This window comes from Bacillus sp. FSL M7-0558 (assembly GCF_038003245.1).
GTDB classification, from domain to species: Bacteria; Bacillota; Bacilli; order Bacillales; family Bacillaceae; genus Bacillus; species Bacillus pumilus.
The window spans coordinates 2,301,488-2,416,830 of sequence record NZ_JBBOOU010000001.1 but is presented as its reverse complement, the minus strand read 5'-3'; the positions used below and the strand labels follow the sequence as shown (position 1 = coordinate 2,416,830).

General features: G+C 40.8%; 124 protein-coding genes and 1 pseudogene (2 of these 125 running past the window's edge). 104 read left to right on the top strand and 21 right to left on the bottom strand.

The features are described from left to right. From MHB79_RS12220 to udk, 7 genes are all read left to right on the top strand, one after another. Window positions 1–610 carry the final stretch of an acyl-CoA synthetase gene (locus MHB79_RS12220; RefSeq protein ID WP_340866387.1) on the top strand. It extends 854 nt beyond the left edge of the window, so only the last 610 of its 1,464 coding nucleotides appear in the window; the start codon falls outside the window, past its left edge; it ends in the stop codon at window positions 608–610. Further along, window positions 598–1,686 carry an acetyl-CoA C-acyltransferase gene (locus tag MHB79_RS12215; RefSeq protein ID WP_251190270.1) on the top strand — a complete coding sequence of 363 codons (1,089 nt, stop codon included), beginning with the start codon at window positions 598–600 and terminating at the stop codon, window positions 1,684–1,686. The genes MHB79_RS12220 and MHB79_RS12215 overlap by 13 nt, the downstream gene beginning before the upstream one ends. A gap of 73 nt (window positions 1,687–1,759) precedes the next feature. Then, on the top strand, window positions 1,760–2,842 hold the full coding sequence (gene mltG / locus MHB79_RS12210; RefSeq protein ID WP_003216614.1) for an endolytic transglycosylase MltG: 1,083 nt from the start codon (window positions 1,760–1,762) through the stop codon (window positions 2,840–2,842). A gap of 210 nt (window positions 2,843–3,052) precedes the next feature. Next, the gene (locus tag MHB79_RS12205; protein WP_003216230.1) at window positions 3,053–3,718 is read left to right on the top strand and encodes an O-methyltransferase; all 666 of its coding nucleotides are present in this window, start codon (window positions 3,053–3,055) and stop codon (window positions 3,716–3,718) included. Beyond that, entirely contained in the window at window positions 3,715–4,644 is a 930-nt protein-coding gene (locus MHB79_RS12200) for a peptidase U32 family protein (RefSeq protein ID WP_340989858.1), read from the top strand. The genes MHB79_RS12205 and MHB79_RS12200 overlap by 4 nt, the downstream gene beginning before the upstream one ends. A 20-nt stretch (window positions 4,645–4,664) precedes the next feature. Next, window positions 4,665–5,933, top strand: coding sequence for a peptidase U32 family protein (locus MHB79_RS12195; protein ID WP_106035309.1), 1,269 nt, complete (start codon window positions 4,665–4,667; stop codon window positions 5,931–5,933). Between the two features lie 7 nt (window positions 5,934–5,940). Continuing rightward, on the top strand, window positions 5,941–6,567 hold the full coding sequence (gene udk / locus MHB79_RS12190) for a uridine kinase (RefSeq protein WP_024427878.1): 627 nt from the start codon (window positions 5,941–5,943) through the stop codon (window positions 6,565–6,567). A 70-nt stretch (window positions 6,568–6,637) separates the two neighbouring features. Here the strand turns inward: udk and MHB79_RS12185 are convergent, their stop codons facing one another. Continuing rightward, complete coding sequence (locus tag MHB79_RS12185; protein ID WP_340989856.1) at window positions 6,638–7,393, bottom strand: site-specific integrase; 756 nt, start codon at window positions 7,391–7,393, stop codon at window positions 6,638–6,640. A 152-nt stretch (window positions 7,394–7,545) separates the two neighbouring features. Here MHB79_RS12185 and MHB79_RS12180 point away from each other — a divergent pair. Next, a pseudogene (locus tag MHB79_RS12180) lies at window positions 7,546–7,701 on the top strand (DUF5776 domain-containing protein); the annotation flags it as partial. Window positions 7,702–8,285: 584 nt separating this feature from the next. Continuing rightward, entirely contained in the window at window positions 8,286–8,786 is a 501-nt protein-coding gene (locus MHB79_RS12170; protein WP_137054925.1) for a hypothetical protein, read from the top strand. 45 nt (window positions 8,787–8,831) lie between these two features. Here the strand turns inward: MHB79_RS12170 and MHB79_RS12165 are convergent, their stop codons facing one another. The 3 genes from MHB79_RS12165 to MHB79_RS12155 all read right to left on the bottom strand — a co-directional run bounded on the left by MHB79_RS12165 (window position 8,832) and on the right by MHB79_RS12155 (window position 10,705). After that, the gene (locus MHB79_RS12165; RefSeq protein WP_335355692.1) at window positions 8,832–9,011 is read right to left on the bottom strand and encodes a hypothetical protein; all 180 of its coding nucleotides are present in this window, start codon (window positions 9,009–9,011) and stop codon (window positions 8,832–8,834) included. A gap of 71 nt (window positions 9,012–9,082) precedes the next feature. Beyond that, window positions 9,083–9,913 carry a hypothetical protein gene (locus MHB79_RS12160; protein WP_226803765.1) on the bottom strand — a complete coding sequence of 277 codons (831 nt, stop codon included), beginning with the start codon at window positions 9,911–9,913 and terminating at the stop codon, window positions 9,083–9,085. 132 nt (window positions 9,914–10,045) lie between these two features. Beyond that, complete coding sequence (locus MHB79_RS12155; protein WP_226803764.1) at window positions 10,046–10,705, bottom strand: hypothetical protein; 660 nt, start codon at window positions 10,703–10,705, stop codon at window positions 10,046–10,048. A 975-nt stretch (window positions 10,706–11,680) separates the two neighbouring features. On the opposite strand from MHB79_RS12155, the gene greA reads away from it, so the two are divergent. From greA to MHB79_RS12140, 3 genes are all read left to right on the top strand, one after another. Next, complete coding sequence (gene greA / locus MHB79_RS12150; RefSeq protein WP_003216248.1) at window positions 11,681–12,154, top strand: transcription elongation factor GreA; 474 nt, start codon at window positions 11,681–11,683, stop codon at window positions 12,152–12,154. A 50-nt stretch (window positions 12,155–12,204) separates the two neighbouring features. Then, a complete protein-coding gene (locus MHB79_RS12145) occupies window positions 12,205–13,947 on the top strand; it encodes a peptidoglycan D,D-transpeptidase FtsI family protein (protein WP_226803763.1) in 1,743 nt (580 codons plus the stop codon). Between the two features lie 67 nt (window positions 13,948–14,014). Further along, entirely contained in the window at window positions 14,015–14,680 is a 666-nt protein-coding gene (locus tag MHB79_RS12140) for a YrrS family protein (RefSeq protein ID WP_050943687.1), read from the top strand. Between the two features lie 35 nt (window positions 14,681–14,715). Here the strand turns inward: MHB79_RS12140 and MHB79_RS12135 are convergent, their stop codons facing one another. Next, entirely contained in the window at window positions 14,716–14,919 is a 204-nt protein-coding gene (locus MHB79_RS12135) for a YrzA family protein (RefSeq protein WP_034620637.1), read from the bottom strand. Window positions 14,920–15,105: 186 nt separating this feature from the next. Here MHB79_RS12135 and MHB79_RS12130 point away from each other — a divergent pair, with 186 nt between their 5' ends. The 7 genes from MHB79_RS12130 to MHB79_RS12100 all read left to right on the top strand — a co-directional run bounded on the left by MHB79_RS12130 (window position 15,106) and on the right by MHB79_RS12100 (window position 19,785). After that, a complete protein-coding gene (locus MHB79_RS12130) occupies window positions 15,106–15,747 on the top strand; it encodes a class I SAM-dependent DNA methyltransferase (RefSeq protein WP_226803762.1) in 642 nt (213 codons plus the stop codon). A 15-nt stretch (window positions 15,748–15,762) separates the two neighbouring features. Continuing rightward, window positions 15,763–16,458 carry a 5'-methylthioadenosine/S-adenosylhomocysteine nucleosidase gene (gene mtnN / locus MHB79_RS12125; protein ID WP_050943689.1) on the top strand — a complete coding sequence of 232 codons (696 nt, stop codon included), beginning with the start codon at window positions 15,763–15,765 and terminating at the stop codon, window positions 16,456–16,458. Window positions 16,459–16,504: 46 nt separating this feature from the next. Beyond that, window positions 16,505–17,428: a PLP-dependent cysteine synthase family protein gene (locus tag MHB79_RS12120; protein WP_340989854.1), complete on the top strand. Its 924-nt coding sequence runs from the start codon at window positions 16,505–16,507 to the stop codon at window positions 17,426–17,428. A 1-nt stretch (window position 17,429) separates the two neighbouring features. Beyond that, the gene (locus tag MHB79_RS12115) at window positions 17,430–18,578 is read left to right on the top strand and encodes a bifunctional cystathionine gamma-lyase/homocysteine desulfhydrase (protein WP_003216259.1); all 1,149 of its coding nucleotides are present in this window, start codon (window positions 17,430–17,432) and stop codon (window positions 18,576–18,578) included. Window positions 18,579–18,650: 72 nt separating this feature from the next. Continuing rightward, on the top strand, window positions 18,651–18,881 hold the full coding sequence (locus tag MHB79_RS12110) for a YrhC family protein (protein ID WP_003216296.1): 231 nt from the start codon (window positions 18,651–18,653) through the stop codon (window positions 18,879–18,881). A 447-nt stretch (window positions 18,882–19,328) separates the two neighbouring features. Next, complete coding sequence (locus tag MHB79_RS12105) at window positions 19,329–19,463, top strand: YrzI family small protein (protein WP_012010698.1); 135 nt, start codon at window positions 19,329–19,331, stop codon at window positions 19,461–19,463. Between the two features lie 160 nt (window positions 19,464–19,623). Beyond that, the gene (locus tag MHB79_RS12100; protein ID WP_159037603.1) at window positions 19,624–19,785 is read left to right on the top strand and encodes a hypothetical protein; all 162 of its coding nucleotides are present in this window, start codon (window positions 19,624–19,626) and stop codon (window positions 19,783–19,785) included. A 43-nt stretch (window positions 19,786–19,828) separates the two neighbouring features. Here MHB79_RS12100 and MHB79_RS19035 read toward each other — a convergent pair whose 3' ends face one another. Then, the gene (locus MHB79_RS19035; RefSeq protein WP_003216180.1) at window positions 19,829–19,954 is read right to left on the bottom strand and encodes a YjcZ family sporulation protein; all 126 of its coding nucleotides are present in this window, start codon (window positions 19,952–19,954) and stop codon (window positions 19,829–19,831) included. A gap of 266 nt (window positions 19,955–20,220) precedes the next feature. On the opposite strand from MHB79_RS19035, the gene MHB79_RS12090 reads away from it, so the two are divergent. The 5 genes from MHB79_RS12090 (at window position 20,221) to MHB79_RS12070 (ending at window position 26,096) form a co-directional block, all read left to right on the top strand. Beyond that, window positions 20,221–20,823 (top strand): class I SAM-dependent methyltransferase, encoded by a 603-nt coding sequence (locus tag MHB79_RS12090; RefSeq protein WP_003216605.1) that lies wholly within the window; start codon window positions 20,221–20,223, stop codon window positions 20,821–20,823. 618 nt (window positions 20,824–21,441) lie between these two features. Further along, on the top strand, window positions 21,442–22,656 hold the full coding sequence (fdhA, locus tag MHB79_RS12085; protein WP_340989851.1) for a formaldehyde dehydrogenase, glutathione-independent: 1,215 nt from the start codon (window positions 21,442–21,444) through the stop codon (window positions 22,654–22,656). A 198-nt stretch (window positions 22,657–22,854) separates the two neighbouring features. After that, on the top strand, window positions 22,855–23,799 hold the full coding sequence (locus MHB79_RS12080; RefSeq protein WP_050943692.1) for an ABC transporter ATP-binding protein: 945 nt from the start codon (window positions 22,855–22,857) through the stop codon (window positions 23,797–23,799). A gap of 19 nt (window positions 23,800–23,818) precedes the next feature. Further along, a complete protein-coding gene (locus MHB79_RS12075; RefSeq protein WP_340989849.1) occupies window positions 23,819–24,985 on the top strand; it encodes an ABC transporter permease in 1,167 nt (388 codons plus the stop codon). Then, on the top strand, window positions 24,978–26,096 hold the full coding sequence (locus MHB79_RS12070; protein WP_340989848.1) for an ABC transporter permease: 1,119 nt from the start codon (window positions 24,978–24,980) through the stop codon (window positions 26,094–26,096). The genes MHB79_RS12075 and MHB79_RS12070 overlap by 8 nt, the downstream gene beginning before the upstream one ends. A 132-nt stretch (window positions 26,097–26,228) precedes the next feature. Here MHB79_RS12070 and MHB79_RS12065 read toward each other — a convergent pair whose 3' ends face one another. Continuing rightward, window positions 26,229–27,122 (bottom strand): LysR family transcriptional regulator, encoded by an 894-nt coding sequence (locus tag MHB79_RS12065; protein WP_340989846.1) that lies wholly within the window; start codon window positions 27,120–27,122, stop codon window positions 26,229–26,231. Window positions 27,123–27,260: 138 nt separating this feature from the next. Here MHB79_RS12065 and MHB79_RS12060 point away from each other — a divergent pair, with 138 nt between their 5' ends. The 5 genes from MHB79_RS12060 to MHB79_RS12040 all read left to right on the top strand — a co-directional run bounded on the left by MHB79_RS12060 (window position 27,261) and on the right by MHB79_RS12040 (window position 33,483). Continuing rightward, window positions 27,261–28,712, top strand: a complete 1,452-nt coding sequence (locus tag MHB79_RS12060; RefSeq protein WP_217012241.1) for an alanine/glycine:cation symporter family protein — start codon at window positions 27,261–27,263, stop codon at window positions 28,710–28,712. Then, the gene (locus tag MHB79_RS12055; protein ID WP_340989842.1) at window positions 28,709–29,866 is read left to right on the top strand and encodes an iron-containing alcohol dehydrogenase; all 1,158 of its coding nucleotides are present in this window, start codon (window positions 28,709–28,711) and stop codon (window positions 29,864–29,866) included. The genes MHB79_RS12060 and MHB79_RS12055 overlap by 4 nt, the downstream gene beginning before the upstream one ends. Window positions 29,867–30,030: 164 nt before the next feature. Next, the gene (locus tag MHB79_RS12050) at window positions 30,031–30,780 is read left to right on the top strand and encodes an SDR family oxidoreductase (RefSeq protein ID WP_106032673.1); all 750 of its coding nucleotides are present in this window, start codon (window positions 30,031–30,033) and stop codon (window positions 30,778–30,780) included. Window positions 30,781–31,151: 371 nt separating this feature from the next. After that, window positions 31,152–32,372: an MFS transporter gene (locus MHB79_RS12045; protein WP_340989840.1), complete on the top strand. Its 1,221-nt coding sequence runs from the start codon at window positions 31,152–31,154 to the stop codon at window positions 32,370–32,372. Between the two features lie 70 nt (window positions 32,373–32,442). Continuing rightward, window positions 32,443–33,483 (top strand): 2,3-butanediol dehydrogenase, encoded by a 1,041-nt coding sequence (locus tag MHB79_RS12040; protein WP_050943700.1) that lies wholly within the window; start codon window positions 32,443–32,445, stop codon window positions 33,481–33,483. A 156-nt stretch (window positions 33,484–33,639) separates the two neighbouring features. On the opposite strand, the gene MHB79_RS12035 is transcribed toward MHB79_RS12040, so the two are convergent. The 4 genes from MHB79_RS12035 to MHB79_RS12020 are packed head-to-tail and all read right to left on the bottom strand — an operon-like array spanning window position 33,640 to window position 36,682. Beyond that, window positions 33,640–34,353, bottom strand: coding sequence for an amino acid ABC transporter permease (locus MHB79_RS12035; RefSeq protein WP_050943701.1), 714 nt, complete (start codon window positions 34,351–34,353; stop codon window positions 33,640–33,642). Between the two features lie 12 nt (window positions 34,354–34,365). Continuing rightward, window positions 34,366–35,064, bottom strand: a complete 699-nt coding sequence (locus MHB79_RS12030) for an amino acid ABC transporter permease (protein WP_137054937.1) — start codon at window positions 35,062–35,064, stop codon at window positions 34,366–34,368. After that, a complete protein-coding gene (locus tag MHB79_RS12025; RefSeq protein ID WP_340989838.1) occupies window positions 35,061–35,921 on the bottom strand; it encodes an amino acid ABC transporter substrate-binding protein in 861 nt (286 codons plus the stop codon). Before MHB79_RS12025 ends, MHB79_RS12030 begins: the two co-directional genes overlap by 4 nt. After that, window positions 35,918–36,682, bottom strand: a complete 765-nt coding sequence (locus MHB79_RS12020; RefSeq protein WP_034620634.1) for an amino acid ABC transporter ATP-binding protein — start codon at window positions 36,680–36,682, stop codon at window positions 35,918–35,920. Before MHB79_RS12020 ends, MHB79_RS12025 begins: the two co-directional genes overlap by 4 nt. Before the next feature lie 144 nt (window positions 36,683–36,826). Here MHB79_RS12020 and MHB79_RS12015 point away from each other — a divergent pair, with 144 nt between their 5' ends. The 12 genes from MHB79_RS12015 (at window position 36,827) to MHB79_RS11965 (ending at window position 51,273) form a co-directional block, all read left to right on the top strand. Beyond that, window positions 36,827–37,990: an acyl-CoA dehydrogenase family protein gene (locus MHB79_RS12015; RefSeq protein WP_137054940.1), complete on the top strand. Its 1,164-nt coding sequence runs from the start codon at window positions 36,827–36,829 to the stop codon at window positions 37,988–37,990. Window positions 37,991–38,115: 125 nt separating this feature from the next. Further along, entirely contained in the window at window positions 38,116–38,904 is a 789-nt protein-coding gene (gene blaBPU, locus MHB79_RS12010) for a BPU family class D beta-lactamase (protein WP_340989832.1), read from the top strand. A 167-nt stretch (window positions 38,905–39,071) separates the two neighbouring features. After that, on the top strand, window positions 39,072–46,106 hold the full coding sequence (locus MHB79_RS12005; RefSeq protein ID WP_340901360.1) for a DNRLRE domain-containing protein: 7,035 nt from the start codon (window positions 39,072–39,074) through the stop codon (window positions 46,104–46,106). 3 nt (window positions 46,107–46,109) lie between these two features. Beyond that, complete coding sequence (locus tag MHB79_RS12000; protein ID WP_050943707.1) at window positions 46,110–46,352, top strand: DNA-binding protein; 243 nt, start codon at window positions 46,110–46,112, stop codon at window positions 46,350–46,352. A 391-nt stretch (window positions 46,353–46,743) separates the two neighbouring features. Continuing rightward, window positions 46,744–46,872 carry a YxiG family protein gene (locus tag MHB79_RS19030; RefSeq protein ID WP_423220680.1) on the top strand — a complete coding sequence of 43 codons (129 nt, stop codon included), beginning with the start codon at window positions 46,744–46,746 and terminating at the stop codon, window positions 46,870–46,872. 59 nt (window positions 46,873–46,931) lie between these two features. After that, window positions 46,932–47,279 carry a YxiJ family protein gene (locus MHB79_RS11995; protein WP_003216235.1) on the top strand — a complete coding sequence of 116 codons (348 nt, stop codon included), beginning with the start codon at window positions 46,932–46,934 and terminating at the stop codon, window positions 47,277–47,279. An 18-nt stretch (window positions 47,280–47,297) separates the two neighbouring features. After that, a complete protein-coding gene (locus MHB79_RS11990) occupies window positions 47,298–47,675 on the top strand; it encodes a hypothetical protein (RefSeq protein ID WP_050943709.1) in 378 nt (125 codons plus the stop codon). 53 nt (window positions 47,676–47,728) lie between these two features. After that, a complete protein-coding gene (locus MHB79_RS11985) occupies window positions 47,729–48,598 on the top strand; it encodes an alpha/beta hydrolase (RefSeq protein ID WP_340989830.1) in 870 nt (289 codons plus the stop codon). A 75-nt stretch (window positions 48,599–48,673) separates the two neighbouring features. Then, window positions 48,674–49,030 carry a winged helix-turn-helix transcriptional regulator gene (locus MHB79_RS11980; protein ID WP_034620552.1) on the top strand — a complete coding sequence of 119 codons (357 nt, stop codon included), beginning with the start codon at window positions 48,674–48,676 and terminating at the stop codon, window positions 49,028–49,030. A gap of 189 nt (window positions 49,031–49,219) precedes the next feature. Beyond that, window positions 49,220–49,852: a 3-hexulose-6-phosphate synthase gene (hxlA, locus tag MHB79_RS11975; RefSeq protein ID WP_003216301.1), complete on the top strand. Its 633-nt coding sequence runs from the start codon at window positions 49,220–49,222 to the stop codon at window positions 49,850–49,852. After that, on the top strand, window positions 49,849–50,406 hold the full coding sequence (gene hxlB, locus MHB79_RS11970) for a 6-phospho-3-hexuloisomerase (RefSeq protein ID WP_137054949.1): 558 nt from the start codon (window positions 49,849–49,851) through the stop codon (window positions 50,404–50,406). Before hxlA ends, hxlB begins: the two co-directional genes overlap by 4 nt. A gap of 141 nt (window positions 50,407–50,547) precedes the next feature. Then, window positions 50,548–51,273: a DsbA family oxidoreductase gene (locus tag MHB79_RS11965; protein ID WP_340989828.1), complete on the top strand. Its 726-nt coding sequence runs from the start codon at window positions 50,548–50,550 to the stop codon at window positions 51,271–51,273. A gap of 33 nt (window positions 51,274–51,306) precedes the next feature. Here the strand turns inward: MHB79_RS11965 and MHB79_RS11960 are convergent, their stop codons facing one another. Beyond that, entirely contained in the window at window positions 51,307–52,407 is a 1,101-nt protein-coding gene (locus tag MHB79_RS11960; RefSeq protein WP_003216759.1) for a GntR family transcriptional regulator, read from the bottom strand. A gap of 273 nt (window positions 52,408–52,680) precedes the next feature. Here MHB79_RS11960 and MHB79_RS11955 point away from each other — a divergent pair, with 273 nt between their 5' ends. The 4 genes from MHB79_RS11955 (at window position 52,681) to MHB79_RS11940 (ending at window position 57,865) form a co-directional block, all read left to right on the top strand. Then, window positions 52,681–54,306 carry a xylulokinase gene (locus MHB79_RS11955; protein WP_340989826.1) on the top strand — a complete coding sequence of 542 codons (1,626 nt, stop codon included), beginning with the start codon at window positions 52,681–52,683 and terminating at the stop codon, window positions 54,304–54,306. Next, window positions 54,300–55,004, top strand: a complete 705-nt coding sequence (locus MHB79_RS11950; protein ID WP_003216476.1) for an L-ribulose-5-phosphate 4-epimerase — start codon at window positions 54,300–54,302, stop codon at window positions 55,002–55,004. The genes MHB79_RS11955 and MHB79_RS11950 overlap by 7 nt, the downstream gene beginning before the upstream one ends. Window positions 55,005–55,021: 17 nt before the next feature. After that, on the top strand, window positions 55,022–56,443 hold the full coding sequence (gene araA, locus MHB79_RS11945; RefSeq protein ID WP_050943715.1) for an L-arabinose isomerase: 1,422 nt from the start codon (window positions 55,022–55,024) through the stop codon (window positions 56,441–56,443). 81 nt (window positions 56,444–56,524) lie between these two features. Next, entirely contained in the window at window positions 56,525–57,865 is a 1,341-nt protein-coding gene (locus MHB79_RS11940) for a sugar porter family MFS transporter (protein WP_050943716.1), read from the top strand. A gap of 35 nt (window positions 57,866–57,900) precedes the next feature. Here MHB79_RS11940 and MHB79_RS11935 read toward each other — a convergent pair whose 3' ends face one another. Together MHB79_RS11935 and MHB79_RS11930 are read right to left on the bottom strand one after the other, a co-directional pair. Next, a complete protein-coding gene (locus tag MHB79_RS11935; RefSeq protein WP_003216677.1) occupies window positions 57,901–58,113 on the bottom strand; it encodes a hypothetical protein in 213 nt (70 codons plus the stop codon). Window positions 58,114–58,148: 35 nt separating this feature from the next. After that, a complete protein-coding gene (locus MHB79_RS11930) occupies window positions 58,149–58,466 on the bottom strand; it encodes a hypothetical protein (RefSeq protein WP_050943717.1) in 318 nt (105 codons plus the stop codon). A gap of 178 nt (window positions 58,467–58,644) precedes the next feature. Here MHB79_RS11930 and MHB79_RS11925 point away from each other — a divergent pair, with 178 nt between their 5' ends. From MHB79_RS11925 to MHB79_RS11900, 6 genes are all read left to right on the top strand, one after another. Then, a complete protein-coding gene (locus MHB79_RS11925; RefSeq protein ID WP_003216648.1) occupies window positions 58,645–58,938 on the top strand; it encodes a CotD family spore coat protein in 294 nt (97 codons plus the stop codon). A gap of 18 nt (window positions 58,939–58,956) precedes the next feature. After that, window positions 58,957–59,124 carry a hypothetical protein gene (locus MHB79_RS11920; protein ID WP_159037604.1) on the top strand — a complete coding sequence of 56 codons (168 nt, stop codon included), beginning with the start codon at window positions 58,957–58,959 and terminating at the stop codon, window positions 59,122–59,124. Window positions 59,125–59,142: 18 nt separating this feature from the next. Beyond that, window positions 59,143–59,559 (top strand): GNAT family N-acetyltransferase, encoded by a 417-nt coding sequence (locus MHB79_RS11915; RefSeq protein WP_340989823.1) that lies wholly within the window; start codon window positions 59,143–59,145, stop codon window positions 59,557–59,559. Window positions 59,560–59,590: 31 nt separating this feature from the next. After that, window positions 59,591–60,130 (top strand): delta-aminolevulinic acid dehydratase, encoded by a 540-nt coding sequence (locus MHB79_RS11910; RefSeq protein WP_340990601.1) that lies wholly within the window; start codon window positions 59,591–59,593, stop codon window positions 60,128–60,130. 159 nt (window positions 60,131–60,289) lie between these two features. Beyond that, window positions 60,290–61,702: a polysaccharide deacetylase family protein gene (locus MHB79_RS11905; RefSeq protein WP_339205748.1), complete on the top strand. Its 1,413-nt coding sequence runs from the start codon at window positions 60,290–60,292 to the stop codon at window positions 61,700–61,702. Between the two features lie 100 nt (window positions 61,703–61,802). Beyond that, entirely contained in the window at window positions 61,803–61,994 is a 192-nt protein-coding gene (locus MHB79_RS11900) for a hypothetical protein (protein WP_050943721.1), read from the top strand. 53 nt (window positions 61,995–62,047) lie between these two features. Here MHB79_RS11900 and MHB79_RS11895 read toward each other — a convergent pair whose 3' ends face one another. Continuing rightward, window positions 62,048–62,179: a hypothetical protein gene (locus tag MHB79_RS11895; protein WP_267875469.1), complete on the bottom strand. Its 132-nt coding sequence runs from the start codon at window positions 62,177–62,179 to the stop codon at window positions 62,048–62,050. Between the two features lie 152 nt (window positions 62,180–62,331). On the opposite strand from MHB79_RS11895, the gene MHB79_RS11890 reads away from it, so the two are divergent. Genes MHB79_RS11890 through MHB79_RS11880 form a run of 3 tightly spaced genes read left to right on the top strand, consistent with a single transcriptional unit; the run spans window position 62,332 to window position 63,512 of the window. Beyond that, window positions 62,332–62,757, top strand: coding sequence for an NUDIX hydrolase (locus MHB79_RS11890; protein WP_137054955.1), 426 nt, complete (start codon window positions 62,332–62,334; stop codon window positions 62,755–62,757). A gap of 32 nt (window positions 62,758–62,789) precedes the next feature. Beyond that, window positions 62,790–63,206, top strand: coding sequence for a hypothetical protein (locus MHB79_RS11885; protein WP_340989820.1), 417 nt, complete (start codon window positions 62,790–62,792; stop codon window positions 63,204–63,206). 9 nt (window positions 63,207–63,215) lie between these two features. Beyond that, window positions 63,216–63,512 (top strand): DUF3986 family protein, encoded by a 297-nt coding sequence (locus tag MHB79_RS11880; protein ID WP_340989818.1) that lies wholly within the window; start codon window positions 63,216–63,218, stop codon window positions 63,510–63,512. A gap of 117 nt (window positions 63,513–63,629) precedes the next feature. Here the strand turns inward: MHB79_RS11880 and sigK are convergent, their stop codons facing one another. Next, the gene (gene sigK, locus MHB79_RS11875; protein ID WP_034738387.1) at window positions 63,630–64,358 is read right to left on the bottom strand and encodes an RNA polymerase sporulation sigma factor SigK; all 729 of its coding nucleotides are present in this window, start codon (window positions 64,356–64,358) and stop codon (window positions 63,630–63,632) included. Between the two features lie 231 nt (window positions 64,359–64,589). Here sigK and MHB79_RS11870 point away from each other — a divergent pair, with 231 nt between their 5' ends. From MHB79_RS11870 to MHB79_RS11855, 4 genes are all read left to right on the top strand, one after another. After that, window positions 64,590–65,711 carry a response regulator aspartate phosphatase gene (locus MHB79_RS11870; RefSeq protein ID WP_340989815.1) on the top strand — a complete coding sequence of 374 codons (1,122 nt, stop codon included), beginning with the start codon at window positions 64,590–64,592 and terminating at the stop codon, window positions 65,709–65,711. A gap of 176 nt (window positions 65,712–65,887) precedes the next feature. Next, on the top strand, window positions 65,888–66,628 hold the full coding sequence (locus MHB79_RS11865; RefSeq protein WP_050943726.1) for a polysaccharide deacetylase family protein: 741 nt from the start codon (window positions 65,888–65,890) through the stop codon (window positions 66,626–66,628). A gap of 84 nt (window positions 66,629–66,712) precedes the next feature. Further along, entirely contained in the window at window positions 66,713–67,441 is a 729-nt protein-coding gene (locus MHB79_RS11860; protein WP_223251386.1) for an SGNH/GDSL hydrolase family protein, read from the top strand. Window positions 67,442–67,519: 78 nt separating this feature from the next. Further along, entirely contained in the window at window positions 67,520–67,669 is a 150-nt protein-coding gene (locus MHB79_RS11855; RefSeq protein ID WP_003217499.1) for a hypothetical protein, read from the top strand. A gap of 135 nt (window positions 67,670–67,804) precedes the next feature. On the opposite strand, the gene MHB79_RS11850 is transcribed toward MHB79_RS11855, so the two are convergent. Continuing rightward, a complete protein-coding gene (locus tag MHB79_RS11850) occupies window positions 67,805–67,945 on the bottom strand; it encodes a sporulation histidine kinase inhibitor Sda (protein ID WP_003217327.1) in 141 nt (46 codons plus the stop codon). Window positions 67,946–68,307: 362 nt separating this feature from the next. Between MHB79_RS11850 and MHB79_RS11845 the strand changes: the two genes are divergently transcribed. Genes MHB79_RS11845 through MHB79_RS11810 form a run of 8 tightly spaced genes read left to right on the top strand, consistent with a single transcriptional unit; the run spans window position 68,308 to window position 73,325 of the window. Then, window positions 68,308–68,829 carry a YqeG family HAD IIIA-type phosphatase gene (locus tag MHB79_RS11845; RefSeq protein ID WP_034620856.1) on the top strand — a complete coding sequence of 174 codons (522 nt, stop codon included), beginning with the start codon at window positions 68,308–68,310 and terminating at the stop codon, window positions 68,827–68,829. A gap of 2 nt (window positions 68,830–68,831) precedes the next feature. After that, entirely contained in the window at window positions 68,832–69,932 is a 1,101-nt protein-coding gene (gene yqeH / locus MHB79_RS11840; protein ID WP_044139444.1) for a ribosome biogenesis GTPase YqeH, read from the top strand. Window positions 69,933–69,953: 21 nt separating this feature from the next. Further along, on the top strand, window positions 69,954–70,796 hold the full coding sequence (gene aroE / locus MHB79_RS11835) for a shikimate dehydrogenase (protein WP_340989813.1): 843 nt from the start codon (window positions 69,954–69,956) through the stop codon (window positions 70,794–70,796). Beyond that, on the top strand, window positions 70,790–71,080 hold the full coding sequence (yhbY, locus tag MHB79_RS11830; protein ID WP_003217501.1) for a ribosome assembly RNA-binding protein YhbY: 291 nt from the start codon (window positions 70,790–70,792) through the stop codon (window positions 71,078–71,080). The genes aroE and yhbY overlap by 7 nt, the downstream gene beginning before the upstream one ends. A 13-nt stretch (window positions 71,081–71,093) precedes the next feature. After that, window positions 71,094–71,663, top strand: a complete 570-nt coding sequence (locus tag MHB79_RS11825; RefSeq protein WP_003217492.1) for a nicotinate-nucleotide adenylyltransferase — start codon at window positions 71,094–71,096, stop codon at window positions 71,661–71,663. Then, window positions 71,653–72,216, top strand: a complete 564-nt coding sequence (yqeK, locus tag MHB79_RS11820; RefSeq protein WP_003217386.1) for a bis(5'-nucleosyl)-tetraphosphatase (symmetrical) YqeK — start codon at window positions 71,653–71,655, stop codon at window positions 72,214–72,216. Before MHB79_RS11825 ends, yqeK begins: the two co-directional genes overlap by 11 nt. A gap of 12 nt (window positions 72,217–72,228) precedes the next feature. Further along, window positions 72,229–72,585 (top strand): ribosome silencing factor, encoded by a 357-nt coding sequence (gene rsfS, locus MHB79_RS11815; RefSeq protein WP_003217467.1) that lies wholly within the window; start codon window positions 72,229–72,231, stop codon window positions 72,583–72,585. Further along, window positions 72,582–73,325, top strand: coding sequence for a class I SAM-dependent DNA methyltransferase (locus tag MHB79_RS11810; protein ID WP_106032744.1), 744 nt, complete (start codon window positions 72,582–72,584; stop codon window positions 73,323–73,325). The genes rsfS and MHB79_RS11810 overlap by 4 nt, the downstream gene beginning before the upstream one ends. 48 nt (window positions 73,326–73,373) lie before the next feature. Here MHB79_RS11810 and comER read toward each other — a convergent pair whose 3' ends face one another. Then, a complete protein-coding gene (gene comER / locus MHB79_RS11805) occupies window positions 73,374–74,222 on the bottom strand; it encodes a late competence protein ComER (RefSeq protein WP_340989812.1) in 849 nt (282 codons plus the stop codon). Window positions 74,223–74,312: 90 nt separating this feature from the next. On the opposite strand from comER, the gene MHB79_RS11800 reads away from it, so the two are divergent. The 3 genes from MHB79_RS11800 to MHB79_RS11790 all read left to right on the top strand — a co-directional run bounded on the left by MHB79_RS11800 (window position 74,313) and on the right by MHB79_RS11790 (window position 77,900). Beyond that, window positions 74,313–74,945 carry a helix-hairpin-helix domain-containing protein gene (locus MHB79_RS11800; RefSeq protein WP_268458421.1) on the top strand — a complete coding sequence of 211 codons (633 nt, stop codon included), beginning with the start codon at window positions 74,313–74,315 and terminating at the stop codon, window positions 74,943–74,945. Window positions 74,946–75,010: 65 nt separating this feature from the next. Continuing rightward, window positions 75,011–75,580, top strand: a complete 570-nt coding sequence (locus MHB79_RS11795) for a ComE operon protein 2 (RefSeq protein ID WP_003217422.1) — start codon at window positions 75,011–75,013, stop codon at window positions 75,578–75,580. Beyond that, on the top strand, window positions 75,573–77,900 hold the full coding sequence (locus tag MHB79_RS11790) for a DNA internalization-related competence protein ComEC/Rec2 (RefSeq protein WP_340990599.1): 2,328 nt from the start codon (window positions 75,573–75,575) through the stop codon (window positions 77,898–77,900). The genes MHB79_RS11795 and MHB79_RS11790 overlap by 8 nt, the downstream gene beginning before the upstream one ends. Before the next feature lie 39 nt (window positions 77,901–77,939). Here the strand turns inward: MHB79_RS11790 and MHB79_RS11785 are convergent, their stop codons facing one another. Continuing rightward, a complete protein-coding gene (locus MHB79_RS11785) occupies window positions 77,940–78,074 on the bottom strand; it encodes a YqzM family protein (protein WP_003217416.1) in 135 nt (44 codons plus the stop codon). A 236-nt stretch (window positions 78,075–78,310) separates the two neighbouring features. Here MHB79_RS11785 and holA point away from each other — a divergent pair, with 236 nt between their 5' ends. Next, window positions 78,311–79,330, top strand: a complete 1,020-nt coding sequence (holA, locus tag MHB79_RS11780) for a DNA polymerase III subunit delta (RefSeq protein ID WP_050943732.1) — start codon at window positions 78,311–78,313, stop codon at window positions 79,328–79,330. 134 nt (window positions 79,331–79,464) lie between these two features. On the opposite strand, the gene rpsT is transcribed toward holA, so the two are convergent. Continuing rightward, entirely contained in the window at window positions 79,465–79,731 is a 267-nt protein-coding gene (rpsT, locus tag MHB79_RS11775; RefSeq protein ID WP_003217506.1) for a 30S ribosomal protein S20, read from the bottom strand. 198 nt (window positions 79,732–79,929) lie between these two features. Here rpsT and gpr point away from each other — a divergent pair, with 198 nt between their 5' ends. From gpr to mtaB, 12 genes are all read left to right on the top strand, one after another. Continuing rightward, window positions 79,930–81,045 carry a GPR endopeptidase gene (gpr, locus tag MHB79_RS11770; protein ID WP_003217353.1) on the top strand — a complete coding sequence of 372 codons (1,116 nt, stop codon included), beginning with the start codon at window positions 79,930–79,932 and terminating at the stop codon, window positions 81,043–81,045. A gap of 66 nt (window positions 81,046–81,111) precedes the next feature. Next, window positions 81,112–82,320, top strand: a complete 1,209-nt coding sequence (locus tag MHB79_RS11765; RefSeq protein ID WP_003217396.1) for a stage II sporulation protein P — start codon at window positions 81,112–81,114, stop codon at window positions 82,318–82,320. 14 nt (window positions 82,321–82,334) lie between these two features. Further along, window positions 82,335–82,667, top strand: coding sequence for a YqxA family protein (locus MHB79_RS11760; protein WP_050943734.1), 333 nt, complete (start codon window positions 82,335–82,337; stop codon window positions 82,665–82,667). 131 nt (window positions 82,668–82,798) lie between these two features. After that, window positions 82,799–84,637 carry a translation elongation factor 4 gene (gene lepA / locus MHB79_RS11755; protein ID WP_050943735.1) on the top strand — a complete coding sequence of 613 codons (1,839 nt, stop codon included), beginning with the start codon at window positions 82,799–82,801 and terminating at the stop codon, window positions 84,635–84,637. 117 nt (window positions 84,638–84,754) lie between these two features. Continuing rightward, window positions 84,755–85,894: a radical SAM family heme chaperone HemW gene (gene hemW, locus MHB79_RS11750; RefSeq protein ID WP_340989808.1), complete on the top strand. Its 1,140-nt coding sequence runs from the start codon at window positions 84,755–84,757 to the stop codon at window positions 85,892–85,894. 81 nt (window positions 85,895–85,975) lie between these two features. Further along, a complete protein-coding gene (hrcA, locus tag MHB79_RS11745) occupies window positions 85,976–87,007 on the top strand; it encodes a heat-inducible transcriptional repressor HrcA (protein ID WP_050943737.1) in 1,032 nt (343 codons plus the stop codon). Between the two features lie 64 nt (window positions 87,008–87,071). Next, window positions 87,072–87,629 carry a nucleotide exchange factor GrpE gene (gene grpE, locus MHB79_RS11740; RefSeq protein WP_335365376.1) on the top strand — a complete coding sequence of 186 codons (558 nt, stop codon included), beginning with the start codon at window positions 87,072–87,074 and terminating at the stop codon, window positions 87,627–87,629. 24 nt (window positions 87,630–87,653) lie between these two features. Further along, a complete protein-coding gene (gene dnaK, locus MHB79_RS11735) occupies window positions 87,654–89,492 on the top strand; it encodes a molecular chaperone DnaK (RefSeq protein ID WP_050943738.1) in 1,839 nt (612 codons plus the stop codon). 165 nt (window positions 89,493–89,657) lie between these two features. Next, the gene (gene dnaJ / locus MHB79_RS11730) at window positions 89,658–90,791 is read left to right on the top strand and encodes a molecular chaperone DnaJ (protein WP_003217525.1); all 1,134 of its coding nucleotides are present in this window, start codon (window positions 89,658–89,660) and stop codon (window positions 90,789–90,791) included. A 22-nt stretch (window positions 90,792–90,813) separates the two neighbouring features. Next, window positions 90,814–91,749, top strand: a complete 936-nt coding sequence (gene prmA / locus MHB79_RS11725; protein ID WP_003217481.1) for a 50S ribosomal protein L11 methyltransferase — start codon at window positions 90,814–90,816, stop codon at window positions 91,747–91,749. Between the two features lie 23 nt (window positions 91,750–91,772). Then, window positions 91,773–92,543: a 16S rRNA (uracil(1498)-N(3))-methyltransferase gene (locus MHB79_RS11720; RefSeq protein WP_050943740.1), complete on the top strand. Its 771-nt coding sequence runs from the start codon at window positions 91,773–91,775 to the stop codon at window positions 92,541–92,543. Beyond that, on the top strand, window positions 92,543–93,901 hold the full coding sequence (gene mtaB / locus MHB79_RS11715; RefSeq protein ID WP_050943741.1) for a tRNA (N(6)-L-threonylcarbamoyladenosine(37)-C(2))-methylthiotransferase MtaB: 1,359 nt from the start codon (window positions 92,543–92,545) through the stop codon (window positions 93,899–93,901). Before MHB79_RS11720 ends, mtaB begins: the two co-directional genes overlap by 1 nt. Window positions 93,902–93,939: 38 nt before the next feature. On the opposite strand, the gene MHB79_RS11710 is transcribed toward mtaB, so the two are convergent. After that, on the bottom strand, window positions 93,940–94,869 hold the full coding sequence (locus MHB79_RS11710; RefSeq protein WP_003217427.1) for a Na/Pi symporter: 930 nt from the start codon (window positions 94,867–94,869) through the stop codon (window positions 93,940–93,942). Between the two features lie 182 nt (window positions 94,870–95,051). Here MHB79_RS11710 and rpsU point away from each other — a divergent pair, with 182 nt between their 5' ends. The 22 genes from rpsU to rpoD all read left to right on the top strand — a co-directional run. Next, window positions 95,052–95,225, top strand: a complete 174-nt coding sequence (rpsU, locus tag MHB79_RS11705) for a 30S ribosomal protein S21 (protein ID WP_003152957.1) — start codon at window positions 95,052–95,054, stop codon at window positions 95,223–95,225. 14 nt (window positions 95,226–95,239) lie between these two features. Next, window positions 95,240–95,689 (top strand): GatB/YqeY domain-containing protein, encoded by a 450-nt coding sequence (locus tag MHB79_RS11700; protein WP_003217508.1) that lies wholly within the window; start codon window positions 95,240–95,242, stop codon window positions 95,687–95,689. 141 nt (window positions 95,690–95,830) lie between these two features. Then, the gene (locus MHB79_RS11695) at window positions 95,831–97,144 is read left to right on the top strand and encodes an NfeD family protein (RefSeq protein WP_050943742.1); all 1,314 of its coding nucleotides are present in this window, start codon (window positions 95,831–95,833) and stop codon (window positions 97,142–97,144) included. Window positions 97,145–97,170: 26 nt separating this feature from the next. Then, window positions 97,171–98,163 carry a flotillin-like protein FloA gene (gene floA / locus MHB79_RS11690; RefSeq protein WP_003217317.1) on the top strand — a complete coding sequence of 331 codons (993 nt, stop codon included), beginning with the start codon at window positions 97,171–97,173 and terminating at the stop codon, window positions 98,161–98,163. A gap of 31 nt (window positions 98,164–98,194) precedes the next feature. After that, window positions 98,195–98,692, top strand: coding sequence for a hypothetical protein (locus MHB79_RS11685; protein ID WP_211063019.1), 498 nt, complete (start codon window positions 98,195–98,197; stop codon window positions 98,690–98,692). 208 nt (window positions 98,693–98,900) lie between these two features. Next, a complete protein-coding gene (yqfC, locus tag MHB79_RS11680; RefSeq protein WP_012010618.1) occupies window positions 98,901–99,182 on the top strand; it encodes a sporulation protein YqfC in 282 nt (93 codons plus the stop codon). A gap of 18 nt (window positions 99,183–99,200) precedes the next feature. After that, on the top strand, window positions 99,201–100,391 hold the full coding sequence (gene yqfD / locus MHB79_RS11675; RefSeq protein ID WP_106029133.1) for a sporulation protein YqfD: 1,191 nt from the start codon (window positions 99,201–99,203) through the stop codon (window positions 100,389–100,391). A 3-nt stretch (window positions 100,392–100,394) separates the two neighbouring features. Then, complete coding sequence (locus MHB79_RS11670; RefSeq protein ID WP_003217430.1) at window positions 100,395–101,354, top strand: PhoH family protein; 960 nt, start codon at window positions 100,395–100,397, stop codon at window positions 101,352–101,354. A gap of 114 nt (window positions 101,355–101,468) precedes the next feature. After that, on the top strand, window positions 101,469–103,580 hold the full coding sequence (locus MHB79_RS11665) for an HD family phosphohydrolase (RefSeq protein WP_374726557.1): 2,112 nt from the start codon (window positions 101,469–101,471) through the stop codon (window positions 103,578–103,580). After that, window positions 103,581–104,060: an rRNA maturation RNase YbeY gene (ybeY, locus tag MHB79_RS11660; protein ID WP_012010615.1), complete on the top strand. Its 480-nt coding sequence runs from the start codon at window positions 103,581–103,583 to the stop codon at window positions 104,058–104,060. It abuts the gene before it with no gap. Then, entirely contained in the window at window positions 104,038–104,424 is a 387-nt protein-coding gene (locus tag MHB79_RS11655) for a diacylglycerol kinase family protein (RefSeq protein WP_340989804.1), read from the top strand. Before ybeY ends, MHB79_RS11655 begins: the two co-directional genes overlap by 23 nt. A 113-nt stretch (window positions 104,425–104,537) precedes the next feature. Beyond that, window positions 104,538–104,936 carry a cytidine deaminase gene (locus MHB79_RS11650; RefSeq protein ID WP_003217296.1) on the top strand — a complete coding sequence of 133 codons (399 nt, stop codon included), beginning with the start codon at window positions 104,538–104,540 and terminating at the stop codon, window positions 104,934–104,936. After that, window positions 104,929–105,834: a GTPase Era gene (gene era / locus MHB79_RS11645; RefSeq protein ID WP_003217394.1), complete on the top strand. Its 906-nt coding sequence runs from the start codon at window positions 104,929–104,931 to the stop codon at window positions 105,832–105,834. Before MHB79_RS11650 ends, era begins: the two co-directional genes overlap by 8 nt. Window positions 105,835–105,982: 148 nt before the next feature. Next, complete coding sequence (locus MHB79_RS11640; RefSeq protein ID WP_003217288.1) at window positions 105,983–106,126, top strand: YqzL family protein; 144 nt, start codon at window positions 105,983–105,985, stop codon at window positions 106,124–106,126. A 35-nt stretch (window positions 106,127–106,161) separates the two neighbouring features. Then, window positions 106,162–106,932: a DNA repair protein RecO gene (gene recO / locus MHB79_RS11635; RefSeq protein WP_034661344.1), complete on the top strand. Its 771-nt coding sequence runs from the start codon at window positions 106,162–106,164 to the stop codon at window positions 106,930–106,932. A 329-nt stretch (window positions 106,933–107,261) separates the two neighbouring features. Beyond that, entirely contained in the window at window positions 107,262–108,149 is an 888-nt protein-coding gene (glyQ, locus tag MHB79_RS11630) for a glycine--tRNA ligase subunit alpha (protein WP_003217487.1), read from the top strand. After that, a complete protein-coding gene (gene glyS / locus MHB79_RS11625; RefSeq protein WP_340989802.1) occupies window positions 108,142–110,187 on the top strand; it encodes a glycine--tRNA ligase subunit beta in 2,046 nt (681 codons plus the stop codon). Before glyQ ends, glyS begins: the two co-directional genes overlap by 8 nt. 166 nt (window positions 110,188–110,353) lie before the next feature. After that, window positions 110,354–110,992 carry a helix-turn-helix transcriptional regulator gene (locus MHB79_RS11620; protein WP_034620854.1) on the top strand — a complete coding sequence of 213 codons (639 nt, stop codon included), beginning with the start codon at window positions 110,354–110,356 and terminating at the stop codon, window positions 110,990–110,992. A gap of 25 nt (window positions 110,993–111,017) precedes the next feature. After that, window positions 111,018–111,839 (top strand): pyruvate, water dikinase regulatory protein, encoded by an 822-nt coding sequence (locus MHB79_RS11615; RefSeq protein WP_008342399.1) that lies wholly within the window; start codon window positions 111,018–111,020, stop codon window positions 111,837–111,839. A gap of 261 nt (window positions 111,840–112,100) precedes the next feature. Next, window positions 112,101–112,601 (top strand): YaiI/YqxD family protein, encoded by a 501-nt coding sequence (locus MHB79_RS11610; RefSeq protein WP_003217513.1) that lies wholly within the window; start codon window positions 112,101–112,103, stop codon window positions 112,599–112,601. Between the two features lie 33 nt (window positions 112,602–112,634). Beyond that, window positions 112,635–114,464: a DNA primase gene (gene dnaG / locus MHB79_RS11605; RefSeq protein ID WP_251190307.1), complete on the top strand. Its 1,830-nt coding sequence runs from the start codon at window positions 112,635–112,637 to the stop codon at window positions 114,462–114,464. A gap of 201 nt (window positions 114,465–114,665) precedes the next feature. Further along, window positions 114,666–115,343, top strand: partial view of an RNA polymerase sigma factor RpoD gene (gene rpoD, locus MHB79_RS11600; protein ID WP_008342392.1) — the 5' portion only. The gene runs 444 nt beyond the window's last position; the window shows 678 of its 1,122 coding nt (coding positions 1–678); it begins with the start codon at window positions 114,666–114,668; its stop codon lies beyond the right edge, outside the window.

Sequence of the window (115,343 nt, the reverse complement as noted above, 5' to 3'; positions counted from 1 at the left end):
GACATTTTTTGATTTTTACGGCACATCAGAGCTAAGCTTTGTTTCCTACTTATCTTCAAATGACTTTCTACAAAAGCCTTCTTCTGTCGGACGGCCTTTCTCTCCCATTCAAATTGAAGTGAGGCGAGCTGATCAAACTGTCTGCCAGCCAAATGAGACAGGAAGAATTTATGTGAAGAGCCCGATGTCTTTTGCAGGCTACTTACATGAGGTGAAACCGCCGGAAGAGTGGATAACCGTTTATGATATGGGCTGGCTGGATGAAGACGGCTATTTGTATATGAGCGGCCGTGAAAATGGCATGATCGTCTATGGAGGGCTGAATATTTTTCCAGAGGAAATTGAGCGTGTGCTAAATGAACAGCCAGAGGTGAAGCGATCGGTTGTAGTTGGCGTTCCTGACCCATATTGGGGTGAAATTCCTGTTGCCATTATTGAACAAGGACAGCACACAAAGACGGTTCGGCAAGCTGTCAAAGAAAAACTTGCGGCCTACAAGGTGCCTAAAAAATGGCTTGTCATTGATCAAATAATTGAAACATCCGGCGGAAAAATAGCACGTGCCAGCATGAAAAAGTGGGCGGAGGAACAATTGTCATGCAAGCAGTAATCGTACAAGCAAAACGGACACCCTTCGGTGATAAAAACGGGATGCTGAAGGATTATCGTCCAGAGCAATTAGCTGCGCCTCTTATTCAGTATTTGTCTAAAGGGATGACACCGGACGACATCATATTAGGAAATGTTGTAGGAGGCGGCGGAAATATGGCCCGTCTGTCCTCATTAGAAGCAGGGCTTTCTTTAGGAGTGCCCGGTATGACGGTTGATAGGCAGTGTGCCTCTGGTCTAGAAGCAATCCGAACAGCTTGCGTCATGGTTCGATCAGGGGAAGGCTCAATGTATATCGCTGGCGGGACTGAGAGCATATCCAGATCACCAATGAAAGAAAGAGCACGCTTTTCTCCGGAGTGGATAGGAGATCCGTCTATGGGAGAAGCAGCAGAGCTAACGGCTTCTAGATTTTCCGTCACAAGAAAAGAACAAGATGACTATGCACTTTTAAGCTGGGAAAGAAGTATAGACGCAATCAAACGTGGTACATATTCTGAAGAAATCGTTTCGATTGACGGACTGAGCATAGATGAAGCGGCCGCGAAAATAAGACCGATGGCGAAACTGATCCAGCGGGCAAAGCCTATATTTTCACCGGGAAAAGGATCTGTGACTGCCGCCAATAGCTGCAAAGAAGCAGATGGTGCAGCAGCGGTCGTTGTGATGGAAAGAGCGCTAGCGGAGGCGAATGGATTTCAGCCAATGCTGCGATATGCCGGAAGTGCTGTGGCGGCGATGCATCCCGATTTTCCAGCTGCTGCGCCGATTGATGCGATGAAGAAACTTCTAGATCAAGAGAAAATCAAGGCAGAGGATGTCGCACTGTTTGAAATCAATGAAGCTTTTGCTCTGAAAATAGCGCTGATTGCTCGTACGCTGGATATTCCTTATGACCGAATCAATAAAAGAGGCGGTGCACTTTGTCTTGGGCATCCATATAGCGCATCGGGCGCTGCGATGATGGTGAGACTATTTTATGAAGCGCGCACCTTACAGAATGGAAGCTATGTCATGGCTGCTATTGGGAGCGGTGGCGGCGTTGGTTTAGCCGTATTATGTCAAGTTCTGTCATGACATGCATGAGCAAGTAATTGCCGAACTCCGTCGAATCATGTACTATAAAAGCTAGATGTGAGGAGGGCCATGCATGTTTTCAGAACAAAAGAAACGACCATTTTTCAAAAGGAAAATGGGGATCGTCCTGTTATCTGTCCTTGCTGTCATCATCATTGCAGCATTATCAGGCTTTTTATATGTTAAATCAGCACTTGGACCGGTCGATCAAAAAAGCAAACAAACGATTAATATTCATATTCCTAATGGGACATCAGTCCGTGAGATTGCGGGCATTTTAAAAGAAAATGGGCTCATTTCGAATGACACGATTTTTACTTATTATGCAAAATACAAAAATGCGTCCGGCTTTAAAGCAGGATACTTTCATTTGAAACAAACGATGGACGCAGACACGCTGATTCAAAAGCTGACATCTGGAGGGACAGACTACGCCTTTCAGCTTGTGATTCCAGAAGGAAAACAGCTGTCTGATATTGCGGCAGTTATTGCAAACCAGACGAATTTTTCAGCGAAGGAAGTGGAAGCGAAGCTAGATGATCCAGCGTTTATTCAAACGTTAATGAAAAAATATCCGAAAACGGTGACTTCACAGGTAAATGGCAAACAGGTGAAACATCCGTTAGAAGGTTATTTATTCCCTGCGACGTATCCATTTTATCGTGAGGATGAATCACTCGAAACGATCATTGAAACAATGATTAAACAAACAGATCAATACGTGAAAACGTATGAAAAAGACATGAAAAAGAGAAACATGTCCATACATGATGTGTTAACGATGGCATCACTGATTGAAATGGAAGCAACGGAAAAGACGGATCGCGCAAAAATCTCCAGTGTTTTTTATAACCGGTTGAAAAAGGACATGCCGCTTCAAACCGATCCAACCGTTCTCTATGCACTAGGTGAGCATAAATCCCGTGTTTATTACAAAGACCTTAAGGTGAAATCGCCTTATAATACGTATAACAACAAGGGACTGCCGCCTGGACCTATTGCAAATGCTGGCGAATCTTCATGGAAAGCCGCACTGCATCCAGATAAAACAGATTATGTGTACTTCCTTGCGAAGAAAAATGGAGAAGTCGTCTTTACAAAAACGTTAAATGAGCACAACAAAGCGAAAGCCAAATACATCACAGGCAGCAATTAATGTACATGTGAATCGAAAAAGACTGTAGACAATACAAGATTGCCTGCAGTTTTTTTCGTTGGAATATCCATTTTATAGGTTCGCAATTACCACTTCTTTGTGGTAAAATATATCGGGTTGTTTTACTTAGATGAACGAAAGATTGACGAGAAAGAGAGCTGCAACAGGCAGGACTCTTCTTTTTCAGGTCATGAAGGAGCTAGACAAATAATGACTATCGAAGATGATCAAATGAATGATTATATTGAACATTTAATTCACCCAAGTCCTGATGCAATCGCTCAATTAGAGGCATATGCAAAAGAGCATCATGTGCCAATTATGGAAAAGGTGAGCATTGAACTTTTACTGCAGCTGCTGTCGATGAAGAAGCCGAAGAAAATTCTTGAGGTTGGGACAGCGATAGGCTACTCCGCCATTCGAATGGCGACAGCTCTACCAGCTGCTGAAATTTTTACGATTGAGCGAAATGCAAAACGCTATGAAGAAGCGACACGGAACATTGAGGAATTAAAGTTAAAAGAAAGAATACACGTGTTCTTTGGTGATGCCATGGAATCGGCTAAAACAGTCCAAACGATGGCGCCCTATGATGTGATCTTTATTGATGCCGCAAAAGGGCAGTACAAACGTTTTTTTGAGCTGTTTGAACCGATGCTTGCTCATGACGGAATGATTATTACAGACAACGTATTATTTAAAGGCTTAGTGGCAACGAACTATGAAGAAGAAATAGAAGATAAAAGAAAAAAACAATTAATTGGAAAAATTGATCGATACAATCAATGGCTTATGTCAAACCCCGATTTCCAAACGTGCATTATTCCAGTGGGAGACGGGATCGCCATTAGTACAAAAAGAGGTGACCAATCATGAAAAAACCAGAATTGCTTGTGACGCCAAGCAAGGTGTCAGATGTACTGCCATTAATCGAGGCGGGAGCTGATGCATTCTTAATAGGCGAACAAACATACGGTATTCGTCTTGCAGGCGAGTTTTCAAGAGAAGATGTGAAACAGACGGCTCTGCTTGCACATGCGCAGCACAAAAAAGTGTATGTGGCGATGAATGCGATTTTTCATAATGATCGTGTGCAGCTGCTTGGAGATTACTTAACCTTTCTCGACGCATTAAACGTAGACGGCGTCGTCTTTGGAGACCCAGCTGTGATCATGGCCGCCAAAGAAGCAGGGGTAAGCCTGAATCTCCACTGGAGTACAGAAACGACTGGGACAAACTACTACACTTGTAACTACTGGGGCAGAAAAGGTGCAACGCGTGCTGTTCTTGCCAAAGAACTGAATATGGACAGTGTCATAGACATCAAAGAAAATGCCGAGGTGGAAATCGAAATTCAAGTCCATGGCATGACATGTATGTTCCAATCAAAACGTACGCTCATTGGCAACTACTTTGAATATCAGGGCAAACAAATGGACGTCGAAGGCAGAAATATGGAGGAAGGACTATTCCTTCATGATCAAGAGCGTCAAAACAAATACCCTATTTTCGAGGATGCAAACGGCACTCATATTATGAGTCCAAATGATGTGTGTATGATTGATGAATTAGAGGAATTTGTTGATGTAGGCATTGACTCATTTAAAATTGACGGAATTTTAAAGTCACTTTCTTATATGACAGAGGTGACGTCTCTATATAGAAAAGCAATTGATTTATTAGCGACTGACAAAGACGCGTATGAAGATCAGAAAGAGGACTGGGTGAAGCGGATTGAAGAGATTCAGCCAGTGAATCGTTCAATTGATACAGGGTTCTTCTTTAAAGAAACGGTTTATTAATATAAGAGGAGGCAGAGGAAATGGCACTATTGAAAGATGGTATTTCTGAAATGATTGACGGGAAACGTGTCATTACAAAAAAACCAGAACTGCTTGCACCAGCAGGAAACTTGGAAAAGCTGAAAATTGCTGTACATTACGGAGCAGACGCTGTCTTTATAGGCGGAAAAGAATTTGGACTTCGTTCAAATGCCGATAACTTTTCAATTGAGGAAATGGCTGAAGGTGTTGCATTTGCAAAAAAATACGGTGCACGAATCTATGTGACAACGAATATCTTTGCCCACAACGAAAACATGGACGGGCTGGAGGAATACCTTCAAGGGATTGAAGGCGCTGGAGTAGCGGGCATTATTGTGGCTGACCCGCTGATCATTGAAACGTGTAAACGTGTCGCACCGAAGCTTGAAGTCCATTTAAGCACACAGCAATCTCTTTCGAACTGGAAAGCTGTTCAGTTTTGGAAAGAAGAAGGGCTTGAGCGTGTGGTGCTGGCTCGCGAGACAAGTGCGCTGGAAATTAGAGAAATGAAAGAAAAGGTCGATATTGAAATTGAAACGTTCATTCACGGTGCGATGTGTATTGCTTACTCTGGCCGCTGCGTGCTCAGTAACCATATGACGGCAAGAGATTCTAACCGCGGGGGCTGCTGCCAGTCCTGCCGCTGGGATTATGATCTTTATAAACTAGAAGGTTCTGAGGAAGCGCCATTATTTGGAGAGGAAGACGCATCATTTGCGATGAGTCCAAAAGACTTAAAGCTTGTCGAATCCATTCCTCAAATGATCGAAATGGGAATTGACAGCTTGAAAATCGAAGGGCGAATGAAATCAATTCATTATGTGGCAACTGTCGTGAGTGTGTATCGCAAAGTCATCGACGCCTATTGTGCGGACCCGGACAATTTTGTCATTGAGCAGGAATGGTTAGATGAATTAGATAAATGTGCAAACCGTGACACAGCACCAGCCTTTTTTGAAGGTGTACCAGGAACGGATGAGCAAATGTTTGGCATTCATGGAAAGAAAACGACTTTTGATTTCGCAGGTCTCGTTCTTCATTATGATGAAAAAGAACAAATCGTCACATTGCAGCAGCGTAACTTCTTTAAAGCTGGTGACGAAGTCGAATTTTTCGGACCAGAAATTGAGAATTTCACATGCAAAATTGAGACGATTTGGGATGAAAAAGGAAATGAACTAGATGCCGCTCGTCATCCGCTACAAATCGTCAAATTCAAGCTAGATCAAAAAGTATACCCAAGCAACATGATGAGAAAGGGGAAATAACAGGCACATGAGGAGTAAACCAGTTGTCATTGGGATTGCTGGCGGCTCAGGTTCAGGTAAAACGAGCGTCACCAATTCAATCTATGAAAAATTTAAAGGACATTCCATCCTCATGCTTCAGCAAGATTTATATTACAAAAATCAAAGTCATATGCCATTTGAAGAGCGTCTGCTTACGAACTATGATCATCCGCTCGCATTCGACAATGACCTGATGTTTGAGCATTTGGAACAGCTCTTAAGGTACGAATCCATTGAAAAACCAATATATGATTTCAAGCTCAACACACGTTCAGAAGAGACTGTCCATGTTGAACCAAAGGATGTTATCATCGTTGAAGGCATCTTTGCACTAGAAGACGAACGTCTAAGAGACTTAATGGATATTAAACTGTATGTCGATACAGATGCAGATCTTCGCATCATTCGCCGCATTTTACGCGATACGAAAGAAAGAGGCCGTTCAATCGATTCTGTGATTGAACAGTATGTATCTGTTGTCAGACCCATGCATAACCAATTCATTGAACCGACAAAGCGATACGCTGACATCATCATCCCAGAAGGCGGCCAAAACCATGTGGCGATTGACTTAATGGTGACAAAAATTCAAACGATTCTTCAAGATCGTTGATTTAATAGGGGGTAACCAAGTGAGCAAAGTGTATTTAGATGACTTTGCCCACTTTCTGCCCACAAATATTCTAAAAAATATCATTTGCTATTGCGTTAAACTGTATAACAGATTCTATTTTTGTTTCACGCATTACGTGCGAATAGACATCAAGAGTGGTTTTGGAGCTAGAGTGTCCCAAGCGCCTTTGTGCTTCTTTAAGATCTATTCCTGCTGCAAATAGCAAAGACGCATATGTGTGTCTAAGATTGTGGGGTGTTATTTTTGTAACACCCGCCTTTTTTATATAGGTGGCCATTCTATAATTGAAGTTTCGAGCCGGTTCAGGCATTCCAGAATTATCAGCAAAAACGAAATCTTCATCTTTGTATAGTTCGCCCACATCATTCTTTACTTGTTCCTGAACGTTCTTTAAAATCCTTAATTGCATTATGACTTGAGGTGGCACAGGTACATTTTGAATAGACGATTCAGTTTTGGGACTGAGTAATTCATAATTACTCTTTAAATCTTTTTCTCTAAAAAGAGTGTATCTCACTTTAATCTCCGATTTTTTAAAGTCTACTTTATCCCATGTCAATGCAACTGCTTCACCTATCCTCAAACCCGAATAAATGAGCAGGAGAAACATAGCTAAATCTCTGGGACGCCCTTTTCTGCTGACAACTTGAAGGAGCAGTTTTATTTCTTCTTTCTCCCAAAATTTCATATCCTTTAAATCTTCATCTAATTCCTCTACTTTTTTCTCTTTTGCCTTTTTCGGAAGATTCACGGCATGAATGGGGTTATCCTTAAAGTAAGAATCTCGCACAGCTTCACTGATCATCATATTAAAAACTTGATGAATATTAGTTCATGTGTTTTTAGCATACTCTGGTGCGATCTTATAAAACAAGCCCTAAAAAGGAAACGGCACCAAAAGGCGTTAAAATGACCGTAGTGAAGCCGAATGCTGACGGGTGACTATGGGTCTATGATAAGCCGAACTGGTCAGCAAAGCACAAAAAAATAAAGCCGGGTGAAGCATTTACGATTGATAAGTCCGTTACGGTCAACGGGTCAAAAATGTATAAACTGAAATCAGGTCTTTATATCACAGCTGCATCTAAATATATTGAAGTTAAACAGAAGTAAACAGAGAAGCCCTTCCTTATTGGAGGGGCTTTTTTGTCTTTATTCAGTTACCACAAGTTCACCCATATATTTTCGAAAACAAGCAGCAAAAGGAGGTTTTCACCTATTATGTGTCATGATTCTTATTGCTTATTTTTACATAAATATTGGAAAGTGAAAGGATATTTGCGATAATAAATTGAAATCACGTTGAATAGTGATTAAAAGTCAGCGTGTGGACTGTTTGATTTTTCTCTGAATTAGGAGGTGAACTATAATGAATGGCATAGATATATTGGAGAATGTCTCGAAAATTGGTCAATTAATACTGTTGTTATCTGGTTATGCTCTTCATCGGCGATTGTCGAAATTAAAAAAGGAACGTCCTCTTACAAAGTACGAGAGTTTTCTGAAAGTATTCGTAATGCTTGGTATATATGCTTGGGCGCTATCATTCTTCCTTCTATTTATGTGGGGTTAACACCCAACTATTATGTGTCACGATATGTCGATTTTTGTAATAAGAGATTAACTCTCTATTAAAACCCTTTATTTTCTAAAAATGTATGATAAAGTTATTTTGAAAACTTAAAGGGGGTTTTAATATGAAGAGATTATTATTTTTCATGTTAGCATTAGTTCTGGCTGTAACTGCATTTGCGCCAGCTGCTGCCGCAAAGACACAAAGCACAAAGGGATTAGAAGGTTTGACAGAAGAACAAATCGATAAGTCTTTAAAAGAAATTGAATACATTTTCACAAAGATTATCGTTTCTGAGAAAAAGGGCTTCGTTATTAATGACGAAGAGCTTGCAAAGTCACCTTACTCGGCTGAAGTGAAAGATGGAATGGTCGCTTTTGCAAAATACATGAATCAAGAAGTGACTACAAAAAGTAACACAGTAACTCGCTGTGTCGAGGATGCAATTGGTGTCGCTAAGGGCACATTAAAGCATCTGCAAAAATCAATTGAAAAGGGAGATTGGATATCTGTATTAGGCGCTCTTGCAGTTATGAATATAGCAATTAAGCCGCCTATATTATTCGCATTCATGCTAGTTTGTGGTGCACCAGTAGCTAAAATTGCTCCTGCTCAATATGAATAAGATTATTATGTGAAATTGGCCGTCCACCTGGGCGGCTTTTCTCTTTTATTTAAACCTCCATTCCTTCTTCTCTTTATCCCATTTTAATTTATTTCTTGATATAAGGTTCTTAACCGCCTTACGGATCGCCGGCTCTTTCCTCTTAAGGTCATCCATCGAGGGATTCTTTCTGAATCTGCTCATGTTATAGATGATTCGATAAAGTTTCCTTTCAAGATCGGTCACGGCGTACCTCTTGTAAAATGGAATATATGTTCGATTATAAGCGGAAATAAATAGCCCTTCAAGTCGAAGGACTATTTCAGAATGGTTGATTTGCTTTTAATTATCATGTTATCCCCTGATCGTTCGTAGGAGAATTTGGCTGCGCTCTTATCGCTTTTGTATGGCACTTTCCAGAATACGGATAACTGCGAAATTGAGTCATTATCCGATCCAATCTTAGCAGCTAGATCTTCACTAAACATTTCCGTCATATTATAAGAGGTTTGAGCAGAATTCTTTGCATCAAATGACAAGTGAACAAGAGCAATTAATTTATTTGGCTCACTCGATCCCATATCTTCATTAATTTCAATTTTTTCAATTGAGGCAGTAGTGTAATTATCTTCTACAATAGATTCAATTTCATATTCAGCATCACTTTTCAAAGATTCTAATTCATCTTCTTCACCTGCTACTTCTGACTCGTATACCTGTTCGGAATCTGTTTCATTGTGCTTTGTCAGCAAACCACTTTCAAATTTAGAACTTAGTCGATCATCTTCAAATATTAAGTCTGCCGAGGCATCATTTTCAATTCCTTTTTCCCCTTCATATTCCCAAATGAAATAATTATCTTCTTTTATTTCTTCTGATCTAGCGGAACCACCAACAATTTTCTTAACTTCTTTAGGAGTCATACCTTTCTTTAATTGATTATATTTTTCAGGAGTTATTGATGCTATTTCTGAGCTTTCATATTTCCAAATAAATGAATTCAAAAATGATATTGATAACAATATAAGAAGACAAGTAATAAAAACGCCTTTTCCTACTTTCCTTGATTTCGAGAAAATTAATAGAATAAGTCCTACACAAATTCCTATAATCATTAAACCGGCAAATATTGAAATGAAAATTCCCATTTTGTTCCCCCTAAGAATGGCGCTCTTTTAAGTAAATAACCATTATATAACAATAAAGGAATTTATGAATGGTTTTCAACGAAATCTTCAAATATGATGACCACTCTTCAAGATCAGTCATGATGAACTTCCTTAGATATCAAAACTTACTTCTTTTCCATAGACGATTGCATCAGGCTTGTTGTTGTCATTCTTTAATACATCTTCGGCTTTTATTCTAATAGCCCTCTCATTTTCATTTACAGGAATCCAGACCATGTTATTTTCCAATTTCGATTCTGGCAACATTTCTATAGATGATGGATTTGGTAATCCCATATATAAATTAAAATCTAAATTTACTTGGTGTTTTCCCTGAGTGACAGCAGTTCTAAATCCTCTCCAAGAGATTTGATCTTTACCTGTGTTTTCTGTTTCATAAAGGATTTGGGCATAAGTGAATTTATTTAGTTTCCCATCGAAATGTTCCTCCAATTCAGCTTTGAAATTATCAGTAAGATCGGTGACTGTAATAACTTTTATATTGTGGAAAACGATTTTCAAATCACCTATTCGTACCTTTTTATCACTTATATCTTTTACATTGTTTAAAGTGACTGTTCCGGTATCAGGGTCGTATAAACTGTCACCAACTTTATCTAATGTCTTTTTATTGCTCTTTTCTAAGTTGTTATTGGAATTATAGCTTTCACTCTCTGTGGTTGTTGTCCCGCTTTCTTTTGAAGTGGTGTTGCATCCACTTAACAATGTAATACATAATAATAGGAAGAAACACGATTTTATGTGATTCAATATAAACCCTCCATAACAATTATTTTCCATATTAGTTTACCATAATATCCATAAATTGAAGTTTAAAAACAAAGGGTTTTTGAAGAGTATGAATCTAAAAACAGTATTCAAAAAGATTTCTGTTGCAAAATTTGTCTCTGCCCACAGATTGCCCACAAAAAAATATAATTGATCTAAAAATAATGAAAATAACAACATAGTGGAACAGGGAGAAACTCTGAAAGCATTGGGTTTTAGTTGATTTCGTTATCAATAAATAACATATCAAGACCATTGACTTAATGGTGACAAAAATTCAAACGATTCTTCAAAACCGAGCAGAGTAAATGGTGGAGGAGAAAAAAACCTTTACTTGTAAAGTCTTTTCAGCATCATAATAAAGAGAATAAATACCATATTTCACTTGTTTCTAAAAGTAGAAGCTGCTTAAATATTTTAAGAAGTAACACTTTGAATGAAAGATTTGATATGATAGGAAAACAATGATGTGAAATAGATGTAGAAAAATGTCGTTTTCAAGCTGAATATTGAAGTGGTTTCGATTTTGTAAAAGTATATTAAAAAAACGACAAACAAATCATCACAAATTTTCAAACAATTCTTGATCAAAAAGCAATTATGTAATAATATAGCATAGACATATCGTACACTGACCATATTATGTATTGGGAAGATGGAGAATGGATAAGCTATTCTTCTACATATGATCGAAATGGCGAACGAGGTACAGGAGCTTCCTGTGCCTTTCCACAGTTTGTGCGATAAGATAGATCATCTTTTGACCGCTGCGGATGGTCCTATCTGAGAAAAGGCATAATAGTTGCATCTAAAAGGGACGCCATGTAAGATGGACTTTTACAAATATGGGACAGAAGGAATGAGGGCATGAAGAAGTCCTCATTCTTGTATATTTCAGTCGTCACTCACGTGCAGAAAGTATGTATGATGAGGATTAATAGAAGGAGTGAATGATTCATGGCACAAGAGAAAGTATTTCCAATGACAGAAGAAGGAAAACGTAAATTAGAAGAAGAGCTTGAACATTTGAAAACGGTTAAACGTAAAGAGGTTGTAGAGCGTATTAAAATTGCTAGAAGCTTTGGAGACCTCTCTGAAAACTCGGAATATGATTCTGCTAAAGAAGAGCAAGCGTTTGTAGAAGGGCGTATCACTACGCTTGATAATATGATTCGCAATGCCAAAATTATCGAAGATGAAGGAAACTCAAATATTGTCTCACTTGGTAAAACAGTCACTTTTGTTGAATTACCAGACGGAGAAGAAGAGTCTTACACAATCGTCGGAAGTGCAGAAGCTGATCCGTTCGAAGGAAAGATTTCAAACGATTCACCAATTGCAAAAAGCCTATTAGGCAAACAAGTAGACGACAAAGTAACCGTTCAAACACCTGGCGGAGAAATGTTCGTCCAAATTGTAAAAATTTCATAATCACGTTTATACGATAAACACCTCGTCCACAATAGGGACGAGGTGTTTTTATGCGCAAAAAACGTAGAATTCAATGGACAGGTGCTATTATATTTATACTGCTGCTTGGTCTTCTCATCAGACTGGCAGAAATTCAACTGTTTTTCACAGAATCTTTTTCAAAGCTTGATATCAATTTAATACAAGAAAGTGTCAAACAGCGTACAGAAGAAGTGGTCATTTCAGATGGCCGCGGTGAATTTTTAGATCGAAACGGCGAGGCGCTTCTCACAAAAGAACAGCCTGCGGTGATCTTATTTCCTTTTCTGCAATATGATCTTCCTCATTTAAAACAAACCGCCTCTATTCTTGAGATGGAAGAAGATGAACTCAAAAAACAGCTGACAGAAACCAAAAAACCTCTGATTCTCAAAGATGACATCACGAAAAAAAAGCTGAAAGACATCAATGATATGAAATATTCAGGTGTGTACGGCGTATATATGAAAGAGAAGGACAAAAAAAGACTTGCCCTCCACACATTAGGCTTCACGAGCGAGAATCCAGAATTGCTCAGAAAGCGTTATCCTGACAAAAAAGAGCTTTCCATCCGTACAGAAATCGGCACTTTTGGGCTGGAAAGTACCTTTGACGAATTTTTATTACCCGAGCAAGACACAAAATTGTTATATCATGTGGACGGAAGGGGAAACCCTTTGTTTGGGATGGACGTCAAATATACAGCAGAGGCTCATTCATTTTATCCTCTTCAAGTTCAAACAACAATTGATGAAAACATGCAAGCTGAAATGGAGAAGGTACTGAAAGACCAGGGCGTCGAAAAAGGCGGGGCCGTTCTGCTCGACATTGAAAGCAGCAGTGTGCTGGCGATGGCAAGTATGCCAAACGTCACAAGCAAAAACCGGCATGAAGCAAGAAATTACATGCTGACTGCCATGGCACCAGGCTCTGTCTTTAAAACCGCTGTACTTGCCGCAGCAATCGAAAAAAACCTCGACCAGCCACAAACGATGTATGACTGTCGAAAGAATTTATATGGAGAGCCAGAAGGAACGCAGGAAGTGCTGAATCTGTCTGAGAGCTTTTCGCAGAGCTGTAATTATACCTTTGCAACACTTGCTGACAAGCTGATCCAAACAGATGATCAAATCATTGAAAAGACGGCTGCAAAGCTTGGACTCATTGATCGAGCTGGCTGGGAAGGGGATGTCTATCATAAGCAGCATTTCAAACAGTTTGATCGTGAAGAAACCGGCAATGTGTGGGGGGATAAAAGAGACAAGCATGTTAAAAAGGCTATTGCCCAAACCGCAATAGGGCAAAAAAATGTCAAAACGACTCCTTTGCAAATGGCCAATATGATGGCGTCGATTGCAAGAGGCGGAGAACGAAAAGAAGTGAAAATCGCTGAAAAAGTGCTGTATCAAAACGGAACAACGATGCTAACCTTTCAAAACAAACGACCAGAAGGGGGCAGTATTGACCGCTATACAGCACAAAAACTGCAAAAGTACTTAAGGCAGGTGGTGACGTCTGACAAAGGAACAGGAAGAAGGTTTCGAGACCTTCCATTTGATGTGGCGGGGAAATCAGGCACTGCCCAAACTGGCAGTAAAGATAAAAAGGGGAATCCGCTTTATCATAAGTGGTTTGCTGGATACTTTCCGGTGGAAAAACCAAAATATGCTCTTGTCGTTGTTCACCTTGATGAGACAAGTGGGCGGGCTAAGACAAATGATGCGTTTTATGATATTGTAAAAAAGGTCAACGAAATTGAAAAGAAACAGACATAGAACATCCCTTCATGTCATGTTAAAATAGTAACGACTTAGGGAACAGAGGCAAAGGAGTGCAGAGATTTTGAGTAGAAATTCTCGATTTGAACATCGTGATAAGCGCAGAAAGGCCAATATGGTGCTTAACATATTAATTGGTATCGTTGTGGTGCTTATTTTGGTGGTCGCAACGAGTTTATTAATTTTTAATAAACCGAAAGACACAGATGTAGCGAAAGAACCATCTAAAACAGCGCCTGCAACAAGTGAAAATAAACAAAAATCAGATGAAGATGTGAAAGATCAAAAGAAAGACACATCCGATGATTCAGATGCAAAAAAAGATGACTCATCTGATCAAGACGACGATGCGAAGAAGTCAGATGATGAAAAAGAGCCTAATAAAGATGCGTTAAAAGACGCCAAAGAAACAGATGGCGGCAAAACGAGTGACGTAGACAAAACATACGAAAGCGATGACTGGGAGCCTGTAGGAACAGAGCAATCCGGTTCACATACAGCAACCTATGATTCTAACTCAAAAGACTGGAAAGAAATGATGAAAGCCATGTCCTATGCAACGGGAATTTCAGAAGATCAAATGACAGTTCTTTGGTTAGGAAATAACGGAGGCCCTCAAGATGCAAAGGGAACCATCCGTGACAAATCAACAGGCGAACGCTACCGCGTGGAAATCACATGGGTAGATGAAAAAGGCTGGAAACCTGTAAAGGTTGAAAAATTAAAATAAACATGAAAAAAAGATAGCAGCCATGCTATCTTTTTTTAGATATTCGCCTTAAAATGAACAACCGCTGTATACAAAATTCGGTCATCGATCACAGTCGTTTGATGACTGACAGAATGAACGGTCAGCAAGATTGCCTGATTATGTTCAATTTGTTTTTGGATCTTTTGTTCAAGTTCTTTTAAAGACGATGCTTCAAAGAATTCAATTTTATCCTTTAGAAAATCCAACTGGAAATCCATTTGATTCACCTCTCCATACTCTTCATTCATCTTAATCTCTCTCCTCTAAAAGAGCAAATATTTTTCTACCCCTCCCAGTATTTTTTAGTAGGAAAGAAACTGAACATGTGGTAGGATAGGAACTGTTCGACGGATTAAAACATACTATACGCATAGGAATAAATAGATAAAGTGGAGGAAAAGAAAATGGGACGTGAGTTTCTTTCTTTATTTGATCATTGGGCTGACTCTTATGACGACACGGTAAGTGGTCATGATGAGCAGTATGAAGAAGTGTTTCGCCGGTATCCGGTTATTTTAAAAGAAATTGTTCTGCGTGCAGGTCAAGATGTTCTTGAGTTTGGAAGCGGCACGGGGAATTTAACAGCGGCACTGCTCGCAGCAGATAAGAACGTATTTGGCGTTGAACCATCAGACGCCATGAAGAAAGCGGCTCTTCAAAAGGGAATACCCGATGTGTTTCATGATGGGGATTTTTTATCATTTCCAGCGCCGCCATTTGAGCCGGATACAATCGTCAGTTCATATGCTTTCCACCATTTAACGGACGAAGAAAAAAAACAAGCCATTCACACCTATAGCAACATCCTTCACTCAGATGGTAAAATAGTCTTTGCTGATACAATGTTTCAAAATCAAGCAGCACATCAAGCTGAAATTGACAAAGCGAAAGCGGCAGGGTTTGATCAGCTTGCTGAAGATTTAGAAACGGAATATTATCCATCCATCGATGTGCTAAAGCAAATCTTTGAAGAAGAAGGTTTTAGTACGTCCTTTCATCAAATGAATGATTTTGTTTGGATCGTAGAAGCGAAGAAAAGGGAATGAAAGGATGTTTTTGATTTGAAAATCGCAGTCATAGGTGCAATGGAAGAAGAAGTGACGATATTAAGAGATCAACTAAAGAATGCTACACAAGAAAACATCGCTGGGTGTGAATTCACAACAGGTGTTTATGAAGATAAAGAAGTGATTTTATTAAAATCAGGGATTGGAAAAGTGAATGCAGCGGTCAGCACAACACTTCTGCTTGACCGCTTTCAGCCGGATTATGTGATCAATACAGGATCAGCTGGCGGTTTCCATCACACATTAAATGTAGGGGATATTGTCATCTCTACTGATGTTAGACATCATGATGTGGATGTCACGATCTTTAATTACGAATACGGACAAGTACCAGGATTGCCAGCTGCTTTTGTTGCAGACGAAAAGCTTGTGAAGCTGGCAGAGGAATCGGCTTTAGAGATCGATCATATCCAAGTGGCAAAAGGAACGATTGCAACCGGAGATTCATTTATGAATGATCCGGATCGTGTAGCGTTTGTGAGAGAGAAGTTTCCAGAGCTATATGCGGTGGAAATGGAAGCCGCAGCCGTTGCACAAGTTTGCCAGCTCTTTGGAACGCCATTTGTTGTCGTTCGAGCGCTATCTGATATTGCAGGGAAAGAATCCAATGTCTCATTTGATCAATTTCTTGAACAAGCAGCGATTCACTCAACCGACCTTGTCTTGCGTATGATAAAGCAAACTCAATAAAAGAAGGGGATTCCCCCTTCTTTTCCATACAAAGGAAGGGAATCATATGGCTGTCATAAAGGATATTACAGAATTAATTGGCCGCACACCGCTTTTAAAACTGTCAGGAATCGGCATCCCGGAAGGTGTAGAGGTATATGCAAAGCTTGAGATGATGAATCCGGGTGGAAGTATTAAAGATCGTTTAGGTGATATGCTCATAAGAGAAGCATTAGCATCTGGCAAATTGCGCCCTGGTGGAACCATCATTGAAGCAACTGCTGGAAACACAGGAATTGGGCTTGCCCTCAGTGCAAGAAAGCATCAATTGCGGACCATTTTTTGCGTACCAGAACATTTTAGTCAAGAAAAACAACAGCTCATGAAAGCGCTCGGTGCAGAGATTATTCATACACCAAGAAAAGAGGGCATGCAGGGTGCGATTGATCGAGCCCTTGAACTAGAGGCAAGCCTTGACAATGCCTATTGCGTTTTACAATTTAAAAACCAAGTAAATCCATTGACTTACTATAAAACACTTGGCCCAGAATTATGGTCCGATTTGCAAGGAAATATCGATGTATTCGTGGCAGGAGCGGGATCTGGCGGGACTTTTCAAGGGTGTGCTGCCTATTTAAAAGAGCAGCATCCTGCGTTAAAAACAGTTGTTGTCGAACCTGAAGGATCGATTTTAAATGGAGGAGATCCGGGTCCGCATAGAACGGAAGGAATCGGCCTTGAATTTATCCCAGATTATATGGAATCTGCTTTATTCGATGAGATATATACCGTCAGTGATGATGATGCTTTCCAAATGGTGAAAGTAGCTGCTGAAAAAGAAGGCGTTCTCATCGGGAGTTCTTCGGGTGCAGCGTTATTTACCGCTTTAGAAGAAGCGAAGAAGGCAGCACCTGGGACAGTCATCGTCACCATTTTTCCTGACAGCAGTGAACGGTATTTAAGTAAAGGAATTTATGAGGGAGGAAAATAAAATGAAACGAAAAACAATGATGATACACAGCGGAACAACTGGTGATGAAAAAACGGGCGCTGTGTCTGTGCCGATATATCAAGTGAGCACATATAAGCAGCCGAAAGCAGGCGAACATACAGGATATGAATATTCAAGAACTGCGAATCCAACAAGAACGGCACTAGAAACCGTCATTCGTGACCTTGAAGGAGGAGCAAACGGCTACGCATTTGGTTCAGGAATGGCTGCCATTACGGCAGTGATGATGCTGTTTAACAGCGGAGATCATATTGTCCTGACAGATGACGTATACGGCGGAACGTACCGCGTCATCACAAAGGTACTCAACCGTATTGGCATTCAAGCGACCTTTGTTGACACAAGTGATCCTGAAGCAGTGAAAAAGGCGATTTTACCTGAAACAAAAGCGGTTTACATTGAATCACCAACCAATCCTTTACTGAAAATGACTGATCTCAAAGCGATCGGCCAATTGACAAAAGAAGCCAACATCTTAATGATTGTTGATAATACATTTTTCACACCTTATTTCCAAAGGCCGATTGAATATGGGGCGGACATTGTCCTGCATAGTGCCACTAAATATTTAGGCGGCCACAGTGATGTCGTAGGCGGGCTAGTTGTAACAGCGACGGAAGAGCTTGGGGAAGAACTGCATTTTGTTCAAAATTCTACTGGTGGAATTCTTGGACCGCAGGATTCATGGCTTCTCATGAGAGGAATCAAAACGCTTGGACTAAGAATGGAAGCACATCAGCAAAATGCACAGAAAATCGCTGAGTTTTTAGAACAACATCCAGCAGTCACACGTGTTTATTACCCAGGCCTTGATGCTCACCCTGGACATGAACTTGCAAAAACGCAAGCATCAGGCTACGGCGGCATGATCTCTTTTGACATTGGAAAAGAAGAACATGTCGATGTGTTTTTAAGTCAGCTTAAGCTGTTTACGATCGCAGAAAGCCTTGGAGCGGTTGAAAGCTTAATCTCTGTTCCTGCTCGAATGACTCATGCGTCCATTCCAAAAGACCGCCGCGAGGAGCTTGGCATCACTGATGGGCTAATTCGTATATCCGTCGGGATTGAAGATGTGGATGATTTACTGAATGATATGAAGCAGGGACTAAACGCACTAGTGAATGGATAGATTTACATGCTACTACCTTTCTTTTACTATGTTAAGCTATCAATAGACATGTTAAACAGGAAGGTGATTCAAGTGAAGAAAAAGTGGAGTGGTTTAGTGACAGATTACAAGCAGTACGCTTTTATTTTGCTTGCTGTCAGCACCTTTTTATATATTGGTACGATCATACCAAGCCAACACATCGAAGCATCTCCAAAAATGCTGATGATGGGAATTGATTGTATTTTCTTATTAGCAGCTTTTCTTTGTGTGAGACGTGCGATCTTTTTTCAAAAGAAACTGCAAGAACTAGATGAAGATTAATTCGAAAAGTCTCCTCATATACGTGAGGGGGCTTTTTTGATTGTATTGGACAATCGGACAAGAATAAATGTAGAAATTTAGTCAAACACACAAAAATCATCTATTTTACTAAAAACAGGTTTACAAAATGGTGCTTGCTGGATATACTAACAAAGTAATTAAAAACGTAAAGGAGGCTGAAGAATATGTTATTCGTATCTACTTGTGAACAATTCAACCAACAATTTCATCATGTCATCAGCCTGTGGAAGAGCTCGTGTCCTTCCTTTACCTTATACGGTGCACACGCTTCAAAACTGTTAAAGTAAACGAGGATTTTACGTATCATCCATTGCAGGTTGGAAGACACTGTCTTTTGATCTGCATTTTTGTGTGCCCACAGGTCAACTGACAAAGAAGATCTGCGGGCTATTTCGCGTGCTGCGAACTGAAGGGAGGTGAGCGTATATGACAATCCATTTATTTTTTATCACATTGACGATCCGACGAAAATACAAAGACATTGAAACAGTTCTTTATGAACAACAAGTCGAAACATTTTATGAAGAAATGAAGCAGAAACAACTAAAGTACATGAACTAAAATACGAAAAGAAAAATGCGAAAAGGAGGAGATTGACATGTTTATGATGCTTGCAATACTTGATTGTTATACTATGGAGAAGGACCAGGTTTAGACACGCTCCACATTGATCATCTGCACATATGATATCCGTAAAAGGAGATTGTGAGGTGATCAACGAATGTCGATGTCACCATATATGAGGTTTCCGTCAGTGGGGCACGGATATGCATCCATTCCGCATTCCTTAAAGCATGGATACGGTAATCCGTACCGAATGCAAAGAGAGCAAGAGGAAATGCTCAGACAATATATGTATCAGTATCGAGCTTATTGGTATTAAAGAAAAGGAGCAGGAAACGTTATCGTTTCCTGCTCCTTTTACATTAGCAAATCCAGCTTGCACCGATGATGATCAACAAAATGAACAGTACAACAAGCAATGCGAATCCGCCTGCAAAGCCGCCACCGTAACCACCGCAGCCTCCAGCATAACCTCCACCAAAGCCCATAATCTAGCACCACCTTTATCTAATCAAGATACATTCATAAAATATGCAGCTCATGCAGAAAACGAAATCAATCTGAGCACAATTAATGAAAACGCCTATTCGGATTAAATTTTTTGAAGTTCTGCGAAACATTTTCTGAAAAGATGCCGTCTAATCAATAACAAATGATTAGGACTAGGTCTTAAACTTTGTTAGGTGTGAGCCGATATGAAAAGTAAGAAAATTCGTAAATAGTTTTATTTACTGGTGCAAAGCAGGTGTTAACATTGATTCAAAGCTGGATTGGAAAACAAATGAGGGAACCAAAAGGCTTGTTCTCAAAATGGGTTGCCCGCTATATGGAAAAAAATCATCATAATATCAATGAATGGACGATTCAACTCTTAAATATACAAGAAAATGACCGGATTTTAGAAATCGGTACTGGAAGAGGCATGACATTATCGAAGGTAGCAGAGAAACTTGATCGCGGTAAAGTATATGGAGTGGATGCCTCTCGTCATATGATCAAATATGCAAAAAGAAAACATAAGAAGCTTGTGGAACAGGATAAAGCCGTTGTGACTCTTGGTAAAGCCGAGCATTTACCTTTTGAAGACAGATCATTCAATAAATTATTTACGGTGCAGACCATTTATTACTTGAAGGATATTGAGCAAGTCATGAAGGAAGTGTACCGCGTTCTTCAAGTGGATGGAGAAGTATTCTTATCATTCCAACAGCAGGAACTGATGAAGGAACAAAAGCGGTCACATTCTTTTTCATCGTATAGTGAACAAGAGATCAGCCGCCTATTTTCAGCGTATCACTTTAGAGAAGTTTCGGTTTATCACTATGATACATACATCTGTATCAAAGCGTTAAAATGATGAAAATATTTCCCAGGTAATGAACAAGCATTCTAAAAGAGGCTCTTCGTGAGAGGAGCTTCTTTGCGTGTCATTGAATCATGTTTGAGCGAATTAAAAAAAGTCTCTTCATCGAAGAGACTTCAGCGTGTAGACAAACCCTCGCATTCGTTGTCAGGTCTGCGCGCGGGTGCTCACGAATGTTAAATTCGCTCTGCGCCAGTGCTCGCCCTTCCTAGACTTCAAAGGTTTTCTATCACGCTGAAAAGAAGACAAAGGGCTAAAATCAAGATCATTTTAGCCCTTTGTCAACAATCTGAAGTCTCTTCATCGAAGAGACTTTTGTATATGATGTAGGCGCCAGCCAGGTGTGTAAGGAATGATAGTATATATAAGGAATTTGTTTGTCGATTAAGGATACCTGTCTGGCTTATTTATTATATCGACACCGTTCTTCAAAAGTTTAGCTTTTTTTTCAATATTTTCTTTTTTATTTGACTGGAAGATACATTTTTCTCTCCGTGATAGACATTTTTCGCTTTTTTTTTATCAATTGTGCCATTTGGAGCAGGGAATTGCTTCAGAAGTAGAGAAAATTGTAGAGACTTCATTTTTAAACAAAAAGGGAGGAATGAAAATATGTCGGGAAACAAAGGTGTCGTTTATAAAGGAGCAGGAAATGTAGCAGTTGAGGATATTGGATACCCTGATTTGATTTTAAGAGATGGCCCGGGTGTACCGAAAGCCAATGTGGGGCGCAAATGTGAGCATGGCGTCATTTTAAAAGTAGTGACGACGAATATTTGCGGAAGTGACCAGCACATGGTGAGAGGTCGTACCACTGCGCCTGCAGGACTAGTCCTTGGTCATGAAATTACAGGTGAAGTCGTTGAGGTTGGACGAGATGTGGAGTTTATTCAAAAAGGAGACCTTGTGTCCGTTCCCTTTAATATTGCTTGTGGACGATGCGTCATGTGTAAGGAACAAAAAACCCATGTGTGCTTAAATGTAAACCCGGACCGTCCAGGCTCTGCCTATGGATATGTCGATATGGGCGGATGGGTTGGCGGCCAATCCGAGTACGTCATGGTGCCGTATGCAGATTTCCAGCTGCTGAAATTTCCAGACAAAGATCAAGCGATGGAAAAAATACTTGATCTGACGATGCTTTCCGATATTTTCCCGACAGGTTTTCACGGTGCATATTCGGCTGGAGTAAAGCCTGGTTCAACCGTATATATTGCCGGTGCAGGGCCAGTAGGTCTTGCCGCAGCGCATTCCGCTCAGCTTCTTGGCGCTTCTACGGTCATTGTCGGTGATTTGAATGAACAAAGGCTGGAGCAGGCCAGAAGCTTTGGCTGTGAGACGATCAATTTAAGAAAACATGATCGAATCGGCGAACAAATCACCAATATCTTAGGAGAGCCAGAAGTAGACTGTGCCGTCGATTGTGTTGGCTTTGAGGCTTCAGGTCATGGAGATCAAGGAGAAGCGCCTGCAACCGTTTTAAATACAATTATGGATATTACCAAAGTTGGCGGTAAACTCGGAATCCCAGGGCTTTACGTCACAGAAGACCCAGGTGCAGTGGATGCTGATGCAAAAGTTGGATCACTGAAAGTGCGAATTGGACTCGGCTGGGCAAAAGCCCATACCTTTGTGACAGGCCAAACCCCTGTCATGCAATATCACCGCAGTCTAATGAAATCCATTTTAAGCGGAAGAGCACAAATCGCCAAAGCGGTGAATGCGACCGTCATTAACCTTGATCAAGCCCCTCAAGGATACAGCGACTTTGATTCGGGTGTGGCGAAAAAATTTGTCATTGACCCGCATGGGTTGATTTCTAAATAATGAATCAATGAGAATAATCGAAAAAACTTACGGGAGATTATATCCTGTAAGTTTTTTTATGTTCTATTTTAAAATGACCTGTACTATTCTCCTGCAATACATCTCATGTTAAAATATATGAATTGGAAAAATTATTCTACAGTTGAAGTTCATACCAGATAATTTAATTGATATTAAATGACTAGGGAGAGGTATTGATTGCTAAACGTACACAACATCAAGAAATATTATGAAGATAAACAGGTATTAAAAGGGATAACCTTTCACTTGAAAAAAGGAGAATCTTTTGGACTATTAGGTCCGAATGGTGCGGGGAAATCCACATTGATTGGCATCTTGACAGGGCTGATTCATGCCACAAGCGGCACCATAACGATTGAAGGTATAGATGTAAAAAAAGAAACAAAAAAGGCGCAGCAAATGATAGGAATTGTTCCGCAAGAGATCGCTTTATATTTACATTTGACAGCAAAAGAAAATTTAATGTTTTGGGGGAGAATGTATGGACTCAAAGGAAAAGAGTTGAAAAGCAGAGTACAAGAAACACTTGAGCTAATTGGTCTTAAAGATAGAGCAAATGATCAAGTGAAAGTATTCTCTGGAGGAATGAAAAGAAGAGTAAATATCGGTTGCGCGATATTACATCAACCAAAACTATTAATCATGGATGAGCCTACTGTAGGCATAGATCCCCAATCTAGAAGTCATATATTAGAAACAGTTAAGACATTAAATGGAGAAGGAATGACCATTATATATACTAGTCATTACATGGAAGAAGTTGAATTTTTATGTGAAAGAATGGCCATTATGGATCATGGGTCTATCATCGCTTTAGGGGATCAGCATGAATTAAGTGAGCTTGTCGGAAATCAAAGAGAAATTGTTTTGACCATAAAATGTGAACATGGACAAAATGATATAGATCGAGTGCGTCAATTCATACATGAAGTCGACCCTTTAAAGGAAATCGACGTTCAAGGAAATCAAATGAAAATATTTGATCAACATCCTCAGCAATTATTAAGTCATCTCATTCAAGGTGTGACCGCATTAAATATTCAAATTATTTCAGCAGAAATCGTAGAACCAAATTTAGAAAATGTCTTTTTGTATTTAACTAGTAAAAATTTGAGGGATTAGACTGTTTAGAGGTGAACACATGAGCATCTGGGTTGTACTAAAAGATCTATTATTGTTTTTTAGAGATAAGAAAAGCTTTTTTACACTTTTTTTTATGCCTATTATATTGATTGCTATTTTAGGTGCAGCATTTGGAGAGAATATGAAGCAAGAAAGTGAAGTCAGCATCAATTCATTTCGTGTAGGAGTTACAGATCAAGATAAGTCCGCTACAAGTAAAATGTTTCTATCGACATTGTCTAAGAATGAACTCAGTGACATCATTGATGTAAGGGTCATCTCCAAAGATCAGCTAGAGAAAGATTTAAATAATAGAGAAATCAAAGTGGGCATCATCATCAAGCCAAATTTTGAAAAAAGCCTATTAAATCACGATCATGTGCAATTGAATATTTTGAAAGGGCCTAATTCAGCCTTACAAGAAATGGTCTTAGAAAATGTGGTTCTACAATTCTTTCAAAATTATCATATGAATCGTATTCTGATGCCGTTAAATCAAGGTGAAGAAGTGGAGATCGTGTCTGATCAACTGAAAAAAGAACTGGTGAACGAGAGGAATATTCATATCAACAGCCAGCCGATTACGTCTTTCCAGTACTATGCAGGCGGGATGGGTGTTCTCTTTTTATTAATGACTGTTGTTTTCTTAGTTGGAAGTATGATAGAGGAAAGAGAGGAAGAGGTTTATAAAAGGTTAGTTGTATCAAAATTAAGCAATACTAGCTACATCGTTGGGAAGTTATTGGGTATTGTTTTGACGAGTATGATTCAACTTGCGGTCATTATTTTATTTACTAGCTTTGTCTTTAAGGTGAACTGGGGAGAGCCTTTTACTGTTGTTATGATCGGATGTAGTTTTATATTAAATGCTGCAGGTTTCGGAGTGTTGATTGGTTCTTTTATCAATAGAGAAAAAACGTTTAACAGTGTGGGGATTTTAGGAACTCAAGTGTTAGCTGCTTTAGGTGGGAGTATGGTGCCCTTATACTTATTCCCAAAATGGGTGATTGATATCAGCTATTTTTTACCTAATTCTCTTGCACTTCAAATGTTTTTGAAAAGTATGGCAGGTGCTGATTTTAGTGAAATTCAAAGTGGATTATTACTTAGCTGTGGGATGGGACTTGCTTTCTTCATCATTGCTTTATTAAGAATGTCTTTTGAAAGGAAGCATCGTTATGCATAAAATATTAGCCATTATAACGTTAAAGTTAAAAGAAACATTAAAGTCTCCATTGACCCTCATTTTTTTATTTGTTATGCCAATCGTATTTAGTTTTATTTTTGGAAGTATGGCATCTGATACAAAGAAACCTATAGTTGCTTTTATTCAAGAGCATAGTGATGGTAAACTGAATCAAGAAATTTTTCATATCCTTGAAAAGAACACTAAATTTCATTGGATAAAGACGACTGAAAGCGAAGCAAAAGATTTAGTTTATGATGAAAAGGCAGTTGCGTCAGTTAAAGTCGCAAGCCAATTAAAGAGCCAATTAAAAGAAAATAAAGAGATTTTTGATGTGACAGTTTATAAGAAAACTGAGGAATATGCAATCTTATCTCCCTATTTAAAAGAGACAGCGGCCATTATTTATCAGTTAAATCGAGGTGTAAAGGAGCAGAAAAGTGTTTCTCTTATCAGTGCACTCAACGAATTAAATGAATCTGGCAGCATGTCTTTAATTGAAAAAAAAGGTGGTCAAGCAAGCCAGCATCCAAATTTAATACCGCTTGGCTTTACCATCATGTTTATGATGTTTGCGATCTCAAGCTCGGCATCCTCTATTCATCTGGAATATAAAGATTATACATGGCAAAGATTGCTTTCAAGTCCCATCCAGAAAATATCTGTGCTATTGGGGTATTTCATAACTTATTTTCTTCTTGGATGGATACAACTGGGTGTCCTTCTGACCATCTTATCAATATTCTTTAATGTATACTTAGGAAACTTTATGCTTATTTTAGTTTTTGGATCATTTATTATAGGGCTGGTTGTGAGTTTAGGTTTTATGATTGCAACCTTATCTCATACAAAAAAGCAAGCTGAAGTATTTAGTGCAATAATCATTGTAGGAACTTGCATGCTAGGCGGTATTTATTGGCCATTAGATATCGTTCCAGACATGATGAAGAAGATCTCGTTGGCTATACCGCAAACATGGATGATGTCTGGTTTTGGTGAGATGATGAGCGGTACTGTCAATTACTCAATCTTATTATTAGACATCACAGTTTTAGCTGCTTTTACGATTGTTTTTATGGTGATTGGTTTGAAAAATATCCGATCCTATTAATCTCTTTCCATGAAATTACTGTTATCTTTTAGAAAGCTTAAGCCCTCTATATAGCTATAGAGGGTTTTTATATACAATAACTCTTCAGTATTTTGGAGGCGGGGCAATGAAAGAAATAGAAAAATGCTCATATTACCCGTTTAGAAGGATATAATCCTCTGTTAAATCCACAAATGCTTTTAAAGCAGGGGACATCCATTTGTTTTTATGCCAAAATAGTTGGATTTTCGTCGTGAAACTGGGTTCCACCCATTTGATTTTGATGATATTGCCTTCTGCAATTTCTCTTTTTACTGAAATTTCGGGAAGTACAGCAATTCCTAAGCCAGCCATTACACATTTTTTTATGGCTTCTACATCTGCTAATTCTAGTTTACTTCTCGGTTTTGCTCCCGCTTGTGTTAATGAATGTTCAAAGGCGTAGCGATAATCACAGTCTTCAGTTAACAACAATCTTTGCTCGTTCAAATCAATTGGATATACTTTTTGTTTTTTGCTCAAAGGATTTGTTGGGCAGCATACAATGGCCATCGGTTCATCTTTTAATTCTTTTACAAGTAAATGTGAGGATACTACAGGATTCATGGATAATAAAGCGACATCAATTTGTCCTTCTAATAATAGATTTAGAACATCCTTTTCCGCTATTCCTGGGCGGAAGATCAGTTCGACTTTTGGATACTTTGTTTGAAAGTCCGTTAAAATGTGAGGAAGCCGGTAGGTGCATTGTGTTTCAGATGCACATATTCTCAAAATGCCGCTTGGCTCATTCATTCCGCCAACAGCCTCTAATGCTTCCCCAGTTAAGCCTAAAATTTTATCCGTATAATGTTGAAATTGTTTGCCAGCTTCTGTTAAGATCACCCTTTTTCCAAGCCTTTCAAATAGAGGGGTTCCTAGCTCTTCTTCTAATGCAACAATATTTGCTGTGATGCTAGATTGAGCATAACCAAGCATTTGTGCAGTTTTTGTAAAGTTTAATACTTTTGATGCTGTTTGGAACATCATCAGTTGTTTGATCTCCAACTTCAAGCCTCCCTAAATCGGACGAGCCGATTGATATCATCAGAAAACCTCTATAGATTGATCATAACATTTTTACTATCATAAAAGTAAGCGCTTGCAAGTTGTGTTATTTCAAATATTCAGATTTGCAAAGGGGAGATGGCTTTGTTTGAAATGATTGTCAATTCAGTGAATGATTTTTTATGGACATATATTTTAGTAGTCATGTTAATCGGCATAGGAATCTACTTTACAGTGAGAATGAAATTTATGCAAATTGTCTTACTAAAAGAGATTTTCCGTTCTATTTTTGAAAAAGCGCCCAAAACCAAAAAGGGAAGTCATGAAATTTCATCTATGCAAGCTTTTTTTATTGGAGCTGCTACAAGAATTGGTACTGGAAATATGGCAGGCGTTGCGATTGCCATCACAGTGGGCGGTCCAGGAGCTATTTTCTGGATGTGGTTTGCGGCCGTTTTAGGGGGAGCTTCTGCGTTTGTTGAAAGTACACTAGCTCAAATTTATAAAATTAGAACAAATGATGGATTTAAAGGGGGACCAGGCTACTATATTCAAAAGCAATTCGGAATGAAGTGGCCAAGCAGGGTTTTTGCCTTTTCTGTTATTCTTAGTTTCGGCTTAATTTTTAACGCTGTACAAACGAATACAATTACAAATGCCTTTCAATATTCATTTGGGATCAGCCCAATTGCCATGGGGCTATTTGTCACAATTTTTACTGCTTGCATCATTTTTGGTGGTGTCAAGCGAATCGCTAATTTTACACAAATCATTGTGCCAATTATGTCGGCATTTTATATCATTTTAGCACTTTATGTGATTGTCACAAATATCGGTGCTGTACCCGCGGCATTAACAAGTATTATGAAAAGTGCGTTTGGGTTAGAGCAAATCGTTGGGGGCGGGATTGGTGCTGCGATAATGAACGGTGTAAAACGTGGGCTCTTTTCCAATGAAGCAGGAATGGGAAGTGCTCCAAATGCCGCTGCTGCCGCTAATGTTTCGCATCCAGTAAAACAAGGGTTTGTTCAATTATTAGGTGTATTTTTTGATACATTAGTTGTTTGTAGCTGTACTGCCTTTATTATTATGCTATCGACAGTAGAAACAGCTGGTGAATTATCTGGTATCGAAATTACACAAGCAGCAATGGCACAGCATTTTGGATCTTGGGCTAGTATTTTCTTAGCATTTGCTATATTTACTTTTGCTTTTAGTTCTATTGTAGGTGGCTACTATTATGGTGAAGCCAATATCGGTTTTATCCATAAAAGTGTAACAGCGCTATTGATGTATCGAATTATGGTATTAATGATGATCATGTTTGGGGCTGTGGCCAACATACAAATCGTTTGGACGTTGGCCGACTTGTCGATGGCCATTATGGCAATTGTCAACTTGATTGCGATTGCAATTCTAGGCAAGTTCGCTTTTGCCGCTTTGGATGATTACATTCAACAAAGATTGTTAGGCAAAGATCCTGTCTTTTATGCATCTAGCATACCAGGTTTAAAAGAAATAGAATGGTGGGGAGCAGAAAAACAAACTGCTAACTCCATAAACACAAATGAAGGAGTAGAAAAATCATGATGAATTTTGAATATCATTGCCAAACAAAAATGATGATGGGGACTGGTCAATCAAAAGAAATCGGATCTATAGTAGAAGATATTGTATTGCCGGGTGCCACAGTTATGCTGGTGACGGACTCTGGTGTGAAGAGCGCAGGGCTCGTTCAGCCTATTGAAGCGTATTTGCAGGAAGCTGGTTATTCTGTCGTTGTATTTGATCAAGTATCTCCAAATCCTAGAGATAGTGAATGTCTAGCTGGTGCAGAGCTCTTTAGAAAAGAACAAGCATCAGCGGTCATTGCGATTGGTGGCGGAAGTCCAATGGATACGGCGAAAGCGATTGCTTTATTAGGTCCAAATGGCGGCATTCCTGAAGATTATATATCAGGGAAGAAGGCGTATGCTAATCTATCTCCATTAATTTGTATCCCAACAACGGCTGGTACTGGTTCTGAGGTGACCCGTTCATCTGTCATTACGTTAGCTGCTTCACATAAAAAAATCACATTAAAGCATGGCTTGCTTCGGCCAACCATTGCGATTTTAGATCCTGCTCTTACATTGACGGTGCCAAAAGGCATAACAGCCGCAACAGGCGTGGATGCATTGGTACATGCTATTGAAGGCTATTCATGTAAAGTAACAAATCCTATTTCCAAAGCAATGGGTTCAAGTGCAATGGAGACAATTGTAAAATACTTACCCAAGGCATATGAAAATGGATCTGATCTAGAAGCGAGATATAAAATGCAGGAAGGGAGCTTACTTGCTGGCTTATGCTTCGGTTCAGCCGATGTCGCAGCCGTTCATTGCTTAGCAGAAGCACTTGGTAGTCTTTATGATACACCTCATGGTATCGCAAACGCGGTATTTTTGCCTTATGTTATGCAATTCAATGCAGTCGAAAATAAGGTATTACACGCAGAGCTTGCCAAAATAATGAGCTTTGCAGATAAAACGGATTCAGATGATGTGGCGATTCAAAAATTAATTGATGGCATGTATACATTCACAAAAAAATTAGGTATTCCAGCACTAAAAGATTTATCTTATGTAAAAGAAGAGGATTTTGAAAAAATGGCTGAATTAGCAGAACAAAACGGCTCTACATCAAGTAATGTTCGTACTGTTACGAAAGCCGACTACTTAGATATTTTAAAGGCTGCTTTTTAAAATCACCATATAGAAAAATAGAATCAATGAATTCCAAAGAAACACCCTCTTCATGACACGATCACTTGGAGGGTGTTCTTTTATGTTTCATGTGGCTAGGTATCGTCTATATATGAGTGGTATGATAGACGACAACATCTGATGGAGAAAGGGTTGGATAAACGATGAAATTTCACAATAAAACCGTTATCATCACAGGCGCAGCCAATGGAATTGGTGAAATGATCGCCTGGGGCTATGCAAAAGAAGGAGCACGAGTGGTGCTTGCGGATATAGATGAAGAAAAGGGTAAGCGCTTGGAGGAAGAGCTAAAAAAAGAATCATTAGAAGCTTATTTTAAGAAAACGGATGTGAGGCAAGAAAAGGAGATTCAGCAGTTCATGTCGTTTGCGGCGGAGCGCTGTAAAACGATTGATATTCTCATTAATAATGCTGGTGTCATGTGCACAGTATCGCCTTATGAATTAACGCTTGACGAGTGGGATCGTGTGTTACAGACGAACCTAAGAGGGACTTTTTTATGTGCAAGAGAAGCAGCACGTTATATAAAAGAGAATCCAAAAGGCGGTTCTATTGTGAACATTTCATCCACCCGCGCGACCATGTCAGAGCCTCATACAGAAGCATATGCCGCATCAAAAGGCGGAATATCTGCGCTGACTCATGCCTTAGCGGCTTCTTTTAGTTCGGATCATATCACGGTGAATAGCATTTCACCTGGATGGATTGAAACGAAGGATGAGGAGAATCTTCGAGAGATCGATCACCAGCAGCATCTTTCCAATCGAGTCGGCACGCCAAAGGATATTGTGAAGGCCTGCTTTTATTTAACCGATGAGGAGAATCAATTTGTGACCGGCACAGATTTAGTCGTTGATGGCGGCATGACCAGAAAGATGATCTATGCTGATTAACTTGAAAAAACATTGACGCTTTGATCAAGGCGCAGTACAATATGTAACAATTCAGCTGAAGATCGTGATGAAATAAAGACATAGCGCAAATAGAGAAGAGTACATCATGAGCTGTCCCGCACAGAGAACTCCGTGAAGCTGAGAAGGAGCTGGGCAGCATGATGGAACCAAGCCTCTTAGCTCTGCACCGGATTCCTTCGGATGGTGGTGCAGCGATATTCTCCCGTTACAGAGATGGGTTCATGATGACCTGCTAAGGTTCATCTGGCAACAGATGAATAAACTGAGGTGGCAACGCGGAGTAAATCCCGTCCTCAAGACAGAAATGTCTTGGGGGCGGGATTTTTTTATGACAAATAGGGGGAAAAGTGATGAAAAAACATTGGCGGGATATGAGTTTGCTGCTTGGAGCCATCGGAATTGCGAACATAGGAGAATGGATTTATATGATTGCTCTCCATCTGCTCATTTTTCAAGAAACGGGCTCTGTGCTGGCTGTAACAGCCGTCTATATGCTGAGACCGGCTGCGGCTCTTTTGACAAACAGCTGGTCTGGCAGTTTGATTGACAGGCTGAATCAGCGGAAAGTGATGATCAGCTTAGATATCAGCCGGGCAATCCTAATCGCATGTATACCCTTTGCGTTATTTTCAGGACATCTCCTTATCCTTTATGTGCTAGTGCTTCTCATTCAAATGGCACAAGCGATGTTTCATCCAGCGTCGATGGTCTATATGACAGGATTGATCCCGGCGAATAACCGAAAACGGTTTAATGCCATTCGCTCATTATTACAATCGGGTGGGTTTTTACTTGGCCCCGCTGCAGCAGGTCTGCTTTTTTTAGTCGGTACACCTGTTTTTTCAATTTATATAAATGCGATCTGCTTGTTGGTATCTGCTCTGTTAACAATGTGTTTACCGAATTTGCTCAAACAAGATGCTGGCCAAAAGGGTTTTACCCTTTCAATGTTAAAAGAGGATGCGAGGCTTGTTCTTCGATTTAGTTTGACATCACGCCAAATTATGGCGGTGTATTTATTATTTAGTGCCGCTATCACGGTACTTCCTACTGCCATTGACTCTCTTGAAACAGCCTTTGCAAAAGAAGTGCTTCTGCTAACTGATACACAATATGGTCTTCTTGTGAGTATAGCTGGGGCAGGCATTATCGCAGGCGCAGGTCTCAATTCGGTGATTGTGGAGAGGCTGCCTGTTTCGATCATGCTTGGGATTGGCAGTTTGTTGGTGGCATGTGGCTATCTCATTTATGCTTTTTCCAGCACATTGTTTATAGCCGCTGTTGGATTTTTTATATTAGCATTCTTTTTAGCATTTGCGAACACAGGTTTTATGACTTTCTATCAAACGAATATCCCGATAGAGGTGATGGGGAGGGTAGCCAGTTTTTATGCTTTAGTTGAAGCCATTCTGACGATCATGCTGACAGGTGTCTCTGGTGGGCTTGCACATGTTTTATCAATCCGAACCTCCGTTGTCACCGGGAGTCTATGTATGCTTCTTGTCTGTTTATTGCTATGTTTTGTCATCTTTCGTCCATTGACTGGCAAAAAGATAGTGCATCCTACTTAGAAAATTAAAAAAATTATGTTATGATTATTTAAGTAAGTTAATTAAATTGATGAGAAAAGGAGTCTTACACATGAAAGCACTACGCTGGCACGATCAAAAGGACATTCGACTAGAGGAAATTGATGAACCAAAAGTTGCTCCAGGAAAAGTGAAACTTAAAGTGAAATGGTGCGGCATTTGTGGTAGTGATTTACATGAATATCTAGGAGGACCTATCTTCATTCCAGTGAATGAACCTCATCCACTGACAAAAGAAAAAGCACCTATTACACTGGGGCATGAATTTTCTGGTGAGGTTGTTGAAGTAGGAGAAGACGTCAGCAATTACAAAGTAGGCGACCGAGTGGTTGTTGAGCCTATTTTTGCAACTCACGGACATCAAGGTGCTTACAACTTAGATGAAAACATGGGCTTTTTAGGACTTGCCGGAGGCGGCGGTGGATTCTCTGAATATGTATCTGTCGATGAAGAATTACTTCATTTATTACCAGACGAAATTTCATATGAGCAAGGGGCACTTGTAGAGCCTTCAGCAGTTGCTTTATATGCGGTTCGTTCTAGTAAAGTACAAGCTGGGGATACAGCGGCTGTGTTTGGTTGCGGACCGATTGGCTTGCTTGTTATTGAAGCATTAAAAGCAGCTGGTGCTACTGATATTTACGCAGTAGAATTATCTAAAGAACGCCAAGAAAAAGCGAAAGAGCTTGGAGCGATCATTGTTGATCCTTCTCAATATGAAGATGTTGTTCAAGAAATTGCACGCCGTACAAACGGTGGCGTCGATGTTTCTTTTGAAGTGACAGGTGTACCTGTTGTATTGAAGCAAGCAATCCAATCAACTAGAATTTCAGGTGAAACAGTCATTGTAAGCATTTGGGAAAAAGGCGCAGAAATTATGCCAAATGACATCGTCATTAAAGAACGTACAGTTAAAGGGATCATCGGCTATAGAGACGTATTCCCATCTGTATTAAACTTAATGAGAAAAGGCTATTTCTCTGCTGATACACTCGTTACGAAAAAAATCAAGCTTGACGATGTAATCGAGGATGGCTTCAATGCATTAATCAATGAAAAAGATCAAGTGAAAATTTTAGTTAGTGCTGAATAGTAAGACAACGAAGGGGAATGGCAAAAGCCATTCTCTTTTCTATTCATAGTGATCAATCAATGGAAAGAGCAGGACAATTTCCTTTAACACACTTAAAAAAAGGTGAATAAATGGATCAAAAAAAGTCGATCAGGTTCTCGTGCCTGATCGACTTTTTTATCGTCCAAGAGATCTTCCGTACACGCTGACTCGTTTCTCTAACAAGGCAAAAGCGAGTTCAAAGAAAATGCTCAGCAGCCAATAGATCAAAGCAGAGACGAGATACGTTTCTAAAAACTGATAGCCGTCGTTCGCAATGATTCGGGAAATCCCCATGATCTCAAGTACTCCAATCGTAAACGAAAGAGAGGTGGCTTTTAATAGCTGAATGAGCTGATTGCCTAAGTTTGGCAGGGCTACCACAAATGCCTGCGGCAAAATAATGCGCATCATCGCTTGGCGTGTCGTCATCCCCACAATTTTTGCCGCTTCAAGCTGTCCTTTGTCTACCGCAAGAAGTGCACTCCGAACGACCTCTGTTAAATGGGCGGCTGAATGAAGGCTGAATGTAATAAGGGCAACAGCTAATGGAGAGACCATATCTGGATGAAAGGTCAGCCCGAATGTACCGCTCACTTTGGTTAGAACAAAAGGAAGTCCATAAAAGAAAGCGAACAACTGAACAATAAGAGGCGTTCCTCTAAAAAAGGAGACATAGAGCGTCACAAGCTGCCTGAGTACAGGAATGCGGAAGAGACGAATGAAAGCAAAAACAGATCCAATCATCAGGCTTACAGCCATGGAAACGAGTGCAATCAATAAGGTAAAAGGAACGCCTTTTAGAATATGAGGTACTTGGTCAATCGCAAATTGAATATCAATGGTTTGCATCAAATCGCCTCCTTAACGTGACAGGCTGGTGCGGCCTTTTACAAATTTCCTTTCAAGCAGCATGGTGATCAGTTCAATACTCATGCAAATAAGCCAATACACAATCGCAATGATCACATACACCTCAAACAGACCGATTCCGTAGTTATTTCCTAAAATGATCTTCACCTGCCCCATGATATCAATGAGTCCGATTGTAAAGGCAATTGCCGTGTCTTTGACGAGATCAATGGTGTAATTTCCGAGGTTCGGCAGTGCAATGAGGAAGGCCTGCGGGATAATGATCCTAATCAACGCTTGTGTATCTGTCATCCCAACAATGTAGGCGGCCTCCAGCTGATCCTTCCCGACAGATGAATACGCACTGCGAAAAACTTCAGATAAATAAGCGCCCGTATGTAAAGAAAACGTCATCATCACAAATAGCACACGATCCCAATGATTGATTTGAATCCCTGCCACAAGCAAAAGCTGAGGCAGTCCAAAATAAATCAAGAAAAGCTGAACAATTAAAGGTGTACTCCGTGTAAAAGATAAATAAATAACAGCCAATTGCTTCAGTACTGGGATTTGCTTGATACGAATACATGCAAATAGCAAGCCGATGATGATGGCAAAAAACAATGACACGATAATAATGAGAAAAGTGAGTGGCAGGCGTTCAAGCACCTGTAAAAAAATGCGCAGCCAATCTCCAGCTGTAAACGTCATGACGCTTCATTCCTTCCTTCATTTTGATCGCCTTGCTCTGAGATGTCATCAATATCTTGAAAGAAATCAATCCCAAACCACTTTTTCGCCAGCTTAGGCAGTGTTCCATCATCAATCATCTCTTGTGTGATCCGGTCCAAATCTTTTGCAAGCTTCTTCTCGCTTGGCTGTAAGACAAGATAGATAGGCTCCTTTGACACAATGCCGCCAACTTTGACCTTTAGGTTTAAATGCTTTTGAATGGTATCAAAGGTTGAAATGTTCATAAATGCTGCATCTGACCGTCCACTTTCAACGCGCTTTAAGTTAAGCTCATTTGAAGGGCTCTCAATAGTCGTCAGCGGAATATCCGGATCATGCTCTTGATTATATTGATTTAATATCGAACGCAAGCCTCCGCTAGGGCTGACAGGAGCCAGCTTTTTAGATGTCATATCATCAAGCGATCGAATCTCTTTGTCTGATTCATTCACAATTAAACCTGTCATCGAATAACCATACGGAACCTTAGGGTAAAGGAAACGCTTTTCACGTTCAGGATTACTAAAAAACCAATTAGCCGCCATTTCAAACTTCCCTGCGCCTACACCAATTAAATTCGATTCTTCCTCGCCAAAAATGTAATCAAAATGTACGTGAGGAAGTCTTTTTTCCACTTCATTTAAATAATCAATGTTATAGCCAATCGGTTCGTTTCGTTCATTTGTTGCTAAAAAGGGTGGATTGACCTCTGCACTCAGTGCGACTTTTACAATTTTTCTACCATCATCGGTCGTGGTTTTCACACTGCTGCAGCCCATCAGAGAAAGAAAAAGCAGAAGGACACCGGACATCATGAATGCTGTCTTTTGTTTCATTTGTCTTTCTCCGATTCTTGCCACATGCCGCGATGAATTCTTGATAAAAATTGTTTCGTTCGTTCATGCTGTGGCTTCAATAGGACGTCTTCTGGTGAGCCTTTTTCAACGATTTCGCCATCTGCCATAAAGATCACCGTATCCGCCACGTCCTTTGCAAAAGAAATTTCATGCGTCACAATGACCATCGTCATGCCTTGACTTGCAATATCTTTGATCATTTCTAGAATTTCTCCTACCATCTCTGGGTCCAGTGCCGACGTAGGTTCATCAAACAAAAGCACTGAAGGGTTCATCGCAAGAGCGCGGGCTATGCCAATTCGCTGCTGCTGACCGCCGGACAATTCACTCGGAAATGCATCCTTTTTATGAAGCAGTCCAATCCGCGTTAAAAATTGCTCCCCTACCTTTTCAGCTTCTTTTTTAGACATGTTTTGAGACACGATCAATCCTTCTGTAATATTTTCAAGTGCTCGTTTATTCTGAAACAAGTGATAATGCTGAAACACCATGGAGGATTGCTGCCTGAGTTTTAGCAGATCTTTTTTATGATATCGTTCAAATTGAATCGTGGCTTCACCAACCGTCAGCTCACCTTTGTCTGGAATATCGAGGCTGTTTAAGCTGCGAAGAAGTGTTGTTTTTCCTGACCCGCTCGGTCCAATAATGGCGACCACTTCACCTTCTTGTACGGTGAAATCAATGCCTTTTAACACATGGGTCTGCCCATAAGATTTATGTAGATTAGTAGCTGAAATCATAAAAGCATCACGTTCCTTTGACATATGTACTTAATATTGATAAAATTTAACACATTAAATCCTATAAGTAAAGTGTGTTTTATTTATTCCGATTGGAAAAATCAGATATGATAGATTGTGAGATATAGAGGAGTTGGATACGTTTTGTCTAAAGCATTATTTGTCGATACCGATTTTCAAAAAACATGGCTCAATCAACTAGAATCTCTTCGTGAAACGATCGAACAAACAGCAAAAGAACATGATGAAGGCGCTTATTTTCCTGAAAAAAATATTGAATCATTAGTAGAGATGGGCTATACAACGTTGTCTCTTCCTGCTGAATACGGAGGCGGAGGTCAATCTGTGAAGGATATGGTTCTGTTTCAAGAGACGCTCGGCAGTATGGACGGAGCGACTGCCTTATCAATCGGCTGGCACCAAGGGGTTGTAGGCGAAATTTACGAAAAGAAACAATGGAATGAGCAGCAGCTGCAATTCTTTGCGGAAGAAGTGAAGAAGGGCGCCCTTGTCAACCGTGCCGTGAGCGAGGCGCAGACAGGCAGTCCAACAAGAGGCGGGAAGCCTGGGACAACAGCCACTAGATCAGGTAATGAGTGGATCATCAATGGACGTAAAATTTTCACAACGATGTCACCGGCACTTACATACTTTTTAGTCGGAGTATGGATCGAAGAAAAAGAGGCCATGGGCTTCTTCTTAATTCATCGTGAGACAGAAGGTGTTTCAATAGAAGAAACGTGGAATGTTGTGGGCATGAGAGGAACTGAAAGTCATGATTTAATCTTAGATCAGGTGAAGGTTTCAGATGACATGCTTGTGGAGGTGCAAAAAGGGCCGCGGGGTGTTACGCTAAATCCTTGGATTGCACATATTCCTTCCTGCTATTTAGGGATTGCGCAAGCGGCAAGAGACTATGCTGTTCAGTATGCCATCACCCACTCACCGAACAGCATCAGCGGAACGATTAGTGATCTGCCAAATGTCCAAACACTGATTGGCGAAATCGACTTACTATTAAAGCAAGCACGCCACGTCATCTACTCAACGACCACTTTGTATGAAAAGCCAGAGAAAAGAGAGCTGTTAATCAATGAATTTGGTGCTGTAAAGCATACCGTCGTTAATCACAGTTTGCAAGTTGTCGATAAAGCTATGCGTTTAGTGGGTGCGAAAAGCTTAAGCCTAGACTGTCCACTGCAGCGCTACTATCGAGATATTCGTGCCGGGCTCCATAACCCACCAATGGACGATATGACGATATCAAAAATGGCGAAACAGGCCATTCAAGAGAAAAAAGAGAGCTAATATACAGTAAAAAGCCGGATAAATCGGCTTTTTTTTATTTGAAAGAAAAGAGGACAAGCGTACCTTATATCCCATCGCTTAAACATGCTACAATCATGGCAATCATGGGAAAAGGAGCGGTTGTCTTGAAGAAAAAGTATATAAAATGGCTGTTTTCTAGCATCATGCTGATGGCACTTTGTATCAGCCAGCCTTCATCAACTGTAGCAAGATCACCAGCGTGGTCAGTAGATGAATTCTTTAAAAATCGGGAAGGCACGTTTGTGATTCAAGAAGTAAAAGAAAAGTCTCCTTGGGTGTATAACAAAAATAGAGCGAAAGAGCGCTTTGCACCTCAATCGACATTTAAGGTAGCAAATGCTTTAATCGGACTCCAAACGGGCGCAGTGAGAGATGAATACGACATCAAATATTGGGATGGCGTAAAAAGAGAGATTGACAGCTGGAATAGGGATCATACATTAGGATCTGGGATGAGAGATTCAGTCGTCTGGTACTATCAAGCCATGGCGCGTGACATTGGAGAAGAACGCATGAATCATTGGGTGAAAGCCATTCATTATGGGAACAAAGACATATCTGGCGGAATCGATCAATTTTGGTTAAGCAGTACCCTGCGAATTTCTCCAATCGAACAAGTTCGTTTCCTCAAACAGCTATATGAAGAGACTCTTCCATTTGACCTAACTGTCATAAGAACAGTCAAACGAATGATGGTACAAGAAGAAGAGAAACACGCCAACCTATACGGAAAAACAGGCTCTGGATCAGGTATCGGCTGGTACGTAGGCTTCATCAAACATGAAAATAAAACCTACATTTTCGCCACAAATATCGAAGGCACCGGCATAGAAGCAAAAGACATCACCTATCGCATTTTGAAAAAATATCATTTGATTGAAGCATCCGTTTAGGGTGCTTTTTTTATGTGAAAAAGGGGATTTATTGATAAGTTGATGATATATGGTTTAGTTTGAAAGAATGATATATTTATTGAAATATATTGAAGTATCATTTCAAATGTATTATTATATATGGCGTAATGTTACAAATGTTACAAATATATGATAAGGAGATTAATATGAATCTAAAAAGAAAAGTAAATTGGAAAAAGAATATTGCAGCACTACTATCGTTTGTGATGCTTTTATCAATGTTTCCTTCTGATATTTTTGCAGAAGAACATGACGAAAATACAAAACCAAGTCATAACAGCTTAGAAGAATTAGATAATTCAAAAGCCCTAGAAATGGCAGGTATTGACGAAGATGAAATTGGAAAAGACGGAGAAATTCTTTCAGAAAGAACAGAAAACAGCAAGCTTTTTTATGAAGGAGAGGGTGTATTTACACAAGAGGTATATCCTGATCCAATTCATATAAAAGAGACCCCAGATGCTGAGTGGGAGGATATCTCTCCTGAATTAAAGACGAGCTCGAAAAAAGAAATAGAAACAGAAAATGCAAGATTAGAATCAACTTTTCAAAAGCAAATGAAACAAGGGCTATATGCCACATTTGAACACAAGAAGCATCAAATTGAATTTTCAATTTTAAAAGCTTCAGGGAAAAATAAATCAGAAATCGATTCCAAAGATTCATCTGCACAATTTAAAGAGAACACCAACGAGCTTACATATGAAGAGGTATTTCCAAATATAGATTTACGTTCATTTACCTTTAATGAAAATATCAAAGAAGATATTGTACTCAATCGATATGATGGCTACAATTCATTTACATTTAAAATAAAGACTGATCTAACTGGGGAAATCGAGGAAGACGGTTCTATCACATTTTATGATCAGAAGAAACGGACCATTTTTCAAGTCCCAAAACCGTTTATGACTGATTCTAATTTAGATGAAAAGTCAGGTGAAGTGGCTCGCTCAGAAGATGTGAGCTTTAAATTAGAAAAAGAAGATGATGGCTATTTACTTCGTGTGACAGCAGATGAAAAATGGCTAAAAGATCCTGAACGAGTTTATCCTGTGTCTATCGATCCTTCGACTTCTTTATCTGTGTCAGCAGACACATTTATCATGAGTAAATACCCAACAACAAATTATTCATCCTCTACGCAAAAATGGGATGCTAAACTTAAAAGTTATGTACTGAAAACAGGTTATTATGATAAAACAACTGGTACAAACTATGCGTTTATGAAGTTTAATTCATTCAAGCCGATTCAAAATATGAATGTAACGAAAGCGACGCTCAAAACGTATGTTGCTCATTCATATTACGGGACGAAGGCTACTGGTCTTTGGCTGGATACAGTGAATGCCAACTATGATCATACAAAACTAACATGGAATAATAAACCAAGCTCCAAAAATATCGGCAAAGCCAATGTATATAAAGGACAATGGGCGAGCTATGATGTGACATCGACCATCAAAGCTTGGAATAGCGGAACAGCTAACTATGGATTTAAATTACATGCAAATGGAAATGGGCAAGACCATTGGAAAAAAATAATCTCATCAACAAACTCTACCAATAAACCAGTCATTGAAGTAACGTATACCATTCCGCAGGCAAATGCACCAACTGTAAAAGGTTTTAGTAATGGAAATGGGACAGGCTACTTCAATTTAAGTTGGAAAAAGGTGTCTGGCGCAAAAGGCTACAAAGTATGGCTGTACAACGGAAAAGAGTATGAAGCCATTTCAGTTGGAAATGTGGCATCATGGAGTACAAAAGGAAAGAATATATGGCCAACAGCAAGCGAAATTGCAGTAAAAAAATACAAACTCCATTTAGATGGAAAAGGCGGGACTGAATTAGCAGTTGATCCTTCCCCGGTTTACAAAAACTCAGGCGGCAATTATGCGGCAAGTAAAAATTATTGGGTAGCTGTAAGTGCGATTTTTGACCAAGGTGAAGGCGCAATGTCCGCAAAAGTAAAACCTGTCGTGCCGAATGTGGCTAGAGCGAAAGCACCTAGTACAAAAGGATTCAATAATAATAACGCAACAGGTTACTTTGATCTCTCTTGGAATTCAGTATCCGGTGCGACTGGTTATAAAATACAAATGTTTAATGGGAAAAGCTATGAGACATTGGATCTTGGGAATCAAACATCATGGTCAACAAAAGGGAAAAAAGTATGGCCGACAGCTGCTGAGATCAAAGCAGGTAAATATGCATTGCACCTCCAAGATGGAAAAGGTGCTGAGCTTCCAATTCATCCTGGTGCGACTTACAAAAATGCTGGAGGAGATGGGGCTCAAAAACATTATTCCTTCAGAGTGATTGCCTATAATAAAGATGGAGAAGCCATTGCTTCACCGCCAGCTGGACCAACTTTACCTGATTTATCTAGACCGAAAGCTTTATCTGGATATGCTTATACCAATACAAAAGAGAGCCAAACAGGTTATATCAATTTACATTGGGACAAAGTGAAAAATGCAAAAGGGTATAAAATTAACATCTATAATGGTAAGGCATATCAAACATTTGATGTTGGTGATGTCGATCATTGGACTACACAAAACAAGAACATTTGGCCGACTCCTACTGAAGTTAAAAGTGGGAAATATGTGCTTCATACAGATGGTAAAGGCGGGGAATTAGCGCTAGACCCATCACCAGTATATGAAAATGCGAATGGAAATTATAAAGGACGCAAGAACTACTCCTTTACTCTTTCCGCCTACGATGCAAATGGAGAAACCATTCCGACACCAGCCTTTAACCCGACATTCCATGAAGGGGCTGAATTCCTTGGAACAGAGGATTACTGGTCGATTATTGATATACCAGACGGCCAGCTAAATGGTGCGACTGGTAATGTGATTGTCAGTGAAGAAGAAATGTCGATTGATGGAAGAGGACCGGGACTTGGAATTGGTCGCACATACAACAGTTTAGATGCAGCTGACCACCTGTTTGGTCAAGGGTGGTACGCAGATGTAGAAACGAGTATCACGCCAACAAAAGAAGGTGCCATCTATCTTGATGAAGATGCCACAACTCATGTTTTTACAAAAAAAACAGATGGTACGTATCAACCACCAACAGGTATTTTCCTTGAATTAACGGAATCAAAAGATGAATACATGTTAAAAACGAAGGATCAAACCTTTGCACACTTTAGTAAAAATGGTGGGAAAATCACCAAGGTTGTAGATGGACATAAAAATACAACGACATACAAATATAACGAAAACAATCAGCTCACATCAATAGAAGATGCATCTGGTCGAAAAATAACAATGGAATATGATGAAGATGGTCATATCATCTCGGTTCAAGGACCAAAAGGAAAAAAGCTTTCATATGAGTATGATGCAGGCTTCCTAATGAAAATCATTGATTCAGATGGAACGAGCATCTCGTATGAATACGACAAAGATGGCAAACTGATTAAACAATTCTCTCAAAACAGCACAGAAGATCAGCCTGTTTTTACAGAATACCAATATGAAAATCATCGTTTAGTCAAGGCAATCAATGCAAAAAAAGAAACCTTTGAGTACGCATATGATTTATCTAAAAAGACACTCATGCTGACGCAGCCAAACGGTCGGAAAATACAGTATACGTATAACGAAGCAGCCAATCCAATTCAATTTGTAGATGATGCGGAAGGGCTTAAAATTACCACTAATACGAAATATGAAGGCAACCAAATCGTAGAAGAAACTGACCCAAATGATGTAGAAAAAGGAAAAGCTACAGAAAGCTATTCGTATGACAAAAATGGCAACGTCATTCAGGCGAAAGATGCTTATGGCACAGAAACCTACGAGTATAACAAAAACAATGATGTCACTAAAGTGAAAGATACAGAAGGAGATATCACAGATATCGCCTATGATGGATTAGATGCTGTATCTGAGACAGATCAAAGCGGAAATATGTCTTCAGCAAGTATTTATGATTCTTACGGGAATTTGGTACAAACGAGTAAAGAACTTGCTTCAGGTGCGAGTATATTAAAAAATGGCAGTTTTGAAAATACGCTAACTGGCTGGAAGCTTACCTCATCTAAGGATGACGGGAAACTAGCACAAATAGCTGGGAAAAGTGGTGCGTTATCTGGCGGCCGAGTATTAGAGATCAGTTCACAATCGACAACTGAAGGAACAGAACTTGGCTATTCTTCTGCTACTCAAGAAGTAATACTAGAGCCAAATACGACGTATACACTTAGTGGAAAAATAAAGACAGAGCTAACGAAAGCAAGAGCATTTTTTAACATCGATTTAAGAGATACAAATAACAAACGAATTCAATGGATCAGCAACGGCTACAGCACATTATTAGGCAAAAACGATTGGACAAAACGCCAAGTCACGTTTACGACGCCATCTCATGCAGGCAAAGCTGTAATCTATATGGAAGTGGATCATCGAGATAAGGCTGGAAAAGGAAAAGCCTGGTTCGATGAGATTCAGCTAGAAAAAGGAGAAGTTTCATCAAGTTATAATCCAGTCAAAAATAATTCCTTTACGGATAAAACAACAAGCTGGAGCGGAACAGGTGGTTCATTAGATAATGAAGAAGGCTTTAACGATGACGTTTCGTTAAAAATGACAAGAACCTCTACAACTCAAGCAAATGCCATCTATAAACAACCTGTACCGATTGAACAAAGTGTGAATGATCAATCTGTGTATGTCACATTGACTGGGATGTCTAAGGCTGAAAATGTCAAAGCCTCAAATGAGAATGATTACTCACTTCAAGCGTCCGTTACGTATACAGATGGCACAACAGGAACGTTTAATGCGAAATTCCCAACCGGTACACAAGAGTGGAACCGAGCGGCGGTTGTCATACCAAAAACAAAACCATTGAAAAAAGTCGACGTTCAGATTGTTTTCCAAAAAAGCGCGACTGGAACGGCTTGGTTTGATGATATCCGTCTAGTAGAAGGTAGTCTGTTAACGAAAACCACTTACGATGAGAAAGGGAACTATGCTGTTAAAGAAGAGGATGAACTTGGTTACTCATCTCAATCTGCCTACGACGAAACGGGCAAAAAGCTTTCTGAAACAGATGCGAAAGGCGAAAAAACAACATTCGAATATGACCAGGCTGATCAGCTGAAGAAAATCACTTTATCTAACGGGACATCCATTGTGAGAACGTATGATAAAGAGGGCAATGAACAGTCGAAAACGATTCGTGCAGAGTCAGATCAGACGTATCAATTTGAATACGACCTGATGGGCAAATTGACGAAAACCATTGATCCTTTAGGAAATGTGTTAAAAAGTGAATATGATGCGAATAGCAACTTAATCAAAACCATTTCTGCTAATGGACATGAAGTGTCTCTCACGTATGATGGAACAGACCGAGTGAAATCAAAGTCGTATAATGGAACAGAAAAATATCACTTTAGCTATGATAAAAACGGAAACGAAACAACGGTTGTCAACAAAGAACAAAACACAACCAAAAATCGCACGTTTGACCAACAAAATCGCATCACAAAGTTAACAGAGCGTGGCAGCAGCCAAACTTGGACGTATCCAGCCGATTCAGATAAACTGAAATCCTTTGAGTGGACACACGGAAATCAAAAAGGGAAGAACCAATTTAGTTACAATAAGCTTGATCAAATGACGCAGATGAAGGATTCGAGTTCTACGTATTCGTTTGATTATGATGAAAATGGAAATGTTCAGTCCTTTATTACAGGTAACGGCAGTGGTGCTAGCTTTGCTTATGATGAGCGCAACTTAATCAATGATTTGCACATTGGAACAAGCCAAGGCACGACGATCTTAAACGAAGCTTACGAATATGGTCAAAATGGAAACAGAATAACGGTTGATCAAGGAAGCAACGGGAAGATTCGTTATGAATATGGAAAATTAGATCAATTGATCAAAGAAAGTCATCCAGATGGCACGGTCATTGAGTACACATATGATGGGTTTGGAAACAGAAAAACAGTTACGACTGAAAAAAATGGCACTAAAAAAACAATCAACGCATCATTCAACATCATGAACCAACTGACAAAGGTAAATGATGAGACTTTAACTTATGACAAAAATGGCAACCGAACGTCTGACGGACAATTCCTTTATGAATGGGATGCAGAAGATAACATAACGGCCATCACGAAAAAAGGCGAAGACAAGCCATTTGTCACTTACAAATATGATGAGCGTGGATACAGAATTCAAAAAACAGTGAATGGAAAAGTCACCAATTACTTTTATGACGGCGACAGCCTGAATGTTTTATACGAAACAGATGGAGACAACGAAGTCACAAAAGCATACACATACGGTGACAGTGGACAACTCCTTGCATTCACGCAAAATGGAAACAAATATTTCTATCACTACAATGCACACGGTGATGTCATGGCCATCACAAATAGTGCAGGAAAAATCGTTGCTGAGTACGAATACGATACATGGGGCGTTCCAACAAAGGTAAAAGAAGATGAAGAAGTAAAAGGCAACCCATATCGCTATGCTGGTTACCGCTTCGACGAAGAAACAGGACTGTACTATTTAATCGCACGCTACTATGAACCAAGAAACGGCGTATTCCTATCACTTGACCCAGATCCAGGAAGCGATGGAGATTCACTAGATCAAAACGGATATACCTATGGAAACAACAACCCAGTCATGAATGTAGACCCAGACGGCCATTGGGTATGGTTTGTTGTCAATGCAGGATTTGCAGTATATGATGGATACAAAGCTTATAAATCGGGCAAGGGCTGGAAAGGCGCAGCTTTAGCAGCAGCATCGAATTTTGGACCTGGGAAGGTATTCAAGGTGTTAAAAGTAGTAAAGCGTGCTAAACGATCTTCAAATATTGCCCACAATGCTGCTAGGCATAGCAAATTAAAAGAACATTATAAGCAATCACAAAAATATGGCAAGGCAAAAGTTAGGCATTTATCTGGGGGACGTTACCGTTACTATGGCCACGTAACACCGGCTAAGAAAAAAGGGGAAATGGCGGGCAGAAGAGTAGTAAGAGAATGGAATTATAAAACAGGAAAAAAGAGAACATGGCATGAAACTATTGATCATCGTGGTAAAGTAAGACAAGTAAGACCACAAAATGGTAAAGTTAAAGTGCATTACCGCTTTAACAGTAAAGGTCAGTATATAGGGAAGTGGTAATTTATGGTCGAACCAGAAATGATAGACTGTATAAATAAAATACAAAAAGTCTTAAATGGGACTATGACTAGAGAAGAAGTTTCTGATTGGGCTGAGATTTATGTTAGTGCAGATGATCCTGAAGTCGATGATGAAAAAGTTTGGGATATGCTGATTCTTCTAAGTGGAATTGATTTGAAAGATGCTCCCAATTCCTATTTCCACACAGAAGAGGATTTGGAAGAATGGATAAGAAAATATAAATAGCTTTAGTAGAAATGTGCCTTTTAGTATGTTATTCACTATAAGGCGCATTTTTTGTTATTTATTTGTTGCCCAAATTTTAAACATGAGAAGATATGCCAAAAGGGTATATAGTTTTATGAAACCTTATAAACTTTTACGAAAGTTAAAGTAAGTGTATTGTTATAGAGGTAATACAAAAGAAGTCCAAGAATTAAAAATTATTCTACAAATATAAGTAAAAAGTAATTCAAGAGAATAATTGAAAATAAAATAATCAAAATTACAAAATGTCACTCATCATGAAATACGATTTATAAATGTGGTAAGGTAATTCTAGATTTGAAGAATTAATAACAGAAGGGGTAAAATAGAAAATTTTAAATCTGTCTTTCATCTTTATGATACAGGGAACTTGAACAATGAACTACTTGAAGAATTTGAAGCAAATGCAAATTTTCTATTTAACATCAATGGGATGTTACTCGCAATAGAATCGAAAAACGTATGTTTCGATTCACAAGAATTTATCTGCAGTGTATAGGAAGATCTCATTAGCGTCTAAATAAGAATTTAAAACAATGAGAGATTGGGGAAAGGTCCATGAAAATCAGCCGTGATAAACAAGATTTATTCGATGATTTAAAACAACGTTATCAATACTTATTAGATTCAGCTTATCCAGATGAAATCGTCTCTTTTGAGGAAGAAACTGGTATATGTTCAGATGATTTTTATATGTTTTTTTCACTTGTTGCAGGCAGCTTAAGTTATGTGATCGATCATAAACGAATACCGAAAAAACAGTTAAACGTGCTACGTCAGTCATTTGAAGAGCAATATCCCCAAATCAAATCGTATCAACAGATCCTTGAATCGTATCCTTTATTGCATTCCTATGTTCAATACCATGAAGAAACAAGAAAACGAATGATTGCACTTATACAATAACCTTTTAGAGGACAAACGATGACATGGTTTTTAGATAAAAAAATCCAGAAACAAATCCCTGATTTCAATATCAACCATCTAAAGCAAATCAATGAATTTCACTACTTTAAAGAGTATAATGAACATTACGACTTGATCAACTGTATTGTAATGCACATCCCATATGTATCCCCGAATCTACAAGCAGACATTCATCTGAAATTCACCAATGTCGCTTCTGTTCAAATCAAAAATTTGGAGTTAACAAACGATGACCATATTTTATTGGACATTCAGTTTTTGGATAGAGGCTGGGAAAATTTGAATTACTTTGTCGAAGACTTTGAAGAACAGTATTTTTCTTTTTATTGTCAAACGGTACAAGTCATACAAGTCGTATCAAATGAATCGGGCTAGTCTCTCTACATATGTGCGAATGATACTTCCCCATCCCAACATAGAAAGGTGCAATGACATTGAATCGAATGATGAAATGGCTTTTATTTGCGGCAGTCATCGCTGGCTTATTGGTATGCGCATTCTTTGTGTTCCGTTTAAACCAGCCTAAGCCGACGACGAACATCCATTATGCAGACACACAAAACAAACAGCAAACACTCGATATGTACATGCCAAAGGGAAAAGATGAAGACAAAAAGAAGAAGCATCCAGTCATGATCTATCTCCATGGCGGCGGCTGGACAGGCGGCGATAAGAATAGAGTCGCTTCAAAGGCTGATTATTTTACCGGTCAAGGGTATGTGTTTGTTTCGATGAATTATAGGCTTCACCCTGATGCCAACTATGAGCAGATGGCAGATGATACGGCAAACGCCATTAAATGGGTCAAGGATCATGCAGATGAGTATCAAATTGATTCATCAAAAATCAATGTCATGGGTCACTCAGCGGGCGGTCATTTAACGGCACTGGTAGCCACAGATTCGACTTACTTAAAACGTGTGGGGCTGTCGCCAAAAACGATCAATTCTATCGTGATTTTAGATGGTCCGTTAAACATCAATCAATTTATCCAAGCCATTCCATCGTATAAAAAAGTATTTGGTAAACAGGAGAAGAACTGGACAAAGGCATCACCTGTCACTTATATGAATCAAGCGAATGTACCGCCTGTTTATTTGGTCACGGGGTGGGAAAATCCTGAGGTGTATCGATTTGCAGAAAAACTGAACCATGATAAAGGTTCTAAGTTTGTGTTTCGGGTCCATTCGCTGAGCCACAGTGATTTAAATAAATGGTTTGGATCAGACAGGGCGCCAAAAGAAGCGCAAAAAATGACAGAGTCTGTTATGACATTTGTGAACAAACAAAATCAATAACAAAGACTGTATGCTCGACAATCCATTTTGCCGCAGTATATGATAAAACGTAAATGGTTTGTACCAAAGGAGTGTATGTTGTTGTCATCACGTATGGAAAATAAAGTGTTCAATTGCGAAAAAGAGCTGACGCTAAATATTATCGGCGGTAAGTGGAAAATGCTGATTTTATGGCACCTGGGCAGAGAAGGGACAAAACGATTTGGTGAGCTAAAGTCGTTAATGCCTGGGATTACGCAAAGAATGCTTGTCAATCAGCTAAGAGAATTAGAGGAAGATCACATTGTGCATCGGGAGGTTTATCCTGTCGTTCCGCCAAAGGTTGAGTATTCCCTGACAGAACTAGGAGAAAGCTTAATGCCGATTTTAGAGTCGATGTATGATTGGGGAAGACAGTATCTCGACAGCAATTTTTTAAAGGATGATAAATAGTAATACATGCAAAAGATACTGGTCGAAAGACAGTGTCTTTTTTGTAACCATATGCGAAAAAGTATAGTATGTAAAAAAAAAGTGCGTACTTGGATTGCTCCCATCCTGTTGTTATACTCATTTCATCGTGCAAGAAGCCCTATTCACAGAGCTCTTGAAGATGAGATGAAAAAACGGGAGTGAACATTCATGAAATTACAATTAGCATTAGATTTAGTGAATATACCAGAAGCGATTGAGCTGATCAAAGAAGTAGAAGGATCTATTGATGTAGTCGAAATTGGAACACCTGTTGTGATCAACGAAGGCTTGCGTGCCGTCAAAGAAGTCAAACAGGCATTTCCAAACTTACGTGTACTCGCTGATCTGAAAATTATGGATGCGGCCGGCTATGAAGTGCAGCAGGCATCCGAAGCTGGAGCAGATATCGTGACCATTCTTGCAGCGGCAGAAGATATGTCCATTCAAGGAGCGGTGAAAGAAGCGAAAGCAAGAGGGAAACAGATTTTAGTTGATATGATTGGTATCAAAGATATCGCTGGCCGGGCAAAAGAGCTGGATGAGCTAGGAGTCGATTATATTTGTGTGCACACAGGCTATGACCTGCAAGCGGTTGGACAAAACTCATTTGCTGACCTTATGACCATTAAACAAGTCGTCAAACAAGCGAAAACAGCCATTGCAGGCGGAATTAAGCTTGATACGTTACCTGAAGTCGTGAAATTAAACCCTGATTTGATCATTGTCGGTGGCGGTATCGCAAGCCAGGATAATAAAGCAGAAGTGGCCGCACAAATGAAGCAGCTGATCGCACAATCATGAAGACCAGTGACTATGTGAAAGCCATTTTGAATGAGCTTTCTGAGCACTCGCCCGCTATTCAAGACGAACAAGCAGAGCGGCTTGTCTCAAGCCTTTTAACTGCAAGAAAGGTCTTTGTGGCAGGTGCTGGCAGGTCTGGTTTGATGGGAAAATCATTTGCCATGAGACTCTCGCATATTGGAGTCAAGGCTTATGTGGTCGGTGAGACCAATACACCTTCCTTTACTGAAGAAGATCTCTTGATTGTGGGGAGCGGATCTGGCCGAACAGAGACTTTGCTTGTCCTTGCAAAAAAGGCGAAAGCAATTGGCGGAAAAGTGGCAGCTTTCACGCTTTCTGCTGAGTCACCTCTAGCTGATCTATCGGATAAAGTCATCTTACTGTCAGGTGCACCAAAGGATCAACAGGAAGGAAGCCATCATACCATTCAGCCAATGGGCTCGCTATTTGAGCAAGCGCTACTTCTGACATACGATGCGGTCATTTTACGTTTAATGGAAATAAAAGAACTCGACACTCATAAAATGTACGGTCACCATGCCAATTTAGAATAGTCATTTTCAAAGCCTTTCCTTTCTTAAAAGGAGAGGTTTTTTTCATTTCAATCAAGATCAGAATCTTGACATAACCGATTTGATGTAACTATAATTGTTACATCGTTGAAGAAAAAGCGTAAACACGAAAGGAAGATGAACATGAAAGTACAAATCTGGTCAGATATCGCCTGTCCTTTTTGTTATATAGGAAAAAAACAACTAGAAACAGCGCTTGAACAATTCCCTCAAAAGGAACAGGTAGAAATCGAGTTTAAAAGCTTTGAGCTTGATCCACATGCACCTGCTCAGGTCGATTATGATGTCCATGATATGCTCGTTAAAAAATATGGGATGAGCCGCAGCCAGGCCATGGCGATGAATGAGCAGGTGAAGCAGGCCGGCAAAGAGAAAGGAATCGATTTTCAATTTGATCCACTTGTGTTGACAAACACCTTTGATGCCCACCAGCTGGCGCAATATGCTGGTCAAATGGGAAAAGGCGATTTCGTCATGGGAGAGCTGTTTCAAGCTTATTTCACAGATGGAAAGCATGTTGGTGATCGTCAAACCCTTTTAGATATTGCAGAAAAAGCAGGTCTTGATTTGCAGGAAGTACATCAAGTTCTAGGCGGCGAAGAGTTTGCAGATCATGTCCGAAAAGACGAACAAGAAGCGAGACAGCTTGGTATCAATGCTGTTCCGTTTTTCTTGATCAATGGCAAATATTCAGTGGCAGGTGCACAGCCAGCCGATACCTTCCTGCGTGCACTTGAAACGGCTTGGACAGAAGAAGCAGCTCAAGCTGAGAAAGAGGCTGCCAATTCATTTGAAGCAGCATGTGCAGATGGCGTATGCGCAGTGCCTGCCCCTAAAGAAGAGATCTAACCATATAAAAAATGAGCCTTCTCCAAAAAGGGCTCATTTTTTTCTTGCATTCATTTGTTTGATCGTTTCTCCTGGAACCAATTCAGGTTCGTAAAAGGTTTGATGAGGGAGATTCTTCTTCCCTTGCACCTTTTTAATCATCCAGTCTGCTGCATCCCGGCCCATTTGCTCCTGAGGGTGCGTGAGTGTTGTCAGCTTCACATGGGCATTTTTCTGGGCAATATATGAATTATCCTGTCCAATAATGGAAAGGTCCTCTGGAATGGACAGACCGATGTCACTGCATACATTGGCAACTTCTAATCCAACCTCATCGTTATAGCAAACAAGGGCAGTCAGCTCATGCTGATGCTTTAATAAGAAAGTTTTAATATCATCCCCCAAATGCTGCTTCGATTCTGTATCGAAAAAGAGTACGTGCTCAGGCAGGAAATTAAGCTTGGCTTCACCGAGCGCTTGAATATAGCCCTTCATTCGGTACTTTCCCTGTAAATCATCTGTTTTTGAGATCAGGCCGATTTGCTGATGTCCCGAGGTGATCAGCTCTTTTGTGGCTAAATAGCTGGACTTCACATCATCCAAACAGAGAAAAGGAACCTCTAACTGCTCATAATAGGCATTGATCATAATGAGCGGTACATCCTGTTCTTTAAAAGATAGGTAGTACGAGATGTTCGGGTTGTATAAATTGCTTTTCGTCGGCTCTACAATGAGTCCGTCCACACCAAAGGACAGCATCATTTCGAGCGCTTTTTTCTCCTGTTCTACATCATTATTCGTACTCGCCAGTAACAAAGAATAGTTCTCTTCGTTTAATCGGCTTTCAATGCCTCGAATGATGGAAGGGAAAATGTAATCGGATATGTATGTCGTGATAACCCCAATCGTTCTCATATGCGTATGTCCAGCAGGCTTTGTTTGATATTGATTGGTCACAAATGTGCCTGAACCCTTTTCACTTCGCAAAAACCCTTCACTCGACAATTCTAAGATGGCCTTTCGAACCGTATGCCTGCTCACTTGATACATCTCCTGCAGGCTTGATTCAGTTGGAATACGTTCCCCGATCCGGTAATCCCCTGTGAGTATTTTGCTTTTTATATCATCGATAATGATCTGGTACTTCTTTTTCATCGTTTCACTTCTTTCTCAGTTGATCATCTACTCGGATTGAGAAGAAATTGTATGGACATATTTTAACATGGTTGGCGAATCAAAAACAGGCGCTTCCCCTTTCTGTCGTACCAGCTTTAGAAAAGTGCAGGTTTTTGTCATATTGTGTATGTACAACTATATTTATTATTGACATATGTACGTACAAATATTATATTGTGAATGTGCACAGAGAATCAATGAATCTAGAAAACGAAAATTGAAACCGCTATCAATCATGGAGGTGAACGCAGAATGAATCATGAAGAGACGACCAAAGCCTTAAAAGAAGGACGGACATCTTTAGGGATTGAATTTGGTTCAACACGAATTAAAGCCATTTTAATAGATGAAGCGTTTCAGCCAATTGCCCAAGGTGCATTTGAGTGGGAAAGTTCTCTCCAGGAAGGAATTTGGACGTACAACTTAATTGATATCATTACAGGTCTTCAAGTAGCGTACCGAGAGATGAAAGAGCAAGTCGAGCAAAGGTATGGCGTGACCATTCAAACCATTGGCTCAATTGGGGTATCAGCTATGATGCATGGCTATGTGGCATGTGATCATACAGGAGAGGTCCTCGTTCCGTTTCGCACATGGCGGAATGCAACAACCATTGAGGCGAGTCAAAAACTGACGGATGTCTTCCAATTTCATATTCCAGAAAGATGGAGCATTGCCCATTTGTATCAAGCCATATTAGAAGAGGAAAAACACCTTTCCCGTTTAGAATATATAACCACTCTATCAGGATACATTCACTGGCTGTTAACAGGAAAGCAGGCCATTGGCATTGGGGATGCGTCAGGCATGTTCCCAATTGATGAACAAACGAAAGATTACAATGAAGAAATGCTCCATCAATTTGAAGACTTGATCGCAGAAAAAGGCTATCCGTGGAAGCTACGTCACCTTCTGCCGCGTGTTTATTTAGCAGGCGAGGAGGCTGGCGTGTTAACGGCAGCAGGAGCAGCCATTTTAGATCAAGGCAAACATTTGCGGCCAGGCATTCCATTTTGCCCCCCGGAAGGTGACGCCGGAACGGGCATGGTGGCAACAAACAGTGTAGAAAAACGGACAGGGAACATTTCAGTTGGGACATCTGTTTTTGCCATGATTGTGCTAGAGCAGGAGCTAAAGGGTGTGTATCCAGAAGTGGATATGGTCACAACGCCGGACGGACTGCCAGTCGCAATGGTTCATGCGAACAACTGTACAAGTGACTTAAATGCTTGGATGAATATCTTCAGAGAGGCATTTGACGCACTAGGCGTGCAAGTGTCGTCAGGAAAGGTATACGAAGCCTTATTGCAGCAGGCGTTAGAAGCAGATCGAGATGGCGGCGGACTCTTAAGCTATGGCTATTATTCTGGTGAAAATATTACAAGACTGCCAGAAGGAAGACCTCTTTTTGTCAGATCAGCTGAAAGCCGCTTTAATCTGGCTAACTTCATGCGTACCCATCTTTTTTCTGCTTTTGGCGCAATGAAAATAGGGATGGATCGCTTAAAAGAACAAGAACAGGTTGTGATTGATCGTTTATTAGCACATGGAGGGTTATTTAAAACACCGCTCGTTGGTCAAAAAATGGTGGCAGCAGCGCTTGATACACCTGTATCAGTCGTTTCCACTGCGGGAGAAGGCGGTGCGTTTGGAATGGCTGTCCTTGCTTCCTATATGGTCCATCATCAAAAGCAAACATTGGCTGAATTTCTCACGCATCAAGTGTTTGCCCATACATCAGAAGAACTGATAGAACCCGATCCGCTTGATGTCAAAGGCTTTGGCGAATTTTTAAAGCGCTATCAAGACGGCCTTCCGATTGAAGAGGCGGCAGTAGCACATCTGATGCCAAAGAAAGGAGTGATAACCGTATGCTAGAACGCTTAAAAGAAGAAGTATACGAAGCCAATTTAGATTTACCGAAATATGGACTTGTGAAATTCACATGGGGCAATGTCAGTGCGTGTGATCGTGACAGCGGTCTATTCGTTATTAAGCCTAGCGGTATAGCGTATGACCAATTATCAGCTAAAGACATGGTTGTGGTCGACTTTGACGGTGAAGTAGTGGAAGGGGAATACAGCCCTTCATCAGATACAGCAACACATGCTGTCCTTTACAAACATTTTGAGGAAATTGGCGGTATTTCACATAGCCATTCCATGTGGGCAACCGTTTGGGCGCAGGCAGGTCTCGATTTACAGGCAATGGGCACAACACATGCCGATACATTTTACGGCGCTGTTCCGTGTGCTCGATTTCTGACAGAAGATGAAGTGAATCGTGGTTATGAGGTAGAGACGGGCCGGCTGATCATCGAAACGTTTGAGAAAAGAAACCTAGATGTGATGGCGGTGCCGGGTGTATTGCTTCAAGGTCACGGTCCATTTACGTGGGGGAAAGATGCAAAAAGTGCGGTCACAAACAGTGTGATTTTAGATGAAGTTGCCAAAATGAATTTGTTCGCAAAGCAATTAAATGAATACGCAGAACCTCTTCCGCAGCGAATTTTAGATAAACATTACTTAAGAAAACACGGCGAACATGCGTATTACGGACAAAAACCTTCAAGATAAAGAAAAGAGGGATATCTATGTTAACAAGTCAACATAAAGAATGCTGGTTTATTGTTGGATCACAGCATTTATACGGAGATGAAGCACTGCAGAAAGTAAAAGCAGATGCACAAAAAATGACGGATGCCTTAAATGAGAGCGGTTTACTTCCTTATCCAGTGATCTTGCAGGAGCTAGCTGTCAGCGCGGATCAAATCACAAAGCTGATGAAAGAGGTCAATTATCGTGATGAAGTTGTCGGCGTCATGACGTGGATGCATACATTTTCACCGGCAAAAATGTGGATACGCGGGACCAATCTTTTGCAGAAGCCTCTTTTGCATCTTGTCACACAGTATTATGAAAAGATTCCGTGGGACACGATCGACATGGACTATATGAATCTTCATCAATCTGCCCATGGAGACAGAGAATATGGCTATATCAATGCACGTTTAAATAAACAAAATCAAATTGTTACCGGTCATTGGTCTAAGCCGGATGTGCAGCAGCAAATCGCTGAATGGATGGACGTGGCAGCTGCCTATCATGAAAGCTTTCAGATCAAAGTGGCTAGGTTTGGTGACAACATGCGCCACGTGGCTGTAACAGAAGGTGATAAAATCGAAGCCCAGATTCAACTAGGGTGGACCGTTGATTACTTTGGCATAGGCGATCTCGTCGAATATGTGAGTGCAGTAGAAGAAGCAGAGGTAGATGCATTATTTGCAGAGTATTTAACGCAATATGATGTGGATTATGGAACGTATTCAGTTGAAGATTGGGAAAAAAGTGTTAAGGTGCAAGCGCGCTATGAAATCGCTATCAAACGCTTTTTAGATGAAGGCGGGTACAATGCCTTTACGACAAACTTTGAAGATTTACATGGAATGAAGCAGCTGCCAGGACTTGCGGTACAGCGGCTAATGGCAAAGGGATATGGCTTTGCGGGGGAAGGCGATTGGAAAACGGCTGCGCTGGACCGGTTATTAAAAGTGATGAGTCATCATCAATCCACTGGTTTTATGGAGGACTACACGTATGAAATGACCTCTGGACAGGAAGCAGTGCTGCAATCTCATATGTTAGAAGTAGATCCAGCGCTCGCCCATACGAAACCTGTCATTGTCGTATCTCCACTTGGAATCGGAAACAGGGAAGATCCAGCTCGCCTTGTGTTTGATGGAAAAGCAGGGGAAGGTGTTGTTGTTTCTATTGCTGACTTTGGAACTCATTTCAAATGGCTCATACAAGAAGTCGAAGCCTTTGAGCCGGAGGAAGCAGCACCTCATTTACCGGTTGCACGTGTGCTCTGGAAAATCAAGCCGAATTTTCAGGACGGCGTCAAAGCATGGATTAAGCAAGGTGGGGGTCATCACACAGTTGTATCGCTCAATTTAACGGTTGATCAAATTGTTCATTTTGCAAAGCTTGTCAATGCAGAATATGTGGTTTTATAGAAGGGTGAAAGGTCTTCTACTGAGTGCAGTAGAAGCACGGGATGAAATGAAAGCGGTTAATTAAGTGAGGGGGTCATCCACTTGGAGAAAAAAGTGTCAAGCAAATTTATTTTCTTTTTCGGATCCTTTGCAGGCATCTTATTCGGATATGATATTGGTATTATTGCAGGGGCAGAAGGACATATTCAGCAAGAATTTCAGCTCAGCCCATTATGGCTTGGAATTGTCGTCTCTTCATTAATGGGCGGGGCGATTATCGGCTCCATTTTAAGCGGTCTGTTAGGGGATAAATTTGGCCGTAGAAAGCTTATTTTGGTCTCATCCGTTATCTTTTTTGTCGGAGCGATCGGATCAGCTATCGCACCAGAAGAGATTTCATTAACCATTGCACGTATCTTTTTAGGAACAGCCGTAGGAACTGCCTCATCTTTGGTGCCTGCATACATGTCTGAAATTGCTCCTGCTAAAATTCGCGGGAAATTGTCTGGGCTCAATCAGCTCATGATCGTGAGCGGACTATTGCTGAGCTATATTGTTGCATTTGTGTTTGAACCTGTTCCAGACAGCTGGCGCTGGATGCTCGGTAGTGCCGCTTTATTTGCCATCGTACTTTATATTGGGATGCTGAAACTTCCTGAATCTCCGAGATATTTAATTAAGCACGGAATGCCTCATAAAGCACGAGAGGTATTAGGATCACTACGCTCTTCTCGTGAAGAAATCGAAGCAGAGATGCAGGAAATTTTAGAAGTCGCAAAAGAAGAACGCTCTGGTATTCGTGAATTGTTCCAAAAGAAATTTAGAATGGCTCTTTTCATAGGGGTTGGGATGGCGACCCTTCAGCAAATACAAGGCGCGAACTCCATAGTGTATTATGCAACGAGTATTGCTCGGAATGTAGGCCTTGCACCTCAGGTTGCCGCAGGTTTTACAGTCATTGTCGGTGTCATTTTTGTCGTCACCACCGTGATCTTTTTACAATTTGTCGACCGGTTCGACCGCCGAACGATTCTCACCGTAGGGGGAACGGGCATGGCCCTTTCTTTCTTTGCACCAGCCGCATTAGGTGCACTTGGTGTGAGTGAAGGGATTTTAAACTGGGTGACATTGATTTCACTTTGCTGCTTTATCTTGTGCTACGCCTTCTCATGGGCACCGATCACGTGGATCATCATCGGCGAAATCTTCCCGCTTTCTGTCAGAGGTATCGGCGCAGGTATTTCATCTGCCTTTAACTGGACGGGATCGTTAGCCGTCGGACTCGTGTTCCCTATCCTGGCAGATAAATTCAGCTTTGGGGTTATTTTCTCCTCATTTGGTGTCATCTGCTTAATCGGACTATTGTTCACCCGCTTTGTACTAGTTGAAACAAAAGGAAGAAGCTTAGAGCAAATCGAAACCGATATGGCAGCACGAGTATAAAGAAAACCCTCTATCCCATGTGGATAGAGGGTTTTTTACTCAAGCGTCTGTTTTAGCTCATCTGGCAATAAATCAATCAATTGATCATAAGAAGATAAATCCAGCACTTCAAGCAGCGCATAATATTTTGCATAAACCTCACTCAGCTGATCAGGATGATTCGTTTCATATCGATTCAAATGCAATTGAGTCAGTTCAAGTGCAATGTCCAGCTTGTTTCGTTCGATTGGTTGTGTCGTATTGATCATATCGTTCACCTCGTGTTTGATGATGAGTGGGAAGGTTATGGGGCGGTACCGCAGCTAACCTTATATTCATTTTTCTCGACCTTTTTCGAATAGCAGACAGAAGGTGTCATCCCTGTTTCACTTTTCCAAGCCTGCCAGTAAACATCATAAAGCTGGCCATACTCAGGATCTTTGTACTTCGTTTTTTTCAAAATAGCAAAATAGCTTTGGTAAGGGTATCCTTCTTGGTAAATTGATTTCCGGATAGCGCCTTTTTCGGTTGAATTTGTGAAGATCATAGGTGATAGCATTGGAAGAGCAATGATGATGACAATAAATGTCATGAATAAAAAGAGTTTATGTTTTGTTTTCATAGATGTCCTTTCTGCGCAATATATCATTTGTATAATATGTTAAAAATGACCTTTTGTAAAGAAAGAGAAAACGAGATGAATAGTGGATTTTTTAAAAAATAGACAAGCATCTAATCATAAATGACGTCTCTTACATACGATAGAGTGTAAGTGAAAGACAAATTGAAGGGGTGTTGAGATGAGCCGGAATCGATTAGATGATTTTTTCTTTGGACCTCGCAGAGGAAACCATGGAGAAGATGAAACGGTTGTTTTCCCCACACGTCAAATTGTCAACACAAGAACGAATGAACAAACCATCAGAAAAATTCATCCAACGCATATCACAAACGTCAATAAAAATATCAAAAGAATTGAAAACTACTATCCTGTCACTGAGTCGACTCATAACGAGTATATCGTGAAAGAATACGATTGCGGCAGTGATATCAAAAACCCTTGCTGCCGTCCAGTGAAACGCTGTAAGTGGTAATGAAGGGGGCATCCTTTTATGGGATGCCTTTTTATTTTCAGAAGAAAAATTTTGATCAAAATCTCCTTTCAAGATAAAATTGGAAGTATGAATCATTCTGTTGGGGGCGATGTTCTAAATATTCGATTGTTAATTCCAGATGATGCTGAAGAATATGCCGCGTTGAGACTAGAAGCACTACGATGACATCCAGAGGGCTTTGCGATGAGTTATGAAGAAGAGCAAATCGGTACAATAGAAAAATACGCAGCTCGTTTTGCTTCGGTACAATTGATGTGGACCTTTGGCGCCTTTGATCAAGGGAAGCTTGTGGGCATGGTCACGCTCATCCAAGAAAACTTACAGAAATTAAAGCACCGAGCGAATGTGGCAGCGATGTATGTTACAGCGGGTGCCCGCGGAAAAGGAGTAGGCAAGACCTTGATGACAGAAGTTCTTTCATTCGCCGGAGAACGACACGACATCGAGCAAATGTATTTATCAGTCGTGACGACCAATCACTCAGCCAAACGCCTGTATCGCTCTATTGGATTTGAGTCATACGCGCTTGAAGAAAAAGCACTAAAATGGTCAGATCATACATATGCAGATGAGGAAAAAATGGTTTTATTTTTATCATAGTCTGGAGGAGATAGAAGTGGATCAACAAGCCATGTGCATCACATTAGTAGCAGGACCCAATAGTGAGCTGGAATCTTTTGCACTGCGTGCAGCACTTGAAAACTTCGGCGCGAAAGTCGATATGCATTGGATTGGAAGACCGAATGACCTGATTCATGTGTTATCTGGTAGAAATAGAAGAGAAATAGATTACCTTCTTTTATCGTTTCACGGTGAAGAAGGAGCGTTGATCTTGCCTGAATTAGGGGAAGATGTATACGAAGATAAGGAGCCTAGAGGCGCTGCTTTTGGAGCGGATGAAATCAAGCAGTATGCTTCATTAAAGGGGATTCACGTCATTTCTACAGGCTGCACACTAGGTGAGAAAAAATTAGCAGATGCCTTCTTAGCAGCAGGTGCCCTGTCCTATATAGCGCCGGATGATTACATTGATGGAGATGCGGCATTTATCTTTGTATTGACCATGCTTTATGAGCGCTTGAACAATACAAAGACGGTCAGAGCGGCTTTTGATCGAGCGAGTTCGATTGATGAAGAAACGAGATTATTTCAACTATATATGCAAAAATAATGATAGGGCTGAGAAATCAAGCCCTTTTTCTATTCCTCTTTTAAAATGTGTCTAAAGTGTGACGATTATGTTTTTTGAAAACTAAATTAGGTTCGCACAAAGTCTATCCTACAAACACACGTCATCAAGGCATGACGCCATCACGAGAGGGGAATTATTGTGTCAATGAAATGGAAAATCAGTCTCGTCCTATGCGGACTTGCAATCATCATCGGAATTGCTGCATTTTATCATAATCAGCAGGCAAGTGGGACGGAGAAGAAGAAGGTAGAACCAGATGCGAGCTATAAAGAAGTTGAGATAGTCACCCTCGTGAATGACGGGAGATACATGAGATATGCTGTCAACTATCCGGTGTTTCATCAAGAAAAGCTAGATCAAGAGATGAAAAGATATGCAGAAACAGCGCTAGACAAATTCAAAACATCATTTAGCGAAGCGAGCGATGTCGATGAAGAGAATCGATACGAATTAAATATAGATTACGAGATTATTCATTATGCCAAGCAAACTGCTGCGATTAAATTCAATACATATGAATTGAAAGGCGGAGTAAAAGGCGCACATCAAACGAAGATATTCAATTTTGATTTCAAGAAACAGCATTTTTTATCAATAGATGATTTATTTTTATCAAAGAAAGAAGATCTGCAAAAACTGTCTCAAATGACATTTGAGGAGTTAAAGAAAGATCGTTCTCTTGCTGAAAATGAGCATTTACTCAAGCAAGGAACGTCTCCTGCGGCAGAGCATTATCAGTATTTTGCCATCAAGGATCGTTTTATTGAATTCTACTTTCCAGCAGGGCAAATCGCACCAAGCGAACAAGGCCCTCAAGTGCTGGCGATTAAAAAAACCCTGCTTAAAGGAATGTTAAAGCCTGAATATATTAATAAAGAAAAGAACAAAAATGAGAAAAAAGAACCGATTCCAAAAAGAAAAATCGTAAAACTGCCAAAACAGGCGGTATTCAACCCAAACCAAAAAGCCATTGCCCTGACATTTGATGATGGACCAAATCCATCAACGACTTCAAAAATTTTAACAGCTTTAAAAGAAAACAAAGGACATGCGACATTTTTTGTATTAGGCAGCAGGGTTCAATATTATCCCGATATGCTAAGTAAAATCAGAAAGGGTGGGAATGAAATCGGAAATCATTCCTATAGCCATCCTTTACTCACAAGACTGCCATTAAAACAAGCCGTCAAACAGGTAGAAGAGACCCAGCAAATCATTGAAAAAGCGAGCGGTTTTACACCGACTCACTTTAGACCGCCATATGGAGGAACAAATGGGCAAATCAACGCGGCTGTCAATATGAAAGTCACGCTTTGGGACGTAGATCCTGAAGACTGGAAATATCGCAACAGCCAGTACGTTGCTAACTACATTCTCACACATGCGTCTAGCGGAGAAACCGTCTTAATGCACGACATCTATGACACCTCGGCAAATGCAGCTGTCACGATTATCAAGGAATTAACCAAACAAGGATATCAATTATTAACAGTTTCAGAGCTTGAGCAGTGGAAGGAAGCGCGGGCGAAGAAAGGTGAATTGAATACGTAATGATCATGCGAATCTTAGTGGATTCACATCTTTTTTTAAAGCCAATTATGAAAATAAAGGGAAATGATGTTAAAATGAGTGTGGAAAGGGAGGGCTTCGGATGGTATTGATGAGGTTGATCAGCCTATATATGCTGACAGCGTTTTGTTTGGGTTTTATCGTCAACTATGTACCTGGTTTGATGCTGCCCATTTATATTCTTGCGATGATCGGGCTCATTTTATGTCTCGTTCATATTGCGCTGCATTATATTCATAAAATCAGATATATGTTGCTTCATGAGAAACGGTAAGAATTCTCCAATTGCTTTTTCTAAAAAAACTTCCCTCTAAATGAGAGAAGTTTTTATTTTTTCGGTTTTTGATGTTCTAACAGTTGTATGATTTTCTCGTTTGACTTTTTCATTTGTCTTAATAAGGAAACGATATTCCCAGTAAACCCAATGAGGACAATAAGTAAAATGATGATGATCCACATGCTGTGGCCTCCAATCTGCTCACGAATGCTGTTTTGCTTCCTTAACCATTACCTTGTATCAAGGATACCGTATAATGAATGTATTGAAATGAACAGTTCGTGCTATTTATTCGACAATTGATGTGAACAGAGAATGATTGAGGGGGATTCATTTGAAACGAGTAGACGTAGTATCAGCTATTATTTATGATGAGGAAGAAAATATGTTAATGGTCAAAAATGTAAAGGGATATTGGGGACTTCCTGGTGGTGCTGTAGAAAAAGGCGAACACCTGAAGCAGGCCGTGGTCCGCGAGGTGAAAGAAGAGACAGGGTATGTTTGCAAAGTAAATGAACTTCATTCGGTTCGAGAAGCATACTTTCAAGACAAAAAGCATCATGCGCTGATGATCACCTTCTTTGCTGAAATCACCGGAGGACAAATGAGTATTCTCGATCCGGATCATGATATTGAAGAAGTAAAATGGGTCAGTAAGCAAACCGTTCAAAAGCTAAACCCCAAGCTATATAACTGGCTAAAATTAAACGAAGAACCACAAGCTTTTTATCAATTTGAAGGAAATAGAACAGTTGGTTAACAAGTTGATATAGGTATGAAGGAGAGATATGGATGTTTTTATACTACGGCCCCACAGGAGCTCCATTAGAAAATCCAGAAGAAGAATTCTTGAAAAGAATCTTCTTTCAGGAGGGTGCAGAGTATTGGAAACAGGGAAATGGGGAATCTTCCATTGAGATTGAGGGAGATTGGGAATGTGAAAGTCTAGTTTTCTTTTATACGGAACCGTATGGTTTCTTGATCATGAGGTATCCGAATTTTTTGGTTCCTTTTAAAAAGGGAGAAAATATTGAAACCATCGAACATTTGGTCGCAGGATCCCCATTGTATGTGCCGTCGTGTAGCTACATCAAGCGGGATCAAGCATATCAAATCGTTCATCATTTTTTGACGACAAAAACGTTTCCTGATTTTGTTGAATGGGTCGAGTTGAGAGATATTGATTTTCAGGAGGATATGGAAAGCTAGGGGTGCCGGATGAAAGTGAGTACAGAAGAAAAATTACATAGCTTAGATGAAACTATGCATTTACATGTAGGGTATTATGAACATGGTTTAGATTATGAAGGCGTGTTTTTTAAGAGTTTAGAAACAGGAAGATGGCTCTTGTTTTTTGATCAAAAAAGTTATGGAGTAACACTTTTGAAGGAATATGAGAAGTGGAATGATCTAGGGTTATTGATTGGAGAATCTCTGATTGAAGATGACCAAATTGAGGAGGAAGGTCATAAGCTTTTTGAGCGTTACTTAAAAGAAAACAGCATAGTGAAATAAATGGGGATAAAACATGACATAGTTTTCTTTTGTGTATGTGGGCTATATTGTGATGTTCAAATAAAAACAGACCCAACAAGGTCTGTTTTTTTAATAGGAGTTGGGAAAAGTTTGTTTTCACTTCCCCTTCTCCCGCTTCCGCTTCTCCTTCTCCGCCCGGTAAAACTCATGAAACATCTTCATCAGTGCCCGCTTCTCAATACGAGACACATAGCTCCGCGATATCCCGAGCTCCTTTGCTATTTCCCGCTGCGTTTTTTCTTTCTTTAAATCAAGGCCGAACCGGCCGACGATCACTTCTTTTTCCCGGCCGTCGAGAATGTCGATATACTCCTTTACTTTTTCAAGCTCCATGTTGAGCTGAATCGTATCAATCACATCTTCATTTTCGGATTTTAAGACATCAATTAAAGAAATTTCATTGCCTTCTTTATCCTGACCAATGGGGTCATGTAAGGAGACGTCTTTTTTTGTCTTTTTTAGCGCGCGTAAATGCATCAGAATTTCATTTTCAATACACCGCGCCGCATACGTTGCCAGCTTTGTTCCTTTTCCAGAGGAATAGCTTTCGATGGCTTTAATGAGTCCGATCGTCCCGATGGAGATGAGGTCTTCAGCGTCTTCCCCGGTATTTTCAAATTTCTTGACAATATGGGCGACGAGCCGAAGGTTATGTTCAATCAGCATATTTCTTGCGTGTTCATCGCCCTGTGCCATAAGGGCTAAGTATTTTTTTTCATCATCTCCCGAAAGGGGCTGTGGAAAGGCATTGTTTTTGACATAGGACACTAAGAACACCAATTCTTTGACCATCAATCCCATCGCTGTAAATACTCCTGCCACGATTTTCACCTCCACCATGTTTAGGCCACTGCCTATATCCTCAAATGTATGTGAAGGGGGGATTGTCTGTGTCTGTACGATGAAAAAATCATCTTTTTCGAAAAAAACGGGCTTCTGTTCGTCTGTTTTTGCTGCCCTTCTCATATGTTTGCGGTTTCTTTGCGGTGCTTGGCGGTCAAGAAGCGTGATAAAATATGTAATATTAGACCGAAAAGGAAGGGGTTTTTTCGGAACATGGGGAAGGTTCTATCTTCACATGTAGGTATGAAAATTAATGAATGGTATCGAATGATACGGCAGTTCAGTGTTCCAGATGCGGAAATCCTGAAAGCAGAAGTAGAAGCAGAAATTGAACGGATGGAAGAGGACCAGCATTTACTGATTTATTATCAGCTCATGTGTTTTCGGCACCAGATCATGCTTGACTATATACACCCTTCAAAATATCAACCTTTCTCAGTATCTAATCTTGTCGATAAAATCGAAAACTCCAATCATGAGTTATCTGATATGCTGCATTATTACCATGCATTTTTTCGTGGCATGCATGAGTTTAGTCAAAAAGAATATTTAGAAGCCGTCAAATATTACCGAGTGGCAGAAAAACAGCTGTCTATGGTATTTGATGATATTGAGCAGGCTGAGTTTCATTTTAAAGTAGCAGAAGCCTACTATATTATGAAGCAAACGCATGTCTCGATGCATCATATTTTAAAGGCGCTAGAAATATACGATCAGCATGATGCCTATACTATTCGCATCATTCAGTGCCTGTTCGTGATCTCAGGAAACTACCAAGATTTAAAACGAAAAGATCGGGCACTGCCTCATTTAAAAAAGGCAAAACAGCTCGCATCACAAATTGATCACCCACGGATATACAGTTCAGCGCTTTATAATTTAGGAAAATGTTACGGGGAGCTGTGCTACCTTGAGGAAGCAGAACGCTATTTAACGGAATCGGCTGATATTGCCTGTAAAGAGAAGCTTCCCACGCTTCCACATACACTCTATACGCTCGCAAAACTGCTTTTTAGACAAAATGAACAAGTAGCAGCACGCCGCATATTAGAAGATGGAAAATTAGCTGCAAAGAAGCATGAAGACCAGCTGTTCTGTCATATGTTTGAGTATCTGGATGCTTTATATGTTCAAGGAATAAATGAAGAACAACTGCAAAAAACCATTGATTATTTGGAAAAACTTAGCCTATACTCTTATATAGAGGATATCTCACTAGAAATTGCGACAGCCTTAGAAGCCTCTCAACAATACCAGAAGTCCAACCAGTATTATCAGAAATTATTATGGGCTCAAAATCAAATCCAAGAAGGAGAGTGTCTGTATGAATTCTAAGCAACGTTCGACAGTTGAAGAGAGAAACCAAACGTGAAACAAAAAGCGGGCCTGATGGGCCGGCTTTTTTTATGTGAAAAAAGAAGTCAGATATGCGGATCGTGACCATGAATGCTGAATGATTCATCAAAAAGCGGGCAATTTAATCTGTAAGAATGTTCTGTGGAGGCGGTCAAATGAGAGGGTTGCATGTCTTGATGTGTATATTGCTGCTATGTGCTTTTGTTCCTAATGAAGTAGAGGCACATACATTAAAACGAGTCGATCTCGAAAAAACGGGACGTGCCTTCTGGGACATGAGAGCGGAACGGAAAAAGATTGCGATCACCTTTGATGATGGACCTCATCCAGTTTACACGAATCAAATATTGGATGTGCTGAAGCAGCATCAAGTAAATGCCAGCTTTTTTGTCGTAGGAAGCCGGGTTCACGCATATCCAAAGATCGCAGAACGGATTGTGGACGAAGGAAATGAGCTTGGCAACCACACGATGAATCATACGTATTTTGACCTGTTATCATCAAAGGAGATCAAGCAGGAGCTAAAAGAATCAGCGGCTCATATCGCTTCACTCCAGCCTGGTGGGCCCTTATTATTTCGTCCTCCTGGCGGCCGCTTGACGATGAAATCTTTCCGCATTTTGTCAAAGCAAGGATATGATGTGGTCATGTGGTCCTTTACGCAAGATCCGAAGGACTGGTCAAGACCAGGCGCACATAAAATTGCGAGCCGTATTATTGATCATATTCAAGGCGGCGATATCATTCTTTTGCATGATGGCGGGGGAAACCGGAAGCAGACGGTCGAAGCACTGAAACAAGTGATACCTGAATTAAAGGATCGAGGATATGAATTTGTCAAAGTGAGCGAACTGCTGCATCATGACAAAGCGTATGTACCTGTTCAACTGCAATAGGAAGTATTCGTCAAAAACAGTCATTCATTGAAACCAAAAGTCTTGTCGTTTACTATATGAAGAGGGCTTTTGGAGGTGAATGTTGTGAAGAAATATGTTGTCCTTTTCATCCTGCTTTGTGTCGCTGCTGGGTGCTCAAAGCCAGAACAAGAAAGTGTCATTGCATTTGGCGACAGCAATACAAAGGGATCAAACTGGGACTTCCGAGATTATCCAACATCTGAAAAATGGGTGAATCTCATGAAAAACGTCGAGCGCGGTCAAATTCAAGTGAAGAACGCAGGGATTGGCGGGCAGACGACTGAAGATGCGAAGCTTCGCTTTGAGCAGGATATTTTAAAGCAGAAACCAACTTACGTCCTTATCATGTTCGGTACGAATGATGCGGCGATTTTAGACGGGAAACATCCCCGAGTGACGAAAAAAAGATTTAAAGAAAATGTAACCTACTTCATTTCTGAAAGTAGAAAAGCAGGCATTACCCCGGTTCTCATGACTTGTGTACCTGTTGTAGAAGGCGGAAAAAAAGGCTTGTATTATTACTCTAGGTATAAGTCATCTTATTTTGCTGAGAGAGGCGGGGCAAGAGCTTGGCAAAATTCCTATAATGACATCACGAGAGAAATAGCCAAGGATCAGCAAGTACCGCTTGTCGACAACTGGAAAGCGTTCATCCGAGAAGCTGGTGAAGATAGTGACAATGCGTTGATTCAATCAGGTTTGATCGACCCTTCTGGCAATCATATGACGCCAAAAGGGGCAAGAATCATTTATAACGAAATCAAAGAGCGTGATGTCATCAAACATTTTTAAATGATGGCCATCTGCCTAAACAAGATCATCCATTTAGCATAGTCTAACAGTATATATTCCTAGAAGGAGGTAACTGATATGTGGGGATGCCCTTATCCTTACCCTGCGTGTTCGCCTTATCCAGCTCAAGGAGCAGGAATCGGTTACGCTTTTCTTGTTGTATTCCTTGTGGTTATTTTGGTCGTAGGTGGAGGGTTATGGTTTTGGAATGAACAGCCTTGCAAATAAGACACCTCTTCTTTACTTGAGAAGGGGTGTTTTTTACGGAAAATAGTAGTAAGCCTATAGCGCAAGTGATATAATATCAGTCACCTGAGTTTAAAAAAGAGAATGCTCGGGAGGCATGGTTCCTGTGATATGGAATTAAGAGGAAACAGAGAGCATATGCCCGAGCGAACGTCTTTTCATTTCTGTCTCAATTAATTCAATGAAGTCGCGATTTAAGTTCATTTCATTTGCTTTATAATACGATTCTATAAGTAAATCATCTGACAGCTTTTTCATACTAGAAACCCATATGATGGGAAAAACACCTCCCCTGAAAAAGTTGGCATAAAACTTGAGGAAAAGACATATCATCATAGGTTGATCGAATGTCTCTGAAGTACCTTTAATCTACCATGAATGGGAAACAAGAACAATCGTTCTGTTATCCACATGGTGAAGTGGATAACTTGTGGGTAGAGTGTTTATAATTGAATGAAAGCGTGATGAAATATAGGTGGATAATGTGTGTAAAATTATCCACAACTGTTGAAGGTCCTCGTCATATGTCGAAAACTTTTTCATTGTATTCGATAGACAGACAAATTGTGATTTGATTCGACACTATCGCTGAAAAACCAATGGAAGAAAGGGTGCAAATTGTGCTAAAGAAGTATTTCTTACCGGATGAATTTGTGAAAAGCATTTTCCACATTTCACCGCAAAAACTAAAAGAACGAAATGTAAAAGGAATTATTACCGATTTAGATAACACACTAGTAGAATGGGATCGTCCAAGTGCGACGCCCCGCTTAATTGAATGGTTTCAAGAAATGAAGGATCACGGGATACAAGTGACGATTGTATCGAACAATAATGAAAAAAGGGTCAAGCTTTTTTCTGAACCAGTTCATATTCCGTTTATTTATAAAGCGAAAAAGCCGATGGGAAGAGCTTTTAATAAGGCCGTCGCTGATATGCAATTGAAAAAAGAAGATGTGGTTGTCATTGGGGATCAGCTCATGACCGATGTTCTAGGCGGGAATCGTCACGGCTTCCATACGATTTTGGTCGTCCCTGTTGCTGCCTCAGACGGATTTATCACTAAGTTTAACAGGCAGATTGAACGCAGAATTTTAGGAGCCTTAAAGCGTAAGGGCCACATTCAGTGGGAGGAAGAGTAATAATGGAAAAGGTTGTTTGTATTGGCTGCGGTGTAGCCATTCAGACGGAAGATAAAGATCAATTAGGATATGCGCCGGCAGCATCTCTATTGAAAGAAGATGTGATCTGTCAGCGCTGTTTTAGGTTAAAGAACTACAATGAAATACAAGATGTTTCTTTAACAGAAGACGACTTTTTAAATATATTGCACAGTATCGGAGAGACAGATTCTCTGATTGTCAAGGTCGTTGATATTTTTGACTTTAACGGAAGCTGGATTAATGGGCTGAGTCGTATTGTCGGTGGTAACCCGATTTTACTCGTCGGCAACAAAGTAGATATTTTACCGAAATCCGTGAAAAAAGATCGTTTAATTCATTGGATGAAACGGGAAGCGAAAGAAAACGGATTGAACCCGATCGATGTTTTCTTAATCAGTGCAAGCAGAGGTCAGGGCGTACCTGAGGTGATGGAAGCGATCGATCATTACCGCGAAGGAAGAAATGTCTACGTCGTCGGCTGTACGAATGTTGGGAAATCCACATTTATCAATCGAATCATCAAAGAAGTATCTGGTGAAGAGAACGTGATCACCACATCCCAATATCCAGGTACAACACTTGATGCCATTGAGATCCCGCTTGATGACGGATCTGCTCTATTTGATACGCCGGGCATTATCAACCGTCATCAAATGGCGCACTATGTCAGTAAAAATGACTTGAAGATCTTAACGCCGAAAAAAGAATTGAAACCGAGAACGTTCCAATTAAATGAAGCTCAAACGCTTTATTTTGGCGGGCTTGCTCGATTTGATTATGTAAAAGGCGGCAGAACGTCATTTGTCTGCTATATGCCAAATGAGCTGAACATACACAGAACAAAGTTAGAGAACGCAGATGATTTATATGAAAAACATGCCGGTGAACTGCTATCACCGCCATCAAAAGAGGGGATGGAAGATTTTCCTCCACTCGTTCCACATACCTTTACCATTGATCAGCCGAAAATGGATATCGTCTTCTCAGGCTTAGGGTGGATCACGGCAAATGATGCAGGTAAGCAAATCAAAGTCTATGCGCCAAAAGGCGTGCATGTGTTTATGAGACGTTCGTTAATTTAAATGTTCAGAGGGGGAGAGACCTTGAAACCTTTATACGGAGTAATCGGTAACCCTGTTGGCCATTCAATGTCTCCGGATATTCATAATGCAGCATTAAAGGATGCTGGAATTGATGGACATTATCATGGCTTTCAAGTAGAAAATGATGACCTGAAAGATGCCATTAGCGGTATGAAAGCCTTAGGAATCAGCGGCTTTAACGTCACTGTTCCGCACAAGGTAGACATCATGCAGTACCTGGACAAAATTGATGTGACAGCTGAACGCCTGCGTGCAGTCAATACGGTGCGGTTCGAAGGAGGTCAGCTCGTCGGGTACAACACAGATGGGGAGGGCTTTCTTCATTCATTGCTTGAAGCCTTGGATCAGCCTTTATCAGAGCTGTCATTTCTAATGATTGGTGCTGGCGGAGCGGCAAATGCGATTTATACGACAATCGCTGACTATGCACCGAAAAGCTTTGATATCACCAATCGTACCATTGAAAAAGCGGAGGCTTTAATTGAAAGTGCAAATGGGAACTTCACTTCTAGTGCCATTACATTAAAGACGGCGGAAGAGCAGCTTGGGGAATATGATGTCATCATCCATACAACCTCAATTGGTATGCACCCGAATGTTGAAGAAACCCCGATTTCTTTAGCAAACGCAAAAAAAACAGCGGTTGTTTGTGATATTGTGTATAATCCAATAGAAACAAAACTGCTCAGAGAAGCAGCCGGGTTAGGTTTGAAAACAGTAGATGGTGTCGGCATGTTTGTTGGACAAGCAGCTAGAGCCTTTGAACTGTGGACAGGCATCACGCCTGACGCAAGAAAAATGAAGTCAATTGTGATACAGAAATTAGGAGGAACACCATGTTAAAAGGGAAACAAAAACGTTTTTTACGTGCAAAAGCACATCATTTATCACCTATTTTTCAAGTAGGAAAAGGCGGGGTAAATGACAATATGATCAAGCAAATTTCCGAGGCGCTTGAAGTAAGAGAATTGTTAAAGGTCAGCATATTACAAAACTGCGACGAGGACAAAACGGAAGTTGCGAAAGCACTTGTCAAAGGTGCAAAAGCTGAACTTGTTCAAACGATCGGAAATGTGATTGTCCTTTATAAAGAATCAAAGGAAAATAAACAAATTAAGCTGCCGTAAAGGTGGATGTGATATGAAAAAAATAGGGTTGTTTGGCGGTACGTTTGATCCTCCTCATAATGGGCATTTGCTGATGGCAAATGAGGTGCGTTTTCAAGTAGGGCTTGATGAAATTTGGTTTATCCCAAATCACAAGCCTCCTCATAAAACAGACCGGAAGCGAGCAGATAGTCGTCACCGGGTGAAAATGGTGGATGCGGCGATCCAGTCAAATCCACATTTTCGATTGGAGCTCATTGAAATGGAGCGAGAGGGTCCATCTTATACAGTAGATACGGTGGAGCTTTTAAAGAAGCATCATCCTGAAGATGAGTTCTTTTTTATGATTGGAGCGGACATGGTCGAGTATTTGCCAAAATGGCATCGGATAGATGATTTGCTTCAGATGATTACTTTTATTGGGATGAAAAGACCGGGTTATACCCGAAATACGACATATCCTCTTTTATTTGCAGATGTTCCAGCTTTTGATGTATCATCGACATTGATTAGGCAGCGAATCATGCAGGAAAAACCTGTCGATTATTTGATACCGAAAGCTGTTGAGCGTTATATAAAGGAGCATCACTTATATGAATCGTGAAGAAGCATTAAGCTGTGTCAAAGAGCAGTTAACAGAGCATAGATATACACATACACTCGGGGTTATGGAGACAGCTATTTCTTTAGCGGAACGGTTCGGTGCAGATGTGAAAAAAGCAGAGATCGCCGCTATTTTTCATGATTATGCGAAATTTAGACCAAAGGATGAAATGAAGGGGATTATCCAGCAGGAACAGATGAACCCTCTATTGCTGGAATATTCGCCCGAGCTTTGGCATGCCCCGGTTGGTGCCTATTTGGTTAAAAAGGAAGCAGCTATTAACGACCAAGATATTTTAACGGCCATTGAATTTCATACATCAGGCAGACCAAACATGACATTACTTGAAAAGGTCATTTATGTCGCTGATTATATCGAACCAGGACGTCATTTCCCTGGTGTTGAAGAAGTAAGAGAGTTAGCAGAGCAAGATTTAGATAGCGCACTGATTCAGTCACTAAAAAACACGATCAGCTTTTTATTGAAAAAGAACCAGCCAGTCTATCCAGATACGCTTGCGACTTACAACTCACTTGTGCATAAGAACAATTAAGGAGGAATTTGGATGGATTCATCATCAATTTTAAACGTCGCGGCAGGAGCATGCGATGATAAACGGGCTGAGGATATTATTGCCCTTAATATGCAAGGAATCTCACTTGTTGCCGATTATTTTCTCATTTGTCACGGGAACTCTGATAAACAAGTGCAGGCCATTGCAAGAGAAGTAAAACATCTTGCAGAGGAAAGCGGAATCGAAGTGAAGAAGATGGAGGGCTTTGATGAAGCAAGATGGGTATTGATTGATCTTGGTGATGTCATTGCTCATGTGTTCCACAAAGAAGAAAGAGGATACTACAACCTAGAGAAGCTATGGGGAGATGCGCCGAGAGAAACGCTTTCACTTGGCATTAACTCATGATTTATCAAGGGTTTGCAGGTGTGTATGACGAGCTCATGACACATGCACCTTATGATGAATGGGTTCAGTGGATCCAGCAGAATATCAAACCGAATGCTGCCATTATTGATGTTGGCTGTGGAACTGGAGAGATTTCTCTTCGGTTAGCTGAAAAGGGTCACGCAGTCACAGGAATTGACCTCAGTGAAGAAATGCTGGTTTTCGCGCAGCAAAAAGCACAGGCGAAAAAGCAGTCCATTCAATTTTTACATCAAGATATGAGAGAGCTGACGGGTTTTGAGCAAGTCTTTCAAGCGGCGGTTATATGCTGTGATTCCTTGAATTACTTAAAAAACGAAAATGACGTCAAAAAAACCTTTAAAAACATGTTTCAGCTTTTAGAGGCAGATGGGGTTTTACTCTTTGATGTTCATACTCCTTATAAAATGGAAGAGGTATTCCCAGGTTCGACTTATGCCGATCAAGATGAAGAGATCAGCTATATTTGGCAGAGTGATAAAGGGGATGACATGTATTCGGTCATTCACGATTTAAGCTTTTTTGTAAAGGACGGAGACGTGTATCAGCGTTATGATGAGACACATGAACAGCGTACATTTCCATTTGAGACCTATGCGGCGTTCCTTGAGTCCGCTGGCTTTGAACAAATAGAAGTGACCGCTGATTTTACAAATGAAGCGCCTGGGGAATTCGCCGAAAGATATTTCATTTCAGCTAAGAAGCCAAAAACCATCGTTTAATGGAACGATGGTTTTTTAAAACCCTTTTTTCGCTTGTTGCAGAGTTGATTAATTTCTGCGATCATCAGTAAACACACTTGGCGGATATTGATGCGCAACCGCTTCAAGATCTTCATCGAATTTTTCATGGGTGTTTTGAAAAAGGCGGTGGAACATATCTTGAACACCTGCTTCAAGTGCTTTAATCCCTTCACCCGTAACGCCGCCTTTTACACACACTTTGTCTTGTAGTGTCGGAAGGGTATAGACTCTTTTTTCAATCAAACGGCCAAGCCCTACAAGCATATCTTCTGATAAGATGGTGGCTTCTTCTTTAGAAATATCTGTTTCTTCAACGGCTGCTTCAATCATTTTCTGAACGAGGAAGCTGATAAAGGCAGGACCGCAGCTGACGATATCTGACGCCGCTCTTGTAATCGAATGATGAATTTCAATAGGTGTTGAAATGCAGGAAGCTAATTGTCTTAACGCTGTTTTCGTCGCGACATTACATGACGATCCAAATGTTAAAAGTGACGCACCTGATAAAGCGCGGTTCGTAATGCTTGGAATCAGCCTGGCTGTTTGACAAGGAACGATATCCTGAAGCTGTTCAGGATGAACCGGACTTGTAATGATGACAATGGTTTGGTGCTCTTTTAAAAGAGGGCTCAGCTCTTTTAAAAGAGGATAAATATCAAGCGGCTTGACACAAACAAAGATGAAATCTTTATCCATGACAGCTCCTGTAAGCTGTTTTGTTACTTCAAGCTCTGGGTGGTTCTTTTTTATATTGAACGCTTTTTCTATGGTCCGGTTTGTAATGGTGATGGATGAGGGATTGACTGCCTTTGATTCAATAAATGCCTCAGTAAGTATGGTACCCATGTTTCCTGTACCGATTATCCCGATATTCAAACGTTCTCCCTCCTTAGGCGCATAGGATCTGTTATCTTCTAAACAGTATGTTGAGCAATAGAAAAATATGATTGAAAGAAGCGTGAGCACGTGAAGCGACTCATTCCATTGAAAAAATACAGTCTTTATATCGGAGCTGGGCTCATGGGCACGATCATCATCACTTTCTTCCTTTTGGCAGGAAATAAGGAGAGCTCTAGAGAGCCAAGTGTATTGAAGAAGGGCGATCAAGACATACAAGTCACATTAGAAGACAAACAAGAAAAGACCGATAATGAATCATCCTCCATTTTTGTGGAGGTCAAAGGGGCTGTAAAAAAGCCAGGTGTTTATACGTTTCAATCTGATGCACGGGTAGAAGAAGCCATTCGAAGAGCAGGAGGTTTTACTAGTAAAGCAGACACGATTGAAATTAATCAAGCAGCAAAATTAGAAGACAGTATGATGATTTATGTCCGGAAGCAGGGAGAAGCAGAGAGAGAGGCACAAACAGCAGGTGCAGACGCTCCATCGGGTAATGAAAAGAGTCAAGGTGTCAATGTGAATCAGGCTGATGCAGCGGAATTGCAAACCATTAATGGAATAGGGCCAGCTAAAGCAGAAGCCATCATTACGTACAGAGAGGAGCACGGAGAATTTCAACAAATTGAAGATTTGCGGAACATTTCAGGTTTTGGGGAGAAGACCATTGAACGGCTGAAAAATGAATTGACCGTTAAGTAGAATTGACGGTATAGAAGGAAGGCATGTACACTTAATACCAACCATCATTCTGGAGGGATCAGCTCGTGGAAAGAATTTCATGGAATCAATATTTTATGGCGCAAAGCCATTTGCTTGCTCTGCGAAGCACCTGTGAGCGGTTAGCTGTTGGGGCGACCATCGTCAGAGACAAGCGTATCATTGCAGGGGGATATAATGGCTCAATTGCTGGTGATGTCCATTGTGCAGATGTGGGATGCTATGTCATTGATCATCACTGCGTTCGCACCATCCATGCGGAAATGAACGCTATTTTACAATGTGCCAAATTTGGTGCACCTACAGCCGATGCTGAAATATATGTCACACATTTTCCTTGTTTGCAGTGCTGTAAAGCCATTATTCAAGCAGGTATTCGAACCGTTTACTATGCAAAGGATTATAAAAATCACCCATATGCCATTGATTTATTTGAGCAGGCAGGTGTTCAAACGGAACAAGTTGAACTCGATGAAATGATCATCGACTTAAAAAATCAAGAAAAATTAGCCTTTGTTGCAGATCTAATTGGCAAACTAAGTGAATCAGGACTTAGTGAATCAGAAATTCGCAATATGCATGAGAAGGCGAATCAATTATTTACTTCCTATGTTTAATTATTTGCCGTTTGGGGCAATTTCAGCAGCTGTTGGAATTGCTCTGGCTGCATATCATCTTCATATGTACTTCCTTCTCTTTCTTCTCATCATCTTCCTTCTCAGCCTACTGAAAAAAATCCCCAAACTCTTTCTCATGATCAGCCTATGTGGAGCCGTCTATACTCTTATTTTTATGGTTCATGAGTTTTTTGAAACGGAGCAACCTGTTCAAGAAAAATTCTTTTCCGGCTCTGTTGTGATTGAAACGATTCCGAAAATAGATGGCAATCGTTTTTCGGCAACTGTGTCAACAGAAGATGACCGGCTAGCCGCTTTCTATACCATTCAAACAGAGCGTGAAAAAGAGACGTTAAAAGACGTAGAGCCAGGTATGAGCTGTCATATGACAGGTGATATTCGACCGCCTAAACACGCAACCATTCCTAACGGGTTTCAATACGATCAATTTCTACAATCAAAAGGCATTCGCGCTATTTTCTTACCGCAGTCAATCAAAGGCTGTACAAAAAATGATCGTCCTTCCTATTATCTTCAAAAGATGAGGCAAAAGGGCTTAAAATTCTTAGAAGATCATGTGCCGAAAAACTCTGTAGGTATTGTACAGGCTCTTATTTTTGGAGACCGTGATTTGATTGATCCTGATACGCTAAGAGACTATCAAATGCTCGGTATTATTCATCTGTTAGCGATCTCAGGACTGCATGTGCAAACGCTTCTTGCCTGTTTATTTTGGTGTCTGCTTCGTGCCGGTGTGACAAGAGAGACAGCGCGTCTTCTTCTATTATGCTTTCTTCCTGTTTATGCTTGTTTGACAGGTGCTGCACCATCAGTTTTAAGAGCTTGCCTTATGGCAGGAATCTATTTAGTGATGACAAGCCTGCCAAAAGAAATGAAACAGCCTTCTGCTGTCGTATTAAGCGCAACGTTTTTATTCTTATTAGCGATTCATCCTCTATATCTATTCGAGATCGGATTTCAGCTTTCATTCGTGGTTACGTTTTTTATTTTGTTATCGACCAGAATCTTATCGCAAGCGAAAAGCGCCGTGATGCAGTTGTTCCTTGTCTCATTTGTTGCACAGCTTGCCTCGCTTCCTGTTCTTTTATATCATTTTCAGCAATTTTCTTTGCTGAGCATCCCATTGAATATGATATTTGTCCCTTTTTATACAACAGTTGTCCTGCCTCTATCCTTACTCTTTTTTCTTTTGTCTATCATTTATCTTCCGCTTGGACAAGTGTTGTTCCAGTTGCTTGATTCGGTCATGCAGCTAAGTCATCAGTTGTCAGCACATATGGCAGTTTTTGATGGGTTCAACCTGATTTTTATGAAATCGACTTGGTGGCATATTCTGCTTGAAGTGAGCGCCATTGTTTTTTTGCTGTTTGTGATGGAGTGCAAAATGTCCGTGAAATCCTATGCCGTGCCGATTATATTACTCATCGGTGTCTTGAGTGCACACTATTTCACCCCGAATTTTCTCCAAAAAGGGGAGGTCACGATGCTGGATGTCGGCCAAGGGGATAGTTTGTTTATTCAGCTCCCTTACCGAAAGGGACATCTACTTGTGGACACAGGTGGCAGACTTTCTTTTGATGATGAACCATGGAAAAAAAGACGTAAAGTGTCTACGATCGGTGAACAAACACTAATCCCGTTTTTGCATTCTAAAGGTATAGCAAAACTTGATGTGCTGATTCTCACGCATGCAGATCAAGACCACATGGGAGAAGCAGTTCGTTTAATCAAGCGAAATAAAGTAAAGCGGCTAGCCATACCAAAAGGTTTTGCCCGAAGTCCAGAAGATGCAAAGCTGCTAAAAGAAGCAGCTGAAAAAGGGATTATGATTGATGAATTAGAAAGAGGAGATCAGCTCCAAGTTGGAGAGCACATATTTGAGGTTCTTCACCCTTCGCAAGACCGGGTGACAAGTAAGAACAATGATTCACTTGTTCTAACTTTTAATCTTGGCGGGAAACGGTTTCTGTTCACTGGAGATCTTGAACATGAAGGGGAACGAGATATTATAGAAGCCTATCCTCACCTGCAAGCAGATGTCTTAAAGGTTGGGCATCATGGGAGCAAAGGGTCAACAAGTGATGAGTGGATTCGGCATCTGGAGCCGTCGCACGCACTCATTTCGGCTGGTGAACGCAATCGTTATCAGCATCCTCATCAGGAAGTCTTGAAAAAACTAAAGGATCATCAAACGAAGGTGTACCGCACAGATCAAGACGGAAGTGTGACCTATGGATTTCTTGAGAAGGAAGGAACGTTTTACACGCATCCTCCATATGATATCTTACAAAAACAATAAAAAAACTGCCAAAACGGCAGTCATGTAGCAATCATGAAGTTAAGATCCAACGAGGTGTATAATGGTTGCCAAAATAAACATTGAGGCGAAAAATCCGAATGTGACGATAAAACCAACAGCTGAGTCGATCGCATCATTTCGCTTGCTTTGAACATTTTTTTCAAATTCATTCATTTTCATCCCTCCTGGCTAATTTTAGTATACTTGAACTCATTTGGAATTGCTAGAAGGTAAAGTAACCGTTTTCCATTTTCATGATCATTTTATGAATATCGTCTGAAGCAAGCTGACCCGGGAGCTTGCACCAGACGTTTACTATAAATGAGGAGGCGGTACTTTCAGCTTCCTCTTTACTAATGTCTTCGCACACTTTAGGATAGAGGAGGAAGTGAAAGAGAGGGATTCAATTTATGGTCTTTGAGGTTTGGAACAATTTAAAAAGAGGGGATATCCATCCCGTTTATTGCTTATATGGAAAAGAAACGTATTTACTGCAAGAAACAGCAGCTAAATTAAGACAAGCTGTAGTAGACGAAGAGACAAAGGATTTTAATTTCTCAGTCTTTGATATGGAAGAGGTGCCGCTTGAACAGGCTGTGACAGATGCAGAAACCTTTCCGTTCATGGGAGAAAGGCGTCTCGTTGTGATCAAGAACCCTTATTTTCTTACAGCGGAAAAGAAAAAAGAGAAGATTGAGCATGAGCTTTCTCTGTTAGAAGCTTATTTAGAAAAGCCGGCGCCTTATACCATTCTCGTCTTATTGGCACCATATGAAAAGCTGGATGAACGGAAGAAAATCACCAAATTGCTAAAAAAGAAAGCGGCTATGGTTGAGGCAAAAGAGTTAAACCCAAAAGAAACAACGGATTTCACCATTACGCTGGTGAAAACAGAAGGAAAGGCGATGACATCTGAAGCGGCTGAGCAGCTTGTGATGCTGTGCGGCGGAAGCCTATCCTCATTGTTTCAAGAGGTCAGGAAGCTGAGTACATATATTGGAGAGCGAGAAGAAATTGAATTAGCGGATGTCAATCAGCTCGTTGCAAGAAGCTTAGAGCAGAATATTTTCGAATTAATTAACCAAATTGTCAACAGACGCCGCTCTCAGGCCATGCAGATGTTTTATGATTTGCTGAAACAAAATGAGGAACCCATTAAAATATTAGCGCTTATATCCACTCAATTTCGTTTGATTTTACAGACGAAGTATTTCGCTCAGCAAGGATATGGGCAAAAACAAATTGCTTCAAATCTAAAAGTCCACCCATTCCGCGTGAAACTTGCTATGGATCAGGCAAGGCTGTTTTCAGAAGAAGAGCTGAAGCAGATTGTCAAAGAGCTATCAACGATCGATTATGAAATGAAAACCGGTAAAAAGGACAAGCAGCTATTGCTAGAATTGTTTCTGCTTCGCCTATTAGGCGCTTGAACATAAAAAAACGACCTTCTAAAAAGAGGGTCGTTTTTGTTTAGATGTATAATTGTCAGTCTGTCCTAATGGCTGAGCCGGTCAGGACGGACGTACAGTTAAACAGTTGCCTCATTACTGAGGCGTTGCAAGCATTATGCAGAAAGTCCGTTTACTTGTTTAGCAAGTCTTGACTTGTAACGCGCAGCTGCGTTTTTGTGTACAAGACCAGTTTTAACGGCTTTGTCAATGCGTTTTGCAGCAGAAGAAAGAGCAGCTTTTGCTTGCTCAGCATCGTTGTTAGCTACAGAAACTTCAACTTGTTTAATCGCAGTACGCATCGCAGACTTGATTGTCACGTTGTGTGCACGGCGTTCGTTATTCGTTTTTGTACGTTTGATCGCTGATTTAATATTTGGCATGTGTTTCACCTCCTAAGATACAACCTAAACACAATTGTCTTAAGGTTAAATCTTCACAATAGAACAAGTTGTATTCTATCAAACACACCTTTAGAATGCAATATAAATGTAAAGTATTTTTCATTGATGAAGCGCTCGAATGTTTCTTTCAAGAGATGGAAAGACTACTGTTAATTACTTGGTGGAAGGAGTCTTTTTATGGAGAAACAGAAACTTGATTTAAGTGCTTATCAAATTCGGACAGACTTGGCTGTTGAAACAAAAGAGATACTAGAACAAGAGAACGATCCGAATGTTGTCAAAAAGGATGGAATTCAAGGGATTGTCGAAAAGGAAAAAGAAGAGCATGGCATCCGTATACGCACGGTGGAGATTACGAAAGAAGGGGAGGCGCTGACCAGCAAAAAGGCAGGAACATACTTGACACTTGAGGCGCAGGGCATTCGGGAGAAAGATTCTGAGATGCAGGAAAAAGTTGTCGAAGTCTTTGCCCATCATTTTGCTCAGTTTTTAAAAGATCGAGGCATTCAGACTGATGCGAGCTGTCTTGTAGTAGGACTAGGAAACTGGAATGTCACGCCAGATGCGCTAGGTCCGCTCACGGTTGAAAGTCTGCTTGTGACCCGGCATCTTTTTGAATTACAGCCGGAAAATGTACAGGAAGGCTACCGCCCAGTGTCCTCTTTATCACCGGGAGTGATGGGACTGACTGGTATTGAAACAAGCGACATTATACAAGGCGTGATCGAGAGGTCCAAACCCGATTTTGTCATTGCAATCGATGCCCTTGCTGCTCGTGCAGTGGAACGGGTGAATACGACGATTCAAATCTCTGATACAGGTATCCATCCCGGTTCAGGTGTAGGGAATAAGCGAAAAGAATTAAGCAAAGAAACGTTGGGAATTCCAGTGATTGCGATTGGCGTTCCGACAGTGGTAGATGCAGTCACCATTGCAAGTGACACAATTGATTATGTCTTAAAGCATTTTGGTAGAGAACTGAAAGATGACAGGCCGTCCCGCTCTCTTGTGCCGGCTGGTTTGACGTTTGGGAAGAAAAAAGTTCTAAACGAAGAAGACTTACCAGATGAAGAAACGCGTCAATCATTCTTAGGTATCGTAGGAACTCTTCCAGAAGAAGAGAAACGGCAGCTGATCCATGAAGTGCTTGCGCCGCTAGGGCAAAATCTCATGGTCACGCCTAAGGAAGTGGATACATTCATTGATGATATGGCAAACGTGCTCGCCAATGGATTAAACACAGCGCTTCATCAAAAAATCTCTCAAGATAACATGGGTTCTTATAATCATTAATCGGTTCTACTTTCTCTAGCTCGCTCATAGTGTAATTACTAGAAAGCGTGCTGGAGGGAGTAAATCATGAAAAAAAGACCCCGCCGTCCTCGACAGTTGGTCGTTGCGATTAATGGAACAAAAGTAGTCAAAAGCATTTTCTTATTTATAGCCTCGCTTGTTGTAGTGTTTGTGATGTCAGGGGCGTTGACATCTTTAAAACCTGAGCTGAGGCCACAAGCCTCCCTATATGGTGTAGCAGATGAGCTTTCCGGGGCGTTTTTCGCCACATTAATGGGCATGGAAAACCAATATTTCGCCTCAGCCGTCCCGAAAGATCAAAAAGGGTTTCATTTCTCTGGACTGTCACTCAAGCTTGCGACCAGTATCAATTTAGAAGACCCGCGTAGTTTTCTAGGTAGAGAACTTCCAGGCTTTGAACATTTTGATACAAAAATCATCTTAGCAGGTGAAGGAACAGACTATACCAACATGCCAATGGAATCGCCGCCGCCAAGTGAAGTCATTCAAGATGAAAAAGAAGCAAATTTAGCAGAGCTGGACAAGCTCGACAAAGATGTGCCGAAAAAGCCTGCGAAAGAGCCGGACCGGTCGACAGGAAAACGAAAAGCTGTGTACATTTACCATACACATAATACGGAATCATATTTACCATTTTTAAAAGGAGAAACGAATCCAAACAATGCACGGCACTCAAAAGTGAATGTCACCCTTGTCGGTGACATGTTCGGAAAGGCGCTTGATCAGCAAGGAATCGGGAATACGGTCGACAAAACAGAAGTTGAAAAACGGCTTCTGCAAAAAGGACTAAAGTATCCCCAGTCTTATAATGAATCAAGACTGGTCGTAAAAGAAGCCTTAGCGAAAAATGATGATCTCGAATATTTAATCGATATCCACCGTGACTCAAGAAGAAAGAAAGACACTACTGCCGAGATCAAAGGGAAAAAATATGCGAGAATTGCGTTTGTTGTGGGAAAGAAGAATCAAAGCTATGAGAAAAACCTCAAGCTTGCGACGGAGTTCCACCATTTGATGGAGAAAAAATATAAAGGACTCAGTGTCGGTGTGTTTGCCAAAGGCGAAATTGGTGATAATGGAATTTATAATCAAGATTTATCCGACAAAGCCCTTCTTTTAGAATTTGGCGGAGTGGATAATAATATGGAAGAATTGAAAAATGCATCCAATGCAGCAGCTGATGTCTTCAGCGACATTTTCTGGGATGCGGAAAAAGTAAACGGCAAAGCAAAGGATGAGAAAAAACGCTCTTAAGGTGGTGACGGTGCATGGGATCATTTATGGGAAAAACCATTATTTTAGGACTGGTCTTGCTATTTGGCGTCTTTTTAGGAATGCAGCAGGCAAATAATGGCATGCTGCAAATGAAGGGTTACCATGACCCGCAATTAAAAGGCGCTTTCTCCATCCAAATGAACGACGAAGAAGAACGAGAAGCCTCTATCTTAGGAACGGCTGTTACAGAAAAGGATCTTGCCGAAAAGCAAAAGCAGCTTGAGGAAATAGAGAGCTTTAATGCTTTCTCCAAAGCAGGAAAGGTGTTGTCTGATGGCATGACACATGCAGCTCGTTCTCTTTATGATTGGGTAAATGGGAAATAAATAAATCTACACCTTATGACTAAAGCCGCTAATCAATGAGCGGCTTTTCTTGATTTCGATTGAATCTTTACAGCCCTATTGATATAATCTAACCTAGCGCAACCCGCGTTTTATAGTAGGAGTGATAGATTGTGACAGATAAAGAAAAACGATTAGAACGGCAATCAAGAATTCGAAATTTCTCCATTATCGCCCATATTGACCACGGGAAATCCACATTGGCCGACCGTATTTTAGAAAAAACAGCGGCGATTACGCAGCGAGAAATGAAAGAACAATTACTTGATTCCATGGACTTAGAGCGTGAACGCGGCATAACGATTAAATTAAACTCTGTCCAGCTGAAATATAAGGCGAAGGATGGAGAAGAATATATTATGCACCTGATTGATACACCAGGGCATGTCGACTTCACCTATGAGGTATCTCGAAGCCTTGCTGCCTGTGAAGGTGCGATTCTCGTAGTAGATGCAGCACAAGGAATTGAAGCACAGACACTTGCGAATGTTTATTTAGCTCTTGATAACAACTTAGAAATTCTTCCGATTATCAATAAAATCGATCTGCCAAGTGCAGAGCCTGAGCGTGTAAGAGGAGAAATTGAAGATGTCATCGGGTTGGATGCGTCTGAAGCTGTTCTCACCTCTGCTAAGGCTGGTATTGGGATCGAAGATATTTTAGAACAAATCGTCGAAAAGGTGCCAGCACCTGCTGGGGACCCAGAAGCACCGCTTCAAGCTCTTATATTTGATTCTCTCTACGATGCGTATCGCGGCGTTATTGCGTACATACGAATTGTGGAAGGAACGGTCAAACCAGGTCAGAAAATCAAAATGATGGCGACGGGCAAAGAATTTGAAGTACTTGAAGTCGGCGTATTCACACCAAAAGCCATGCCGACAGATGAACTCACTGTTGGAGATGTTGGCTACTTAACAGCAGCAATTAAAAATGTCGGCGATACACGTGTGGGGGATACGATCACAAGTGCGGTGAACCCAGCGAAAGAAGCGCTGCCAGGATACAGAAAGCTGAACCCAATGGTTTACTGCGGTCTTTATCCGATTGATACAGCGAAATATAACGATTTACGTGAAGCACTAGAAAAGCTTGAATTAAATGATTCTTCACTTCAATATGAGGCAGAGACGTCCCAAGCACTTGGCTTCGGTTTCCGCTGCGGCTTTCTTGGAATGCTTCATATGGAAATCATCCAAGAACGGATTGAGCGTGAATTTAAAATCGATCTCATTACGACAGCACCAAGTGTTATTTACGATGTGTATATGACAGACGGAGAAAAAATCATCGTCGATAACCCGTCCAATCTGCCTGATCCGCAAAAGATTGAGAAAATTGAAGAACCATACGTGAAAGCAACAATGATGGTGCCGAATGACTATGTAGGCTCTGTCATGGAGCTTTGTCAAGGAAAGCGCGGGCATTTCATTGATATGCAATACCTTGATGCAAACCGAGTGAGCATTGTGTACGAAATTCCTTTGGCGGAGATCGTGTATGAATTCTTTGATATGCTCAAGTCCAACACAAAAGGCTATGCGTCCTTTGACTATGAGCTGATTGGCTATCGTCCATCTACTCTAGTGAAAATGGACATCATGCTGAATGGTGAAAAAATCGATGCCCTTTCCTTTATTGTTCACCGCGATTACGCCTATGAACGAGGCAAGATCATCGTAGAAAAGCTGAAAGAACTCATTCCACGCCAGCATTTTGAAGTACCAGTTCAAGCGGCGATTGGACAAAAAATTGTGGCTCGTTCTACCATTAAAGCGATGCGTAAAAACGTACTTGCTAAATGTTATGGTGGAGACATTTCCCGGAAAAGAAAGCTTCTTGAGAAGCAAAAAGAAGGGAAAAAGCGCATGAAACAAGTGGGCTCTGTTGAAGTCCCGCAAGAAGCATTTATGGCTGTGCTGAAGATGGACGACAGCACACCGAAAAAATAACATCCTCCTCAAGGCAACCTGCTTTACAATGTCAGCCTTGGCGTTTATAGTCGAAAACAAACAAAGGTGCCGCAGCGATAAACTGCGGCTCTTTACCTGTAAAGAAGGTGTCATCAAATGAAAGCAGCATACATTCACATTCCATTTTGTGAGCACATTTGCCACTATTGTGATTTCAATAAATTTTTCATTAAAACGCAGCCAGTCGATGAATACTTAGCGGCTCTTGAAAAAGAGATGCAGCACACGATCGAGCAAAAGGGTGAGCAAGAACTCAAGACGATCTTTATTGGCGGGGGAACTCCGACATCATTGACCGTTAGCCAGCTAGACCAGCTTATGAACAGCATTCACCGTGTGTTAAAGCCGGCAAAAAACCTGGTTGAATTTGCAGTTGAAGCGAATCCAGATGAATTATCACTCGAGAAGCTGCATGTGTTAAAAGAAGCCGGTGTCAATCGGCTAAGCTTTGGCGTCCAAACCTTTGAAGATGATTTGCTCAAAAAAATCGGACGAGTTCATCAAAAGAAAGATGTTCTCACGTCCTTTGAGAGAGCTAGAGCGGTAGGATTTGACAACATTAGCCTTGACCTCATGTTTGGCTTGCCGCATCAAGAAAAGCATCATGTTATGAATTCACTTGAGACAGCTTTCTCTTTAGGAGCAGAGCATTATTCTGTCTACTCACTGATTGTGGAGCCGAAAACGGTGTTTTACAACTTAATGCAAAAAGGAAAACTGCATTTACCGCCGCAAGAACGTGAGGCTGAAATGTATGAACTTGTGATGGATGAAATGGAGCGCCATGGATTACATCAATACGAAATCAGCAATTACGCCAAACCTGGCTTTGAAAGCCAGCATAACCTGACCTATTGGAGCAATGAAGATTACTTCGGTTTCGGTGCAGGGGCACACGGGTATGTAGATGGCATCCGAAATGTGAACGCAGGACCAGTGAAGCATTACTTGGAACTGGTTGAGCAAACTGGGTTCCCGTATAAAGAAACTCATCAAGTCACAAAAGCAGAGCAGATAGAAGAAGAAATGTTTTTAGGCCTTCGAAAAATCGAAGGGGTGAAAAGTGCCGACTTCCAAGCCAAATATGGTGCTTCACCAGAAGCTCTTTTTCCCTCAGTTCTTGAAGAATTAGAAGAAAAAGGTCTCATTGTAAAAGATGACATTGGAATTCGTTTGACAAGAAAAGGGAAATTGTTAGGAAATGAAGTATTTCAAGCGTTTCTCGGTGAGTTATAATTGACATTTTAATTTGAGTTTGGTAATTTTGTTTATACAATTAGCACTCGTTGAAAGAGAGTGCTAACAGGGGTGATGATGATGTTAACAAATCGTCAGCTTTTGATTCTGCAAGTCATCATTAATGACTTTATTCGTTCGGCGCAGCCAGTTGGATCAAGGACTCTTTCTAAAAAAGAGGACATCACATTCAGCTCTGCGACGATTAGAAACGAAATGGCTGATTTGGAGGAACTTGGTTTTATCGAAAAGACCCATTCTTCATCAGGAAGAATTCCTTCAGAAAAAGGATATCGTTATTATGTAGATCATTTGCTCTCTCCGCGAAAACTGTCGTCTAAAGATCTTGTGCTTATCCAGTCGGCTTTTCAGGAGAAAATTTTTGAGCTGGAAAAAACAGTTCAAAAATCGGCGGAAATTTTATCAGATCTCACAAACTATACATCGATCGTGCTTGGTCCAAAGCTGAGTGAAAATCGATTAAAGCAAATTCAGCTTGTCCCCGTTCAGCCAAATAAAGCCGTAGCAATCATGATTACAGACAGCGGACATGTTGAAAACAAAACCATTACCTTCTCTGAGCATCTCGATGTCTCCGATATTGAGAAGCTGATGAATATTTTGAATAGCCGCTTAGCTGGCGTTCCAATGGACCAGTTGAAGGACAGGATGTATAAAGAAGTAGTCATGCTTCTGCGCACACATTTAAAAGATTATGATCACATTTTAGATGCGCTTGGCAACACATTTACATCGACACAAAATGAATCAAAACTTTTCTTTGGCGGGAAGATTAATATGTTGAATCAGCCTGAATTTCATGACATCGACCGCATTCGCTCACTCATGATGCTGATTGAGCAAAAGAATGATGTCATGCAGCTGTTTCATCCAAATCAGCAAGGTATCACCATTAAAATCGGTTCAGAAAACAATTTGGAAGCAATGGAGAACTGTAGTTTGATCACAGCGACTTATTCGATTGATCAAAAATCACTTGGCTCCATTGCCGTCATCGGACCAACCCGCATGGATTACGGGCGAGTCGTTAGTCTTTTGCATCATGTATCAAAAGACTTGTCAAACGCACTTTCCAATTTGTATGATGAGTAGGGTGATAAAAAGATAGGGGCACTGCCCCTTCGTATTCTTGAATCTTTTGAGGGAGGTGAACACAATGTCAGAAGAAAAACAGACACCTGAGCAAGAAGCAGAGGTTGAAGCACAAGAAGAAGCAGTTCAAGCAGATACTGAGGAAGCAAAGCATGATGAACAGTCTGCCTTCCAAGAGAAAATCGATGAATTGAAGCAGCTTCTAGATGAAAAAGAAAACAAGATTCTGCGTGTTCAAGCAGATTTTGAAAACTATAAACGCCGTGCTCGAACTGAAGTGGAGACCGTGCAAAAATATCGTTCTCAACATGTTGTCAGCGATCTTCTCCCAGCTCTTGACAACTTTGAAAGAGCCCTTGGAATTGATCCAGACAATGAGCAGGCGAAAAGTTTGTTAGAAGGAATGCAAATGGTTTACCGCCAGCTGGTAGAAGCGTTGAAAAATGAAGGCGTTGAACCAATTGAAGCTGTCGGCAAAGAGTTCGATCCAAACCTTCATCAAGCCGTCATGCAAGTTGAAGATGAAAACTTTGATTCAAATATCGTAGTAGAAGAATTGCAAAAGGGCTATAAACTCAAAGACCGAGTTATTCGTCCATCAATGGTAAAAGTAAATCAATAACTACATAATGGGAGGTCATCGATTATGAGTAAAATCATTGGGATTGACTTAGGAACAACAAACTCATGTGTTGCAGTACTTGAAGGCGGAGAGCCAAAAGTCATTGCAAACGCTGAAGGAGCACGTACAACACCATCTGTTGTCGCTTTTAAAAATGGAGAGCGCCAAGTTGGTGAAGTAGCGAAACGCCAATCAATTACAAACCCGAACACAATCATGTCTGTTAAAAGACATATGGGTACAGACTATAAAGTAGAAGTTGAAGGCAAGAACTATACACCGCAGGAAATCTCTGCAATCATTCTTCAACACCTTAAATCTTACGCTGAAGGCTACCTTGGCGAAGAAGTAACAAAAGCTGTTATCACAGTTCCTGCTTACTTCAACGATGCAGAACGTCAAGCTACAAAAGATGCTGGTAAAATTGCTGGTCTTGAAGTAGAACGTATCATCAACGAACCAACAGCAGCTGCGCTTGCTTATGGTTTAGATAAAACAGATGAAGATCAAACGATCCTTGTATACGACCTTGGCGGCGGTACATTTGACGTATCAGTCCTTGAGCTTGGAGACGGCGTCTTTGAAGTACGCTCAACTGCTGGGGACAACCGTCTAGGTGGAGACGATTTTGACCAAGTGATCATTGATCACTTAGTAGCTGAATTCAAAAAAGAAAATGGCATTGACCTTTCAAAAGATAAAATGGCGCTTCAGCGTTTAAAAGATGCTGCTGAAAAAGCGAAAAAAGATCTTTCTGGTGTATCTTCTACACAAATCTCACTGCCATTTATCACAGCTGGAGATGCAGGTCCTCTTCACCTTGAATTAACGCTAACACGTGCTAAATTCGAAGAGCTTTCTGCAGATCTTGTAGAGCGTACAATGACACCTGTACGTCAATCATTGAAAGATGCTGGTTTATCTGCTAGCGAGATTGATAAAGTCATCCTTGTTGGTGGATCAACTCGTATTCCTGCAGTTCAAGAAGCAATCAAAAAAGAAACAGGCAAAGAGCCTCATAAAGGTGTAAACCCTGATGAAGTGGTTGCTCTTGGTGCGGCGATTCAAGGTGGAGTCATCACAGGAGATGTCAAAGACGTTGTTCTTCTTGATGTAACACCACTTTCTTTAGGAATTGAAACAATGGGCGGCGTATTCACAAAGCTGATTGAACGTAATACAACAATTCCAACAAGTAAATCTCAAGTATTCTCAACGGCTGCTGACAACCAAACAGCGGTAGACATCCATGTTCTGCAAGGTGAGCGCCCAATGGCAGCAGACAACAAAACATTAGGTCGTTTCCAATTGACTGACATTCCGCCAGCACCACGCGGCGTACCACAAATCGAAGTATCTTTTGATATCGATAAAAACGGTATTGTCAACGTACGTGCGAAAGATATGGGTACAGGCAAAGAGCAAAACATCACCATCAAATCTTCTTCAGGTCTTTCTGATGATGAGATCGAAAAAATGGTCAAAGAAGCAGAAGAAAATGCTGAAGCAGATGCGAAGAAAAAAGAAGAAATCGAAGTGCGCAATGAAGCAGATCAATTAGTGTTTACAACAGAAAAAACATTAAAAGATCTAGAAGGCAAAATCGATGAAGAGCAAGTGAAAAAAGCAAACGACGCGAAAGATGCACTAAAAGCTGCGATCGAAAAAGGCGAGTTTGAAGACATCAAAGCGAAAAAAGATGAGCTGCAAACAATCGTTCAAGAACTAACGACAAAGCTTTATGAAGAAGCTGCAAAACAAGCACAAGCTCAGCAAGAAGGCGCTGAAGGTGCTCAAAAAGCAGATGACAATGTAGTGGATGCAGAATACGAAGAAGTAAACGACGATCAAGAGAAAAAATAATCACCTTTACTTTTGAAAAAGACTGCTGAAACGTACTCGTCAGAAAGTCAAAGTCAGGATCTCTTGGCTTTGACTTTTTTTCTTTCCAACGATGAAAGCAATTGAAAAAGGTCAAATCAAAATGATACAATCGTACTTATGTGAGAAAATCGGGAGTGTGAAGAGATGAGTAAGCGTGATTACTATGAAGTGCTTGGCGTGAGTAAGAGCGCCTCAAAAGACGAGATCAAAAAGGCATACCGCAAGCTTTCAAAAAAGTATCACCCTGATATTAATAAAGAAGCTGGCTCAGATGAGAAATTCAAAGAAGTAAAAGAAGCCTATGAAACCCTTTCTGACGATCAAAAACGTTCGCAGTATGATCAGTTCGGTCATACCGATCCAAACCAAGGCTTTGGCGGCGGCGGTTTTGGCGGAGGAGGAGACTTTGGCGGCTTCGGCGGCTTTGATGACATCTTCTCTAGTATTTTTGGCGGTGGAGCCAGAAGAAGAGATCCAAATGCACCGCGTCAAGGAGCAGACTTGCAATATACAATGACGCTTTCATTTGAAGAAGCAGCATTTGGGAAAGAAGCAACGATTGAAATCCCTCGCGAGGAATCATGTGAAACGTGTCATGGATCAGGGGCAAAGCCTGGGACAGAAGCGAAGACTTGTTCACATTGCGGCGGCTCTGGTCAATTAAATGTTGAGCAGTCAACTCCGTTTGGTAAAGTGGTCAACCGCAGAGTATGTAACTACTGTAGCGGAACAGGAAAACAAATCGATCACAAATGTTCTACATGCGGCGGCTCTGGTAAAGTGCGTAAGCGTAAGAAAATCAATGTGACGATCCCAGCTGGTGTTGACGATGGTCAGCAGCTTAGAGTGTCTGGTCAAGGGGAGCCAGGTGTAAATGGAGGACCTCCAGGCGATCTATTTGTTGTGTTCCATGTGCGTTCTCATGAATTCTTCGAGCGTGACGGGGATGACATTTACTGCGAAATGCCGTTAACCTTTGCACAGGCTGCATTAGGTGACGAAATTGAAGTGCCGACATTACACGGTAAAGTGAAATTAAAAGTCCCTGCTGGCACGCAAACTGGCACAAAGTTTAGACTCAAAGGAAAAGGTGTGAAAAATGTACGCGGCTATGGCCAAGGCGATCAGCATATCGTTGTACGAGTCGTCACACCAACAAATTTAACGGACAATCAAAAAGATATCATTAGAAAATTTGCTGAAGTGAGCGGAAATAAACCGGACGAACAAGAAATGAGCTTCTTCGATAAGGTAAAACGCGCATTTAAAGGCGAGTAAGACGGATAAGGAGTTGGTAGTATTGAAGTGGTCAGAAATTAGCGTCCATACAACAAATGAAGCGGTGGAACCAATCACCAATATTTTGCATGAAGCAGGTGCGAGTGGTGTCGTGATTGAGGACCCGCTTGATTTAGTCAAGGAACGTGAAAATGTATACGGTGAGATCTACCAGCTCGATCCGAATGACTATCCTGAAGAAGGGGTCATCGTCAAAGCCTATCTTCCAATGAACAGCTTTTTAATGGAAACGGTAGATGAGATCAAAGAAGCCATCAACAATCTTCTTCTATACGATATTGACCTTGGACGAAATACGCTGTCCATTTGTGAAGTAAATGAAGAAGAATGGGCCACCGCATGGAAAAAATACTATCATCCTGTGAAAATCTCTGAAAAATTCACCATCGTTCCAACATGGGAAGAATATACTCCGGTTCATTCTGATGAACTGATTATTGAAATGGACCCAGGAATGGCATTTGGAACAGGGACACATCCAACAACCGTTCTTTGTATTCAGGCGCTTGAGCGCTATGTGAAGGAAAACGATACGGTGATTGATGTTGGAACAGGCTCTGGGATTTTAAGTGTGGCAGCAGCGATGGTTGGTGCAAAGGACATTCAAGCCTTTGATCTCGACACCGTTGCGGTTGAAAGTGCAAAGCAAAACATCGAGCTAAATGGTGTAAGCGAACAAGTGACGGTCAAGCAAAACAACTTACTTGATGGGATTTCAGGTGAACGTGATGTGATCGTCGCCAACATTCTCGCAGAAGTGATTTTGCGCTTTACAGATCAAGCCTATGACTTATTGAAGAAAGATGGCTATTTCATTACATCAGGCATCATTGGACAAAAGAAATTACAAGTCAAAACAGCATTAGAAGAAGCAGGTTTTGACATTGTTGAAGTGCTGTCAATGGAAGATTGGGTCAGCATTATAGCGAAAAAATAAAGCGAGTAGGTGTCAGGACACGTATGCAACGATATTTTATCGACCTCACGAAAGAAGAAGTGATCGCAAAGGGATCTATCGTCATCAATGGTGAAGATGTACATCACCTTTCCAACGTCATGCGCATGAAAGCAGGGCAGGAAATCCTTTGCTTAACGACAGACGGCTTTGAAGCGCTCAGTAAAATTGATACAATAACAAAGGAAGAAGTCATTTGTCACGTTGAAGGCTGGACAAATCAGGACAGAGAGCTTCCGGTAAGAGTAACAATTGCGAGCGGTCTCCCAAAGGGAGATAAGCTTGAGCTGATTATCCAAAAAGGCACAGAGCTTGGCGCAAGCGCATTTATCCCGTTTCAAGCGGCTCGTTCTATTACAAAAATTGACCAAAAGAAGTCACATAAAAAACGAGAGCGCTGGGAGAAAATCGCGAAAGAAGCAGCTGAACAGTCCTACCGGAATATCATTCCTCGTGTTGATCCAGTATCAACATTTAAAGAGCTGACTCAATTAGCTGGTGAATTCGATAAATGTGTCGTTGCATACGAAGAATCATCGAAAGAAGGAGAGCAAAGCCGCTTTCAAACTGTGCTCCAACAGATGAAAGGCGGACAAACCTTGCTAGTGGTTTTTGGCCCTGAAGGCGGTTTAGCAGAAAAGGAGATTGAAGCGCTTGAAACGCATGGTGCAGTCATTTGCGGGCTCGGACCACGCATTTTAAGAACAGAAACAGCTCCTCTTTACGCGCTTTCTGCTATATCTTATCAAACAGAGTTATTAAGAGGTGAATCATGATGGGAACAGTAGCGTTCCATACACTTGGCTGTAAGGTCAATCACTATGAAACAGAAGCGATCTGGCAGCTGTTTAAAGAAGCAGGCTATGAAAGAAAAGAGTACGAATCAAAAGCAGACGTATACGTCATTAATACATGTACGGTCACGAATACTGGCGATAAAAAAAGCCGCCAAGTCATTAGAAGAGCCATTCGTCATAACCCGGATGGTGTCATTTGTGTAACAGGCTGTTATGCGCAAACATCTCCAGCAGAAATCATGGCGATTCCTGGTGTTGATATTGTCGTGGGAACACAAGACAGACATAAATTACTCGGTTACATTGAAGAATATCGCAGAGAAAGACAGCCGATTAATGGGGTTGGCAATATTATGAAAGCACGTGTGTTTGAAGAACTCGATGTTCCTGCTTTTACAGACAGAACACGTGCGTCATTAAAAATCCAAGAAGGCTGTAACAATTTCTGTACATTCTGCATTATTCCTTGGGCTCGCGGACTTCTTCGTTCTCGTGATCCAGAAGAGGTCATCAACCAAGCGCAGCAGCTTGTGGATGCCGGCTATAAAGAAATTGTATTAACAGGTATTCACACAGGTGGATACGGAGAAGACTTAAAGGATTATAACTTTGCAAAGCTTCTGAAAGAATTAGATGAACGTGTCAACGGCTTAAAACGAATTCGTATTTCATCTATCGAAGCAAGTCAAATTACAGATGAAGTGATAGAAGTGCTTGATCAGTCAGATAAGATTGTCAGACACCTTCACATCCCGCTTCAATCTGGCTCTAATACAGTGCTGAAAAGAATGCGCCGTAAATATACGATGGAATTCTTTGCAGAGCGTTTAACAAAGCTGAAAAAAGCATTGCCAGGTCTTGCTGTCACCTCTGATGTGATTGTAGGATTCCCTGGAGAAACAGAAGAAGAGTTTTTGGAAACATACAACTTTGTCAAAGACCATCAATTTTCTGAACTGCACGTATTCCCTTACAGCAAACGTACAGGTACGCCAGCTGCAAGAATGGAAGATCAAGTGGATGAAAATGTGAAAAACGAACGTGTCCACCGCTTGATCGCTCTTTCTGATCAGCTTGCGAAAGAATACGCATCAGCTTATGAAGGAGATGTCCTAGAGATTATTCCGGAAGAATCCTTCAAAGAACAAGAAGGAAAGCACAATCTTTATGTGGGCTATACAGATAACTATATGAAGGTTGTTTTTGAAGGAACAGAGGACATGATCGGCCGTTTGGTCAAAGTGAAAATTACGAAAGCGGGTTATCCTTATAACGAAGGACAATTCGTTCGTATAAGCGATGAAGTACAAACAGACAAAGTGAGAATGACCTCATAATCAATCAAACACCGGTGCCAAAAGGGCAAGCCGGTGTTTTATTTTGATTGATTCGGTAAAAGGCATAAAATCAATGTGTGAAATGGACGGATGAACGGGAAGAAAAGCAAAGAGCTTGCCACATTAAACAGCAGGCTGAAGTGCGCAATTTGCTGTGCGGGAGCGTTTGCAAGAAGGGCGACGAATTCTGTCATCATGGCGAGAAATGGGAGACATAAAAGCACTCCGAGCACATTAAACAAAACGTGTGCATAAGCCGTTTGACGTGCTGCATAGCCGCCAGATATGGCAGCCATTACGGCTGTAATACATGTCCCAATATTGGACCCTAACACAAAGCTGATGCCTTCCTGAAGCCCAACCGTTCCTTCATTCATAAACCCCATTAAAATGCCGATACAGACGGAGCTTGAATGAACAATCGCTGTGAAGATAGTACCCGAAAGCAGCGCCGTCCAGTCAGAATGCTGCATCATTTCGAGAAAGCGCAATGTCTCAGGCTGACTTGTCATCATACCTGCAATTTTAGAAAAGCCTTGAATACAAAAAAAGATCATCCCGAGTCCAAATATACTTTTTCCTGCATGCCTAAAAGATTTTTTGCCTAACATCATGCATATCAGACCAGCTAGGATTAAAACCCACATGAAAACATCCATTTTAATGGCGATAAATTCTGTTGTAAACGTAGAGCCAATATTGGTACCAAGAATCATTGGAATGGATTTTTTAAAAGAGAGAATACCTGTACTGACAAAGCCAATCACGATGACCATAAACGCTGAACTGCTTTGAAGAATCCCTGTAAATACGATGCTGACTAAGAATGCTTTTACCGGATGATCTGTAAAGAGAAGAAGTGATTTCTCAATACGAGACGACGCAAGCGCCATTAATCCTTTTCTCAGCAAACCCATTGACCATAAAAAAATGAAAATAAGTGCACAAAAATAAATGATCGCCATCATAGAAAAGTCCTCCTCTTACCAATGAATATATGGACTTGTCTACCTGCTCATGACGAAAATATATTTCCAAATCACTTAGTTGACCTCACACTAGGCTTATATTATAATGTCTAGGTACATGTTTTGCATGTATATCTTTTTTTAATGCAGTCGATTGGTGTATTCGGAGGGAGGGAAAGAGAATGTCAAAAACGGTCGTTAGAAAAAACGAATCGCTTGAAGATGCTCTTCGTCGCTTTAAACGCAGTGTATCCAAAACTGGAACATTGCAAGAAGCAAGAAAGCGTGAATTTTATGAAAAGCCTAGCGTAAAGCGCAAGAAAAAGTCTGAAGCTGCTAGAAAACGTAAATTCTAAAGAGGGTGGATTTTATGAGTCTTCTTGAGCAATTAAATTCTGATATGAAGCTTTTTATGAAAAACCGTGAGAAAGACAAGCTTGTTGTCATTCGGATGGTTAAGGCTTCGCTCCAAAATGAAGCAATTAAGCTTAAGAAAGACAGTTTGACCGGCGATGAGGAACTAACCGTCCTTTCCCGCGAGATTAAGCAACGTAAAGACTCCCTCCATGAATTTTCGAAAGCTAATCGCTTAGATTTAGTAGATAAAGTTCAAAAAGAGATTGACATCTTAGACGTTTATTTACCTGAACAGCTTTCTGAAGAAGAACTGCAAACGATCGTGAAAGAAACGATTGCTGAAACAGGTGCTTCATCGAAGACTGATATGGGTAAAGTCATGAGCGCTATTATGCCAAAAGTAAAAGGTAAAGCTGATGGAGCTGTCATTAACAGACTTGTCAGCGAACAGCTGTCTCAATAAAAAAGTATCCTTCTATTGTTAGAAGGGTACTTTTTTTATACCTTCATCATTCTGTCATATAAAAATGAAACCTATGATACATTTGTAACGTATGTAAAGGAACAGTAAAATGGAAGATAGAGAGGAGGGATCACCAAATAGATGAAAAAAATAAAAATTTCTATTGCTCTCTTCAGTTGTTTTATAATATGCTTATTATTAGGGGTTCAATTGACCGCGAAATCAGTAGATCAGAAAGTTCATGTTATCCCTATTGAAGATACAGTAGAAAAAGGACTTTCTCAATTTATTGAACGATCATTTGAGCAGGCAAAGTCCGAACGAGCAAAACATATCATTCTAGACATCAATACACCAGGTGGTGCAGTCGATGCTGCGCTAGAGATCGCAGATGCCATTCGTGCGTCTGATATCCCTGTGACAGCGTTTGTGAATCATAGAGCGCTTTCAGCTGGGGCATTCCTTGCACTAAATGCCGATCAAATCTATATGACCCCAAATGGAAAGATGGGGGCTGCGGCGATCATTGATGGAGAAGGCAATGCTGCCGATCAAAAATCTGAATCGCTATGGCTTGCTGAAATGAGTGATGCTGCCGAAAAGCAGGGGCGTGATCCAAAGTATGCACTTGCAATGGCAGATGTAGATATAGACGCAAAAGAAGCTGGTGCACCAAAAGGAGAATTGCTCACCTTCAACACAGACCGTGCGCTTCAATTCGGTTATGCAGAAGGGGAAGCGAAAAATATGGATGACTTGCTTCAAAAGCTGAATTTAGCCGATGCTTCTGTTCAATACGATGAAGTGAGCTTTGCTGAAAAGGTTGCGCGCTTTCTCACGCACCCAATCGTCATTCCAATCCTTTTATCCATCGCAAGCTTAGGGTTAATTGTTGAGCTCTATTCTCCTGGCTTTGGGATTCCAGGCACCATGGGAGTGACAGCGCTTCTTTTATTCTTTTATGGTCATCTCGTGGCTGGTTTTGCAGGATATGAGACGTTGTTCCTGTTTATAGCAGGGATATTGCTCATGATTCTGGAATTGTTTTTGCCGGGGGGAATCGTAGGTGTCATTGGACTGATCTGTGTGGTTGTCAGCTTGTTTTTAGCAGCTGGAAGCTTTACAGAAATGGCGATTTCCATCTTGATTGCCACTGCTGTTTCAATCGTAGCAGTTATTTTATTGACAAAGGTGTTGGGGAAACGTATGAAATTTTTCAAAAAGTTCATTTTAACCGATTCAACCAATAAGGAAAGCGGTTATGTCTCAAATGAAACAAGAGAAGATCTTGTTGGGCAAATCGCGGTGACAGCAACCGCACTTCGTCCGTCAGGTACAATAGTATTTGGAGATGAGCGCATTGATGTTGTGTCAGAAGGTGCATTCATCGATAAGGATGAACAAGTAAAAATTGTGAAAGCGGAAGGCTCACGCATTGTCGTGAGGAAAGTATAGATAACTGATTTTATAGGAGGAATAAAATGGATCCATCTACTTTACTATTATTTGTGATTATCGCAGCAGGTCTGATCGTTCTATCGATCTTCTTCACCTTTGTACCGGTGATGCTGTGGATTTCTGCCCTAGCGGCTGGCGTAAAGGTAAGCATTTTTACACTTGTAGGAATGAGACTTCGCCGCGTTATTCCAAACCGAGTGGTCAACCCGCTTATTAAAGCACATAAAGCAGGTCTTGATGCGACGATTAACCAGTTAGAGAGCCACTATCTTGCAGGTGGTAACGTGGACCGAGTTGTGAACGCATTAATCGCAGCTCAACGCGCGAATATCGAATTGAACTTTGCACGCTGTGCAGCGATCGACCTAGCAGGCCGTGACGTACTTGAAGCAGTTCAAATGAGTGTAAACCCTAAAGTCATTGAAACACCATTTATCTCTGGTGTGGCGATGGACGGGATTGAAGTGAAAGCAAAAGCACGTATTACAGTTCGTGCAAACATCGACCGACTTGTTGGTGGTGCAGGGGAAGAAACGATTATTGCTCGTGTAGGTGAAGGGATTGTCTCTACAATCGGTTCATCAGATAATCATAAAAAGGTTCTTGAGAACCCTGATATGATTTCACAAACAGTTCTTGGTAAAGGATTAGATTCAGGTACTGCGTTTGAAATCCTCTCGATTGATATCGCAGATGTTGATATCGGTAAGAACATCGGGGCGATTCTGCAAACAGACCAAGCAGAAGCAGACAAAAACATTGCACAGGCAAAAGCGGAAGAACGCCGCGCAATGGCTGTTGCCCAGGAGCAAGAAATGCGTGCAAGAGTTGAAGAAATGCGCGCGAAAGTTGTAGAAGCAGAGGCTGAAGTACCACTTGCAATGGCTGAAGCATTACGTGAAGGTAATATTGGAGTCATGGACTACATGAATATTAAGAATATCGATGCTGATACGGACATGAGAGATTCATTTGGTAAAATGACAAAAGGTCCATCTGATAATGAAAACAAATAAGCATCCTCTCACGCTTTAAGGAGGGAGCCCAATGGACATTCTATTTGAAAATCCGTTACTAATTGCGATTATCATCGGTATCATCTCTGCTGTCTTTGGGAAAATCGGCAAACAAGAGGAGAACGAACAAAAGAATCAGCAAAACAAGCCAGCTCCTCAGCGTAAGCAGATGCCCCAAAAGCAAACAAAACAAACAAGTCCAGATCCAGTCGTGACGGATCAGATGGACGATTTCGGCGATGTACATGATCATGGCGGGATGAAGAAAAAAACATCTCAATCCTTACAGGACCGCTATACCGCTACACTTGCCGAAATGGAAGAAAGAAAAAGCGAGCTGAATAGAGAATTCCAATCGCTTGAAAGAGAACTGACAAGGCCAAAGGCTGCTTCTGCCGAAGTGAAGCCAAAGATCATTGAGAAGCTCAATCAAGATACAATTGTTCAGGGGATGATCCTTGGAGAAGTATTTGGAGAGCCGCGCGCGAAAAAGCCGCACAGAACGATGAAACGGCCATATAAAAGATAAACGAGAAAGTCCCTTTATATAAAGGGGCTTTTTTTTGTTTGACCTGATGGAGATTTCTCGCAGTAAAAATGCTGAAACGGCTGTTTTGCGGGATTCATTAGCATGATCTGAACCGCTGAGGAATAGGATGATATAGAGGCTTTCTCATCAGTCTCACCATCTTTCAGTTTGATCTCATACACATGGGGCGGGAAGGGGTTCTAATTGAATGGGAAAAAGAAAAAATCGACTTAAAGCATGGCTGACAAGAACACTTGAAATCCCTCCAGACGTCATGATGGATCTTCCCCGTATTACGATGGTTGGCAGACTCCACATTTACATAGAGAATCATAAAGGGCTTTTGCTTTTCAGTGATCAAGAGGTAAGGCTGATGCTCAAACAAGGACAATGCATTATTTCAGGGAAAGATTTTGTGATTAAAACGATTTTGCCAGAAGAGATCTTATTAGAAGGGAAAATCGATGAGGTCCGTTATATTGATTCTTAACTGACGGAGGGGAGAAGTGTGAAGAATAAATGGTTCGCCTATTTTATTGGCAGAGTGGAAGTGGAAATCAAGGGAAACGGCATTGAGCGGCTCATCAATGAGTGCACGAGACAGGGGATCACAATGTTTCAAGTGAGCCGCCGTCAAGACAGCGTGCGCTTATTTATTCGCTTATCAGATGTACATGCCTTTAGAAAAGTACAAAGACATCATGAGGTAACATGTTCATTTCATCAAAAGAAAGGATTTCCGTTCCTTCTCCTATGGTCAAGGAAGAATATTGGGTTTACCCTTGGGATTGTGTTTTTTCTAGTGACGATATTGGCACTTTCTAACATGGTGTGGAAAATTGATATTAAAGGGGCCAATCCAGAAACTGAACATCAGATGAGAAAGCATTTAGACGAGATTGGTGTGCAAAAAGGCCGTTTTCAGTTTCTAATGGGAACACCTGAAAAAATTCAAAAATCACTGACCGCCAATATTCAAAGCATTACATGGGTCGGCGTTGAACTAAACGGTACAACATTTCAAATGAAAGTTGTGGAAAAAAATGAGCCGGAAAAAGAGAAATATACGAGTCCTCAGCATATTGTGGCCAAGAAGAAGGCGGTCATCACGAGAATGTATGTGGAAAAAGGGGAGCCGCTTGCCGCAGTTGATGAACATGTGAAGAAAGGACAAATGCTCGTCTCTGGCCTCATCGGCAGCGAAGACCAGCAAAAAACGGTTGGTGCTAAAGCGAAAATTTATGGTGAAACGTGGTATCGTTCTGAAGTTTCTGTCCCTCTTCGAACATCTTTTGATGTCTTTACGGGTAAAATGAAGACAAAGCACAAGCTCTCCGCATTTGGAGGTTCAATGCCATTTTGGGGATTTTCCTTTAAAAAGGATGATTTTAAGCAGCCAAAAACAGAAACTGAAGTTCACCCACTCCATTTCTTAAACTTCCAGCTCCCATTTTCCTATGAAAAAGAAACGACACGGGAAAGCGAAAAAATAAACCGGACATACACAAATAAAGAAGCGGTTCAAGCAGGGATTAAAATGGGTAAAAAAGAATTAGAAGAGAAGCTAGGTCAAACAGGAGAGGTGAAAAGTGAAAAAGTTTTGCACGAGACAACAGGGAATGGTAAAGTTAAGTTAATCATCCTTTACCAAGTAATAGAAGATATTGTTCAACCAACACCTATTGTTCAGGGAGACTAGAGAATGACAGAACATTTACTTGAAATTCAACAAAAATTAGATAGCCCAAACGAAGCCATTGCTTTATTTGGAAATCAAGATGCTTATCTGAAACTGATGGAAAACGAGCTGAATGTCTCCATTATTACGCGCGGAGAAAAGGTGTATGTTTCTGGTCAGGAAGCATCAAGAGAAACAGCGAGCCGTCTGATGACATCTCTCTTACATCTCATCCGAAAAGGAATTGAGATTTCTGAACGGGATGTCGTATATGCCATCAAAATGGCGCAAAAAGACAAGCTCAATTATTTTGAAAATATGTATGAAGATGAAATTACGAAAAATGCTAAAGGAAAGTCAATCAGGGTAAAAACCATTGGCCAGCGGGAATATGCTGCGGCGATGAAAAAAGATGACCTGGTCTTTGGAATTGGACCAGCTGGTACAGGGAAGACGTATTTGGCAGTCGTCAACGCCGTTCATGCACTGAAAAATGGACATGTGAAACGGATTATCCTGACAAGACCAGCTGTTGAAGCAGGAGAAAGTCTTGGCTTTTTACCAGGTGATCTAAAGGAAAAAGTAGATCCTTATTTAAGACCACTATATGATGCCTTGCATGATGTGCTTGGCAGTGATCATACGGAACGTTTAATCGAGCGCGGTGTGATTGAAATAGCGCCTCTTGCCTATATGAGAGGACGGACACTCGATGATGCATTTGTTATTTTAGATGAAGCGCAGAATACAACGCCTGCCCAAATGAAAATGTTTTTGACGAGACTTGGGTTTGGCTCTAAAATGGTCATTACAGGAGATATTACACAGATTGACCTGCCGAAGGGCATGCAGTCTGGCCTTGCAGCTGCAAAGGACATGCTTGCAGAGATCAAGGGCATCTCATTTATTGAGCTAGACCAGACAGATGTGGTCAGACACCCGCTTGTGGCAAAGATCATCGGAGCATACGAAAAGCAAAAATGACCTTAGTGACCCGATCGTCTTCATCGGGTCATTTTGTTTCGATCGTGGTTTAAAGTAAAAAAGGAGGTACTTTCCTTGAGAAAGAATCAGAAAGACAGTAAGCGCAAAAGACTGCTGTCTAAAAAAGAACCTCAGAAAATGGAGCGCTCACGTTATTTAAATGTTTTGCTATACGCTGGTTTAGCAGCCATTCTATTCGTGGTGCTCTTCTTCCATGTAAAGCCTGAATCGCTCGACTTAGATTTATTTTCAGTGAGCGAACAGACCATCTATTCTCCATCAACCGTCGATGATCAAGAAGCGACAGAAGAAAAGAAGCAAGAAGCAACAGATCAAGTAGAGGATCAATATACACTCAAAAAAGCGTATTCTGACAATCGTGTTGACCTCATCTCCTCCCTTTTCGAAGCCATTAAAGAAGAGAAGAAAGCAGCTGATGAAAAAGAAAATCCGCCATCAGATAAAGAAATGGTCAAGCGTGTCAAAGAAAAACTCACATCAGATATGCAGGAGGCTGTTTCAGACCAATCCATCAAAGCACTGCTTCAGGCAAGTGACGAAAATCTCTCTTTTACTAAGGATTCCATCATCACAGTGGTGAATTCACTGATGAGTAAAGAAATCACAGCAGCGAAATTACAAGATGAGAAAAAACAAGTGAAAACAGAGCTTGAAAATAACTCAATTCCATCCAAATACTTAAATGCGGCGAAAGAAATCGGTGAATTTGCGATCATTCCAAACTATGTATTTGATCCAGTGGCGACAGAGAAGAAAAGGCAAGAAGCCGCTGATAATATACAGCCGGTTCAAATTAAGCAAGGGCAAATCTTAGTCGAAGAAGGAGAACTTATCGACCGAGAAGTGTATCGTAAATTAGAACTGACAGGGCTCTTAAATAGCTCCAATTTGATTAAACCTGTAAGCGGTCTTATGATCTTGATTGGTCTATTCTTAGCAGCGATTATTCATTCACTTGAATCGAGGAAAAAATCGCTTGTTCATAAGAATAAGTCGTTGCTTCTCTACTCGCTCATTTTCACCATTATTTTAGTTATCATGGAAGTATTCAGTCTCTTCCAGGAAACGAAGTATACGACGATAGGTTATGTGGTGCCAGTGGCACTTGGCACGATGCTGATCAAGCTGCTTATCAATGAGCGGCTAGCGATCTTCTCTGGCCTTGTATTTGCTCTTTGCGGCAGTATGATGTTTAATCAAGGAGTAACCGGCGTCTTTAACTATGTGATCTGCGCTTATTACCTTGTGAGCGGGATGGCGGGCATTTTATTTTTGAGAAAGCATAATGCACGTTCAAAAATATTGCAGGCAGGGCTTTCGGTCGCTTTGGTGAATGTCCTTGTGGTTCTATCCATTACGCTGATTCAAAACTCCTCACCATCAGGGCTTGAAATCGGTGTGAACCTTATGATGGCGATTGTGTCAGGGTTTGCATCATCTATTTTGGTCATTGGGCTAATGCCTGTGTTTGAGAGTATGTTCGGCATTCTTTCAACAATGAAGCTGATTGAACTATCAAACCCAAATCATCCGCTGCTTAAAAAGATTTTAACAGAGACACCAGGTACATATCATCATAGTGTCATGGTGGCAAATTTAGCGGATGCTGCATGTGAAGCAGTCGGAGCAAACGGTCTTTTAGCAAGGGTCGGCGCTTATTATCACGACATTGGGAAAACGAAAAGACCGCAATACTTTATCGAAAACCAAATGAATATTGATAATCCGCACGACAAGCTTTCTCCTCAGCTAAGTAAAAATATCATTATTGCCCATACGACAGATGGAGCTGATATGCTGAGAGAAAAGAAGTTTCCTGAAGAGCTTGTTGATATTGCCGAACAGCATCACGGGAAGTCGCTGTTAAAGTTCTTTTACTATAAGGCAAAAGAGCGTGATGATCAGGTGACAGAAGAAGAATTCCGTTATCCTGGGCCAAAACCGCAATCAAAAGAAGCGGCGATTATTTCTGTAGCGGACAGCGTGGAAGCGGCGGTACGATCGATGCATAATCCAAATCCAGAGCGGATCGAAAAGCTCGTCAAAGGCATTATTTCTGATAAAATGCAGGATGGGCAATTTAGTGAATGTGATCTGACATTTAAAGAGTTAAATATTATTAGTCAAACGATTTGTACAACATTAAAGGGGATTTTCCATTCTCGGATTGAATATCCAGATGCCCCAAAGCAGAAGGTGAAGTAAATGACATTGTTAATCGATTTAATAGATGAAACAGGACAAGTATCAAAAGAGCAGCTTGAAGAAGTGGAAAAGCTTCTTCAGTTCGCTGCTGATGCCCTTGAGGTCAAAGATCAAGCGGAGGTATCAGTGACGATCGTTTCAAATGAAGAGATTCATCAAATTAATAAAGAATACCGCGGAAAAGACGCACCAACGGATGTGATCTCCTTTGCACTCGAAGAAGAAGGAGAAGGGGAAATTGAAATTATTGGTGCTGATGATATTCCGCCTGTACTCGGTGACATCATCATTAGTGTGGACCGTACGAAAGAGCAGGCAGAGGAATATGGACATTCCTTTATGAGAGAGCTTGGATTTCTCACCATTCATGGGTTCCTGCATTTGCTCGGGTTTGATCATATGACAGAGGAAGATGAAAAAGAAATGTTCGCCAAACAGACAAAGATCTTGGATGATTATGGCCTTTCAAGATCTTCGTAAGAAAAGAAGGCCGCTTGCCCGTTTTTTTCGGAGCTTTTATTATGCATTTAGAGGAATATGGCGAACTTTCTTGAATGAACGGAATTTGCGATTTCATACTGTCGCAGCCATCATCGTGGTGATCTGCGGCTTTTGGTTTCACATTGAACCATTCGAATGGATGATCGTTTTGCTTTTATGCGGGGGGATGTTTGCCCTTGAACTTGTCAATACAGCCATTGAACATACAGTGGACCTTATGACAGAAGAGAGGCACCCGCTTGCTGAGAAAGCGAAAGACGCCGCAGCAGGCGCTGTTTGCGTTTACGCCGCGATTTCGGTTATGATTGGGTTGATGATCTTCTTACCGAAGATCATGCAATAGAACAATATTACTATTTATTAACATTTTTAGAAATGGGCGTGAAAATGTCACGTGAATTATGTAAAATATAAATGTGACAGTGGGTCCATTTCTTCTGAAAGTGGGAACTAGGAATGAACAAACAAGAGTTGATTTCAGAAGCAGTTAAAGCAAGAGATTTTGCATATGTACCCTATTCAAAATTCAAAGTCGGTGCAGCATTGTTGTCGAACGATGGAAAAGTGTATGGCGGCTGCAACATTGAAAATGCAGCATATGGTATGTGTAATTGTGCGGAAAGAACAGCACTTTTTAAAGCCTATTCAGAAGGCATCACATCGTTTCAAATGCTAGCGGTAGTGGCTGATACAGACCGGCCTGTTTCGCCGTGCGGCGCATGCAGACAGGTTATTTCAGAGCTATGTGCACCTGACATGCCAGTGATTCTAACGAACTTAAAAGGACAAATATACGAAACAACAGTAAACGAACTATTGCCAGGCGCATTTTCACCGGAGGATTTAAATGACTAACGAAAGCTTCAAATCAGGATTTGTATCCATTATTGGAAGACCAAATGTAGGAAAATCAACCTTTCTTAATCGTGTGATTGGACAAAAGATCGCCATCATGAGTGATAAGCCCCAAACGACACGAAACAAAGTGCAAGGTGTCTTAACAACAAATACGTCACAAACGATCTTTATCGATACACCAGGGATTCATAAACCTAAGCATAAGCTTGGTGATTTTATGATGAAAGTGGCTACAAATACACTGAAGGAAGTCGACCTGATCTTGTTTATGATCAATGCAAAGGAAGGCTATGGCAAGGGTGATGAATTCATCATTGAACGACTCAAGCAAACATCTACACCGGTATTCCTAGTCGTCAATAAAATCGACCAAATTCACCCAGATGAGCTGTTCCTTTTAATTGATGAATACCGCACACGTTATCCATTTAAGGAAATTGTGCCAATTTCAGCTCTTGAAGGAAACAACATTGACACGCTTCTTCAGCAGGTTGAAGGTTATCTTCCTGAGGGCCCGCAATTTTATCCAGCAGATCAAGTAACAGATCACCCAGAGCGGTTTATTATTTCTGAATTAATTCGCGAAAAAGTGCTGCATTTAACAAGAGAAGAGATCCCGCACAGCATTGCAGTGGCGATCGAATCCATTAAGCCAGATGAAAATGGCAAGATCCATGTGGCGGCGACCATTGTCGTAGAACGTGATTCACAAAAAGGGATTGTTATTGGAAAACGAGGCAGCTTATTAAAAGAAGTGGGACAAAAAGCGCGCAGAGATATTGAAGCACTTCTCGGTTCAAAAGTGTATCTGGAGCTTTGGGTAAAGGTTCAGAAGGACTGGCGTAATAAATCCACTCACCTTCGTGACTTCGGATTTAGAGACGACGAATATTAAAAATTTGCTGCTGTTGTCATAAAATCTGACAATGGTGCGGTTCGATTAGTAAAAATTGTTTATCATGAAATGGAGGTAGCCTGGTCAAGATATAATTAATATGTTGGATGTAGCGTTGCTGCTTCTAATAAAGAAAGGTGGGGTTTTTATGTTGAATTTTACATGGAACGTATTTTCACAAACAGGAAGCGTTGACACGTATCTGCTTTTCAAAGAGTTAGAAAAGGAGAACCTGGAAAGACCCGATGTACTTGAAGAAGAGATAGCACGATTTGATTTTCCAATCTTATAATTCTTGACCCCCTCCAATGCTCGGAGTGTAGACAAATGCTCATTAAAAGTGAAGGAATCGTCCTTAGAACAACAGATTATGGCGAAACAAACAAAATTGTCACGCTGCTCACTAGAGAACATGGGAAAATTGGTGTGATGGCAAGAGGCGCAAAAAAATCAAACAGCCGCCTGTCAGCCATAAGCCAGCCGTTTTTATACGGAACCTTCCTGATCCAATCATCAACAGGACTTGGAACGCTCCAGCAAGGCGAAATGATTGAAAGTATGCGAACCATTCGGGAGGATTTATTTTTGACCGCATATGCCGCATATATGACAGAGTTACTCGATAAAGGTACAGAAGAAAAAAAGCCAAACCCTTATTTGTTTGAGCTCCTGCTTCAATCTTTGCGTCATCTGAATGAAGGCACAGATGCTGATATTATCTTATTTATCGTAGAGGTCAAAATGTTATCAGTGATGGGAATGAAGCCCGAACTGGATCAATGTGTCCACTGTGGTCAAAAAGAAGGGCAGTTTCATTTCTCGATTAGAGACAACGGCTTTATTTGCCAAAATTGCTTTTCTAAAGATCCGTATAAACTGCCCTTATCTCCAGCAGCTGCAAGGCTGCTCCGTTTATTTCATTATTTTGATTTATCAAGGCTCGGTCAGGTTGATGTGAAACCGCAGACGAAACAAGAAATTCGTCAAGTGCTCGATCACTACTATGAAGAGTATTCAGGCCTTTATTTGAAATCAAAAAAATTCATGAATCAGATGGAATCCATGAAAAAGCTAATGGGTGGGGAAAACAAAAGTTGACATCTTCCATGACTTTTTGTAAGATCATCTAAGATAAAATATGTTGCATTGACAGAAAGAAGTACTTGCGCAAAATCCATAAAAGCGACCTTAGGGCGGTGTGAGCTAAGGATGGAGGCGTAACGAAAGGCATTCTTGAGCAACGTAAAACAAAGCGGCTGGATGCTACGATACCAGCAAATAGGGTGGAACCGCGGGAAAAACTCTCGTCCCTATGTTTGCAAGGAGCCTTGCGAGCATAGAGACGGGAGTTTTTGTGTTCTTTTGCGGGGTTCTAGACCCACCCGCCATACATAGCGGATGGTGTAGAAAAGATGGAGGTGCGATCATTGAATATTCAAGACATGATTTTGACGTTGCAAAAGCATTGGTCAAATGAAGGCTGCGTATTAATGCAGGCGTATGACACAGAAAAAGGTGCCGGAACGATGAGTCCATACACGTTCCTGCGAAGCATTGGTCCAGAGCCATGGAAGGTAGCGTATGTAGAGCCTTCAAGACGCCCGGCTGATGGCAGATATGGAGAAAACCCAAATAGATTGTATCAGCATCATCAATTCCAAGTAATCATTAAGCCGTCACCTGACAATATTCAAGAACTGTATCTTGAATCTTTGAAAGCGCTTGGTATTGACCCGCTGAAACATGATATTCGTTTTGTAGAAGACAACTGGGAAAACCCATCTCTTGGCTGTGCAGGGCTTGGTTGGGAAGTATGGCTTGATGGGATGGAAATCACCCAATTCACGTATTTCCAGCAAGTCGGCGGCTTAGAATGTAAGCCCGTTTCCGTTGAAATCACATACGGTATTGAACGTCTTGCTTCCTACATCCAAGACAAAGAAAATGTCTTCGATCTTGAATGGACTGACGGATTTACGGTGAGAGATTTATTCTTAATGGCTGAATATGAGCATTCTGTTTATACATTTGAAACATCTAATACTGACATGCTGTTTGATTTATTTACAACCTATGAGAAAGAAGCGCATAGCCAAATGGACAAAGGGCTTGTTCACCCGGCATACGATTATGTGCTCAAATGCTCTCATACGTTTAACCTGCTCGATGCAAAGGGCGCAATTTCTGTTACTGAGCGAACTGGATATATCGGAAGAGTGCGCCAGTTAGCAAGAAAAGTAGCCAAAACATATTATGAAGAACGAGAAAAATTGGGATTCCCTATGCTAAAAGAGGAGGCGGCTTCTCATGAATAAACAAGATGTATTACTCGAAATCGGCTTAGAAGAGATGCCGGCTCGTTTCATGCCAGAAAGCACAAAGCAGCTAGGCGAGAAAGTAAAAGTGTGGTTTGAAGAGCAAAACATTTCATTTGAAGATGTTGCTCTATTTAACTCACCAAGACGTCTTGCTGTACTTGTGAAAGGTGTCGCAGAAAAACAAGAAGACATCAAAGAAGAAGCAAAAGGTCCGGCTAAAAAGATCGCACAAGATGCGGAAGGCAATTGGACAAAAGCAGCGGAAGGCTTTGCCCGCGGACAAGGTGCTTCAACAGATGATCTCTATTTTAAAGAGATCAAAGGAGTAGATTATGTCCATGTCCAGAAGTTTCAAGAAGGAAAGCAAGTCAAAGACCTTCTGCCAGCATTAGGTGAGATCGCCGCTTCATTAAGTTTTCCAAAGAACATGAGATGGGGAAGCAAAGATTTACGCTACATCCGTCCGATTAAATGGATTGTTTGTTTATTTGGAGAGGAGATTGTACCTGCTCACATTGCTGGGGTGAAAAGCGGTCGCGAGACAAGAGGACACCGTTTCCTTGGTAAGGCAGCCACCATCGACTCGCCTGCTTCTTATGAGCAAACATTGCGCGATCAATTTGTCATTGCAGATTCAGATAAAAGAAAACAATCCATTACCGAGCAGCTAAATGCTCTATCTTCAGAAAAAGGCTGGGTGATACCTGTTGATCCTGAGCTTCTAGAAGAGGTCAACAATCTTGTGGAATACCCAACGGTACTATCTGGTTCCTTTGAAGAAGAATTCCTTGCATTGCCGGAAGAAGTATTGGTAACGACAATGAAAGAGCATCAGCGCTATTTCCCTGTGAAAAATGAGCAAGGTGAATTATTGCCTCACTTTATTACGGTGAGAAATGGAAACAGTGAGGCGCTTGAAAATGTCGCAAGAGGGAACGAAAAAGTACTTCGTGCACGTTTATCAGATGCTGCCTTCTTCTATAAAGAAGACGAAAAACTAGTCATTGAAGACAATATTAAAAAGCTTGATAAGGTTGTATTCCATGAGAAACTTGGCACAATTGGCGACAAGCTCAAGAGAGTGACAGACATTGCGACGCGTCTAGCAGCGCATGTCGGTGCAAATGACGAAACGACAGAGCGTGTGGCAAGAGCCGCAAGTATTTCGAAATTTGATCTTGTGACTCAAATGGTCTATGAATTCCCAGAATTACAAGGAATCATGGGCGAGAAATATGCAAAAGCACTTGGTGAACATGAAGAAGTGGCAAAGAGCATCAATGAGCACTATATGCCGCGCTTTGCCGGTGATGAGGCGCCTTCCACTTTAATTGGTGCGATTGTGGCAGTAGCCGATAAGCTGGATTCTATTTGTTCCTTCTTCTCAATTGATGTCATTCCAACGGGCTCTCAAGATCCTTATGGACTAAGAAGACAAGCGAGCGGTATCGTTCAAATTCTGCTTGATCGTCATTGGAACATTTCATTCAAAGAGCTTTTGGCACTTGCTCAAGTAGAAGCAGCACAAGAAACTGCTCTCATTGAATTTTTAACACACCGTTTAAAATATGTCCTCCAAGCAGAGCATATCCGTCATGATGTTGTCGATGCAGTACTGGATGTTGAAAATATTGAACCTTATGCAGTCGTGAAAAAAGCAGCTGTTCTTGAAGAGAGCGTGAAACAAGAAAGCTTCAAAGAAACAGCAGAAGCATTAGGACGCGTCATTTCAATCAGTAAAAAAGGGGAAGACGCAGAAATTCAGCCTGAGCTGTTTGAAAATGAGCATGAGCAAAAGCTATATGAGGCGTATCAGCAAGTAGAGACAGCTGTCAATGAACATGTAGCAGCAGGGCAATACAGCGCAGCACTTGAGGCGCTTGATACGCTAAAAACACCGATTGTTCATTATTTCGATCACACAATGGTTCATGCAGATGATGAAAAGCTGAAGCGAAATCGTTTGGCACAAATGGTGAAACTAGCAAAAGTCATTCAATCATTTGCGAATATGAACAATTTAATTGTAAAATAAATACCTAAGAACGGTTGCCTTTTTTGAAGGGCAATCGTTTTTTACTCATTTAATTCACGGTTTTTGAGTGGATTTTTGTTTCAATCGGACAAAGATGCGCTATAATATGATGAGTTATGAAAATGATATACATAAAGTAAAGATTCGCTCTCTCTATTTAAAGGTGGTGAGTACAATCGAGTTAAATAAACGGCAAGAGCAGATTTTACAGATTGTCAAAGAGAATGGTCCGATCACTGGAGAGCATATCGCCGATCGGCTGAACTTAACTAGGGCGACCCTCAGACCGGATTTAGCCATATTAACGATGTCAGGCTTTTTAGAAGCAAGACCAAGGGTCGGCTACTTTTTCACAGGAAAAACAGGTACGCAGCTTCTAGCAGATAAGTTGAAAAAACTTCAAGTGAAAGATTTTCAATCCATTCCAGTGGTGATACATGAGAATGTTTCAGTTTATGATGCGATTTGTACGATGTTTTTAGAAGATGTGGGCACATTATTCGTTGTGGACGATCACTCTATTTTAACAGGCGTGTTGTCAAGGAAAGACCTCCTTCGCGCAAGTATTGGAAAACAGGAGCTTCCATCTATTCCTGTCCATATTATTATGACAAGAATGCCGAACATTACCGTTTGCCGCAAGGAAGATTTCATTATGGGTGTGGCGAAGCACTTGATTGAAAAGCAGATAGACGCACTTCCTGTTATAAAAGATACGGATAAAGGCTTTGAAGTGGTCGGCAGAATTACGAAAACAAACATGACGAAAATACTTGTTAACTTATCGGAGAATGAAATAATCTAATTACAGAAGACTGCGAGGGGATGTTATGAGTAATCGCGTAATTTTTGTGGTATCAGATTCAGTAGGAGAAACGGCAGAGCTCGTAGTCAAAGCGGCACTTAGCCAATTTGATGGCGGCTCATCAGACCATTCAAATATCAGAAGAATCCCGTATGTAGAGGATGTCGGTACGATTAAAGAAGTCATTTCACTGGCGAAAGCAGATAACGGAATCGTCTGCTTTACTCTTGTTGTGCCAGAAATGCGCCAATTCTTAATTGAAGAGGCAGAAGCAAACGGAGTCGTTTATTATGACATCATCGGACCACTGATCGATAAAATGGAGACTGCTTATGGAAATGAAGCGAAACATGAGCCGGGGCGTGTACGTCAATTAGATGAGGATTATTTTAAAAAGGTTGAAGCCATTGAGTTCGCAGTGAAGTATGATGACGGCAGAGACCCAAGAGGCATTCTAAAGGCTGATATTGTGCTCATCGGTGTATCACGCACATCTAAGACACCACTATCTCAATACTTGGCGCATAAACGGCTGAAGGTAGCAAACGTTCCAATTGTTCCTGAAGTAGATCCGCCAGAGGAGTTATTTTCAGTTGATCCAAAGAAATGCATCGGTCTGAAAATCAGTCCAGACAAACTAAATCATATTCGTAAAGAGCGTTTGAAATCTCTAGGTTTAAATGATCGCGCGATTTATGCGAACATTGAACGGATTAAAGAAGAGCTAGAGTATTTTGAAAAAGTGGTGGACCGCATTAACTGTCAAGTTGTTGATGTATCGAATAAAGCAGTTGAAGAAACGGCAAATGTCATTCATCAAATGCTGACCAAAAGAGGTTCCGAATAAACTCAGGATGCTCCTCCTGGGTTTTTCCTATGGTGGGAAACGGGTAAACAAAAACAATGGCATATTTGCTGCATTTGTATTATAATAAAAAATTGTGATAAAATGATTGATTTTAGGTTTAAGTTAAGTCAAGAACGAATAAACTAATATTGGCAGAAGTCAAGTGATTCTGAACATAACTTTTCGACAAAATGAGTTTTACTGTTGTTTGCTATATGGGGGAAAAGTATGGTCTTTTTGCTTCTCTAAAGCAGGAATAAGGTGGAGGGATGGAGAATTAGTCACCTGAATGAACATAAACAAGAGAGGACGATTTATGTCGATGCAGATGCTTGTCCTGTAAAAGACGAAATCCTTTCTGTCGCATCTCAATTTCAAGTACCTGTGACGTTCATTGCTTCATATGAGCATTTTCAAACCAAAAGATCTCCACTTGAAGATTGGCGGTTTGTAGATACACATAAGGAAGCAGCGGATTTAGTCATTGCGAACTCAGCTTCAGCGCATGATATTGTCGTCACCCAAGACATTGGTCTTGCTTCCTTACTGCTTCCAAGACAGGTCATTGTACTGTCTGAAAGAGGACGGATGTACACAAACGAAACAATTGATTTTGATTTGGAACGCAGACATGTTTCCAGTAAACAGCGAAGAAAAGGTGTATATGGAAAAGGTCCCAAAAAGCTTTTAGAAGAGGATAAAAAGCGATTTATTACGCAACTACAAAAAATCCTGTCGAATCATGAAGGATTTTTGAATTAAAAGGCGAATAATGTACGACGGAGTGTTATTAGGATGAGCAAACGTATACCAGATGAACTTTTGGAGCAAATCCAAAAAAACGCAGACATTGTCGAAGTGATTGGAGAATACGTACAGCTTAGAAAGCAAGGTCGAAATTATTTCGGTCTTTGTCCATTCCATGGTGAAAATACTCCTTCATTCTCTGTTTCAGCAGATAAGCAAATCTTCCATTGTTTTGGCTGTGGTGCAGGAGGTAATGTATTTTCGTTCCTCAGACAAATGGAAGGCTACTCATTTATTGAAGCCGTTTCACATGTTGCTGATAAGTACCATATTGATTTGCCTGATCATGTAGCAAATGCTCAGATCAGCTCCTCACAGCAAGAGGACACTGCAGATCATAAAATGATTGAAGCGCATGAGCTTCTTAAGAAATTTTACCACCATTTGCTGGTAAATACAAAGGAAGGTCAAAACGCACTCGATTATTTACGGGCGAGAGGCTTTACAGATGAAACAATTGCCAAGTTTGAGATCGGATATGCTCTTGACTCTTGGGATTTCGTGACCAAGTTTTTAGAAAAGCGAGGGTTTGATCCTGCGATGATGGAGAAGGCCGGTCTTTTGATTCAACGTGAAAACGGAACAGGCTTTTTTGACCGCTTTAGGGATCGTGTGATGTTTCCCATTCATGATCATCACGGGACAGTCATCGCTTTTTCCGGAAGATCGCTTGGTGATCAGCAGCCTAAGTATATGAATAGTCCTGAAACGCCACTTTTTCATAAAAGTAAGCTGCTTTATCACTTTCATGACGCGCGTATGCATATTCGAAAACGCGAACGGGCGGTTCTTTTCGAAGGATTTGCTGACGTCATTTCAGCTGTCACATCAGGTGTCGGCGAAAGTGTTGCAACAATGGGTACGTCTCTAACAGAAGAGCACGTAAAACTTCTCAGACGGAACGTAGAAGAGATCATTCTTTGCTATGACTCTGACACGGCCGGTTATGAAGCCACCATGAAAGCATCAGATTTGCTTGGAAAAAGAGGATGTAAAGTTCGCGTTGCCATGATACCAGATGGACTTGATCCAGATGATTACATTCGTAAATATGGTGGCGAGAAATTTAGGAATGACATCATAGATGCAAGTGTGACATTAATGACTTTTAAGATGAACTTTTTCCGTAGGGGAAAGAATTTATCTGATGAAGGAGACCGGCTTACTTATATGAAGCAGGTACTCCGAGAAATTAGCCGATTAAACGGTTCCTTGGAACAAGAGATTTACATGAAACAGCTTGCTGGAGAGTTCTCGATCTCACTTGATTCATTAAAGGAACAACTGGAGCTGTTTGAAAAACAGCAGCGACAAGAAGACAAAAGCACGCAGGAAGAAAGCGGGCTTGAAAAACGGCGTGCACATCTGTCAACACAGGTACGAAGAAAGCGTCTGCGGCCAGCATATGAAAATGCAGAGCGAATGCTGCTTGCTCATATGTTAAAAAGCGATGACGTGATCCGAAAAGTACTTGACAGAGTAGGGATTGAATTTAATATAGATTCTCACAGGGCGCTGGCCACGTACATTTATGCTTTGTATGAAGAAGGCAAAGAACCAACGCCGCAGCACCTGATGAACCGTATAGAAGATGATATCATCAATCAGCTTCTGACGGATATATTCATGATTCAAGTTGGAGACGAACTAAGTGAAGCTGAATTAAGTGATTATGTAAAAAAAGTGTTGAATCATCGGAATTTGTCAATGATAAAGGAAAAAGAACTAGAACGTGCAGAAGCGGAGAGGCAAAAAGATTTCTTCAAAGCGGCAACACTTGCAAAAGAAATTGTTCAGTTGAACCGTTCGCTGAAGTAATACGTCTAATATTTATGACAAGACTTACGGCTGGCAATGAATCCTTTACGGGAGGAGCATAAGACCGCAAGCATCTTGCCTTCATCATTTTTTATTTTATTCCTATTTGCTCATCTGTTTGATAAAGAGAGAAAAGCAGAGCGGAAGCAAATCGCAAGTTACTTTAGAATTCGTTGCAAGCTTTGGAAGGAGGGATCCATAATGGCTGATAAACAAGCCCACGAAACCGAAACTGAATTAACCTTTGAACAGGTGAGAGATAAGCTCACTGAAACGGGTAAAAAACGGGGCGTTTTAACATACGAAGAAATTGCAGAGCGTATGTCTAGCTTTGAAATTGAATCAGACCAAATGGATGAATACTATGAATATTTAGGCGAACAGGGTGTAGAGCTCATTAGTGAAAACGAAGAGACAGAAGACCCAAATGTTCAGCAGCTGGCTAAAGCAGAAGAAGAATTTGACCTAAATGATTTAAGCGTACCACCAGGTGTCAAAATTAATGATCCTGTTCGTATGTACTTAAAAGAAATCGGACGCGTCAATTTGTTATCTGCTAAAGAAGAAATTACGTATGCTCAAAAGATCGAAGAAGGCGATGAGGAATCAAAAAGAAGATTAGCGGAAGCAAACCTTCGTCTCGTTGTCAGCATCGCGAAACGCTACGTCGGACGTGGTATGCTGTTCCTTGACTTGATTCAAGAAGGAAACATGGGTCTTATGAAGGCAGTTGAGAAGTTTGATTACCGCAAAGGATACAAATTCTCAACATATGCGACTTGGTGGATTAGACAGGCGATCACGCGTGCGATTGCCGATCAGGCAAGAACAATCAGGATCCCGGTTCATATGGTAGAAACCATTAATAAATTGATCCGT

Coding starts and splice junctions, on each gene's coding strand:
- MHB79_RS12020 (WP_034620634.1), bottom strand. CDS start 36,682: ATGATTTCAGCTACTAATCTACATAAATCTTATGGGCAGACCCATGTG.
- MHB79_RS12170 (WP_137054925.1), top strand. CDS start 8,286: ATGAAGAGATTATTATTTTTCATGTTAGCATTAGTTCTGGCTGTAACT.
- MHB79_RS12030 (WP_137054937.1), bottom strand. CDS start 35,064: ATGACGTTTACAGCTGGAGATTGGCTGCGCATTTTTTTACAGGTGCTT.
- MHB79_RS11900 (WP_050943721.1), top strand. CDS start 61,803: ATGGTATTGATGAGGTTGATCAGCCTATATATGCTGACAGCGTTTTGT.
- MHB79_RS12195 (WP_106035309.1), top strand. CDS start 4,665: ATGGCACTATTGAAAGATGGTATTTCTGAAATGATTGACGGGAAACGT.
- rpsT (WP_003217506.1), bottom strand. CDS start 79,731: ATGCCAAATATTAAATCAGCGATCAAACGTACAAAAACGAATAACGAA.
- MHB79_RS11790 (WP_340990599.1), top strand. CDS start 75,573: ATGTTTAATTATTTGCCGTTTGGGGCAATTTCAGCAGCTGTTGGAATT.
- udk (WP_024427878.1), top strand. CDS start 5,941: ATGAGGAGTAAACCAGTTGTCATTGGGATTGCTGGCGGCTCAGGTTCA.
- glyS (WP_340989802.1), top strand. CDS start 108,142: ATGAATAAACAAGATGTATTACTCGAAATCGGCTTAGAAGAGATGCCG.
- MHB79_RS12205 (WP_003216230.1), top strand. CDS start 3,053: ATGACTATCGAAGATGATCAAATGAATGATTATATTGAACATTTAATT.
- MHB79_RS11650 (WP_003217296.1), top strand. CDS start 104,538: ATGAACAAACAAGAGTTGATTTCAGAAGCAGTTAAAGCAAGAGATTTT.
- greA (WP_003216248.1), top strand. CDS start 11,681: ATGGCACAAGAGAAAGTATTTCCAATGACAGAAGAAGGAAAACGTAAA.
- MHB79_RS11910 (WP_340990601.1), top strand. CDS start 59,591: ATGTGCATCACATTAGTAGCAGGACCCAATAGTGAGCTGGAATCTTTT.
- MHB79_RS12045 (WP_340989840.1), top strand. CDS start 31,152: ATGAAAAAACATTGGCGGGATATGAGTTTGCTGCTTGGAGCCATCGGA.
- MHB79_RS11930 (WP_050943717.1), bottom strand. CDS start 58,466: ATGAAAACAAAACATAAACTCTTTTTATTCATGACATTTATTGTCATC.
- MHB79_RS11965 (WP_340989828.1), top strand. CDS start 50,548: ATGAAAGTACAAATCTGGTCAGATATCGCCTGTCCTTTTTGTTATATA.
- era (WP_003217394.1), top strand. CDS start 104,929: ATGACTAACGAAAGCTTCAAATCAGGATTTGTATCCATTATTGGAAGA.
- MHB79_RS12160 (WP_226803765.1), bottom strand. CDS start 9,913: ATGGGAATTTTCATTTCAATATTTGCCGGTTTAATGATTATAGGAATT.
- yqfC (WP_012010618.1), top strand. CDS start 98,901: ATGGGAAAAAGAAAAAATCGACTTAAAGCATGGCTGACAAGAACACTT.
- MHB79_RS11955 (WP_340989826.1), top strand. CDS start 52,681: ATGAATCATGAAGAGACGACCAAAGCCTTAAAAGAAGGACGGACATCT.
- MHB79_RS12050 (WP_106032673.1), top strand. CDS start 30,031: ATGAAATTTCACAATAAAACCGTTATCATCACAGGCGCAGCCAATGGA.
- MHB79_RS11695 (WP_050943742.1), top strand. CDS start 95,831: ATGAAAAAAATAAAAATTTCTATTGCTCTCTTCAGTTGTTTTATAATA.
- MHB79_RS12075 (WP_340989849.1), top strand. CDS start 23,819: ATGAGCATCTGGGTTGTACTAAAAGATCTATTATTGTTTTTTAGAGAT.
- MHB79_RS11960 (WP_003216759.1), bottom strand. CDS start 52,407: ATGAAAAAGAAGTACCAGATCATTATCGATGATATAAAAAGCAAAATA.
- MHB79_RS11825 (WP_003217492.1), top strand. CDS start 71,094: ATGAAAAAAATAGGGTTGTTTGGCGGTACGTTTGATCCTCCTCATAAT.
- MHB79_RS11920 (WP_159037604.1), top strand. CDS start 58,957: ATGGGATGCCTTTTTATTTTCAGAAGAAAAATTTTGATCAAAATCTCC.
- MHB79_RS19035 (WP_003216180.1), bottom strand. CDS start 19,954: ATGGGCTTTGGTGGAGGTTATGCTGGAGGCTGCGGTGGTTACGGTGGC.
- MHB79_RS11990 (WP_050943709.1), top strand. CDS start 47,298: ATGACATGGTTTTTAGATAAAAAAATCCAGAAACAAATCCCTGATTTC.
- MHB79_RS12000 (WP_050943707.1), top strand. CDS start 46,110: ATGGTCGAACCAGAAATGATAGACTGTATAAATAAAATACAAAAAGTC.
- MHB79_RS11670 (WP_003217430.1), top strand. CDS start 100,395: ATGACAGAACATTTACTTGAAATTCAACAAAAATTAGATAGCCCAAAC.
- ybeY (WP_012010615.1), top strand. CDS start 103,581: ATGACATTGTTAATCGATTTAATAGATGAAACAGGACAAGTATCAAAA.
- MHB79_RS11760 (WP_050943734.1), top strand. CDS start 82,335: ATGGGATCATTTATGGGAAAAACCATTATTTTAGGACTGGTCTTGCTA.
- MHB79_RS12060 (WP_217012241.1), top strand. CDS start 27,261: ATGGCTTTGTTTGAAATGATTGTCAATTCAGTGAATGATTTTTTATGG.
- MHB79_RS11810 (WP_106032744.1), top strand. CDS start 72,582: ATGATTTATCAAGGGTTTGCAGGTGTGTATGACGAGCTCATGACACAT.
- MHB79_RS11615 (WP_008342399.1), top strand. CDS start 111,018: ATGAGTAATCGCGTAATTTTTGTGGTATCAGATTCAGTAGGAGAAACG.
- MHB79_RS11925 (WP_003216648.1), top strand. CDS start 58,645: ATGAGCCGGAATCGATTAGATGATTTTTTCTTTGGACCTCGCAGAGGA.
- floA (WP_003217317.1), top strand. CDS start 97,171: ATGGATCCATCTACTTTACTATTATTTGTGATTATCGCAGCAGGTCTG.
- MHB79_RS11895 (WP_267875469.1), bottom strand. CDS start 62,179: ATGTGGATCATCATCATTTTACTTATTGTCCTCATTGGGTTTACTGGG.
- MHB79_RS11765 (WP_003217396.1), top strand. CDS start 81,112: ATGAAAAAAAGACCCCGCCGTCCTCGACAGTTGGTCGTTGCGATTAAT.
- MHB79_RS11950 (WP_003216476.1), top strand. CDS start 54,300: ATGCTAGAACGCTTAAAAGAAGAAGTATACGAAGCCAATTTAGATTTA.
- MHB79_RS12185 (WP_340989856.1), bottom strand. CDS start 7,393: ATGATCAGTGAAGCTGTGCGAGATTCTTACTTTAAGGATAACCCCATT.
- MHB79_RS11870 (WP_340989815.1), top strand. CDS start 64,590: ATGGGGAAGGTTCTATCTTCACATGTAGGTATGAAAATTAATGAATGG.
- hemW (WP_340989808.1), top strand. CDS start 84,755: ATGAAAGCAGCATACATTCACATTCCATTTTGTGAGCACATTTGCCAC.
- MHB79_RS12005 (WP_340901360.1), top strand. CDS start 39,072: ATGAATCTAAAAAGAAAAGTAAATTGGAAAAAGAATATTGCAGCACTA.
- yqeH (WP_044139444.1), top strand. CDS start 68,832: ATGGAAAAGGTTGTTTGTATTGGCTGCGGTGTAGCCATTCAGACGGAA.
- MHB79_RS11980 (WP_034620552.1), top strand. CDS start 48,674: ATGTTGTTGTCATCACGTATGGAAAATAAAGTGTTCAATTGCGAAAAA.
- MHB79_RS12120 (WP_340989854.1), top strand. CDS start 16,505: ATGGCTGTCATAAAGGATATTACAGAATTAATTGGCCGCACACCGCTT.
- MHB79_RS12040 (WP_050943700.1), top strand. CDS start 32,443: ATGAAAGCACTACGCTGGCACGATCAAAAGGACATTCGACTAGAGGAA.
- MHB79_RS12055 (WP_340989842.1), top strand. CDS start 28,709: ATGATGAATTTTGAATATCATTGCCAAACAAAAATGATGATGGGGACT.
- MHB79_RS11985 (WP_340989830.1), top strand. CDS start 47,729: ATGACATTGAATCGAATGATGAAATGGCTTTTATTTGCGGCAGTCATC.
- MHB79_RS11885 (WP_340989820.1), top strand. CDS start 62,790: ATGTTTTTATACTACGGCCCCACAGGAGCTCCATTAGAAAATCCAGAA.
- MHB79_RS11850 (WP_003217327.1), bottom strand. CDS start 67,945: ATGAAAAAGCTGTCAGATGATTTACTTATAGAATCGTATTATAAAGCA.
- MHB79_RS11710 (WP_003217427.1), bottom strand. CDS start 94,869: ATGATGGCGATCATTTATTTTTGTGCACTTATTTTCATTTTTTTATGG.
- MHB79_RS11880 (WP_340989818.1), top strand. CDS start 63,216: ATGAAAGTGAGTACAGAAGAAAAATTACATAGCTTAGATGAAACTATG.
- hxlA (WP_003216301.1), top strand. CDS start 49,220: ATGAAATTACAATTAGCATTAGATTTAGTGAATATACCAGAAGCGATT.
- MHB79_RS12135 (WP_034620637.1), bottom strand. CDS start 14,919: ATGGATTTCCAGTTGGATTTTCTAAAGGATAAAATTGAATTCTTTGAA.
- hxlB (WP_137054949.1), top strand. CDS start 49,849: ATGAAGACCAGTGACTATGTGAAAGCCATTTTGAATGAGCTTTCTGAG.
- MHB79_RS12145 (WP_226803763.1), top strand. CDS start 12,205: ATGCGCAAAAAACGTAGAATTCAATGGACAGGTGCTATTATATTTATA.
- MHB79_RS12200 (WP_340989858.1), top strand. CDS start 3,715: ATGAAAAAACCAGAATTGCTTGTGACGCCAAGCAAGGTGTCAGATGTA.
- MHB79_RS12100 (WP_159037603.1), top strand. CDS start 19,624: ATGTCGATGTCACCATATATGAGGTTTCCGTCAGTGGGGCACGGATAT.
- yqeK (WP_003217386.1), top strand. CDS start 71,653: ATGAATCGTGAAGAAGCATTAAGCTGTGTCAAAGAGCAGTTAACAGAG.
- mtaB (WP_050943741.1), top strand. CDS start 92,543: ATGGGAACAGTAGCGTTCCATACACTTGGCTGTAAGGTCAATCACTAT.
- yhbY (WP_003217501.1), top strand. CDS start 70,790: ATGTTAAAAGGGAAACAAAAACGTTTTTTACGTGCAAAAGCACATCAT.
- mltG (WP_003216614.1), top strand. CDS start 1,760: ATGTTTTCAGAACAAAAGAAACGACCATTTTTCAAAAGGAAAATGGGG.
- araA (WP_050943715.1), top strand. CDS start 55,022: ATGTTAACAAGTCAACATAAAGAATGCTGGTTTATTGTTGGATCACAG.
- holA (WP_050943732.1), top strand. CDS start 78,311: ATGGTCTTTGAGGTTTGGAACAATTTAAAAAGAGGGGATATCCATCCC.
- MHB79_RS12105 (WP_012010698.1), top strand. CDS start 19,329: ATGACAATCCATTTATTTTTTATCACATTGACGATCCGACGAAAATAC.
- MHB79_RS12130 (WP_226803762.1), top strand. CDS start 15,106: ATGGGACGTGAGTTTCTTTCTTTATTTGATCATTGGGCTGACTCTTAT.
- MHB79_RS11720 (WP_050943740.1), top strand. CDS start 91,773: ATGCAACGATATTTTATCGACCTCACGAAAGAAGAAGTGATCGCAAAG.
- MHB79_RS11855 (WP_003217499.1), top strand. CDS start 67,520: ATGTGGGGATGCCCTTATCCTTACCCTGCGTGTTCGCCTTATCCAGCT.
- MHB79_RS12025 (WP_340989838.1), bottom strand. CDS start 35,921: ATGAAACAAAAGACAGCATTCATGATGTCCGGTGTCCTTCTGCTTTTT.
- recO (WP_034661344.1), top strand. CDS start 106,162: ATGCTCATTAAAAGTGAAGGAATCGTCCTTAGAACAACAGATTATGGC.
- MHB79_RS11640 (WP_003217288.1), top strand. CDS start 105,983: ATGTTGAATTTTACATGGAACGTATTTTCACAAACAGGAAGCGTTGAC.
- dnaG (WP_251190307.1), top strand. CDS start 112,635: ATGAGCAAACGTATACCAGATGAACTTTTGGAGCAAATCCAAAAAAAC.
- MHB79_RS11865 (WP_050943726.1), top strand. CDS start 65,888: ATGAGAGGGTTGCATGTCTTGATGTGTATATTGCTGCTATGTGCTTTT.
- MHB79_RS12035 (WP_050943701.1), bottom strand. CDS start 34,353: ATGCAAACCATTGATATTCAATTTGCGATTGACCAAGTACCTCATATT.
- MHB79_RS12215 (WP_251190270.1), top strand. CDS start 598: ATGCAAGCAGTAATCGTACAAGCAAAACGGACACCCTTCGGTGATAAA.
- rpsU (WP_003152957.1), top strand. CDS start 95,052: ATGTCAAAAACGGTCGTTAGAAAAAACGAATCGCTTGAAGATGCTCTT.
- MHB79_RS11685 (WP_211063019.1), top strand. CDS start 98,195: ATGGACATTCTATTTGAAAATCCGTTACTAATTGCGATTATCATCGGT.
- gpr (WP_003217353.1), top strand. CDS start 79,930: ATGGAGAAACAGAAACTTGATTTAAGTGCTTATCAAATTCGGACAGAC.
- MHB79_RS12070 (WP_340989848.1), top strand. CDS start 24,978: ATGCATAAAATATTAGCCATTATAACGTTAAAGTTAAAAGAAACATTA.
- grpE (WP_335365376.1), top strand. CDS start 87,072: ATGTCAGAAGAAAAACAGACACCTGAGCAAGAAGCAGAGGTTGAAGCA.
- MHB79_RS11995 (WP_003216235.1), top strand. CDS start 46,932: ATGAAAATCAGCCGTGATAAACAAGATTTATTCGATGATTTAAAACAA.
- dnaK (WP_050943738.1), top strand. CDS start 87,654: ATGAGTAAAATCATTGGGATTGACTTAGGAACAACAAACTCATGTGTT.
- MHB79_RS11915 (WP_340989823.1), top strand. CDS start 59,143: ATGAGTTATGAAGAAGAGCAAATCGGTACAATAGAAAAATACGCAGCT.
- hrcA (WP_050943737.1), top strand. CDS start 85,976: ATGTTAACAAATCGTCAGCTTTTGATTCTGCAAGTCATCATTAATGAC.
- fdhA (WP_340989851.1), top strand. CDS start 21,442: ATGTCGGGAAACAAAGGTGTCGTTTATAAAGGAGCAGGAAATGTAGCA.
- MHB79_RS11935 (WP_003216677.1), bottom strand. CDS start 58,113: ATGATCAATACGACACAACCAATCGAACGAAACAAGCTGGACATTGCA.
- MHB79_RS11655 (WP_340989804.1), top strand. CDS start 104,038: ATGGCCTTTCAAGATCTTCGTAAGAAAAGAAGGCCGCTTGCCCGTTTT.
- rsfS (WP_003217467.1), top strand. CDS start 72,229: ATGGATTCATCATCAATTTTAAACGTCGCGGCAGGAGCATGCGATGAT.
- MHB79_RS12115 (WP_003216259.1), top strand. CDS start 17,430: ATGAAACGAAAAACAATGATGATACACAGCGGAACAACTGGTGATGAA.
- dnaJ (WP_003217525.1), top strand. CDS start 89,658: ATGAGTAAGCGTGATTACTATGAAGTGCTTGGCGTGAGTAAGAGCGCC.
- MHB79_RS11700 (WP_003217508.1), top strand. CDS start 95,240: ATGAGTCTTCTTGAGCAATTAAATTCTGATATGAAGCTTTTTATGAAA.
- MHB79_RS11785 (WP_003217416.1), bottom strand. CDS start 78,074: ATGAATGAATTTGAAAAAAATGTTCAAAGCAAGCGAAATGATGCGATC.